Source organism: Kitasatospora sp. NPDC059327 (assembly GCF_042752535.1).
GTDB lineage: Bacteria > Actinomycetota > Actinomycetes > Streptomycetales > Streptomycetaceae > Kitasatospora.
The window spans coordinates 1-112,988 of record NZ_JBHYYB010000018.1 but is presented as its reverse complement, the minus strand read 5'-3'; the positions used below and the strand labels follow the sequence as shown (position 1 = coordinate 112,988).

The window sequence follows — 112,988 nt, the reverse complement described above, 5'->3', positions numbered from 1 at the left end:
GGCTTCGACCGCCGCCTCGACGTCATTCGGCGTCCTCTGGAAGGCAGTGATGCGGCGCATCAGCGCGGTGGCGTACTCGCGTGTCTGGACCAGGCCGGGTACCACGTTCGAGCAGTACGCCCGGCAGAGGCGGGTCCGCTCGAACAGCGACATGATGTCCTCTTGGGAACGGCGCATCCCGTTCCGGTGCACGCGCTTCCACTGGACGTACATCGAATCGGCGGCACGGTTCGCCGCGATCAGATCAGCTGCCTCGCCCTCCGTGCCGCAGGCCCGGCACCAGTCGCGGATGTCCGCGTCCGACGGCGTCGTTCTGGCATTCTCGAGCCGGCTGGACTTCGATTTGCTCCAACCGCTCCGGACCGCCACCTCGTGGCCCGAGAGCCCCGCGTCAAGCCGGAGCTCCCGCAGACGCTTCGAGACGGCTTCGCGGGCGGCCTGCGCAGGTGAAGAGGGCGAGAGGGCCATGATCCGACCGTCCGACCAGGGCTCTCAGAGCTCGTATGTCTCGTGCGGCGTGGCACGCTCCCACACCGCTTCGAAGGCGGTGTCGCACAGCGCCGCCACGGCCGGATCATCGGTGAATGTCTCCCCCAGGTATGCGCCGTCCCCGGAGAAGTGTCCGAAACGGACAAGGCGGCCGTCCAGGAGCCAGAAGTCGTTTCCCGGCAGGGTGAGATCGGACGCCTGCTTCCGAGGGAGCCAACGGACCTGCTCACCCGCGCCGAGGTTCACGACGGTGCCCGCGTGCTCATACCGGATGTAGTCGCTGACGGGCTCCGAGACGATTCGGGCTCGGCGCACGCTCACCCGGCGGGTTGTCAGGCTGGCGACAAGGTTCACCCAGGTCGACCAGTAGGACGACGCCGGGTCCACGTCCCGCTCCCCGGTGGCGAGCCAGCGGGCGAAGTCGTCGGCTTCGTCAGCGACGCCGTAAGCGTCTCGCATCTCCAGATGGACCGCGCTGGAGGTCACCGAGGTGAGCTGCTCAATGAAGTCCGGAACGCTCTGCTTCATCACACGCCTTCCTGAGGAGCGGCACCATACGCGCCGGAACGTGGATCACCGACTCGTGATCCGGGATGATGTTCTCGTGGCCCGGGCCATGCCCGGCGGTCAGGGCCTCGGCGATCATCGTGTCGTCAGCAGTGAAGCCTTGCAGGACGATGGTGCCGGTTTGGTCGTCGACCCAGATGGTCGGGCTGTTGGCGGTGCCCGTATCCGGGTCGATACCGAGGAACCGTAGTGTCACGTCGCTCTCCTCTGCCACGTTCTCGTGGGCGATCTCGCAGGGCACTCCGCTGAGGTTCGTCCTCAGCATCGGCCGGTGTCTGTGACGCTGTGAGGGGTGAGCGACTTCCAGTGAATGGCCACTCCCCCCTATTCGGGCCGGTGAACCGCCGGGATGGCGCTTCGGGGCCCCTATGATCCGAACCGGGCGGGACAAATCCCTGGCCCCGGAGCGGGCTTCCGGAGAGGATGCCCGGTATGACATTGCCGCTCCTCCTGCTCGATGTCGACGGACCGCTCAACCCCTACGCCGCCAAGCGGCACCGGCGCCCGCACGGGTACGGCACGCACCGGGTGAAGCCCGACACATGGGTCGCCCGCTTTCCGCAGAAGCCCGCCGAGCGCGTGCGGCCGCTGCGGATCTGGATCAACCCGGACCACGGGCCCGAGCTGTTGGCGCTGCGGTACGAGCTGGTGTGGGCCACCACGTGGATGGACGAGGCGAACACCTTCATCGGGCCGCTGCTCGGGCTGCCGCGGCTCCCGTACATCCATTGGCCGCAGCTGCACCAGGAGGATCCGGACGGCCTGCACTGGAAGACCAGGAACCTGGTCGCCTGGGCCGCCGGCCGCCCGTTCGTCTGGGTCGACGACGAGCTGAAGCCGCAGGATACCGAGTGGATAGCCGCCCACCACCCCGGCCCGGCGCTGACCCTGCGCATCGACCCCAAAGTCGGGCTGGGAGACCGGGACTTCACCACACTGCGGGAGTGGGCGGAGACGGTCGCATGAGGATCAGGCGGAGCGGCCGCGGCGGTGACCCGGTCGAGGTGGCTGTCGCGGCCGGGCGAGGTAGGTCTCGAAACCGGAGACCCGACCCGTCGGCGTGAATCCGGCCTTCGTGAGGACCCGGCCCGAGGCCGGGTTGTCCGGGTGGTGCTTGGCATGGACCACGGGCAGCCCGAGGCGGTCGAAGCCCAGGGCTAGGATCCCGCGGACCCCCTCTGTCGCGTACCCCCTTCCCCAGGCGTCCGCGCGGAGGATGTAGCTGACGGTGGCGGCCGGTCGGTCGAGGCGGAGCTTGACGATCCCGAGCAGGTCACCCTTCCGAGCGAGACCGACTGTGTAGACCGTGCGCGGGAGCTGGTCGGCGGCGGCCATCGCTTCACGTGCGTAGCTGCCGGCTTCGGCGGGGCCCATCGGGCCCCGCCCGAGGAATCCGATCGATTCCGGACCGTAGATGTCCTGGAGGGCGACGGCGTCGTCCGAGGTCAGCTCCCGTAGCCCGATCACGCGGCCGCCGTTTCGATGAGGTCGGCCAGTTCGGCGGCGGTGGGCCGGTCGTCGGCGTCGGCCAGCAGGACGTACCGCAGGCGGGCCTGGAGAGACGGCCACGGCAACGCGGTGGAGAGCGGGACGGCGCGGTGGGCGATGGCCTTGCGCTTGATCTCTACCGGGGCGTCGCTGCCAATTCCGGCGGTTTCGTAGTCCTGCGGCCAGGTCCCGGTGACGCAGGTCCACAGGGTGCCGGCGAGGGCGTAGACGTCGGCGGTCTGCGTGGTCTCCACGGGCTGGGGGCCGTTGATGATCCGGGCGGCCAGCTCGGGCGCGGTGAGGTGGATCATCGTGCCGTCGAACGTCGACCACGGGGTGATGCCGACCTGGCGGGACCACGCGAAGTCCAGTAGCCGGACGCCCTGTTCGGTGTGGATGGCGTGCTGGGGCTGGAGGTCGCCGTGCACCCAGCCGGCCTCGTGCAGGTCGGCCACCACCTGGCACAGGTCGACCGCAGCGGCGAGGGCTCCGTCCCTCCCGTCCTCGCCCTTGCGGACCGGGCGGAAGACGTCCCAGGTGGACGGCCCGACCAGCCAGGGGGTGACGTACCAGACCCCGCCATCAAAGCGACCTACGGTCACGGTGCAGTCGGGGAGTTGGTCCAGCACGGAGGCTTCGCGGGTGGTGACCTCGGCGGCCTCGCCGGTACCGAGCTTGATGCTCACCACCCCGCGCGGGCCGCCGGCCTTCCACACCGCCGAGCCCCGCCGGTCGCTGATCTCCTTCAGCTCCAGCGGCCCGCAGACGGCCTCCGCCGCCGTCAGTGCCGCTCTGGCCTCGGAAGGGAACTCGCCCATTCTCGTACTGCCTTCCACTCGCAGGGGATGTGCTCGAAGGCGTCCCGGCCGTCGTCCACCGCCACGGACAGCGCTGTGGCGAGGTCGGGAGTTGCCTCCAGGAGCTTCGGGTCCAGCGGCCGGACACCCGCCCGCACCGGGAGGAACGAGCACGGAGGTGGCGGGATGCTCTGCCCGCGCCGACCGGTCTCAGTCGCTCCCTGGGCGAACTTCCCGAACATCACGCCGACCGGGGCATACAGGTTCTTCAGTGCCCAGTGCGGCCAGGTCATCAGCTCCCGATGGTCCGCGCCCTCGCAGCACCCGACCAGCACCACGTTCTCGCACGCGAGGAGACCGAACGGGCGGCCCATGAGCGGGCGGACCCACTCTGCGGCCTGTACCCCGGCGTAGAACAACTCCGCTTCCACGGCGTACCGGTGGCTTCCTGGGGCGATCTCGTAGATGGTCCACCCGGTCATCCCCCGGCGGGTGGAGGGCCGCAGGAACGGGCAGTGCTCGTGCAGGTCGGCGAGGTAGCCGTTCACGTCGACGCCGGCGGGGTTCTCAGTCCGGGCCTCGGTGAGGCGGAGCGCCCCGGCGGTGGGCCGGGACGCTCGGTCGAACGGTGCAGTGATCACAGGTCGGACGCCGCCTGGGTCAGGTCGTCGCCGTCGCCGGGGCCGGGTCGTGGACCGCAGTCCCACTCCGCGGTGACGGTTCCGGTCTTCCGGTACTGCGCGAGGGCATCGGTGTTCACGGTGCCGTCGGCGTCCGCGAACCAGATCTCCGGCAGCGGCCCGTACGCCTCCTCGTACGCGGCCACCCAGGCGATGGGCCCGGAGCCCTTCGTCTCGACGTGGGTCAGCTTGCGGCCGGCGTGCTGAAGGGCGAACGCGTCGTGTGCGGCCGGGTCGGCGACGAGGGTGTGCCACGCCGCGTCGACCGCACCGGAGAACATCTCCGGTGCGGTCGCGCCCACGCCGATCCGGCGTGCGGCGATCGTGAAGAACTTGCCCAGCTCGATCAGCTCGGGGCTGAGGTTGATGCCGGCGGCGTTCACGGGCTTCTCCGATCAGGTTGGTCATGCTCACCCGGGGCGGACGAGCAGTGCAGGGCCCGGTCTCGCGGAAGGGGTCAGCCGGGCGTGACTTCGCGGACATGCGTGTGGATCACGTCTCGCCGTCGCACCGCTTTCTCGCCGGGGCCACGGGGAGTGAGTGAGACCGTAGTGAGCGGATCACGGACAGTGCCATGAAGTTGCATGCGGTTGCACCGATTCACCCGACGGCGTTGCGTGCCTTGGCGATACGCCTCTTGGTCTCGGCTCCACGAACGGCGATCTTGGCCAGTTCGGTCCGGCGCTTATTCGGTCGATCGTTCTAGGCTCGGACCGGTGGGCGAGGCCTCACCGTAGGGCGGGAGCGGGCGGAGGGCGGTGGCATGAGGGTCGGGACGGTGGAGCGGCTTCGGCGGTACCCGGTGAAGTCGATGCTGGGGGAGGAGCTGGGCGAGGCCGCGGTGTCCGACCGCGGGCTGGCCGGCGACCGGGTGATGGGGCTGCTCGATGCCGGGAGCGGGCGGGTGGCGAGTGCCAAGAACCCGCGGCTCTGGGCGGGGATGCTCGCGTTCACGGCGGTGCTCGAACCGGGCGGTGTCGTGATCACCGGGCCGGACGGTCGGGAGGTGGGGGAGGGCGAACTTTCGGAGGCGCTGGGCCGCAAGGTGCTCCTGGTCGACGAGCGCCCGCCCGGGGCGATCGTCGAACGGGCCGTCCCCGAGGAGGTGTTGGCGCACGGCATCGCGGAGGAGGTAGCCGTCACGGAGAGCGAGATCGGTCGGGCCGCGCCTGCCGGGACGTTCTTCGACTTCGCCCCGCTGCACCTGCTCACCACCTCCACCCTGGGCGCCGTGCCGGCCGAGGCCGAGCGCTACCGCCCCAACGTGGTGATCCGCACCGAGGGCGCCGGCTACGTGGAGAACGCGTGGGTGGGCCGCGAGGTGCGGATCGGCCCGGACCTGCGGCTGCGCATCCTCGTCCCCACTCCCCGCTGCGCCGTCCCCACCCTCGCGCACGGCGAACTCCCGCGCAGTACGGCTGCACTGAAGGTGCTCGCCGCGCAGAACCGGCTGGTGCCGCTGGAGGGGATGACGGCGCTGCCCTGCGCGGGCGTGTACGCGCAGGTGGTGGAGCCGGGGGCGGTCGCGCTGGGGGACGCGGTCGTGCTGGACTGATCACTGCTGCGGCCAGGGCCGTCGGCCGGCTCGGCGACGGCGGCCCTGGCCTGCTCGCGCTGTCGGCCGGCCTGCCGGCTCGGACGGGATTCCATCGGTGCTCAACTCCCGGACGGCGGAAACGGGTTCTGCCGGTCGTCGAGCAGGACGCGCACCCAGACGCGCTTGCCCGTACCACGCCGCAGGACCACTCCGAAGTCGAAGGCCAGCTCGCGGACGAGCTCGATCCCCCGGCCGCCCTCGCTGAAGCGGCGAGGACGCCGGTCCCGCAGCGGCAGGTCGAAGCGCGGATCCCAGACTTCGAGCCGGCAGTCGCCCGCGAACTCCTGGAGGTAGAGGCGCACTTCGCCGTTCCCGTGGCAGGCGTGGACGACCGCGTTGGTGACCAGCTCGGAGGTGATGAGCACGAGATCGTCGACGCGCTCCCCGTCCCACCCCCACGAGGCGAGCCGGTCGCGGACCTGGCGGCGGGCGGTTCGCACGGAGGAGTCGTGCTCCGTGAGGGTGCCTTCCCAGGTGTGGAGGATCGGTCTGCTGAAGACGCTCACGGTCGGTCCTTCGTCATCGCGTCGGCAGGAAGGAACCCACCGGCCTCTGCGACAGACAGTAGGCGCACGACTACAGGTGACTATGAACGGGTGGAATACGGCCTATCCGTCCAGGCGGAACCGGTCCGACATTCGGCGCAGCCTCTCGCGGGTGGCGGCTCGTTCGGCGTAGACGATCTTTCGGAGTGTGGCCCGGGCGATCGGGTGGTTGCGGACGAGCTGAGGGGCGATCCGCTCGGCCTCCTCCAGTTCTGTGAGCGCCCGGTCGCGGTTGCCGTCCCACAGCCAGGCCCGCGCCAGATCCATGCGGTGATGACCGCGCCGGGACTTGGGGAGCGCCGATACGTGCTGCGGATCGGCGCGCTCGTTCAGCAGCAGTGCCTTGGTGTGGTCCCCCATCTCCACCTGCACGGAGACGGCGTGGACCTGCACGTTTCCCAGGGAGAACGTCAGCGAGTGCCGATCGAAGGTCGCCCTTCCGGCCGGCTTCATGCGCCGCGCCGCCCGTCGCGCCTCCTCGATGCGGTCCTCGACCTGCTGGGCGTCACCGGCCCGGGCGGCCGACACCGCGGCCCGGAGATGCAGGCTTCCCCACGCGCGGACGGCCAGCGGGTCGCCCATCTGGTTCGCGTCCTCGATCGACCGCAAGGCCTTGTCCGACAGTGCGATCGCGTCGGGCCAGTCGGCCGTGGCCCACATGTCCCAGACCCGCATCCAGTCGGCCACGGCGGGGAGCACGCTGTCGCCGGACCTCGCGGCGGCCCAGGAGGCCCGCTCACAGGCCATGGCGATCAGCTCGGGGTGCCCGAGGGTGTGGGCGGCGGTGTGTGCGAACTTGCAGCAGACGGCGTAGACGGAGAACGCCTCCTCCCGCTCATGGCCGGCGGCCACCTCCGCGAGCGCCCGAGCCTCCCGCAGCAGATCCGGCAGCATGCCCAGGATGGCGGTGTTGGCCGCCTCGTCGCGGAGCCGGTGCAGGTGCTCCGTCTCCCGCCACAGATCACGGGAAGCGCGTGGAGAGCCGTCGAACACGGGAGTGAGGTCGTAGCGGCGCAACTCACGGAGAATTGCGGCTGCGGAGATGTGCCACTGGTTCTCCGAGGACTTCTCCGCGATGTACGGGCGCTCGACCAGGTCGTTCGGGTGACAATGCAGCGCGGCGGCCAGCTGATTGATGACCCCGGCCCGATCGAGCTCGATCCGCCCTGCCTCGACCTTCGAGACCCAGCCCTGGGTCCGACCGACTGCCGCCGCCAGATCGGCCTGGGGCATGCCCAGCCTCAGGCGGGCACGCCGGATGCGCTTTCCGATGGTTTCCTGCTCGTCGAGCATTGAAGCCTCCCCATGCCGAACCGGGTCCGAGGGCGTCCCTCGATCGGAAAGGTATCCGCGATCGACCGCGAGGGCATGGTGGTTGTGAGTCCAATCGCCGGTTCGTGCGGTTCCGGGGGTCGGGAGGTGAGGCCTGGTGCGTTGCGTGCTCCAGTGGCCATTCCTGATCGTGGTCTGGCGACCCGGACCGATGACGCGGCGGAACGGATGATCAAGCAAGCAATCGAGGAGATGTCATGCCGGACCCGCAGGGCCCGGCGAAGCGCCGGGCCGAGGATGAGTTCGCCGGGCTTGCGGGTGATCCTGGCGGCGTCGCACTGATGTCCCAAGGGTGTCCGCGTGTTGAGCGGCGTTCCCGATCTACCGTGCCGGTGCCGGTCCGCCCGGTGGTTGGAGGGACCTCCGGGGCGTCCGCAGGGCTTCGCGGACGCGGGTGGCGCCCGTGAGTGCCGTGTGACGGTCGGCTGCTGGGGGTCGCGGGGCGACGCCCGCGCACGGGCGGCACAGCCCCGGTCGTGGGACGGGGTCGTGGCACCCGGGGCACTCCGTGTACCGCGCGGCCGGGTGCGGCCGATCCTCCCGCATCGGCGGCAGCTTGCGGGTGAGGCGGCTGCGGAGCACGGCGACGGGGGAGTGCAGCTGGGCCGGCAGGCCGGGGAGGAGTGCCCGGGCGAGGTCGTCGGCGGTGCAGCCGCGGTGCAGCCATTGGGTGACCAGTGGCGCGAGGCCGAGCGCCTCGGCCTCGCCGAGGCGCAGGCGCGGTTCCGGGCGGAGTACCCGGAAGAGCGTCGCCACGGCGGTGCGGGTGTGTTCGTCAGGAGGAGGCGGGAGGGCGGGTGCTTTCCCCGGCTCCTTTACCGAAGGGGCGTCAGGGCGCCCGGAGTTCCGCTCACCGGGTTCCGGACGGGTGGCACTCGGCCGCGCGTGCGGGGTGTCGTAGACGTGGGTCTCGCTGCGGAGTGTGCCGTCGGGCAGTCGGACGGTCTCGACCCGGTAGTAGCCGGCGTCCGTCAGCTCCTTCAGGGCCCGCCGGACGGTACCGCGTCCCTGCGGGCTGGTGTCGGCCATCTGGCGGCCGTCCTCGCGCCGCCCGTCGGGGCGGGAGAGCAGGTCGGCGAGCAGTCCTCGGGCGGTGTAGCTGAGCCGACGGTCCTGGAGCAGACCGTTGGGCAGCACGGTGAAATGGCGCGCGTGGGCGCTACGATGGACACGCATCGGGAGGTCTTGCTCCTGTTGCCGGGCCCCGGGGTGTTGGCGCACCGCCGGGGTCATCTATGTCTCTTTGTTCCGTTGGTAATTCGGAACGTAGCACAGACATGGTTCGGCAGCGGAATGATTCGGGAAACGGTCCTGAATGCGCTCCAGATGCTCACCAAAAGGTATCTGATCGATCGTCAATCATCGCGCATCAGATGCCGGGGACGGCGTCCTTGGCATTGGTGTGCCAGTTGGTGACGACCGGCTTGTCGACCTTGACGGAGCCGACCGGAATGCTCGCCGGGTTCGCGTCCCCCTTGCCGATGGCGATGATGACGTCCTTGAACTCGATGACCTGGTTGGTGTTGGTGCTCTTCGGGTTGATGCCCGCGTAGACGACCGTGGAGCCGGTGAGCGTGATCGGCGCGCCGGTGGCCTGCTCGGCGTTGCCGGCCTCGATGCCGCCCGAGCCGAAGGCGATGACCGGGTGTTCGCCGGGCAGGACGCAGGTGATGCCGGCCTTGGCCTTGGCGGAGATCTGGATGTAGCCGCCCGCCTGGCTCTCCATCTTGGCGCCGAAGACGAGGTCGTTGGCGCCGCAGGCCTGGCCGTAGCCGGTCTTGTCGCCCGCGCCCGGCGCGGTGGTGGCGGCGGTGGTCGGCTTCGCGGTCTTGGCGGGCGCGGCCGTGCCCGGGGCGGCGGCCGTCGGTGCGGCGGAGGTGGGCGCGGCGGCCGGGGGAGCGGTGGCACCGGCGGCGGTGGTCGGGGCGGCACTCGCGGCGGCGGGCGCGTCACTGTTCTCCGGGCCGCAGGCGGTCGCGGTCACCGCGATGGCGGTGACGGCGAGTGCGGTGAGGGTGAGTCGCGAGCGCATGGGAGTCCCAACTTCCGTCTGTCAGTGCGTCTTGCTGTCTGCCTCCACGCTAGGTCCGGCTTGATCACCGGCTGGTGCGTGAAATGTCCCGGTCGTGTTGCAGCGGCCGGTGCCGGGTCGGGCCCCGGTGGTGATTCAGCGACCGGTTCGGGTCCCGGCCGGGGGTGAGCCCGCGCCCAGCACCGCGTCGAGCGCGGCCAGGAACCGGTCCGTCGTCGCCTCGTCCCGGACGGCGATGCGCAGCCAGTCCGGCCCCAGGCCGGGGAAGGTGTCGCCGCGTCGGACGGCGAAGCCGTGCTCGCGCAGCCGGGCGCGGACGGCGGTGGCGTCGGGCAGTTCGACCAGGACGAAGGAGGCCGCCGGCTCGCCGTGCACCCGGGCGGTCGGGAAGGTGGCGAGGCCCTTGAGCAGGTGGTCGCGGTGGACGGCGAGGTCCCGCGCGGCCCGTTCGGCCTCGGCGAGGGCTTCGGGCGCGCTGCACGCCTCGGCGGCGGCCAGGGCCGGGGTGGAGACCGGCCAGAGCGGCTGGGCGGCGCCGAGTGCGGCGATCAGGGGGGCGGGGCCGAGCACGTAGCCGATCCGCAGGCCCGCCAGTCCCCAGGTCTTGGTGAGGCTGCGCAGGACGACCACCTGGCCGGGCAACTCCCCGGCAGCGGTGGCGGCGAGGGATTCGGTCTCGCCGGGCACGGTGTCCATGAACGCCTCGTCGATCACCAGGGTGCGACCGGGGCGGGCCAGGGCCGCGACGGCGGCGGCCGGGTGCAGGACGGAGGTCGGGTTGGTGGGGTTGCCGAGGACGACCAGGTCGGCCTCCTCCGGTACCGCGCCGAGCCGGAAGCCGTCCGAGGGGGTGAGCAGCACGCGCTCCACGGCGTGCCCGGCGTCCCGCAGCGCCGCTTCCGGTTCGGTGAACTGCGGATGCACCACGACGACATGACGTGGCGTCAGGACACGTGCCAGGAGGACGAAGGCCTCCGCCGCACCCGAGGTGAGCAAGACCTCCGCCACCGGTCGCCGGTGCCGCGCGGCGACGGCGGCGCGGGCGGTCGTCCCGTCGGGGTAGGCCGCGAGGTCGCCGATCGTCGCCGCGAGGTGCTCGCGCAGCCACTGCGGGGGTGTGCCGGTGCGGACGTTGACGGCCAGGTCGACCAGACCGGCCCCGTCGGCGCGCACCTCCGCGTCACCGTGGTGGCGGAGGTCATGGTCGGGGGTGGTCACGAGTGGTCTCCATCGACATCGACGAGAAGGGGCAGCCCGGGGACGCGGACGAGTGTGTAGCGGTCGGAGGCCGGTGGCGTGTACGTGAGGCCGTCCCCGAGGGCCACCAGGGCGACGGTCTCGCCGTGCGAGGCGCGTTCGACGGCGGCGCGGACGTGGTCGGCGGTGGCGCTGGCGGGGTCGGTGGCGCTGGCGGGGTCGGCGGTGGTGAGCCGCCGTGCGTCCGGCCGGAGCAGCGGGGCGGCCGCCGCCAGCGCGTCCGCCGTGCCCACCACCACTGAGGCACGGCGCAGCTCCGCCTCGGCTCGGGAGACGACCAGGTCGCGCGGCCCGGGACCGAGGCCGACGACCGTGAGCCGGCCGACGGTGAGCCGTCCGACCGCTAGCCGTCCGACCGCTAGCCGTCCGACCGCGAGCCCTCCGGCGACCGCCACCCGGGCGACCGCCACCGTCACCGTCGCCGACTTCTGCTTGGGGACGAGGAGTTCGCCGCCCGGCGCGCCGGCCAGTGCGGCGGCCTCCGCCACGCTCAGGGTGCCGACCGCCGCGCCGACGACGGCGGACGGGTTCGGGACGGTGACGGCCGCGAGGTCCTCGGCCGTGTGCTCGTCCACCGGGACGCCCAGCAGGGTGGCGGCGCGGCGGACGGCGGGGTGGTCGCCCTTGCCGGTGAGGGTCGCGAGCCGGGCGACGGAGGCGTCGGCCAGTCCGGCCTCCCGCAGGGTCCGGCGGATCAGCTCGGCCACCTCGGGCAGTGCCGTCGCCTCACGCAGGCCGACGCCGACGACGAGGGCAGCGGGGACGCCGACGACGAGGGCGCCGGGGACGCCGAGGGCGGCGACGCCGGCGGCTCCGGGGGCGAGGACACCGACGCCGGTGACCACCGGGCAGCCGTCGAGCAGCGCCGTCACCTCGCCGGCCAGGTCGTCCGCGCCGCTGCCGGTCAGCGACACGGGGAACGGTCGGCCCGGGTCCACACAGACGATGTCGACGTCACCGGGGCCCCCGTCGAGCGCGGCAGCCCGCCCGGCCGGACCAGTCCGCTCGGCCTGGGCGCGCCGGAGCAGCAGTCGTACGATCGAGGCGACGGGAGCGACACAGACCAGCTGCCGGCACGCGCCCAGCGCGCGGGCCAGGAGCGCCTCCGGGCTCTCGCCGTCGTCCTCGGCCCGGAACACCGTGCTGCCGTCCGGCCGGAGCGCGTGCAGTTCCCCGGCGAGCCGGCGGCCCGGCGCATCGAGGGCCAGCAGCCCGATCACTTCGCGTTCCCTTCACCCGGCGGCCGCTCCCGGGCCGCCCGATGGTCGTCCGGTGCCCGCCGGCGGCAGTGCGGCGGCCGCTCGCCGGCCCACGAAATCCCACCATGGCCGCGACGGACGGGTCAATCGGGGCCGCTGTGACCTCCGCCGCCGACCGCAGGAGGCTGTTCGTCTGTTCTTCATCTTTCCTGTGCCGTACACGCCACCGCCGCGCTCCTACTGTTTGCGGCGCTCCGAACCCGGCACCGCCGGTCCGGCGCGAACGCACCCCGCACGGCACGGCGCCACCCCTGCACGGCACCACCCCGCACGCCGCACCACCGCGCACCACCCCGCACAGCGCACCATCCCGCACAGCCCCACCGGCGGTTCCTGCCGAACCCCGGATTCCCGACGCACGGAGGACACCATGCCCTTCGCACGACTCCGCCCGAGCAGCCCCCGCCGCACCCTGACCGCCCTCGGCGCCGGGCTCGGCCTGATCGCCGGCTCGCTCGGCCTCTGGGCGGCCACCGGCACCGCGCAGGCCGCGACCCTGCCCACGCCCGACCACGTGATCGTCGTCGTCCTGGAGAACCACGCGTACTCGCAGGTCATCGGCAGCTCCAGCGCGCCGTACATCAACGGCACCCTCGCGGCGGGCGGCGCCACGCTGACCCAGTCGTACGGGCTCACCCACCCCAGCGAGCCCAACTACTACCAGCTGTTCTCGGGCAGCGCGCAGGGTCGTACCGACGACAGCTGCGTGCCGGTCGGCTCGCTCACCGCCGCCAACCTCGGCTCCGAGCTGATCGCCGCCGGCAAGACCTGGGGCAGCTACAACGAGGGCCTGCCGAGCCAGGGTTCGACCACCTGCAGCAGCGGCAAGTACGCCCAGAAGCACAACCCGTGGTTCGGCTTCAAGAACGTGCCGACCAACACCGCGTACACCTTCGCGCAGTTCCCGACCGACTACACGACCCTGCCCAAGGTGTCCTTCGTCGTGCCGGACCTCTGCAACGACATGCACGACTGCTCGGTCGGCACCGGTGACACCTGGGTCAAGAACAAGCTCGGCGCCTACGCGACCTGGGCCAAGACCCACAACAGCCTCCTCGTGGTCACCTTCGACGAGGACAACCGCCTCTCCGGCAACCGGATCCCGACCGTCTTCTACGGCGAGCACGTCACGCCGGGTTCCACCACCGCCACCACCTACAACCACTACAACGTGCTGCGCACGCTGGAGGACCTCGCCGGTCTGACCACCCACGCGGGCAACGCCGCCTCCGCCGCCACCATCACCGGCATCTGGAACTGACGCCCGTGTACGTCGCGGAATCCCGCAGCTCCAAGGCCCCCGTCGCCCCGGCCCCCCGGCCGGGGCGGCGGGCGGCCGCCGTGCCCGGCACCGTGCTGGCCCTGGGGACCGTCAGCCTGGTCACCGACATCTCCTCCGAGATGGTCAGCGCGGTGCTGCCGCTCTACCTGCTCACCGGGCTCGGCCTCTCCCCGCTCGGTTTCGGCCTGCTGGACGGCATCCAGAACGGGTTCAGCGCGCTGGTCCGGCTGGCCGGCGGCCACCTCGCCGACCGGCGCGGCGCCGACGGCGCGTCCCGGCACAAGGCCGTCGCGGTGGTCGGGTACGGCCTGTCGGCGCTCTGCAAGCCGCTGCTGCTGCTCGTCCACACCGTGCCGCTGATCGGCGCGGTGCTGGCCGTCGACCGCACCGGCAAGGGGCTGCGCACCGCGCCGCGGGACGCGATGATCTCGCTGGCCACCGAACCCGAGCACCGGGGGCGGGCGTTCGGCGTCCACCGGGCGATGGACACCGCCGGCGCGCTGATCGGCCCGCTCGCCGCCTTCCTGGTACTTCGACTGGCCGGCGGCCCGCTGCTCGCCGACGGCGGCGAACGGCACGGCTACGACGCGGTATTCACCGTCAGCGCCTGCGTCGCCGTGCTCGGCGTGCTGGTGCTGCTGCTCTTCGTGCCGAACCGGCAGCCGGGCGACGCTGAGCCGGCCACCGCCCCCCGGCTGCGCGACGGCCTCGCCCTGCTGCGGCTGCCCGGGCTGCGCCGGCTGGCGCTCTGCGCGGTGCTGCTCGGCCTCACCACCGTCAGCGACTCCTTCCTCTACTTGCTGGTGCAGCGCCGCCTGGGCCTCTCCACCGACCTCTTCCCGCTGCTGCCGCTAGGCACCGCCGCGGCCTTCCTGCTGCTCGCCGTCCCGCTGGGCGCGCTCGCCGACCGGATCGGCCGACGCCGGCTCTTCCTGGCCGGTCACGGTGCACTGCTGCTGGCGTACGGTCTGCTGCTCTCGCCGCTGGGCGGACTGCCGACGGCGGTCTGCGTCCTGGCGCTGCACGGCGCCTTCTACGCCTCGACGGACGGCGTGCTGGCGGCCGCGGCGGCCGACGCGGTACCGGCGGAGCAGCGCGGCGCCGGGCTGGCCCTGGTCGGCACCGGGCAGGCGCTGGCCCGGTTCGGCTGCTCGCTCGCGTTCGGCGCGCTGTGGAGCGCGGTGGGCGGCACCACCGCGCTCGGCTGGTCCGCGGCGGCGTTGGCCGGTGGTGTGTTGGCGGCCGCCTTCGTGCTGCGCGAGGCCCCCGGGGCCGACGCGGGGCCCGCCACCGGCGAGTCCGCCCCCGCCCCCGACCCCCGCAGTCCCGCCCCCGCCCCCGACCCCCGCGGTCCCGCCCCCGCCGCCGGGCGCGACTCCGCCCCCGTCCGCGACTCCGACTCCGAGGTGCCCTCGTGACCCAACCGCTCCAAGGCCGGACCAGGGTGCTGATCCTGCTCGTCGCCGTCCTGCTGCTCGGCTCGGTCGGTACCGGCGCCGTGCTGTACGCGTCCGACCGGTCGGCCCGCAAGGACCAGGCGCAGCCCGGCGGCCCGGTGGTGACCCCCGGCCCGGTGTCGCTCCAGGCCCCGCCCGGCGCGCGCCGCCTGCTCTTCCGCAACCTGGCCTGGGGCCCGCACCGGGACGAGATCGTCACGGTGCCCGCCGACCAGCCGGACGGCCCGCGCACCGCCTCGGGCGTGCAGTGCCTGCGCTTCTACGCGGCGGCCGGCACCGGCATCTGCCTGCAGGCCGAGCGCGGGGCGCTGCAGGACACCTACCACGCCGTCGTGCTCGACGACCACCTGCGCGAACTGCGGTCCTTCCCCGCCGCCGGCATCCCGACCCGTTCCCGGGTCTCGCCCTCGGGGCACCTCGCCGCCTGGACGGTCTTCGTCAGCGGCGACTCCTACGCGGGCACCAACTTCTCCACCCGCACTTCGATCGTCGACGTCCGCGACTGGAACCTCCGGGACAACCTGGAGACCTTCGCCGTGATCAAGGACGGCAAGCCGTACCAGGCGCCGGACGTCAACATCTGGGGCGTGACCTTCGCCGACGACAACACCTTCTACGCCACGGTGGCCACCGGCGGCCAGACCTACCTCGTCCGCGGCGACCTCGCCGCCCGCACCCTCACCACGCTGCACCAGAACGTCGAGTGCCCCTCGCTCTCCCCGGACGGCACCCGGATCGCCTACAAGAAGCGCGTTCCGGGCCTCTCTGAGGACGCGCCCTGGCGGCTCTACGTGCTCGACCTGGCCACCATGACCGAGACGGCCACCGCCGACCAGCGCAGCATCGACGACCAGGCGGTCTGGGCCGACGACGCCACTCTGCTCTACGCGCTCCCCGGCGACTTCGGGGCCGATCTGTGGACCGTCCCGGCGGACGGCGGCGGCCTGGCCGAACGGGTGCTCGAAGCCGCGGTCGCACCCGCCTATCCGAGCTGATCGGGCTGGTTGGTCCCACTCGGAACTTCGGGCGTAGGGTCCACGTCGAGAGTGCGAGGAGCGCGAGCGGCGCGGCCGGGTCCGACCGGCGCGGTCGACGGGCGGCCGCGCCGACGGGTACGGGGGAGCAGCAGCGGTGAACGAAGCGGGGCGGCCGGGTCGGGAACACAGGGGCGGCGGACTGTCGGCGGAGCGGACGTCGAGCGACTCCTGGCCGGCCCTGCACGGGCGTCCGGTGCTGCGGCGGACGGTCGCGGTGGGTCTGGTGCTGGCCGTCGCGGTCGCGGCGGCGCTGCTGGTCCGGGGCGTCAACGCGCTCACGCTGGGCCGCGGCGCGATCGAGACCGACCGCGACCGCGCCGAGCTGCTGGCCGGCCTCCACCCCTCCCAGCACCCGGGCGCGGGCCGCTACTACGTCCCGGTGGGCGCGGTGTACACGCGCACGGCGGACGGCGTGCCGGTCGCCTATCTGCATTACCGGCTCGGCGGCGGCCAGGACATCGGGGTGGGCGACTTCCTGCGGACGTACGACCTGCCCGCTCCCGGCCCCAGCGCGCCGCTGCCGGCCGATCTCGCGGCGGCCCTCGGCGGTGACGAGCCGGCCGAGGCCCCGGAACTCCCCGGTCCGGACGGGCCCGCGGCACCCGCGCCCGGGACACCCGCACCGGAGGCACCCGCACCGGGGACACCCGCGCCGACCCCTTCGGACGCCGCGACGCCCACCGAGTCGGCCGTCGAGGTGTCCCCCTCTCCCACGTGTACGCCGCCGCCTCCCGACGAACCCGGCGGGACGGCCGGGGCGGACGACCGGCCCGACCCCGCGGCGGCGTCGGGGGCGGTATCCGGGTCGGTAACCGGGTCGGCGGCGGAACCGGCCCCGGGCGGGCTCCAGGCCGGCGGCCCGGCCGGAGACGAACCTCCCGAGCCCACGACGTCCCCCACCCCCACGGCCACGCCGACGCCGGTCCTGCCCCCGGAGCCCACCCACCCCACCTCGGGCCGCCGCATCTACGTCGCCGTCACCTCCGGCGGTCTCCCCGGCGCGGCGGACATCTACGTCCGCGCGACCGGCTGACGCCCCCGCCCGGCGCACCCGGCACCGCGGGAACTCACTGGGCCGGCCCGGCGGAGGACTCCCCCCGCAGGGTCAGTGCGAGACCGTCGGCCGCGACCTCCTGCGGAGCGACGGACCGGAGCGTCCACGCGTTGTCCGTCACCAAGACCTGCCGGTACCGCTCGGCGGGCGCGGTCACCTTGAAGACGTACCCGGCCGCGGCGCCGTCCTGCCAGGTCGCCGGGAGCGGGATCCGGAAGAGCCGGCCCTTCGAGGAGACCAGCAGGTCGGCGCGGAACGTACAGGACTTGGTCCGGCTCTGGAACGTGACGACGAGCTGCCGGGCGTCGCCCTTGTCGAGGGCGACGTTGTGGGTGAACGGCCCGCCGAGGACCTCCTGCGGCGATCCGTCGGGGCCCGTGCCGGTCTCCACGTTGTGCGCGATCGGCTTCTGCACGTCCAGGTTGAAGCCGATCCCGGTCGGCGGCGCTTCGTCGCCGCCGTCCCCGACGCCCGGCGGGCGGAAGGCCGCACCGCTCAGCGGCGCCTGACAGCTGAGCTCGCTCAACTCCGCACCCTGGACGACCACCGTGGTCCTGTGCCGGCTCTGCACGGTCACGGCCGTGCCCGTCCTCCCGACGGGGGTGCGGGCCTCCAACCATGTGAAGATCTCGACGCCGTTCACCGGGAACGCCCTTCCGTCGGCGGCGGGATCCGGGCTGCCGTCGGCGTACCAGGCGGGCCCGTACCAGGCGCCACCGGCGGAGACGAGGAGCGGCGGCCCGTTCTCGTTCGCCTCGTCCTCCTGCCGGTCCCGGTACTCGGCGGCGTCCTTGCGCAGGCCGGACTCCGTGGTGCGGTGGCTGTCGTAGAAGGCGAACCAGCCGATCACACCGCCCACCACGGTGACGACGGCGATGGCGAGGGCGAGCAGCCTGCCCGCCCGCCCCGGTGTCCCGGCCCCCGCCCCGTCGGCCGCCGGGGCGGGGCTCGACGGCTCGGGGCCCGACTGACGGGGAACGGTGGCCGGCGGTGGTGGTGACGTCTGCGTCGTGTTCGGCCTCCCGGCATCCGTCCGCGGTGTCGACGGATCGTCGCCCATACTCGCTCCCGGCCTGATTGGTTCGTTCAAGTCCGATGCATGGTAGTCGAGTTGGGATTCGATCCGGTGACCGATCGGGCACCTGGAGTTCGATGCCGACTCGTCGGGCCGACCGGAAACCCGCGCGACGGGACGGCACTCTGTGCGGTACGACTGGCGGATCATCGGAGAAGGCGGGAGCAGGAACGCATGCGGGTGGCGCGGTGAAGTTGCGAACCACGGTCCAGCGGGTCCGGGTCGGCCGGGACGAGTACCGGGTGGTCACCGCCGCCCCACGGACCCCCGGAGCCGTGCTGTACGACGACTCGTGGTCCCTGCAGATGGTCGTCGACCGCCCGGCCGCCGCCGGCCTCGCGGCGGCCTGGGCCCTGGCCGCCCGCTCCCCGCGCTCGCTGATCCACCTGCCGCTGCGCGCCACCGCGGGCCCCGCCGACCCCTTCGCCCCGGACCGGCTGGACCTCGTGCTCCTCCACCACAGCCTGGGCTTCCCGCCCTCCCGCTGGAAGGCGGTTCGAGGGCGCCTGCGCACCGGCCGGCCGCACACCGCGGACATCCCCGACAGCGACTTCCCGGCCGAGGACGCCATCGACCACCGCCGCCGCGGCTTCGCCGGCTGGCGGGACGAACTGCGCTTCGCCAGCGCCGCCCGCACCCTCTTCCTCACCGGCAGCGCCACCGCCTTCCGCTGGACCGGCGCCTGGATCCGCTCACTGAGCACCGAGGCCCCCGCCGCCCTGACGCGCTACCCGCCGGGCTCCCACTACTGCGTCACCCTGCGGCACGAGAGCACCGACCCGTACCGGACCGCGAAGGGCACCCCGGGCCTCCTGCACATCGAGTACACCTCGAAGCGGTGACCACTGCCGCGCCGACCGTGGCTGCCGTCGTCCCGGCCCGGGCCAGGCGGGTCGGCCTGATCGCGGGGTCGATGGTGAGCCGGTACTCGGCGTCGGTGACGTGTCCGCTCGATGTGCTCGATCAGTCGCAGAGTGTCCGTCGCGGTCGTGGTGTTCGCCCGCCCCAGTGGCCCGAGCTCCCGTTCGGAGAAGCCGGCCGGGAAGGCCGTCGAACTCAACCGCAGGTCTTTGATCGTCGCGTCGATCCGCTCCTGCCCCAGCGCATCGCGGACGTACTCGGCCGCCGGGTCGTCGCTGGTCACCAACGAGAAGCCGCACAATTCCCGGACGGCGTCAGATCGCGACGCACTGCGGGCGGTGTAGCGGTGTAGCGGTGTGTGGTTCGGCGGCGCACTGGGCATCGGGGGAAAGGAATCTGATGGACCACCTGACGCGGGGCGGGTCGGTCGAAAAGCCTTGGCGCCGCTCCGGCGCGGGCGCATAGGCTCCGTCCCCGGCGTGCGGCGCGGCCCGCGGGCACGGCCGTGCCCGTACCACGCAGAGGAGATCCGTGTCCGGCGCGAAGATGCATGCCGATGAGGTCGACATCGACGAGGCGCTCGTCGCCCGGCTGGTGGCCGCGCAGTTCCCGCAGTGGGCGGGGCTCCCCCTGGTGAAGGTCCGCTCCGCCGGGACGGACAACGCCATGTACCGGCTGGGCACCGGGCTGACCGTGCGGCTGCCGCGCATCCCCGGCGCCGCCGGGGACATCGCGAAGGAGAACCGCTGGCTGCCGTTCCTCGCCCCGCACCTGCCGCTGACCGTGCCGGCGCCGTTGGCGCAGGGGGTCCCCGGCGAGGGCTTCCCGTTCCCGTGGGCGGTGTACCGCTGGCTCGACGGCGACAACCTCTTCGACCGGCCGCCGGTCGAGCAGCGCGAGGCCGCCGCGGTGCTGGGCGGCTTCGTCACGGCCCTGCGGGGGGTCGACGTCTCCGACGCGCCGCCGTCCTACCGGGGAGGGCCGGTCGGCGAGCGCGACGACGAGGTCCGGGCGGCGATCCGGGGCCTGGGCGCGGACGGCGCGGTGGACGCGGACGCCGCGACGGCCGCCTGGGAGGGTGTGCTCCGGCTGCCGCAGTGGGAGGGTGCGCCGGTCTGGCTGCACGGGGACCTGTTGCCGGGCAACCTGCTGGCCCGGGAGGGCCGGCTCAGCGCGGTGATCGACTTCGGTGTGGCGGGGGTCGGTGACCCAGCCTGCGACATGATGGCCGCCTGGACGCTGTTCTCCGCCGGGACCCGCGAGGTGTTCCGCGAGGCGGCCCGGGTGGACGACGCGACCTGGGGCCGGGGGCGCGGCTGGGCGTTGTGCTTCGGGCTCACCGCCGAGCACCACTACCGGGTGACGAACCCGGTGCTGGCGGCCGTGGGCCGCCGCGCGGTGGCCGAGGCCCTCGCGGACCTCCGCGGCGCCTGAGCGGCCCGACCGTCCGCCGGCACGGGCCGCACGGGCCGGACGGGCCGGCCGGACGGGCCGAAAGCCCCGACCGCCGGCAGGAGCCGGGCGGTCGGGGCTTTCGTGACGGGTCGCTCCGCCGCGGGGCGGGCGGGGAAGGGCGGGTCAGGCGCCGCTCCGCGCCTCGGCCTGCTCCTGGAGCAGGCCGGCGATCCGGTTCAGGTCGTTGACGACGTCGAAGAAGGTCGTGATGTCCTTGGTCGACGCGCCGTTCACGGCCAGGTAGAAGGTGTGCAGCCGGCCGTGGCCCGCGTCGAGGTAGCCGCCGAGCGTCTCGGCGCCGATGGCGAGCCGCTGGTTCACCGCGTCCAGGCCGGCGACGGTGCCGGGCTTCGCCCACACCTTGCCCTTGCCCGGGCAGGTCGGGCAGCCCGCGCAGGCGCCGGCCAAGGAGCCGTCCACGCCGAGGATCGGCAGTGCCTCGCGGAACCGGGTGGCCTCCGGGGTGCCCTGCCAGTAGTGCAGGATCTCGTTCTCCACGTCGGGCGTGACCCGGTCGACGGGGTTGCCGCCGCGTCCGTCCAGCAGTTGCACCTTGGTCGGGTCGATCCCGGCCTGGCGCAGGAAGTCCTCCAGGACGGGGAAGCCGTCCTCGCACTGGTGGCTGCCGGCCGCGACGGCCATCAGGCAGATCCCGAGGTTGGCCCCGAGGTTGTGGCTGACCTTCAGGATCAGCCGCGCGTACTCGGCGTAGACCGGCGAGACGAAGGCGGCGACGCGCTGCGTCCCGTCGTAGGAGGCGGGCACCACGCCGACGGGGTTCGGCCCGGTCGGCGGGGCGGTGACGGTGACACCGGCCCGGGCGAGCGCCTCGATCAGCGCGGTGCGCCCGAACGCGTCCGGGTCCTGGACGGTGGAGACCCGCAGGGTGGGCTGCGCGTCGGCGGCGATGGTGCCCGACAGGGTGATGTGGGTGCCGTCCGGCGAGGCGGCGACCGCGATGTCGGTGGTGCCGCCGGCGGCCACCGTCCGAACGGTCGACTCCACCTGGTAGGGCGCGACCTGCGGCCGCCAGCTGAGCCGGGCCGGTTGGCCGGGGGCGGTGGGCGTGGTCAGCAGGTCGATGAGGTTGTCGTTGATGATCAGCGGGGTCGGTGTCGGGTCCAGCTCGGGGAAGGACGAGAAGAGCCGCGAGTCGATCGCGACGTCGCCGTGGACCTCGGTGAGACCCGACGCGCGGACCTGCCGGGCGATCTGGTCCAGTCCGGCGAGCGGGTTCTCCGGCGTGAGCGTGGCGCCGGGCAGGTCGTTGGCGTAGGTGTGGTCGATCGGGCGGAAGTCGACCGAGCCGTCCGGTTCGGTCCGGCCGCCCATGGTGAGGTCGCCCTGGGCGACCAGCACCAGGGAACCGTCCAGCACCGACCCGGACCGGTCGCCGACGGCCTGCACGGGCGTCGTGAACCGGTGCTCACCGCCGAGGGTGTGCCAGGTGCCGGAGACGCTGACCAGCTTGGCCGTCGAACCGGGGATGAAGAACTGGTCCGGGTACTGGGAGTGGATCACCTCGCCGGTCGTGTCGTCGATCTCCAGCAGGCCCCACTGGGCGTGCTGGTACGCCGGCTTTCCCATGATCGCGAGGATGTCGGGGCTGAGGCCGTCGTGGTGCGCGGGTGCCGCGCCCGCCGCGCCGGTCGAGACGACGGCGGCCACCGCCGTGGTGACGGCGGTGGCCCAGGTACGCCACTGTCGAGGGGCCGATCTCATGTACCCACCTACTCCCGGCCGGGGGCCGGCCGTCATGACGGATGGTCAGTCCGGGCAGACATACCGTCCTGCGGTGGGGCGTCGAACGTCGTGGCGCACTCTTCACCCGCATGCCCCCACGTCACCCGGATGCCCCCACGCCGCTCCCGGCGCGCGGGCGCGGGGCGCGGTGAGCCGGATGCCGGCGCGGCGGCGGGGCCGGTCACGGCGCGACCGGTCACGACGCGACCGTCACCACCGGTTCGTGCCGCACCGGGAAGTTCACCGAGGAGGCGATGAAGCAGGCCCGGTGGGCGTCGGCGTGCAGCGCCAGCGCCTTCTCCACCATCTCCGCCGAGGCCACCTCGATCCGCGGACGCAGCACCGCCTCGGTGAAGTGCCCGCCCTCGGCGGTCTCCGCCATCGTGCCGACGGGACGGTCGGCGTAGTCGGTGACGACGACGCCGTTCACCGCGCACAGGTGCAGGTACCAGAGCAGATGGCACTGCGCGATCGAGGCGAGCAGCAGCTGCTCGGGGTTCCACCGGGCCGGGTCGCCCCGGAAGGCGGGGTCGGCGGAGCCGGGGATGGTCGGGCGGCCCTCGGCCGCGACCTCGTGGGCGCGCCCGTACGAGCGGTAGTCGCTGGTACCGCTGCCCTGGTTGCCCGTCCAGGTGATCTCGGCGGTGTAGGTGTGCAGCTTGGCCATGGGTGCCTCTCCGCGTCCGGGGGTCGGGCACCCAGTCAACCGCACCGGCCGGGCAGCCCGTTCGGGCGGGACGACCACCGGACGGCTCGGCACCGGACGACCCGTCGGGCCGTCCGGTGCCCGGTCGTCCGGTGCCGGGCAGTCCGGGTCACCGCCACGGCTCCGGGAGGTTCACGCGATGGTGACGTCGATCCCCATCTGCTCCGCTCCCGGGGTCCCGGCGACGGTGAGGGTGACGCCGCTCCAGGTGCCGTCCGGCTCGTCGAGCGCCGGTTGGGTGTGCTGTCCGATGCTGCTGTTGCCCAGGGAAGGGTAGAGGTCGGTCTTGTCGCCCCGGTTGCCGGTGCCGAAGATCTTGGCCAGGTCGTTCCGGCCGTCGGCCTGCATGAGCTCGATGGCCAGGTGGTGTTCGTCGTTGACGTTGTCGATGGCCTCGTCCACCACGTAGGCGGCCACGCCCTGGGAGGGCAGGAAGGTGTCCTGGCCGTGCTGGCGGCGGTATTCGACGATGAGGTACTGGCTCTCCTTCATCCGCTGGGGGTTGCGGACGAACAGCAGGTCGCCGCCCTCGGCGACGGGCCGCAGGGTGATGCCGGTGGTGGTGGCGGCGACCTCCTGGGGGGTGGTCCAGCCGTGGAACATCCGGAGCATGCCGTTCGGGAAGACCGGGGTGATCCCGTCGTTGCCCCAGGAGCCGCCCGCCATCAGGCAGTAGTCGCCGAGGCCGTTGGACGTCGTCGCCTCGACGCGTCCGGTGTCGTAGAAGTCGGCCCAGCGGGCGGCCAGGTGGCCCCACTCGTGGGCGCAGACGCCGACCGCGCAGTCCTCGGGGACGGTCAGGAAGGTCTGCACCCGCAGGCCGGGCGAGACCTCCACGCCGTTCTCGCCGGGCGGGTTCCACTTGAGGCTCCAGATGTCGCCCGGCCGCTCGGTCTGCTCGGCGCCGCTGCCCGCGTGGACGATGAACAGGGCGGTGACGAGGCCTTCGCCGAGGGCGTCGTAGTCGGCGGAGAAGTCGATGCCCTGTTTGAGCGCGAGCTCCAGGGTGTCGGCCGCCATGCCCTGCGAGTTCCGGGGCGGATTGCCGGTGCCCGACTGGTTGTCGGCGTAGAACGACAGCGGGTGCGGCAGGCGGAACCAGCCGTGCACCTCGCCCTGGACGTCGATGCCGCGGTCGGTCGGCCGGGCCGGGTCGAAGCCGCTGATCAGGCGGTAGTAGTCGCGCATCGACCCGGTGGTGAAGGTGTCGGCGCTGAACAGCATCTGCTCGAAGTGGCCGACGGTGTGCTCGGGGCTGTGCGGGTGGTCGGGGAAGTCGACCAGCAGGACCAGGGTGCGGATGGTCCCCCGCAGCTTCTTGGTCGGACGGGTGATCAACTGGGCCCCGGTGCTGGGGCCGGGGCGGACGGCGCCGTCGTCGAGGCCGATGACGTTCTCACCACGCCGCCGGGAGCGCCAGACGCGGTAGTACTGCTCGAAGGTGAGGTCCGCCGGGAGCCGCCGGTGCTCGACGAGGTCCTGGTAGCGGGCGCGGAGTTGGGCGAAGGCCTTGGGGGACAGCGGCACCGGGCAGGCGTGGCGGTCGTCGACGGGACGGTGATGCAGCGGGGTTAAGGTGTGACGCATCGTGACGGCTCCTTTGAGCCAGCTCACTCCGCGGGGGTGTGGCGACCTCGCCGAGTGGGCGGTCGCCGGCCGTCGGTCGGTTCGCCGAGGGGTGGTCGGATCACCCGACGGCGGTCGGGTCCGACCGGCACCGGTTGCGAAATAGGCGATTTTCGGCTATCTGTCCCTATTCTGACGCCCCGGGCGGGGAAAGCACCAGACCCGAGGGCCCGTCGGTTCGCTCAGCCCGCGCGGTGCGCGGCCGCGGCCGCCGCGAACGAGGCGGCGAGCTGCGGTGATCCTGCCCAGTGCAGGTGCAGATACGAAGCGTGAACGTTGCCCAGCGTGCCGCCGGTGAAACCCTCGGTGCGCGGACCGGTCGGCAGTCGCCAGCCCCAGGCGGGCCGTTCCCCCGCCGCCGGTTCGCAGACCGTGCGGTGGAACTCGTGCCCGCGCACCCGGGTGCCGGTCGGTCCCAGCGGCGAGTCGGTCAGCGCGACGGCCTCCCGGTACCCGAGGGTCAGCCGCTCGGTCATCCGGGCCGAGGTGTCCAGCACGCCGCACATCGGCAGACCGTCCAACTCCTGCCCGAGGTAGAGCAGTCCGGCGCACTCGGCGGCGACGGGGGCGCCCGAGCCGGCGAACGCGGCGATCGCGGCGCGCAGCGTCGCGTTCGCGCTCAGTTCCCGGACGTACAGCTCGGGGAAGCCGCCGCCGATCACCAGACCGGCGGTGCCCGCGGGCAGCGCGTCGGCGTGCAGCGGGTCGAACGGCACCACCTCGGCCCCGGCCGCGGTGAGCAGTTCGGCGTTCTCGGCGTACGAGAAGGAGAAGGCGGCGCCGCCGGCCACCGCGATCCGGGGCGCTCCGGTCACCGGTTCGACCTCGGCGGCCGGGTCCCACGTGGTGGCGTCCAGTGGCGGAGCCGTCCGGGCCAGCGCCAGGACGGCGTCCAGGTCCACCGAGGCGGCGACCAGCTCGCCCATGTCGGCGACGGCGCGCAGGGCCTCGGCCGAGCGCTCCACGGCCGGGATCAGGCCGAGGTGGCGGGACGGCGTGGCGACCGCCGCCGAGCGCCGCACCGCGCCGAGCACCGGTACGCCCGAGCCCTCCTCCAGCGCCTCGCGCAGCAGCTGTTCGTGCCGGTCGGAGGCGACCCGGTTGAGGATCACTCCGGCGAGCCGGACCTCCGGGTCCCAGGAGGCGAAGCCGTGCACCAGCGCGGCCACCGAGCGGGACTGCGAGGAGGCGTCCACCACCAGCACCACGGGGGCCCGCAGCAGCTTGGCGACGTGCGCGGTGGACGCCAGCTCGCCGCGCCCGGAGGCACCGTCGAACAGCCCCATCACCCCCTCGACCACCGCGACGTCCGCCCCGGCGGCGCCGTGCAGGAACAGCGGCGCGACGCGCTCCGGCCCGCACATGAAGGCGTCCAGGTTGCGGCCCGGCCGGCCGGCGGCCAGGGCGTGGTAGCCCGGGTCGATGTAGTCCGGGCCGACCTTGTGCGGCGAGACCGTCAGGCCGCGCGCGGCGAGCGCGGCGATCAGGCCGGTGGCGACGGTGGTCTTGCCGGAGCCGGAGGACGGCGCGGCGATGACGAGACGGGGGGTGCTGTTCAAGGCTTCACTGCTTTCGCGGACTGACCGGTCGGTGCGCTACTGCGGTCGTGGACTCACCACTCGATGCCGCGCTGGCCCTTGCGGCCGGTGTCCATGGGGTGCTTCAGCTTGGTCATCTCGGTGACCAGGTCGGCGCAGTCGGTCAGTGCCTCGGTCGCGTACCGGCCGGTGATGACCACGTGCTGGCTGCCCGGGCGGTCCTTCAGCACCGACACCACCTCGGCCACGTCGACCCAGCCCCAGTGCATCGGGTAGGTGAACTCGTCCAGCACGTAGAACCGGTAGGTCTCGGCGGCCAGGTCGCGCTTGACCTGCTCCCAGCCCTCCTTGGCGGCCTCCTCGCTGTCCATCTCCATCTCGGTGGAGCGCTGGATCCACGACCAGCCGGAGCCCATCTTGTGCCAGTCGACCGTGCCGCCCTCGCCGGAGGCGCCGAGCACGCGCAGCGCGTTCTCCTCGCCGACCTTCCACTTCGCGGACTTGACGAACTGGAACACCCCGATCGGCCAGCCCTGGTTCCAGGCCCGCAGGGCCATGCCGAAGGCGGCGGTGGACTTGCCCTTGCCGGGGCCGGTGTGGACCGCGGTGATCGGCTGGGTGCGACGCTGACGGGTCGTCAGGCCGTCGTCGGGGACGCTCTCGGGGATTCCCTTGGGCATGTGGTTCAGGCCGCCTTTCGCGTCGCGGTGGCTCGGTGGGCACGGTTGTCGCGGACGAGCGAGGCCACGCCTTCGGCCCGCAGCTCGTCCAGGGTCACGGCGGTGGCACCCAGTCGGGCGGCCAGCGTGCGGGCCAGGCCGAGCCGCACCGGGCCGGACTCGCAGTCCAGCACCACGCTCGCCACGCCCTGGGCGGTGAACAGTTCGGCGGCGCGCTGGGACCGCGCGACGGCGTCCCGCGAGCCGGTCGCCCGGCCGTCGGTCACCACGACCAGCAGCGGGCGGCGGTGCGGGTCGCGCATCCGCTCGACCCGCAGCACCTCGTGCGCGCGCAGCAGCCCGGCCGCCAGCGGGGTCCGGCCGCCGGTGGGCAGCGACTCCAGCCGGGCCGCGCCCACCTCGACCGAGGAGGTCGGCGGCAGGGCCAGCTCGGCGGTCGCGCCGCGGAAGGTGATCATGCCGATCTTGTCGCGACGCTGGTAGGCGTCCATCAGCAGGGAGAGCACGGCGCCCTTGACGGCGGTCATCCGCTGCCGGGCCGCCATCGAGCCGGAGGCGTCCACCACGAACAGCACCAGGTTGGATTCCCGGCCCTGGCGGACCTGCTCGCGGAAGTCGTCCTTGTGCAGCACCAGCGCCCGCGAGTCCCGCCCGCGCGCCACCTGGTGCGGCGCGGCGGCCCGCAGGGTGGCGCTCAGGTGCAGCCGGGCGAGCCGCCCCTGCGGGCGGCGGGCGCGGATGGTGTGGCCGCCGTCGGTCTCGGCGGGGGAGCGGCGGCCCTGGGCGCCCTTGCCGGTGCCCTCGACCTTGAACAGCCGGGTGCGGTACGGCTCGCCGGCCGCCACCGGCGCGGACTCCGGGGTGCCGCCGCGGTTCTGCCGCGGCACCGGCTCCCCGGCGGCGGGTGCCTCCGGCTCGGGCCCGGCGGCCGCGGAGCCGTCGGGCGCGTCGGAGGGCGCGGGTGCGCCGCCGCCGTTGTCGGGGCCGCCGTCCGGGCCGCCGCCGTCCGGCCCCGGGCCGTCGTCCTCGGGCCCGCCGTCCCGGGGGTCCTCACCCTCGGGCTTCGGCTCCTCGGCGGCGCTCTCCTCGGCGGCGCTCTCCTCGGGCTCCTCCGGCCCGGCGTGCTCCTCCAGCGTCCGGTCCAGCTGCTCCTCGTCCAGGCCCGGCGCGTCGAAGGGGTTGCGCCGACGGCGGTGCGGCAGGGCCAGCTGGGCGGCCTTGCGGACGTCCTCCTCCAGCACCTCGGTCCGGCCCGCCCAGGCGGCCAGGGCGACGGCGGTGCGGGCCATCACGATGTCCGCGCGCAGCCCGTCCACCTCGAACGCGGCGCAGACGGCGGTGATCTGACGCAGCGCCACGTCCGTCAGCACGACCGAGGGCAGCAGCTCGCGCGCCGCGGTGATCCGTCCGGCGAGCGCGCGCTCGTCCTCGGCGAACCGTCCGGCGAAGCCGGCCGGGTCGGCGTCGTACGCCAGCCGGCGGCGGACCACCTCGGCGCGCTCCGTCGGCTCCCGGGTGGCGGCGATCTCCACGGTCAGGCCGAACCGGTCGAGCAGCTGCGGGCGCAGCTCGCCCTCCTCCGGGTTCATCGTGCCGACCAGCAGGAAGCGCGCGGCGTGCCGCACCGACACGCCCTCGCGCTCCACGTAGGAGCGGCCCATCGCGGCCGCGTCCAGCAGCAGGTCCACCACGTGGTCCTGGAGCAGGTTGACCTCGTCGATGTAGAGCACGCCCCGGTGGGCCCGGGCCAGCAGACCCGGCTCGTACGCCTTGACGCCCTCGGCCAGCGCGCGCTCCAGGTCCAGCGAGCCGACGATCCGGTCCTCGGAGACGCCGACCGGCAGCTCGACCAGCCGGGCGGGGCGGTGGGACTCGTCGGCGCCGTCGTGCGCGCCGTCCGGGCACTGCGGGTCCGGTGCCGCCGGGTCGCAGGCGAAGCGGCAGCCGTCGACGGCGGCGATGGACGGCAGCAGGCCGGCCAGCGCGCGCACCATGGTCGACTTGGCGGTGCCCTTCTCACCGCGCACCAGCACGCCGCCGACGGCCGGGGAGACCGCGTTGAGCAGCAGCCCGAGCCGCAGGTCGGCCATTCCGACGATCGCGGTGAAGGGGTAGCGGACGTCACTCATGATTCTCCAAGGGGGCCCCGGGCGGCAGGAACGGCAGCGAACCCGCGGCCGGCACCCCGCCCTCGATCAGCTTCCACAGCGCGTCGGTGTCCGCGTGCTCCTCGATCAGGTCGCCCAGCCGGTCCAGCCGGGCCTCGCGCGCCTCGGCGAACGACGTGTCCGGGGCGGGCACGAAGGCCCGGCCCGTCGCCTCGGCCACCTTGCGCAGCAGCGCGCGGCGGAAGTCGTCGTTCTCCAGCACGCCGTGCCAGGTCGTCCCCCAGACCGGTCCGACCCGGCAGCCGTCCAGGCTCCGGCCGTCCTCGTCGGTGACGAACGCGGTGCCGCCCTCGACGGTCACCACGCCGTGGTGGATCTCGTAGCCCGCGACCGGCTGCCCGAACGCCCGGCCGACCGGCCGGGCGAGCACCTTCTCGGCGCCGAACCGGACGTGGGCGGGCAGCAGGGCCAGGCCGTCGACGGCGCCGGCCCGGGACTCGACCTCGTCGTGGATGGCGCGCGTCAGCATCTGGTAGCCGCCGCAGACGCCGAGGACCGGCAGCCCGGCCGCGGCCCGGGCCCGCAGGGCCGGCTCCAGGCCGCGCTCGCGCAGCCAGGCCAGGTCGGCCACGGTGGCCCGGGTGCCGGGCAGGATCACCAGGTCGGCGTCGGCCAGCTCCTCGGGCCGGGTGGCCCAGCGGACCAGCACCCCGGGCTCCTGCGCCAGCGCGTCCACGTCGGTGAAGTTGGAGAGCCGGGGGAAGCGCACCACGGCCACCCGCAGCACGTCGGTGCCGAGCGGCCCGCGGCCCTCGGTGCGGTCCACCACGGTGGTCAGGTCCAGCGAGTCCTCGGCGTCCAGCCAGAGCCCGGACAGCATCGGCAGGGTGCCCAGGACCGGACGGCCGGTCAGCTCGCGGAGCATCTCCAGCCCGGGCGCCAGCAGCCGCGCGTCGCCGCGGAACTTGTTGACGAGCCAGCCCGCGACATGCCGTTGGTCCTCCTGGGACAGCAGCGCCAGCGTCCCGTACATCGCCGCGAACACGCCGCCGCGGTCGATGTCGCCGACCACCACGACGGGCAGCGCGGCGGCGGTGGCCAGGCCCATGTTGGCGATGTCCCGGTCGCGCAGATTGATCTCGGCGGGTGACCCGGCGCCCTCGCAGACCACCACGTCGTAGCGGCGGCGCAGGTCGGCCAGGCACTCCAGGGCCCGTTCCAGCAGGACGGGCTTGCGCTCGCGGTAGTCCAGCGCGCCGACCTCGGCGACCGCCCGGCCGAGCAGCACCACCTGGCTGCGGCCGTCCGCGCCGGGCTTCAGCAGCACCGGGTTCATCGCCGCCTCGGGCTCCACCCGGGCGGCCTGGGCCTGCATCGCCTGGGCGCGGCCGATCTCCGCGCCGTCGGCGGTGACGAAGGAGTTCAAGGACATGTTCTGCGCCTTGAACGGCGCCACGGCGACGCCCTGACGGGCCAGCCAGCGGCAGATGCCGGCGGTGACCACGCTCTTCCCGGCGTCCGAGGTCGTCCCGGCGACCAGCAGTGCGTTGCTCACGCGCTCCCCCTTCTCGTCCCCGCCCCGAAGGCCCGCACGACGGCGTGCCCGGCGACGGTCGTACCCAGTGCGAGCAGCCCCACCCGGCGGGAGAGCCGGCAGGCGCGCTCGATATCGTCCACCGTCACCGGCCGCAGCTCGCCGCCCAGGACCGGCCGGTGCTCCACCCGGGTGCCGTACCGCAGGGTGCCGCCGAGGCGCACCCCGACGGCGCCGGCGAAGGCCGACTCGGCCTGGCCCGCGTTGGGGCTGGGGTGGGCGGAGCCGTCCCGGCGCCAGACCCGCCAGGCCGTCCGGGGCTCGGGCGCGGCGGCGACCGCCAGCAGCGCGGTCAGCCGGGCGCCCGGCCAGCCCGCCAGGTCATCCAGCCGGGCCGAGGCCCAGCCGAACCGGGTGTGGCGGGGCGAGCGGTGGCCGACCATCGCGTCGAGGGTGTTGACCGCGCGGAACGCCAGCAGCCCGGGCGTGCCCGCGAGGGCGCCCCAGACGAGCGCGTTGACCACGGCGTCGGCGGTGTTCTCGGCGACCGACTCGACCACCGCGCGGGCGATCTGCTGCTCGTCGAGGGCGCTCGGGTCGCGTCCGCACAGGTGCGGCAGCCGCTCGCGCGCCGCCGCGAGGTCGTGCGCGGCGAGCGAGCGCCCGATCGTGCGGGCCTCGCGGGTGAGCGAGGTGCCGCCGAGCACCGTCCAGGTCGCGGCGGCGGCCAGCGCGGCCCGCCCGAGCGGCCGGCGGCCCAGGGTGCGGTCGGCGGCCACCGCGCCGGCGGCGACGGTGCCCACGCAGAGCGCGGTGAAGGCGGTGCCGACCGCGCGGTCGTCGCGCCAGATCCGCCGCTCCAGCCGGCCGGCCGCGCCGCCGAAGACGGCCACCGGGTGGCCGCGCCGCGGATCGGCGAAACGGGCGTCGGCGAGGTATCCGGCGACGGCGCCCAGCGCGAAGGCGGCGGCGCGGGTCAGCGGGCGCACGGTGGACAGCAGAGGGCTCGGAAGGTCGGGGCAGCCTGCATCGCGTGCGTGTCCTCACTCAGGGTCCGCGCCCTGGATCGACGAACCGGGGGCGAGAGTCTCCTGGCTTCCGGGGTCGAACGCACCCCCGGGCCTCCGGCCGCCGCTGACGGCTCGCCGTGATGGACCCCTCCGGCGCCGCGTCGGGCGAGGAGGGACTCCGAGTGTGCTCCCCGGTGACAGTGGCGGGACCGCGCCGGACTCGCACCGGCTTCCTCTGCATGCCTCCGTTTGGCTGAAGGATCCCATCACGCGGCCGAACCGTGCGTCAACCAAGGTCACGGAGGGGTTGGTCACAGCGCCCGGGGGTTTCCCGGCCCCGTCGCTACCTCTGATCACCACCCCCCGCAGGGGCATGACAGCCTGTGTGATCGTCCAGTCGCCTGGAGAACCCTCCAGGCCCGCTTCGTGTGTTCGGCGGCTGGGGGGCGGCCGGACCACCCCCTACCGTCGGGTCCCATGCGACGCAGACAGCCACCCGCCGTGCCTCCGGTGCCCTTCTCGCCCGCGGCCGCCCGCGCGCACCGCGCCGGACTCGGCCTGACCCCCGACCAGGTGGTCGAGGGCATGGCCGCGCACGGTGTCCGGCTGCTGCCCACCCACCTGCTCGGCTGGGAGAGCGGCGCGCTGCGCCCCACCGAGGAGGAGTTCATCGCGCTGGCCCGGGCGCTCTGGTGCCCGCCGGCCCAGCTGATGGGCGTCCGCCCGGCCCGGCTGCGGGACTTCCGGGTCGCCCGGGAGCTCAACCAGGAGAGCGCGGCCCGCCGGATCGGCATCGCCCTGCGGCAGTACCAGCAGGCCGAGGCGACCGGGCGGTGGGACGGCGAGCAGGAGCAGACGTACGCGCTGGCCCAGGTGCTCGGCCTGACGCTGCGCGAGCTGGTCGCGGTGACGGGCCGGGCGGACGAGCTGGACCGGCGGCTGCGGCAGTGCGTGGACAGCCGCTGGCAGGCGCACGTGCGGCCGATCGGCCGGATCGTGCCGGTACACGAGGACGACCTCGCCACCGTGCTGACGGCGCTGCAGAAGGAGTACCAGGTCACCTCCCACTGGGGCGCCGGCAGCTGGGGCTCCCCGGCCCCGGCGGCGGGCCCCGAGGCGGCGCAGGCGGCCCGGCCGCCGGGCGAGCGGTTCTGGGAGCTGCTGGGGCGGCTGGAGACCGAGATCCCGGTCTGACCGGCCGCGGTCCTCCCCGCTCCCCCTTCCGTCCTCCGCTTGCCTTCTCCGTTTCCCTGTCTCCGCTTCCGTTCCCTCCTTCCGTGATTCGCGTCGCGAGCCCCGCCGCGAGCCCTGCCCCGCCGCGAGCCCCGCCGCACCGTGAACCCCGCCGCACCGTGAACCCCGCCGCACCGTGAACCCCGGGCCGGCGTGACCCGGACGGCCGTGTCCGGTGGCCGGGCGCCGTTCCCACGAGTGGACTGGTGGGCACAGTGCCCAGTCCGCGACGAACAGAGCGGGGAGCGATATGCGTTGGGGAACCGCGGCCGTAGTGGCGGCCGCCGTCGTCGGGACCGGGGCCGCCGTCCTGCTGATCGGCCGGCGGGCGTCCGAGCGGATGGTCAACCCGGCGGCCGCCCGTGAGCGGCCCGCCGGCCCCGTGGTGGTGCTGGCCCTCGGCGCGGGTCGGGCCACCTTCACCCGCACCGCCGAGAGCGCCCGCCCCGGCCGCTGGGCCGTCGAGTGGGCCGACGGCGGGCACGCGGTGGTCGACGAGATCCTGCACGCGGACGAGCGGGGCGTCACCCGGCGACTGGTCCGCGCCGACCGGGGCACCCTGGCTCCCGGCACCTCGGTCCGCTTCACGCCCCGCGTCCACCTCGGCGATCCGACCTCCGCACTCGGCCTGCCGTTCACCGAGACCGCCGTGGAGGGCGAGCTGGGCGCGCTGCCCGCCTGGTGGCTCGACGGCAAGCGCGGTACCTGGGTGATCCTGGTGCACGGCCCCGGCGCCGACCGGCAGCAGACCCTCCCGGTGATCCCCGTGCTGGAGCGGTTCGGCCTGCCCGTCCTCGCCGTCACCTACCGCGGCGACGAGGGCGCGCCCGCCTCCCCGGACGGCCTCGGCCACTTCGGGGAGACCGAGTGGCGGGACGTCGAGGCGGCCCTGCGGCTGGCCCTCGACAGCGGCGCCGGGCGGGTCGTCCTGTACGGCTGGTCGCTCGGCGCGACCATGGTGCTGCAGACCGCGGCCCGTTCGGCGTGGGCCTCCGCGATCAGCGGCCTGATCCTGGACTCCCCGGTGCTCGACTGGTCGGCCTCCGCCCGCCGGGGCGCGGCCCGGGCCGGCTACCGGGGCGCCGCCGGCGAGCTGGGCGCGCTCGCCGCCGAGGGCCGGGCCGGCGTGGATCTGGCCGACTTCGCCCGCCTCGCGGACGGTACCGACCTGCGGGTGCCCACCCTCCTCCTGCAAGGGCCCGACGACACGCTGGCCCCCTGGCGGGCCGCCGCCCGGCTGGCCGACCGGCGCTCCGACGTGGTCGGCCTCCGGGCCGTGCCCGGCGGGGAGCACGCGGGCCTCTGGAACGCCGACCCCGACCGCTACGAGGAGCACCTCCGGCGCTGGCTCACCCCGCTGCTCTGACCTCCGCTGCTCCGAGGCCCGCCGCTCCGCCTCCCGCCACCCCGCTCCCGCCGCTCCGGGCCGGGTGACCCCGGGCGGCGGGGAGCGCTCCCGGGCGGGGCCGGACCCACCGGTGGGTCCTCCGGAACCCCCGGTGGGTCCTCCGGAACCCCCGCCGGGTCCTCCGGAACCCCCGGTGGGTCCTCCGGAACCCCCGCCGGGTCCTCCGCTCCCGCCCCGTTCACCCCACCGCCCCCGAGCTGGCGTGTGCGCGTCAGACAGATCCGGCCAGGCGGTTTGGCCTCTGTTGCCCGATCTTGTCGACCCCCCGCGACCGCCTCCCGGTGGTCGGGGCCGATCGGATGTGACAGAAGGCCGGTACAAGGGGAAGACTGCTCGACGTGACGTCTCGGAATCCGCGCGACCGTGATGCCCAGCTCCCGCCGACGATCGGCTCCGGTGCGACGGTGACCCGTCTCCCCGGAACTGCCCACCGCCCCGCCGGCGCCAGGCCGGGCGGCTCCGGCGTACCCCGCCGACGAGGCCCCGCACCAGCCCCCGGCCGTGGCCGGGTCCCGGTGCCGGACGGCTTCCCCGCTCCCGCCGAGCTGGCCCCGCTGGCCCGTCGGATGTTGATCGACGCCGTCCGCATCGCCCGCTGGGCCGGTGAACTCGCCGAGGTCGACAAGCGCGGCGAGCTGCTCCCCGAGGACGCCCGCGACGCCGGCCGCGCCCTCGCCATGACGGTCGGCGCCGCCACCAAGGCCTGGGGCCAGGCCCTGCTGGTCGGCCTGGTCGAGGCCCGGGACGGCGGCGCCGCCCCCGGCTGGCGCCTGCACGCCTGGGAACACGACGACGAGGCCGTGGTCCGCGGCTGGTCGGCCCTGTTCGACGCCTGGACGCTGCTCGCCCCGGTGCCGCCCGCCGCCCTGCGCGGCGTCTTCGCGGTGCTCGCCGGGCAGGCCGTCGACCAGGCACCCCAGCTGCTCTCCTTCCTGCACCTGGTGGCCGGCCCGGTCGCCGACAGCGAGCTGCTGGAGCTGCTGCGCCGGGGCCTGGACGAGCGCCGGGTCGGCGGCGGCGACGGCGCGCTGGGGCTCTCGCCGGTGCCGCACGCCGCGTCGGCGGTCTCGGCCGTCCGCGGCACCTGCCGCGAGCCGCAGATCGACACCCCGGCCGCGCCCGCCGACGTGGCCGCCGTCCTGGACTGGATGCTGGACGGCCTGGCCGCCGTCGGCGCGGTGGTCCGCAAGGACGACGCCGCCGAGCTCTCGCCGCTCGGGCACTGGGCGGTGCGGGCCAAGCTGGAGGAGATCTGCACCGTCGCCCAGACGGCCGCCGGGCACATCGAGCAGAGCGCCTTCGAACTGCTCAACGCCTGCGCCGACTACTCGCCGGGCCCGGCCCGCGCCGAGTTCCGCGCCTGGGTCGCGGCCCGGCCGGCCGACCGGGCGGTGGCCGAACTGCTGGACGCCGCCCAGGGCGACGACGCGCTGGTCCGCGGCCTCGCCTTCGAGGCGCTGCGGGTGGCCGGCTCCACCGCGGAGCAGGCCGTGCGGGCCGCCGTGGACGCCCCGGTGCTGCGCCCCTACGCGCTGCTCTGGCTCGCCGAGCAGTCGGACGAGGGCGTCGCCCCCGCCGATGTGCTGGGCGCGGAGGACGCCGCCTGGCTCTGGGTGGACACCGCGGCCGCCGTGCTCGACCACGGCGAGACCGAGCTCCTGGTGGGCCACGTCGAGGGCGCCTCGGCCGGTGACCCGGTCCGGCTGTTCGCCCGGGCCCGGCAGTCCGGCCACCCCCGGGCGGCCTCGGTGCTGACCGCCGTCTCCAGCGTCCACCCCGACCCGGGCGTGGCCCGCGCGGCTCGCCGCTCGGCCTTCAGCGTCCACCGCGGCGGGGCGTAGCCGCCCCGGGCACGTGCGAGCGCGTCCCGGAGGACAGCGCCCCGGAAGTCCGCGCGCGAGGGCAAGCGAGAGGGCCCGGATCCGTCGAGCGGATCCGGGCCCTTCGTCGTACGTCCGTCGGGATCAGCCGAGCCGGGACTCCGCGCGGCGCGCCCGGACGTCCCCGACCTTCTGGCCGACCTTGCGCCGGATCACCAGCAGCGGGGCCATCGCGGCGAGCGCGATCTGGCCGTAGGCGCCGATGTGCAGCAGGTAGTCGCCGCCCTTCAGGCCGGTCGCCCAGGCCGCCAGGCAGCCGATCGAGAGCACGATCCAGCAGAGCGTGGCGGTGGCCAGCAGCCCCTGCGGCTTCGGGTACTCGATCCGGCTCATCATCAGGTACGCGGTGCCCGCGATGGCCAGCAGACCGGGCAGGAACGGCGGGTCGAGCAGCACGATGGCGATCACCGTCATCGCGCCCATCGGGCAGGGCATGCCCTGGAACACCCCGGGCCGCATCTTCACCGCCGAGAAGCGGGCCAGTCGCAGCACCACCGAGAGCAGCACCGTCAGCGCGATCAGCGCCGAGAGCCGGCTGTCGGAGCCCGGCGAGACCATGCCCCAGACCGCGACGAAGTAGGCCGGCGCGATGCCGAAGCTGATCAGGTCGGCCAGGTTGTCGAGCTCGGCCCCGAGGGCGGAGGAGCGCAGCTTGCGCGCCACCAGCCCGTCGAAGAGGTCGCACATCGAGCCGATCAGCAGCAGCGTCACCGCGGTGGCGGCACTGTGCTTGTCCGGCGCGGCGTCCGGGTTGGTGATGTGCGGGACGAGGACCCCGGTGGTGATCGAGTAGATCGCCAGGAAGCCGCAGACGGCGTTCCCCAGGGTCAGGAAGTCGGCGGTGGACAGGTGCTGGGGAGAGCGCGGGGCGCGCAGCTCGCGGTCGCGCGCCCAACGGCGGCGGCGCAGGGCCGTCTCCTCGTCGTCCAGGCCGACAATCGTCTCAGGATCAGTCACGGTCAAGGCGCGTCACCCCGGCTGTGGTCTTCTGGCCGACCTCGACGCCGACCTCGACGCCGGCCGGCAGGTAGGTGTCGACCCGGGACCCGAAGCGGATCAGACCGATCCGATCGCCCTGCTCGACCTTGGTACCGGCGTCGACGTACGGCACGATCCGGCGGGCCACGGCCCCCGCGATCTGCACCATCTCGATGTCGCCGAGCTCGGTCTCGAAGTGCCAGACGACCCGCTCGTTCTGGTCGCTGTCCTTGTTGAACGCGGGCACGAAACCACCCGCGACATGCTCGACGGACGTCACGGTGCCGGGCAGGGGCGCCCGGTTGACGTGCACGTTGAGCGGGCTCATGAAGATCGCCACCCGGGTGCGGCCGTCCGGCCAGGCGTCGATGCTCTGCACCACGCCGTCGGCGGGGGAGATCACTCTGCCCGTGCCGATCTCACGCTCGGGGTCGCGGAAGAACCACAGCATGCCCGCGCTGAGCGCACAGGCGGGTACCGCCGCCAGGGCCCATGCACCGCTGCGCCGGGTGAGGGCGGTGGTCACGGCGGCCGTGGCGAGGGTGGGGACGAACCAGGGGGTGGCTCCGCGCGCGATGGTCACGCGGGGTCGCCGACCGGCCGTCGTGGCGGCGAGGGCATCGCGGTCCGTGACGGAGGTGTGAGGGGACGGGCTGATGGGCATCGAAGACCTTTGTCGCGGGGGATCATGGCCGCTGGACGGGGGCCACCGCGGGGATCGAGTAATAAAGGGACGGCTGCTGTCCCGGTGGATGCTATCGGGAGCACACGGTGGGTGGGCAACCCGCCTGCTCGGTCATGTGTCCTGCGTGCGGCGCAGCTGCGCCTTCTGTGTATACGACCGTAGCTCGCCCCGCTCCGGTTCCCAAGGGTCCGGGCGAGGCTGGTGACACTTGTCTCAACAGGCGTGCCGACGGAACCCCGGAGCCGTCGGTACCGGGGCGGGCGGCCGGGTGCGCCGAAGCGGCCGCAAGGCGCGTGACAGCAGCTGTACGCCCTGCGGCCGCTTCGGGAGCCGTGCCGGACCCCAGGCGGACCAGGCCGGGGTCGTGGAGGCACGGCGGGGTGCCGGGACGGGCCCGCACGCCCGTCGACCGGCCGTCAGCGGGCCGTCGACCCGCCGGGCAGGGCGTCACCGCACCGCCCGGCGCGTCTCCGTGCTGGTCGTTGTCACTGCGCGATGCGGTACTCCTCCAACAGACGACGTCCGACGATCATCTTCTGGATCTCCGCAGTACCTTCACCGATGAGCAGCATCGGGGCCTCGCGGTAGAGGCGCTCGATCTCGTACTCCTTGGAGAAGCCGTAGCCGCCGTGGATGCGGAAGGCGTCCTCGACGACCTCCTTGCAGTACTCGGAGGCGAGGTACTTGGCCATGCCGGCCTCAAGGTCGTTGCGCTCGCCGCTGTCCTTCTTGCGGGCGGCCATCACCATCATCTGGTGGGCGGCCTCGACCTTGGTGGCCATCTCGGCGAGCTTGAACTGGATCGCCTGGTGCTCGGCGATCTTCTTGCCGAAGGTGGAGCGCTGCTGGGCGTAGGAGATGCCCAGCTCGAAGGCGCGGCGGGCGACGCCGCAGCCGCGCGCGGCCACGTTGACCCGGCCGACCTCGACGCCGTCCATCATCTGGTAGAAGCCCTTGCCCGGGGCGCCGCCGAGGACCCGGTCGGCCGGGACGCGGACGTCCTGCAGGATCAGCTCGGTGGTGTCGACGCCCTTGTAGCCCATCTTCTCGATCTTCCCGGGCACGGTGAGGCCGGGGACGGTCGCGTTCGGGCCGAAGCCCGCCGTCTTCTCGATCAGGAAGGTCGTCATGTTCTTGTACGGGGAGCTGCCGCCCTCGTCGGTCTTGCAGAGCACCGCGACCAGGGTGGACGTGCCACCGTTGGTGAGCCACATCTTCTGGCCGTTGAGGACGTAGGAGTCGCCGTCCTTGACGCCCTTGGTGGAGATCGCGGAAACGTCGGATCCCAGCCCGGGCTCGGACATCGAGAAGGCGCCGCGGATTTCACCGGCGGCCATCTTCGGCAGGAAGTAGTCCTTCTGTTCCTGGGTGCCGTGCGCGTTGATCATGTGGGCCACGATGAAGTGGGTGTTGACGATGCCGGACACGGACATCCAGCCGCGCGCGATCTCCTCCACCACCAGGGCGTAGGTGAGCAGCGATTCGCCGAGGCCGCCGTACTCCTCGGGAATGGTGAGGCCGAAGAGGCCGAGCTGCTTCATCCCCTCGACGATGGCGGTGGGGTACTCGTCCTTGTGCTCCAGCTCGGTCGCGACCGGAATGATCTCCTTGTCGACGAAATCCCGCACGGTGGCGAGGATGTCCCGCTGGATCTCGGTGAGGCCGTCGGTCTGTGCGAGGCGTCCCATCGTGCGGCTCCTGTGGCGAAAGAGGAAGAGGGTGGGGGGAGGGCAAGAACTGCGGGGGGGGGGATCGCCGGGGGCCCTGCCGGCGTGGCTACGCGGCGGGGCCCCCGGTACCGGGGTGGGGATCGGCCGATGACGGCGGCCTACCCGTCCGGGGCTCTGGGGTGGCGGGCTAGGACAGCGGAGTGGGACGGCCGGGCTGCTCGCCGCCGCGCTCCGTGATGTACGTCGCGGTCGGCACCATCACCTTGCGGCGGAAGACGCAGACGACCGTGCCGTCCTGCTTGTAGCCCTTGGTCTCGACGTACACGATCCCGCGGTCGTCCTTGGACTTGGACGGCCACTTGTCGAGCACGGTGGTCTCGCCGTAGAGGGTGTCGCCGTGGAAGGTCGGCGCGATGTGCCGCAGCGACTCGATCTCCAGGTTGGCGATCGCCTTGCCGGACACGTCCGGGACGGACATGCCGAGCAGCAGCGAGTAGATGTAGTTGCCCACCACGACGTTCTTGCCGAAGTCGGTCGTCCGCTCCGCGTAATTGGTGTCCATGTGGAGCGGGTGGTGGTTCATGGTGAGCAGACAGAAGAGGTGGTCGTCGTACTCGGTGACCGTCTTGCCGGGCCAGTGCTTGTAGACAGCGCCGACCTCGAACTCCTCGTAGGTGCGTCCGAACTGCATCTCAGTGGTCCTTAGGGAGGTCAGGCCTGCGGGGGCTCGAACTTGGAGGTGCGCTGGAACCCGGCGGCGCGGCCCTTGCCAGCGATGACCAGGGCCATCTTGCGGCTGGCCTCGTCGATCATCTCGTCGCCGAGCATCGCGGAGCCCTTGGCACCGCCCGCCTCGGAGGTGCACCAGTCGTAGGCGTCGAGGATCAGCTCGGCGTGGTCGTAGTCCGCCTGCGAGGGCGAGAAGATCTCGTTCGCGGCGCCGACCTGGTCCGGGTGGAGCACCCACTTGCCGTCGAAGCCGAGCGCGGCGGCGCGGCCGGCCACCTCGCGGTAGCCCTCCTGGTTGCGGATCTGCAGGTAGGGGCCGTCGATGGCCTGCAGGTCGTTGGCGCGGGCGGCCATCAGGATGCGCATCAGGATGTAGTGGTAGGCATCGGCCGGGTAGCCGACCGGCTGCTCGCCGACCACCAGGGACTTCATGTTGATCGAGGCCATGAAGTCGGCCGGGCCGAAGATGATCGTCTCCAGCCGCGGCGAGGCCTCGGCGATCGCGTCGACGTTGATCAGGCCCTTGGCGTTCTCGATCTGCGCCTCGATGCCGATCTTGCCGACCTCGAAGCCCATGGTCTTCTCGATCTGGGTGAGCAGCAGGTCGAGCGCCTTGACCTGCTCGGCGTCCTGGACCTTCGGCAGCATGATGCAGTCGAGGTTGGGGCCGGCGCCCTCGACGACGGTGATCACGTCGCGGTACGTCCAGTGGGTGGTCCAGTCGTTGACGCGGACGACCTTGGTCTTCTTGCCCCAGTCGCCGTTGTTCAGCGCGTCGACGATGTGGTGCCGGGCGCTCTCCTTGACCAGCGGGGCGCAGGCGTCCTCCAGGTCGAGGAAGACCTGGTCGGCCGGGAGGCCCTGGGCCTTCTCCAGGAAGCGCGGGTTGGAGCCCGGCACGGCGAGGCAGGAGCGGCGGGGGCGGAGCCTGTTGACGGTTGCCATGGGTGGGTCAGTCCTTCCGGGGTCAGCTGGTGGTCGTCGCGGCGGCTGCGGGCGTCCACGGCTGGAGCCTGTTGGCCAGCCGGATCTCGTCCACGATCCGGCCGATGATGGTCGTGATGCCGAAGTCCTTCGGGGTGAACACGGCGGCGACGCCGGCGGCCTTGAGAGCCTCACCGTCCGCTGCCGGGATGATGCCACCCACGATCACTGGCACATCCTCCACCCCGGCCCGGCGCAACCGGTGCAGGACGTCGGGCACCAGCTCGGGGTGGGCCCCGGAGAGGATCGACAGGCCCACGCAGTGCACGTCCTCCGCGACGGCGGCGGAGACGATCTGCTCGGGCGTCAGCCGGATCCCCTGGTAGACCACCTCGAACCCGGCGTCGCGGGCCCGGACGGCGATCTGCTCGGCGCCGTTGGAGTGCCCGTCCAGGCCGGGCTTGCCGACCAGCAGGCGCAGCTTGCCGGTGCCCAGCTCGGCGGCGGTCGCGGCGACCGCCTCGCGGACCGCGGCCAGCTCGCCGCCGGGCTCGGCCGCCACCGCGACCGGGGCGCCGCCGACGCCGGTGGGCGCGCGGTACTCGCCGAAGACCTCGCGCAGGGCGAAGGACCACTCGCCGGTGGTGACCCCGGCGCGGGCGCAGGCGAGCGTCGCGGGCATCAGGTTGGTCTCGGTGGCCGCGACGGCCTTCAGCTCCTGGAGGGCGGACTGGGCGGCGGCCTCGTCGCGCTCGCCGCGCCACCGCTCCAGGGCGGCGAGCACGGACTGCTCGGAGGCGGGGTCGACCACCATGATCGCGGTGTCGAGGTCGGCCGTCAGCGGGCTCTCCTCGGTGGTGTCGAAGCAGTTGACCCCGATGATCTTGTCCTCGCCGGACTCGATCCGGGCCCGGCGGGCGGCGTGCGAGGCGACCAGGTTGGACTTCAGGTAGCCGGACTCGACGGCCGGGATGATGCCGCGGTTGCCCGCCTTGACGCCCATCTCCAGCACCTTGGCGATCTCGGCCTCCGCGCCGGCCAACAGCTCGGCGGTCTTGCTCTCGATCACCTCGGAGCCGTTGAAGAGGTCCCCGTACTCCAGCAGGTCGGACTCGTAGGCGAGCACCTGCTGGATGCGCAGCGACCACTGCTGGTCCCAGGGGCGGGGCAGGCCGAGCGCCTCGTTCCAGGCGGGCAGCTGGACGGCCCGGGCGCGGGCGTCCTTGGAGAGCGTGACGGCGAGCATCTCCAGCACGATCCGCTGGACGTTGTTCTCCGGCTGCGCCTCGGTCAGGCCGAGCGAGTTGACCTGGACGCCGTAGCGGAAGCGGCGCTGCTTGGCGTCCTGGATCCCGTAGCGCTCCAGGGTGACCTTCTCCCAGAGCTGGGCGAAGGCGCGCATCTTGCACATCTCCTCGACGAAGCGCACGCCGGCGTTGACGAAGAAGGAGATCCGGGCGACCACCTCGCCCATCCGCTCGGCCGGCACCTGGCCGGAGTCGCGGACCGCGTCCAGCACCGAGATCGCGGTGCACATCGCGTAGGCGATCTCCTGGACCGGGGTGGCCCCGGCCTCCTGGAGGTGGTAGCTGCAGATGTTGATCGGGTTCCACTTGGGGATGTTCCCGACCGTGTAGGCGATCATGTCGGTGATCAGACGCACGGACGGCCCGGGCGGGAAGACGTGCGTCCCGCGCGAGAGGTACTCCTTGACGATGTCGTTCTGGGTGGTGCCGGTGAGCTTGGCGATGTCGGCGCCCTGCTCCTCGGCGACCACCTGGTAGAGCGCCAGCAGCCACATGGCGGTGGCGTTGATCGTCATGGAGGTGTTGGTCTGTTCGAGCGGGATGCCCTCGAACAGGGCGCGCATGTCCCCGACGTGGCCCACCGGCACGCCGACCCGGCCGACCTCGCCGCGGGCGAGGATGTGGTCGGAGTCGTAGCCCGTCTGGGTCGGCAGGTCGAAGGCGACCGAGAGACCCGTCTGGCCCTTGGCGAGGTTCTTCCGGTAGAGCGCGTTGGAGTCACTCGCGGTCGAGTGTCCCGCGTAGGTCCGCATCAGCCAGGGCCGATCACGCTTCTGATCAGTCATCGGATCGCCTTAGATGTCACGGCCGGGCCGCTCGGCCCGCTCGGAGGCCTCGCGGAACAGGTTGATCGCCGGCAGGTGCTTCTCGCGCAGCTCGGCATTGCGCACCCCGAGGCCCTCGGACGGCGCGAGGCAGAGCACGCCGACCTTGCCCTGGTGCTTGTTCTGGTGGACGTCGAGCGCGGCCTGGCCGGACTGGTCGAGGCTGTAGACCTTGGACACCGTCGGGTGGATCTTGCCCTTGGCCACCAGGCGGTTGGCCTCCCAGGCCTCGCGGTAGTTGGCGAAGTGCGAGCCGACGATCCGCTTCAGCGACATCCACAGGTAGCGGTTGTCGTACTGGTGCATGTAGCCGGAGGTCGAGGCGCAGGTGACGATGGTGCCGCCCTTGCGGGTGACGTACACCGAGGCGCCGAAGGTCTCCCGGCCCGGGTGCTCGAAGACGATGTCCACGTCCTCGCCGCCGGTCAGCTCGCGGATCCGGCTGCCCAGACGCTTCCACTCGCGCGGGTCCTGGGTGTGCTCGTCCTTCCAGAACCTGTAGCCCTCGGCGGAGCGGTCGATGATCGCCTCGGCGCCCATCGCCCGGCAGATCTCGGCCTTCTGGTCGTTGGAGACCACACAGATCGGGGTGGCGCCGCCGGCCAGCGCGTACTGGGTGGCGTACGAGCCGAGGCCGCCGCTGGCGCCCCAGATCAGCACGTTGTCGCCCTGCTTCATGCCCGCGCCGTTCTGCGACACCAGCTGGCGGTAGGCGGTGGAGTTGACCAGGCCGGGGGAGGCGGCCTCCTCCCAGGTCAGGTGGGCGGGCTTGGGCATCAGCTGGTTGGTCTTCACCAGGGCCAGCTGGGCCAGGCCGCCGAAGTTGGTCTCGAAGCCCCAGATCCGCTGCTCCGGGTCCATCATCGTGTCGTTGTGGCCGTCGGAGGACTCCAGCTCCACCGAGAGGCAGTGGGCGACGACCTCGTCGCCCGGCTTCCAGGCGTTGACCCCGGCGCCGGTGCGCAGCACCACGCCCGCGAGGTCCGAGCCGAGCACGTGGTACGGCAGGTCGTGGCGCTTGGTGAGCGGGGAGAGCCGGCCGTAGCGCTCCAGGAAGCCGAAGGTGGAGACCGGCTCGAAGATCGAGCTCCACACGGTGTTGTAGTTCACGGCGCTGGCCATGACGGCGACCAGTGCCTCGCCCGGGCCCAGCTCGGGCAGGGCGACCTCGTCGAGGTGGAGGGACTTGCGGGGGTCCTTGTCGCGGCTGTCGAGGCCGGCGAACATCTGCTCCTCGTCCTTGTGGAGCGTCACCGCCCGGTAGGAATCCGGCAGCTTGAGCGCGGCGAAGTCCGCCGCGGTGCTGTCGGAGCTGAGGATCGCGTCGAGGATTTCCTTCATGGCTGCCTCCGAAGGCGTACCTGTGTGAGGGGCACAGGGCGTCTGGGGGAGCCGGGAGCGGACACCGGCTTCGCTGAGATGGGTGGGTGGTGGTCTGGCGGTTGGCCTGGCTGGGCACAGCTCCCGGGGTGTGGGAGCGCCGGACGACGGCGCGCCGAGGTGGGGAGCCGCGGCGCCGCGACTGGTGGGTAACAAGGTAGTGGCACCCTGTGCCACTCGTAAAGACACCGGGTGTCACCAATTCAGGTGAATCAAATCCGCGTTCGAGCGCCCGTCGGCGGGCGCGGAAAGGGCCCGCGCCGGAGTTTCCGGTGCGGGCCCTCAAGACCGCCTTGACCTGCGGAAAACCTACTGCTCAGGCCTCCCTGGCACTGCTCAGCGCGGCCCTGATGCTGTCCACCACGACGTCCAGCGGGGCGTCGGTCCGGGCCACTGTGATGAGTACCTCACCTCCGGGGCTGGCACTCAGTGCGCTCGCGGCGGCCTCCTCCAGGGGCGTCACACTGGCACCGGGTGCCACCAGGGACCCACGCCGTCTCACGCCGGGCGGGGCGGACGCCCAGAAGGTCCGCCGGATCACCTCGAAGGAGTGGTCCAGCTGCGCCTCCACGTCACCCCGGCCGCCGGCCCGCAGCCAGCGCCGCAGCACGTGGTTGTGGGCCGCCACGACCGCCGCCGCCGACACCTCGGCCAGCATGGAGTCGTCCTCGCCGGCCCGCTGCCAGCCCGAGGGGATCTCGCCGCCGGTGTCGAACCGGCCCAGCAGGTAGCGGGTGAACAGCCGCTCGTACCGGGCCACCACGGCGATCTCCCGCTCGCGCAGCGCCGGCACCTGGCGGATCAGCTGGTACCGGGCGACCGAGACCGAGGGGGTGGAGGCGTACATCCGCAGCACCTCCTTGATGCCCCGGCAGACCACGTCCAGCGGGTGCTCCTCGGGCTCGGCGCTGGCCAGCAGGTCGGCCACCCGGACGAGGGTGTCGTCGTGGTCCGGGAAGATCGCCTCCTCCTTGGACCGGAAGTACCGGAAGAAGGTCCGCCGGGCCACCCCGGCCGCCGCGGCGATCTGGTCGACCGTGGTCTCCTCGTAGCCCTGCGACGCGAAGAGCTCCATGGCGGCCGTGGCCAGGTCCTGACGCATCTGCTGGCGCTGCGCGGCCGCCCGGCGGTTGCCCGGACCCCCCTCGGCGCCGGACCCGGCGGGCCGGTCGGCGCCGCGCGGTACGACGGAGTGCTGGGGGGAGGCTGACTGAACCCGATCCATGCCCGGAACGCTACACGCCCCCGGGACCGGCGCCGCGGGCCTTCCCCGCCGCACCGGCGCTACCGGGCCGGTCACGGCCGGTCTCGGCCAGCGGGCCGACGCCGCCCCGGGGTTCCAGCCGGAGCGCGGCGGCCCGTACCCGGGCGGCCCGGGCAAGGCCGCGGCCGGGCCGCCCGGCCCGGCGCCGAGGGGCGCGGTGCCCCCGGCCGACGGCGTGGTCACCGGCGCGCGTGGTCGCGGAACCCGCGGCCGCTCTTGCGGCCCAGGCAGCCCGCCGCCACCAGGTGCTCCAGCAGCGGCGCCGCCGCCAGGCCCGGCTCGCGGAACTCCTGGTGCAGCACCTTCTCGATGGTCAGCGAGACGTCCAGGCCGACCACGTCCAGCAGCTCGAACGGGCCCATCGGGTAGCCGCAGCCGAGCTTCATCGCGGTGTCGATGTCGTCCACCGTCGCGTAGTGCTCCTGCAGCATCCGCACGGCGTCGTTCAGGTAGGGGAAGAGCAGCGCGTTCACGATGAAACCGGCCCGGTCGCCGCACTCCACCGGGTGCTTGCGCACCTTCGCGCAGATCTCCAGCGCCGTCGCGGTGACGTCCGGCGCGGTCAGCACGGTGGAGACCACCTCGACCAGCTTCATGGCGGGCGCCGGGTTGAAGAAGTGCAGGCCGATCACGTCCTGCGGGCGCGAGGTGGCCGCCGCGCAGCTGATCACCGGCAGTGAGGAGGTGGTGGTCGCCAGCACCGCGCCCGGCTTGACGATCTTGTCCAGGACGGCGAACAGCTCACGCTTGACCGCGAGGTCCTCGGCCACCGCCTCGACCACCAGGTCGACGTCGGCCAGCTCGGCGTACTGTCCGACCGGCGTCACCAGGGCCAGCGCCGCGTCCCGCTGCTCCCCGGTCAGCCGGCCCTTCGCCACCGAGCGCTCCAGCGACTTGGCCAGCTGCGCCTTGGCCCGCTCGGCCTTCTCCTGGCTGCGGGCGGCCAGCAGCACCGGGTACCCGGCCTTGGCGAACACCTCGACGATGCCGGTGGCCATGGTGCCCGAGCCGCAGACGCCGACGGTGCGGACCTCCCGGCCGGTGCCGCGCGCCCCGGCCGGTCCAGCGGCGGCGTCGACCACCCTGGACGAGCCGGGCGCCTCGTAGGTGTAGAAGCCGCGGCCGGACTTGCGGCCCAGCAGCCCGGCGGACACCAGCTGGCCGAGGATCGGCGCGGGCGCGTGCAGCCGGTCCCGGGACTGCTCGTACATCGCCTCCAGGACGGTCCGCGCGGTGTCCACGCCGATCAGGTCGAGCAGGGCCAGCGGCCCCATCGGCAGCCCGCAGCCGAGCCGCATCGCGGCGTCGATGTCCTCGCGGGTGGCGTACTTGGACTCGAACATCGCGGCGGCCTGGTTCAGGTACGCGAAGAGCAGCCCGTTCACCACGAAGCCGGCGCGGTCGCCGGCCGCCACCGGCTCCTTGCCGAGTTCGCGGGCGAACGCCGCGGCGTCCTCGGCCACCTGCGGGGCGGTCAGCACGGTGCGGACCACCTCGACCAGCTTCATGGTGTGCACCGGGTTGAAGAAGTGCAGGCCCAGCACGCGCTCGGGGCGCGCGGTGGCGGCGGCGATCCGGGTCACCGACAGCGCGGTGGTGCCGGTGGCCAGGACCGTCCCGGGCGGGCAGATCCGGTCCAGCGCGGCGAACAGCTCCCGCTTCAGCTCCAGCTGCTCGGGGACCTCCTCGATCACCAGGTCCGCCGCCGCGGCGGCGTCGAGCGCGTGGCCCACCGAGATCCGCGCGAGCAGCGCGGCCCGGTCCTCGGCGGTGATCCGCTCCCGGGCGACGGCGTGCGCCGTCGCCTCCTCGATCCGGGCCAGGGCCCGGGCGGCGGAGTCCTCGTTGGCCTCGATGCCGATCACTCGGCGGCCGCTCTGCGCGACCGCCACGGCGACGCCGGCACCCATCGTGCCGAGGCCGACCACGGCGACTGTGGGGAAGGGACGCTCCATCTGTCCTGACTCCTTGTCATAAGGGCCCGCGCGCGCTCCGGCGGACGCGCCGCCGGAGGAGGGTCCGCGCGCGGGGGCTGGGGAGATGACGGTTGCGGCCCACCGGCGCAGCCGCCGGTCCGCTCCGGCCGTGCTGCGGGTGTGCCGTGGTACTCAGGCGCTGTGAAGGAAGCGGCTCTGATACGAGGAGAGAATCCGGCCCGCCGCGAGCGCGGCACCGACCGGTGAAGACGCACGGTCCGCCGCCGGCCCGTTCCGCGCGATCGCGCGCGCCGGCCGACGACCCCGTCGGTGCGGCTCCCGAAGCCCGACGGTGGTGCGTGCGGACACTGTAGCGAAGCTACTGGCCGGCAGGAAGGGGGTGGGCGCGGCCTTTCGCGACTCTCCCGCGCAGCGGCGCCGGACGTCCGGGCCCGCGCGGACGCCGGGCCGGAACCCCGCCGGACGCCGGGCCGGAACCGCGCCGAGCACCGGGCCGCGGAAATTCGCTCGGCGCGGCCACCGGCCGAGGCTAGGGTGAGCGGCGCGGGGGCGGCTCCGCGGCGTGCTTCCTTCTCACTCACTGCAAATGAATCCGAGTGCGCCCACTCTCCGCCCCCGCTTCGTCATATCTCCGGGGGCCGACCGATGAAGAAGCAGACCACCACCACGCCCGGGACCGCTCTCGACGCCCTGCTGCTGAGGCGCCACGGGGCGGTCGCCGTCACGGGCGGCGCGGCGCCGGGCGAGCCGGACCCGTGGAGCGCGCGCGGGCTGCTCGCGCTGGAGGCCGACCTCGCGCTGCGCGGCTACCTGCTGACCGGGCCGCTGCGGTCCGCGCTCGGGCGGCTGCGGCCGGCCGGGCTGGCCGAGACCGGTCAGGCGCTGCTGCGGCGCCTCGACGCGTCGACCGGCGCCGACCGCCGGCACCGGCCGCTGTTCGGCCGGTTCCCCGACGGCGTGCCCGACCACGCGCACAGCTACTACTCCGCCCAGGTCCGCGCCTTCCTGCTCAACCAGCCGCACCAGCTCTGCGCCCACTGCGGGCGCGCCGCCGCCGAATCCGGCATCGGCGCCCTCGCGCCCTGCGCCCACCTGGTCTGCGGCGACTGCTACGACGACCTGGAGATCCGCCACGACGGCCGGTCCTGCCCGCTCTGCGGCGCCACGATCGCCCCCGAGCGCTACCTCCCGCTGGACGCCAAGTCCGTCCGCAACGCCGCCCGCGAACGCGGTTCCACCACCCTGCTCCGCCCGCTGCGGCTGGCCGAGGGCACCGACCGGGCGGTCGTCGCCGGCGCGGAGGCCGGCCGGCTGCTCGCCCGCCGCACGCCGCTCGACCCGCAGGACCGCGAGGACCTCGCGCTGCTGCTCGACCTGGTGCCCGCCGACCCGGCCGACTGGCTGCCCGCGGACATCCCGGTCCGGGAGAGCCGCGCCACCGTGCTCGCCGCGCTGCTGCGCCGCGACCCGGAGGCCGTCCGTCCGCTGCTCCCCGGCCTGCTCACCACCGCCACCGACGTGCTGCGGCTGATCTGGGCCTGGTCCGGTGCCGAGCCGGACCTGCTGCCCGCCACCGCGAAGGGCCTGCGGCTGCGCGGCCTGCCCCGCCCGCTCCGCCGCGAGCTGCTGGCCGTCCTCGACGCGCTCCCGGTCGGGACGGTCGCCGAGGACCTCGGCCGGCACCGGCAGGCCTGGCTGCGCGCCGGTGAACTGCTCCACCCCTACGAGTACCGCGACCGCTTCCCGTACGCGGCCGCCGCGTTCGCCGTGCTCCGGCAGAGCGACCTCGACCTGCACGGGCTCGGCCCGCGGTGGCGCGAGGCCCCGGCGCCGCTGCGGGTCGCCGAGACCCCGGCCGGTCACACCCGGCTGGTCGTCCGCACCTTCGCGGCCGAGGTCGAGCGGGCCCTGGCCGGTGGCGACGTGCCCGCCGCCGGCCGGCTGCTGGCCCGCCGCCCGGGCGAACTGGTCCGCCGGCTGCACCACCTGCTGCGGGTGCACGCCTCCTGGAGCCCGGGTGAGCCGCTGCCCGCCGCGCTGGCGGACGACGTCCTGCCGGCCGCCCTGCGCCGGGTCGCGCCCGGCCCGCTGCTCGGCGCGTACGGACGGCTGCGCGCCCCGCGCGAGATCGGCGAGCGCCGGCTCTACTTCCCGCGCGGGCGGGTCACGCGGGCGCACGCCCGGGACGACTGGGGCACCGTGGTCCCGGCCGCGCTCGGGGCACCCGTCTGCGCCCTGATCGAGGCCGAGCTGCTGCGCCGCGCCGGGCAGCACGAGCGCTTCGAACTCGCCGTCCTGGACGAGGGCCTGGCCGACCTGGTGGTCCCGTTCGCCGAGCGGGCCGCCGCCAGGACGCTGGTCTCGCTGCCGCGCGGCAGCGTCCAGCGGCTGCCGGACGGCGGCCGCGTCCGGCTCTTCCTGCACTGGAAGCAGCAGCCGAGCCAGCGGGTCGACCTCGACCTCTCGGTGGCGCTGTACGACGACAGGTGGCAGTTCACCGGTCTCTGCGACTACACCCGCCTGGTCCACGGTGCGCGCGGCGCGGTGCACTCCGGTGACTTCACCTCGGCCCCGCCGCCGCACGGCGCCACCGAGTTCGTCGACCTCGACCTGCCCGTGCTGGCCGGCGAGGGTGCCCGGTACGCGGTGGTCGTGGTCTTCAGCTACAACGACATCCCGTTCGAGGAACTGGCCGACGCCTTCGCCGGGTTCATGCAGCTGGACGAGGGCACGGCCCGGTCCCGCGGCGGCGGCCGGTTCCACCCGGAGGCCGTCCGGCAGCGGCTCGACCTCAGCGGGGACGCCAAGGTCTGCGTGCCGATGATCGTCGACCTGGCACGGCGCGACTACACCTGGACCGACCTCAACACCAGTGCCTCCGGCGGCTTCCACAACGTCTGGCGGTACCGGGACCGGATCGGCACCCTCGCCGCGGACGTCGTGCAGCACTTCGCCGAGGGCTCCCGCGCGACGCTCTGGGACCTCGCCTGCGCCGGCGCCGCCGCCCGCACCGACGAGGTACTGGTCCGGGACCGCACCGGCGGCGTGGTCGGCTCCTACCGCCGGGCGGCGGACGAGCCGGTGGCCGCCTTCGCCGCCCGGCTGCGCGAGCGGCGCGCACCGGACGCCACGGCGACCGGTCCGGCCGAGGACACCGCCCGCGCGCTGGCCGGCCGGCTCGACCGGCGCCGGGTGTTCGCCGCGTTGGTGCACGCCGACCTGCCCGCGCCGGCCGAGGTCTCGGGCACGCTCTACCGGCTCTACCCCGGCCCGCTGGACGCGGCACCGGGCACCCTGGAGCGGCTCACCGCGGGGGACGTGGTGGCCCTGTTCAACCCGGAGGAGTGAACGGGCGGACAGGCGTCCGCACGAACCACCCGATAGGGGAATTCCCCCTGGTCGGCGGGCGGGACAGCATGGGCGCATGAGCACCGGAACCGTCTCGTCCACCGGCCTCGCCGACTCGTCCGGGCCCACCCCCGGCGCCGCGTCCGGGCCTGCTGCCGACGGCGGCCCCGGGCCCGCCGCCGGGCCCCGGGCCGCCGTCTCCCTGCCGCCGCGCGCCGAGCGCGGCGAGCGGGCCCAGGCGGTGGTCGAGCGGCTGCGCCCGGCCGGGGTCGAGGCGGTGGCCGTCACCTGGGTGGACAACGCGGGCGTCGCCCGGGTCAAGGCCGTGCCGCTGGACGGGCTGGTGCACGCCGCGCAGTGGGGCGTCGGCGCGGCGCCCTGCTTCGACGTCTTCCTGGCCGACGACACGATCGTCACCAGCCGCCTGATCGGCGGCCCCACCGGAGACCTCCGGCTCTACCCGGACCTCGACCGGGTGGTCCCGCTGGCCGCCCAGCCGGGCTGGGCCTGGGCGCCGGGCGAGCGGTACACCCAGTCCGGCGCCCCGCACCCGGGCTGCCAGCGGTTGTTCGCCCGCCGGATGACGGCGGCCGCGGCCGAGCGCGGGATCGCCGTCAAGGCCGGTATCGAGGTCGAGTGGGTGGTCGCGCTCGCCGGGCCGGCACAGGAGGAACCGCGCTACCCGACGGACGGCCCGGCCTACGGCATGCACCGCCTGACCGACCTCTCGGACTACCTGCGCGACGTGCTGCGCGCCCTCGGGGCACAGGGTCTCGCGGTGCTGCAGATCCACCCCGAGTACGCCCCGGGCCAGTTCGAGGTGTCGGTCGCCCCGGAGGGGCCGGTGGAGGCCGCCGACACCTCCGTGCTGATCCGCCAGACCGTCCGCGCCGTCTCGGCCCGGCACGGCCTGCGGGCCTCCTTCGCCCCGGTGGTCGAGGTCGGCTCGGTCGGCAACGGCGGCCACCTCCACCTCAGCCTCTGGCGGGACGGGCAGAACCTCGCCCGCGGCGGAGCCGGCCCGCACGGGCTGACGGCCGAGGCGGAGGGCTTCCTCGCCGGCGTGCTGGGCGCGTTGCCCGAGCTGTTGGTGCTCGGCTCGTCCAGCCCGGCCGGGTACCTGCGGCTGGTGCCCTCGCACTGGGCCGGCGCCTACCAGTGCTGGGGCCTGGAGAACCGGGAGGCGGCGCTGCGCCTGGTCACCGGCTCCTCGGGGGAGCGCGCCACCGCGGCCAACGCCGAGATCAAGTGCTTCGACGCCACCGCCAACCCGTACCTCGCGGTCGGCGCGGTGCTCGCCGCCGGCCTCGCCGGGCTGGACCAACGGCTGGCACTGCCACCGGAGTTCACCGGCGATCCGGCGGAGGCCGCGCCCGGTACGGTGCCCCGGCTGCCGGCCGGCCCGGGGGACGCGCTCGCGGCCTTCCAGAAGTCCTCGGTGCTGCGCGAGGCGCTCGGCGAGCCGCTGTACGAGGCGGTGCTGGCCGTCCGCCGCGCCGAGAGCGAGCAGTACGCCTCGGCCACCCCGGAACACCTGGTCGCGGCCACCCGCTGGCGGTACTGACCGGTGCACTCGCTGGACGTACCGGCGCTGGTCGACCACCACTGCCACAGCGTGGTGGCGGCCGACCTCGCCGACGACGCCCTGGCCGGGCTGCTCACCGAGTCCGACCGCCCGCCCGCGCCCGGCACCTCGCCGTTCGACAGCGCGCTCGGCCTCGCGGTGCGGCGCTGGTGCCCGCCCGCGCTCGGGCTGCCCGCGCACGCCCCCGCCGCCGACTACCTGGCCCGGCGGGCCGAGCTGGGCGCCGCCGAAGCCACCCGGCGGCTGCTGGCGGCCGCCGCGCTGGACACCTGCCTGGTCGACACCGGCCTGGCCGCGGCGGCCGGCCACCCGCTGCTGCCGCTCGGCGAGTTCGCCGAGGCGGCCGGAGCCCGGGTGCGGGAGGTGGTCCGGGTGGAGTCCGTCGCCGAGACGGTGGCGGCGTCGGCCGGGGACTGGCCGCTCCTCGTCCGTGCGGCGTTGGCCCAGGCGGCCACCGGCGCGGTGGCGGTCAAGTCGGTCCTGGCCTACCGGAACGGACTGGCGGTGCCGGCCGAGCGGCCCGCCCCGGCGGCCGTCACGGCCGCCGCGGGGGAGCGGCTGCGGGCCGGACACGGCCGGCTGACGGACCCCGTGCTGCTGCACCACCTGCTCTGGACGGCGCTGGACGTCTGCGCCGAGCTCGGCCTGCCGCTCCAACTGCACACCGGCTTCGGCGATCCGGATCTCACCCTGCACCGGGCCGACCCGTCGCTGCTCACCGACTTCGTCCGGGCCGCCGAGCCGAGCGGCGTACCGCTGGTGCTCCTGCACGGCTACCCCTACCACCGACAGGCGGCCTGGCTGGCCCAGGCCTTCCCGCGGGTCTACACCGACCTCGGGCTGACGGCGTCCTACGTCGGCCCCCGGGTGGCCGCGGTGCTCGGCGAGATGCTGGAGCTGGCGCCGTTCGGCAAGCTGCTCTTCTCCACCGACGCCTACGGGCTGCCGGAGCTGTACCTGGTCGGCGCGGCCCAGTTCCGGCACGGCCTGGGCACCCTGCTGGACGGCTGGCGGGCGGACGGCGCCTGCTCGGCGCCCGACGCGCGACGCCTGGCCCGGCAGGTGGCCGCCGACAACGCCCGCCGCCTGTACCGGCTCTGAGCGGCGGACAGCGGCGCGGCGGGCCGGGCCGGTACGGGGGCCGGGCGCGGCGCGGCCCTCGGGCCCGCTGAGGTCCGCCGGGGTCCGTTGAGGTCCGCGGAGCCCTCCGGGCCCGCCGAGACCCGCTGAGGTCCGCCGAGACCTGTCGAGGTCCGTCCGTCCGACCGCGCGGATCGCCGTCCGCGGGACGGAAATTGTGGATCGTCCACGCCCGGCCGGGGGAAAGAACGCGCGGTCCGGATATTCACCGTATGGATTGACGCCGGGTCGGCAACGCCGGAGCCGCACCCCTCGGAAGTGGCCGAACGGTGTCGATTAGATGACTACCTCTTGCGGATTGCAACGCATGTTCACTAGCGTCCCGATCATTCCACTGCACCTGCCATCCGCAGCTGCACGACGACTCGGGAGGGCCAACCCCTATGAGTGTTCCTCGGATCAGCCGGACCCGGTACGCCGCGGTGGGCGTCGCCCTTGCCGCGGCCGGTGCCCTGGCGCTGCCCGCCGGTACCGCCGTCGCGGCCACCGGGGCCGAGCCGACGACCGGGCCGCTGTTGAGCTACGTCGTCAACACCCAGGCCAACCACGGCCAGGTGCAGAAGGTCGAGAAGGCCGTCACGACCCTCGGCGGCAGCGTCGTCTACTCCTACGAGCAGATCGGCGTGGTGATCGCCCGGTCGACCGACACCCAGTTCGCCGCCAAGCTGCGCAAGGCGAAGGGCGTCCAGTCGGTCGGCGCCAGCCGCACCAAGGGCATCACGGCCGCCGAGACCCAGAAGGCCGAGGTGGCCGCCGAGCCGGCCGCCGCCGCCCCGGCCGGCCAGGAGCCCTACTGGGCCAACCAGTGGGACATGCGTCAGATCGGCGTGGACAAGGCCCACAAGCTCTCCCTGGGCAGCCGCAACGTGACCGTGGGCGTGCTGGACTCCGGCATCGACGGCACCCACGAGGACCTGGCCGCCAACGTCGACGCCTCGCAGTCGGTCTCCTGCATCGACGGCGGCAAGCCGAACACCGACTGGGCCGCCTGGCAGCCGGGCCCCGACGGTGACCACGGCACCCACGTGGCCGGCACCATCGCCGCCGCCAAGAACGGCAAGGGCATCGAGGGCATAGCCCCGAACGTCAAGCTGGCCGCGGTCAAGGTCGTCGACGACGGTGGCTTCATCTACCCGGAGTACGCGATCTGCGGCTTCGTCTGGGCCGGTGAGCACAAGTTCAAGGTGACCAACAACAGCTACTACGTCGACCCGTGGATGTTCAACTGCCAGAACGACGCCGACCAGGCGGCGATCACCACCGCGGTGCGCCGCGCGGTCGAGTTCTCGCAGCGCAAGGGCGTCCTCAACGTGGCCGCGGCGGGCAACGAGAACATCGACCTCGCCCACAAGACCGTCGACGTCAGCAGCCCGGACGACACCACCCCGGGCAGCCGCCCGATCACCCAGGACTGCCTGAACCTGCCGACCGAGCTGGACGGCGTGGTCTCGGTCTCCTCGGTGGGTGTCAACGGCGACAAGTCGTACTACTCCAGCTACGGCAAGGGCAAGGTCACGGTGGCCGCCCCCGGTGGCGACCGTCGCTACCAGATCCCGAACACGCCGGACCAGAACGGCCGTACCCTCTCCACCATCCCCGGTGGCCGCTACGGCTACATGCAGGGCACCTCGATGGCCTCCCCGCACGCCGCCGGCGTCCTGGCGCTGCTCGCCAGCACCTTCCCGTGGGCGAGCCCGGAGGAGCTGACCGAGCTGCTCACCAACCAGGCCGAGTCGCACGCCTGCCCGTCGGGCCCGTACAACCCGGGCGGCGCCGGCGAGTGGACCGCGACCTGCGAGGGTGGCGCGGACGACAACGGCTTCTACGGCGCGGGCATCATCAACGCCGAGAAGGCGGTCCAGTGGTGGCGCTGACGCGCTGACCGGCCGTCACCCGGCGCGCGAGCCCGGTGCGAGGGCCCGAGGCTCATCAAGGCCCGAGGCCTAAGGCCCGGTGCCCTGAGCGCGGCGCCCGAGCCCGGTGCCTGAGCGGGCTTCCGATCGAAACGAGGGTGGGGAGCGGGACTTCGGTCCCGCTCCCCACCCTCGCGCGTCCCGTCCCGCGTCCGGCGGCCCGCCTCGGTCCGGCCCCGGTGGTCCCGCCCGGCTTTCACTCGAAGTGGTGGTCCCAGACGGTCTCGACCGACGGCTTGCCGTGCAGGTCCGGTACCTCCTGGAGCCACGCGGGCCGGCCGGCCCGGCTCCGGGCGGCGCGCCGGCGCTCGGCCTCGCCCAGCTGCTCGGGCGTGGCGAACCCGTCCGGCAGCCACTCGCGGGAGCGCGCCGCGCGGGCGGCCAGCTGGGCGACATAGGCCTGCCGCACCGCCTCCACCGAGTCGAAGCCGGGCTCGTCGGCCAGCCATGCGTCGGGGACGAGCGCCACGACCTCCGTCAGCAGCGCGGTGGTGACCAGCGGCCCGAGCTCCGCGTCGGCCAGGGCGACGTCGGGGGAGTAGCCACCGAGGGCGTGGGCGCTCAGGTCGTAGCGCTTGCCGACCGAGCTCCCGGCACTGGACCAGCGGTGGTGGAAGACCAGCGCGGCGCCGTTGTCGATCAGCCAGAGCTTCCCGTGCCAGACCATCAGGTTGGGGTTGTGCACGCTGCGGTCGACGTTGCCGGTGAGCGCGTCCAGCCAGACCACCCGGCCGGCCTCGACCGGGTCGACCGGGATCATGCCGGGCCTGAAGTCCCGTGCGCCGGGCAGCAGGTCCATCCCGAGGTTGAGCCCGCGGCTGGCCCGCAGGATCTCCTGGATCTCGGGGTCGGGCTCGGCGTCGGCGACCGCGGGGTCGAAGTCGACCAACCGGAGTTCGGGCACCGGCAGACCGAGCCGCCGGGCCAGCTCGCCGACGATCACCTCGGCCACCAGCGCCTTGCGGCCCTGTGCGGCACCGACGAACTTCACCACGTAGGTGCCCAGGTCGTCGGTCTCCACGACGCCGGGGACGGAGCCGCCGGCCCGCAGCGGATCGACGTAGCGCACTGCTGTCACCTGATCGAGCACATCGGTCACCCTAACCCGTGCTCCTTCCGTGCCCGACCGGTTCAGCGGGATTCCCGTGCCACCTCGCGGGCGTCCACGAGCGCCTGCCGGACGGCTGCGGGAATGTCGGTGACCGGGAAGGCCACCCGGCGCACCACCCGTTCGCGGTCCAGGACGAGGACCGCCCGCTTCAGCCGCAGGCCCTGGCCGACATGGAAGGTGGGCAGCCGCAGGGCGGCCGCCAGCCGGACGTCCAGGTCGGACAGGAGCGCGAAGGGGATCTCCTCGGCCTCCGCGAACTCCCTCTGCTCGTCGGGCCGTTGGGTGGACACCCCGCGCAGTGCCAGGCCGGCCGCGCGGAACTCGGGGTACGCCTCGCGGAAGAGCCGGTTCTCCAGGGTGCAGCCGACCGCGCCGGGGATGTCGCCCCAGCCGGCCGGCAGCGGCGCGGGCCGGCCGGTGGCGGGGTAGCAGAACAGCACGGTGGCGCCGGCCGCCGGGTCGACCGGGTCCAGCTCGCCCCCGGTGTGCGCGGGCAGGGCGAGTGCCGGCAGCCGGGTGCCGGGCAGCGCCGCCATCCGGGCGGCCTCGGCGCTGTCGGGCGCGGCCGAGCCGGAGAGCGCGCCGTCGCCGAGCAGCCAGCGGTCCGCCCAGTCCTGCATCGCGACCAGGACCGGCAGCAGCGCCCGCCCGGCCTCGGTGAGCCGGTACTCGTAGCGCACCGGGCCGCTCTGGTACGGCACCCGGGCCAGCACACCGGCCTCGGTCAGGTGGCCGAGGCGTTCGGCGAGGACCTTCCGGGAGATGCCCAGCTCGTGCTGGAGCGCGTCGAAGCGCAGCCGACCGCGCGCCGACTCGCGGACGATCAGGATGCTCCACCAGTCGCCGATGACGGCCGCCGACTGGGCGATCGCGCAGGTGGCGTCCCGCGCGGGTACCTCTTTGAGCACGGTCGCTCCTCTCACGGTCGGGACGGTCCATCCTCGCACCCCCTTGCGAGTTCCAAGAGGGAACTCATGGGTGCCCCGAAGAAGCCCGGGTACGAACGAGCGTGAGCGGCGAACGGACGCGCACGGACGCCGCCGGGCGTGCACGGACGCCGCCGAGAGCGGAGGCGGCGCCGCACCGCCCGGGTGGTACCGCGCCGCACCGGGGCCGGACGCACCCGGGCCACCCCGAGCCCCTGCGCCGTCCCGGGCCGTGCCCTGTGGTTGGCTTGCCGGTGAAACCGGACGTCCAGACGAGGAGAGCAAGGTCATGGGACAGGTGCAGGCCACCACCGAGCGGGTCTACGACGCCACCCCCGAGCGGGTCTACGAGGCGCTGGCCGACTACCAGGTGACCCGCCCCAAGCTGCTGCCCGCGCAGTACAGCGAGTACGAGGTCCGGGTCGGCGGCACCGGGGCGGGCACCCAGGTGCACTGGAGGCTCCAGGCCACCGAGAAGCGGGTGCGGGACTGCCTGTTCACCGTCTCGGCGCCGGCGCCGGACCAGCTGGTGGAGAAGGACGCCAACTCCAGCATGGTGATCACCTGGACGGTCGCCGCGGCCGGCGAGGGCCGGTCGAAGGTCACCGTCTCGGCCGCCTGGCAGGGAGCGAGCGGGATCGGCGGGTTCTTCGAGCGCACCTTCGCGCCGAAGGGCCTGAACCGGATCCACGACGAGGTGCTGGCCAACCTGGACGCCGAGGTCCGCTGAGACCCACGCCGTCCACCGGGGCGGCCGGGCCCGTCGGGGCGACCGGTCGCCCCGGCGCCCGGCCAGCACGAAGATTCGACGGGTTCGCCCACCCGTACGACCAGCAAGCCGTACGGGTGGACGGCCGCCACCTGCGGGTGACGACGGCCCCCGGGCGCGGTGGAGCCACCCTAGGCTCGCCGCCGTGCATATGACGATCCTTCACATTTCGCAGCCCGTCGACGGCGGGGTCGCCCGCGTCGTCGTCGACCTGGTTCGCGGTCAACGCGAGGCCGGCCACCGGGTGCTGGTCGCCTGCCCGCGCGGGGGGCGGCTGGCCGAGGAGGCCGCCGCCGCCGGTGCGCTGGTCCAGGACTGGCCCGCCCGCCGCTCGCCCGGTCCGTCCGTCGCCGCCGAGGCCTGGCGGCTGCGCCGGATCGTCCGCGCCGCCGCGCCCGACATGGTCCATCTGCACAGCGCCAAGGCCGGGTTGGCCGGCCGGCTGGCCATCCGGGGGGCGGTGCCGACGGTCTTCCAGCCGCACGCCTGGTCGTTCGCCGCCGTCGACGGCGCGCTGGCCGCTGCCACCCTGCGCTGGGAGCGGTACGCGACCCGCTGGGCGCACCGCCTGCTCTGTGTCAGCGTCCAGGAGCGGGCCGACGGCGTCGCCGCGGGCCTGCACGCCGACTGGGCGGTGGTGCCCAACGGTGTGGACGTCCGCCACTACGCGCCCGCCGAGCGCCGGGCCGCCCGGATCGCGCTCGGTCTCGACCTCGACGCCCCGCTGGCCGTCTGCCTGGGCCGGCTGAGCCGGCAGAAGGGCCAGGACGTGCTGCTCGACGCCTGGCCCGAGGTGCTGCGCCTGGTGCCGCAGGCCCGGCTGGCCCTGGTCGGCACCGGGCCGGAGGAGGCCCGGCTGGCCGCCGCCGTCCGGGAGTCGGCCGAGCCGTCCCGGGTGCGGCTGGCCGGGGAGGTGGCCGACCCGCGGCCCTGGTTGGCCGCGGCCGATCTGGTGGTGCTGCCCTCGCGCTGGGAGGGGATGGCGCTGGCGCCGCTGGAGGCGATGGCGGCGGGCCGGCCGGTGCTGCTGACGGATGTGCCGGGGGCCCGGGAATGCCTGCCGCCGGCCGAGCGCAAACTCGCCGTCGTGCCGCCCGAGGACGCCGCCGCACTCGCCACCCGAATGGCCGAAGCATTGTCCGATCCGATCGAGTGCGAGCGACGCGGAGCGCGACTGCGTGACCATGCCGCGGGTCGCCATGACGTGCGATCGGTGGTCGAACAGGTGGACGCGCTCTACCGGGATCTGTTGGGCGCCGGCCCGGCGGCCGGACGGCGCCGTGCCCGTGTCCCAGAGCGGATCTGATCGTTTCACATGCCGTGAATGCCCTCCGCTGCGGAGCCGCGGTATTCGCACCCTCAACCGGTTTGTGGGCGAGGGGTGAAATCAGAAATACCTATTAATGGGCGGCTGGAATGAAATGGCAAGTCAACTTCCAGCATCCAGGCCCACGTTCGGTACTGTCTGATTTTGCCTGCTTCATTTCGATTTCACGCCGGAAATTCACGAGGAAACCGAAAGCCGCCAGCGGCAGCAGGTGCAGTCAGGACCGCGCCCACCGGGCCGGGACGGCCGCCCCGGGCCAACCGGTGCCGGGCCGCCGTCACCCCGGGCACACAGCAGGGGAGTTCGTGCGCTGATGACCATTGACCACGACAGCGTGCCACGGGCCGGCCGGCCCCTGTCCGGCCCGCGCCGGCCCGCCATCGGTCTGCTCGACCGACCGGCCCGGTCCGCCCAGACCCGCAGCGCCCCGCCGTCCCGCCGCCACCGCCGGCCGGTCCGCTCCCGGCTCGCCCTGCCCGTCGCCCTGGTCGCCGTCGACGCCGTCGCCCTGTGCACCGCCACCGGGCTCGCCAACCGCGCCCTCGACCCGGCGGTCCGGGTCGATCCACTGCTGGGCGTGGCCGCCCTGCTGCCCCTGCTGCTCCTGCTCAACCTGGCCGGCGGCCTCTACCGGGCCCGGCTCACCCTCTCCGTCCTCGACGAACTCCCCGCGCTGACCGTCCGGGCCGTCGTCGCCACCGCCTTCGCCGTCACCCTGGCCGGTTGCCTGGACGGCCGCTGGCCCGACTGCGGCCCCGCCACCCCGGCCCGGCTGACCGTCCTGCTCGGCGTCCAACTGCTGCTCGCCGTCTGCGGCCGCGCCCTGCTCTACCACCTGGTCCGCCGGATCCGCCGCAGCCGGCCCAGCCCCGTGCTGGTCCTCGGCGCCGGCCGGCTCGGCCGCCGGGTCGCCGCGGCCCTCAGCGAGCGCGGCGAGTACGGCATGCGCCCGGTCGGCTTCCTCGACCCCGACCCGCCGCTGCTGGCCGGCGACACCGACCTGCCTGTGCTCGGCGGCCGCGAGGTGCTGGAGCGCGAGGTCCGCCGGCACCGGATCCACCACGTGGTCGCCACCGCCGGGGCCGCCGACGAGGCCGAGACCGCCGCCGCCCTGCGCGACGCCGCCCGGCTCGGCTGCCAGGTGTGGCTGGTGCCCGCGCTGCGCGAGTACGGCTCGCTGGAGAGCGGCCGCTCGGCCGCCGGTGACCACCTCTGGGGCTTCCCCTGCCTGAAGGTCGACCGCTCGGCGATGCGCCGCCCCGGCTGGGCCGCCAAGCGCGCCCTGGACGTCACCGCCGCCGGCCTCGGCCTGCTCGCGCTGGCCCCCGTGCTCGCCCTCTGCGCACTCGCCGTCCGCTGCGACACCGGCCCCGGCGTGCTCTTCCGCCAGCAGCGCACCGGGCTGGACGGCCGGGTCTTCACCGTCCTCAAGTTCCGCACCCTGCGCCCCAGCAACGAGCACGAGTCGGCGACCCGCTGGAACATCGCCCAGGACCACCGGATGGGCGCCGTCGGCAAGGTGATGCGCCGCAGCTCCCTGGACGAGCTGCCGCAGCTGTGGAACGTCCTGCGCGGCGACATGAGCCTGGTCGGCCCGCGCCCCGAGCGCCCCTACTTCGTCATGCGGTTCAGCCAGGCCTACCCCGAGTACGCGGACCGCCACCGCGTCCCGGTCGGCCTCACCGGCCTCGCCCAGGTCAACGGCCTGCGCGGCGACACCTCCATCGAGGACCGGGCCCGCTTCGACAACCGCTACATCGAGAGCTGGAGCCTCTGGCAGGACGTCAAGATCCTCTGCCGCACCGCGGCCCTGATGCTCCACCCGGACGGAAGCTGACCAGCGTGGCCCTCACCCTCGATCTCGCCCCGACCCCCGCCGCCCGGGCGTTACGCCGGGCGCGCACGGCACTCGCCGCCCGGCCCAGTGTGCTCGCCGCCGCCACCGTGCTGCTGGTCTGCGTGCCCACCGGCGAGAAGGACGTCACCGCCGCCGTCCACGTCACCGCCGCCGACCTCGCCTCGCTGGCCCTGGTCGCCGTCACCGCCGTCGGCCTGCTGCGCGGCCGTACCCCCGCGATCGGCCGGACCGCCGCCGCGCAGTTCGGCGCGATCGTGCTCGCCGCCGCCGTCGCCACCGTCGGCTCGATCGACCCCGCCGCCAGCCTCACCGGCTTCGTCCGGCTCACCCAGGTCTTCGTCCTGGTGCCCGCCGCCGTCCTCTGCTCCCTGCGCGACCGCGTCGACCAGCGGCTGGTGCTCGGTTCCTTCGTCACCGCCGCCCTGATCCAGGGCGTGGTCGGGGTCCACCAGTACCTCACCGGGACGGGCGCCTCCTACACCGGCCGGCCGATCAGGGCCGTCGGCACCTTCGGCGCGCTCGACATCATGGCGATGTCCACCGTGGTCAGCTACGGCCTGCTCGCCGCCCTCGCGCTGGCCCTCGGTGAACGCGACCCCCGGCTGCGTCGCGCGATGTACGCGGCCGCCGCGTTCCTGGCCTTCCCGCTCGCCGTCTCGTTCAGCCGCGGCAGCTGGATCGCCACCGGCGCCGCCGCCGCCGTCCTGCTGCTGCGCGCCGACGCCCGGCTCGCCGTCCGCAGCGCCGTCCTCGGCCTGGCCGCCGCCGTCGTCCTGATCGGCGGGCTCGGCCTCGGCGCCTCCGGCGTCACCGCCCGGATCAGCTCGATCGGCTCCGTCTCCGCCGCCCCCGACCAGTCGGTCTCCGACCGCTACGACCTCTGGTCCACCGCCGGGCGCATCTGGCAGGACCACCCGGTCACCGGCGCCGGCCCCAAGGCCTTCCAGCAACTGCGCGACAGCCACGCCCCGTTGCGGCTCTCCTCCGGCAGCGACGCCGCCGACGCCACCATCGGCTTCCAGCGCGAGCCGCTGCTCTCCCCGCACAACATGTACTTCCTGGTCCTCAGCGAGCAGGGGCTGATCGGCATCGTCGCCTACGCCGCCCTCTTCCTCGGCCTGCTGCTCGGCTGCCTCCGCCGCGCCCGCGGCGCCGGCCTCGCCGCGCTCGCCCTGCTGGTCTGGGTCCTGGTCGACTTCCTCTACGCGGACATCGGCGGTACCACCACGGTGCTGACCTCCGTCGTCCTCGGCCTCGCCGCCCGCACCGCCCGCGGCGTCACCCCGGAGGCGACCCCCCGATGACCACCGACCGGCCGACGGCGCTCACCCCGACGCTGCCGGCGCCCCGCTCCGCACCCGCCGCCGGGACCCCGGCCGCCCCCCGGCGCGGGTTCCTCGCCAAGGCCTTCGGCGTCACCGCGGTGCTCAGCGCCGCCGGCTCCGCGCTCGGCCTGCTCCGCGACCTGCTGCTGGCCCGCTACTTCGGCGCCAACCAGGGCACCGACGCCTTCCTGGTCGCCTGGACCGTCCCGGAGACCGCCGCACCCCTGCTGATCGAGGACGCCATGTCCTTCCTCATGGTGCCCGCCTTCGCCCTGGCCCTGGTCCTGCGGGAGGAGCGCCCCGACGGTCCCGACCCGGTCCGCCAACTGGTCCGCGCCACCCTGCCCTGGCTGCTGCTCGCGCTCGGCGCGCTCTCGCTCGGCGTCGCCCTCGGCGCCCCCCACCTGGTCGACCTGCTCGCCCCCGGCCTGGCCAACCCCGAGCTGGCCGTCACCTGCACCCGGATCACCGCCTGTGCCGTGCTGCCGTTCGGCGTGGCCGGCTACCTGGCCGCCGCGCTCCGGGCGCACCACCGCTTCACCTCCCCGGCCGGCATCTACGTCGCCTACAACGTCGGCATCCTCGGCGTCCTGCTCAGCTGCCACGCGCTCTGGGGGGTCCGCTCCGCCGCGATCGGCGTCGCCCTCGGCAGCCTGCTGATGGCCGGCCTGCTGGTCCTCCCGTTCCTGCGCCGGCTGCGGGCCGCCCGCCCCGCCGGCGCCCTTCCCCGGCCCGGCGGCCGGGAGGTGTCCCCGTACGGCGGCCCCGCGCTCGTACTGATCCCGCTCGCCCTGCTGCCGGTGGCCGCCTTCACACTGACCCGGCAGGCGCAGGTGTTCATCGAGCGCTTCCTCGGCTCCGCGCTGCCGCCCGGCACCATCTCGCACCTCAACTACGCCGCCAAGGTCTCCCAACTGGCCATGACGGCGGCCATCCTGATCTGCACCGTCACCTTCCCGCTGGTCGCCCGGGCGCTCGCCGCCGGGGATCTGACCGCCGCCCGCGACCGGGTCGAGAAGGACCTCGGGCAGGCGGCCGCCGTCGTCCTGTTCGGCACCGCCTTCCTGCTCGCCTGCGCGCCGTCGGTGGTCGCCCTGCTCTTCCAGCGCGGCGCGTTCGGCGCCCAGGACACCGCCGCCACCGCGGCCGTCATCCGGGTCTACAGCTTCGGCCTGCCCGCGCAGGCGCTGATCGGCGTGATGATCCGCCCCTACTTCTCGCTGCGCCCGGTGGTCCGCCGGGCCGGGGACCCGCGCAGTGACGACGGCGGCCGCCGGCTGCTCGACTGGTACCCGGCCGCCGCCATGGTGCTCGGCCTGGTCGTCACGGTCTCCGTCGGCGTGCTCGCCACCCCGCGGTTCGGCGCCCTCGGCCTCGCCGCCGGGAACGCGGCGGGCATCACGACCACCGCGGCGCTGCTGCTGCGCGGCCTCGTCCTGCGCGGCATCGCGCTGCGCCTGCGGCTGGTCCTCGGCGGCCACGCCCGGCTGCTCGCGGCCGCCGCCGGTGCGGCCGCCCTCGGCACCCCGGCCGCCGGGCTCCCCGCCGACCCCCTGCTCTCGACGCTGCTCGGGGGCCTCACCGTGGCGCTCGCCTTCGCCGCCCTGGGTACCGGTCTCGGTGCCCACGAGGTGCGCGGACCGGTCCTCGCCGCCCTCCGGGCCCTGTGCCCGCCATCCGTCGCCGATGAAGGGAAGCCTCCCCATGGACATTGAACGGGGATCCGTTCGGTCGGTGCTGTCGGGCGTACGCCGCTCCGGCACGCCGACGGCCGCCGGTCCGCGGACCGGGGTGCCACGAGACGGTGCCCGCCGCCCGGAGGCACTGCTGCCCCGGAGCCGCCGCCCGGCCGCCTGGGCGCCCGCTCCGCAGAGCACCTCGCCGTGGATCCTGATGTACCACTCGGTGGCCGTCGAGGAGGACGACCCGTACCAGCTGACCGTCAGCCCCGAGCGGTTCGCCGAACAGATCGCCTGGCTCCACCGGCGCGGTCAGCGCGGCGTCTCGGTCCGCGAGCTGATGCGGGCCCGGGCCGGCGGCCGGGCGGACAACCTGGTCGGCCTGACCTTCGACGACGGCTACGCCGACTTCGGCCGCTTCGCCGTACCGATCCTCCAGGCGTACGGCTTCACCGCGACCGCCTACGTGGTCGCCGACCTGCTCGGCCGGGCCAACGACTGGGACGTGAAGGGCCCGCGCAAGAAGTTGCTGACCGTCCAGGAGGTCACCGAACTCGCCGCCGCCGGCTGGGAGATCGGCTCGCACGGGCTCGGCCACCAGGCTCTGCCGGGGCTGCCCGCCGAGGTGCTCGCCACCCAGACCAGGGAGAGCCGTCGGGCCCTGGAGGAGGTCGTCGGCGGCCCGGTCACCGGCTTCTGCTACCCCTACGGCGCCGTCGACCTGCCCGCCACCCTGGCCGTCCGCGACGCCGGCTACGACTACGCCTGCGCCATCGCGCACTCCCCGCTCACCGGCCGCTACGCGCTGCCCCGCTGCTACGTCGGCGACCGCGACGGAGCCTGGCGACTGCGCGCCAAGCGCGGCCGGCACCGTCTGCGCGACACCGTCACCGAGCTGCGCCGCAGCCGCCTGGCCGCCCGCCCCGGCCGGCGGCGGCGCGCCGTCGAGGGCGACGAGCGACAGGGGAGCACGGGCACCCGGGCCGGCGGCGGAGCCGAGCGCTCCGGAGGGGAGCGGGCGACCCGTCGGGGGGCCGGCCGGTGAGGGTGCTGCACATCGTCACCGGCCTCGCCTCCGGCGGCGCCGAGCGGCAACTCCAACTGCTGCTGCGGCACCTGCCCGCGCACCAGCACTGCGAGGTGGTCGCGCTGACCAACCCCGGCACGGTGGCCGCCGCGCTGCGCGCCGAGGGCGTCACCGTCCACCACCTCGCGATGCGCGGCAACCGGGACGTCGGCGCGCTGCCCCGGCTGGTCCGGCTGATCCGGTCCGGCCGCTACGACCTCGTGCACACCCACCTCTATCGGGCCGGCCTGTACGGGCGGCTGGCCGCCCGGCTCGCCGGGGTGCGGGCGGTGGTGGCCACCGAGCACTCCCTGCACGCGGGGGTGATCGAGGGCCGCCCGGTCACCCGTGGCGTCAAGGGCCTCTACCTGGCGGCCGAACGCCTGGGCACCACCACCGTCGCGGTCTCCCGGCAGGTCGCCCAGACCCTGCACGCCTGGGGGGTGCCGCCGGGCCGGGTCGAACTGATCCCCAACGGCATCGACACCGCCCGCTACCGCCGCCCCGACAGCGACCGGGCCGCCGCCCGGCACCGGCTGCGCGCCGACCTCGGCCTGCCGCAGACGAGCTGGGTGGTCGGCGGGGTCGGCCGGCTGGTGCCCGGCAAGCGCTTCCACGTCCTGCTGGAGGCCCTCGCCGACCTCGACCCGGCCGCCCGGCTGGTGTTGGTCGGCGAGGGCTCCGAGCGGGCCGCCCTGGAGCGGCGCGCCGTCGAACTCGGCGTCCGGGACCGGCTGGTGCTCACCGGTGAGCGCGACGACGTCCCCGACCTGCTCGCGGCGCTGGACGTGCTGGCCGCTCCCTCGACCGAGGAGACCTTCGGCCTCGGCGTCCTGGAGGGCCTCGCGGCCGGCCTGCCGGTCCGCCACAGCGCCTGCCCGGCCCTGGACGAACTCCCGCCCACCGCCGCCCCGCAGGCCCGCCGGATCCCCTCCGAGGCCGCCGCCTACACCGCCGCGCTGCGCGAGCTGCGCCACCTCAACGACCACAGCACCGAGCCGCTGCCCCGGCCCCCGGCGGTCGGCCACTACGACATCGTCCGGGTGGCCGCCGACCTCGGCGCCCTCTACGACCGCCTGGCACCCGCTTGAGCCGCCGGCAGCCGCCGAACCCCCGGGCCGCCGGCCGGGCGGCCCCCATATCCAAGGAGCACCCCATGTCCGAACCGCGCCGAAGCGTCCGCAGCCTGGCCCGCCGCTGGTGGCCGGTGGTCCTCGCGGTGCCGCTGGGCGCCGCCGCCGGCGCCGGGTACGCCGTCGTCGCCCACCCCTCGTACGCCGCCAACTCCTATGTGATCGTGGTGCCGCAGACCCAGGGGGAGAGTGTCACGGCGGTCAACTTCGCCCAGGCGTACGGCCGGCTGGCCGGGCAGCCCCAGGTGCTCGCGGCCGCCGCGGCCGAGACCGGGCACAGCCGCGCGGAGCTGGAGGCCCTGGTGCACGGCACCACCTCCCCGGACGCCCCGATGATCGAGATCACCGGTACCGGCACGCGGCCGCAGGAGGCGGTCCAGACCGCCGACGCGGTGGCCCGCTCGCTGGTCGTCTTCGCCAACACCAGTAGCAAGGAGACCGGCGTCCGGCTGGTCCCACTGGCCCCCGCCGCCGAGCCGGACAAGCCCACCACGCCCTCCGCGCAGCTGGACGTCGCGGTCGGCGCCGCCGCCGGGGTGCTGATCGGCGCGCTGGTGATGATGACCCGTCGCCGGGGCACCGAGCCCGCGCCGGCCGCCGCCGAGCCCGGCGCGGGCCCGGTGCCGACCGCCCCGCGCCCGCGCGTCGAGGAGCCGGCGGAGCGGCCCGCCGACGGGAGGGCGCCCGCCGACCGGACGCCCACCGGGAAGGCGGCCGCCGAGAGGACGTCGGCCGGGAAGACACCCGCCGAGAAGACGCCCGCCGAGAAGGCCCCGGCCCAGGAGAAGAGCGCCGCCGGGAGCAGCCGATGAGCACCGAGGCGCCGGTCACCGCCGGCCTGCCCACCCAGGCCGGCGCCCCCCGCTGGACCACCGAACTGCGCCGCGAGGACGACGCCCTCGACGTCCTCGCCGAGGAGTGGGACGACCTGGTCACCCGCTGCCGGACGGCCACCTTCTTCCAGGCCGCCGTCTGGCAGCGCTCCTGGTGGCGCCAGTACGGCCGTGCGGGTGAGCTGCTGGTGCTGCTGGTCCGCCGCAACGGCCGGCTGGTCGGCGCGGGAGCGTTCCAGCGGCGCCGCGGCCCGTTCGGCGGGCTGACCGGCCTCGGCGACGGGCTGATCGACTTCACCGACATCCTGCTCGACGACTCCTGCGCGGACCGGGCCGCCGCCGAGTTCGCCGCCGCCCTCCCGCTCACCCGCCCCTGGCACACCCTGGAGCTGCGCGAGGTGCGCCCCGAGGCGGCCGTCCAGCGGGTCTTCGAGCAGTGGCGCGGCCGCCGCAGCCGGTTCGCCGACTCGCTCTGCCAGTACCTGCCGGCCGTCCCGATGGAGCAGCTGCTCAAGCGGGTGCCCGGCAAGACCGCCCAGCGCAGCCGGGTGAAGCTGCGCAAGATCGCGGAGGCCGGGGTCGAGGTCCGCTCGACGCCCCCGGAGGAGGTGCCCGAGGCCGTGGACGGGCTGCTCAGGCTGCACTTCCTGCAGTGGCGGGAGCGGGGGGTCACGGCGGAGCACCGGACCGAGCGGTTCGCCCGGCACCTGGTCGAGTCCACCACCGGCCTGGTCGCCACCGGCCGCGCCGCCGTCCACCAGTACCGGCTCGACGGCGAGCTGGTCGCGGTGAACCTGCTGCTGCTCTGCCCGTCCTTCGGCGGCCTCTACCTGTACGGCGCGCACCCGGAGCTGCGGGAGCGGCTGGACATCGCCGGCCTGCTGTTCGGCGCGGCACTGGACGAGACGGTCGACGCGGGGATCCCGGTGCTCAGCCTGCTGCGCGGCCAGGAGCCGTACAAGCAGCGCTGGCGGCCGGACCAGCTGCCCAACCAGCGGCTGCTGTTCGGTCCGCGCGGGCCGGCCCCCGCGGCGGCCGCCCGGGCGGGCTCGGTCCGGGTCCGGCAGGCCGCGGTGCATGTGCTGCGCACCCGACTGCCGAGGCTCAAGGAGACACTGGCGGCCCGCCGGCGGAGCTGACCGCCCGCCGGCGGGTCCGGGTGCCGGCCGTCAGCGCCGGGCCGGCAGGCCGTTCGGCGCGGGTGAGGCCTCGGCCGGGAGCGGCGGCGTGGCCCAGGGCGACGGCGGGGCCGGTGCCGAGGACGACGCGGCCGCCGCCCCGGCGGCGGTCGCGGAGGCGGACGGCGACGGGCCGGCCGAGGGGGTGGCCGAGGGGGTGGCCGGGGCCGACGGCGTGGCGGAGGGGGTGAGTCCCGGGGCCGGGGCGGGCACCGGGGGCGTCGGCGCCGGCGCGAGCGGCGCCCCCTTGGACCCGGCCATCAGCTGCTTGAACCGGCTGCTGGAGCGCGGGTTCTGCCCGCACTGCCAGAATCCGTGCGGGCAGTAGTCGGTGACGGTCTGGTAACTGGTGTCGTGGGTGCGGATCCACTCCACCATCCGCTGGACGAACTCCGGGTTGTCCCCGTTGCGGAACAGCCCCCACTCCGGGTAGGAGACCGGCTTGCCGCGCTTGGCGGCGAACTCCACCTGGTCCTGCAGCCCGTACGGCTCGCGGACGTAGTCGTCGAAGGTGGCGCCGGCCGGCTGGTCGTAGCTGTCCATGCCGATGATGTCGACCACGTCGTCGCCGGGGTAGCACTTGGTCCACGGGATCGCGTCCAGCCCCCGGTTGGGCGTGAAGTCGAAGCGGAACCGCTGCCCGGGCACCGAGCGCATCACGGCGACGATCCGCCGCCAGTACGCCTTCCAGGCCGTCGGGTCGGGCTTGCAGCGGTGGGTGTACGTGACGCCGTTCATCTCCCAGCCGAGGGTGAGCACGGTGTCCGCGCCGCCGAGGGCCACCAGCCGGTGGGCGAGCCGCAGGAAGTGCCGGTCGAAGTCGCCGCGGGCACCCTGGGCGAGCAGTTTGGCCACCTCGCCGTCCGGCACGTTCGCCTCGTTGGGCACGAGCATCGGGACGCCGAGGATCAGCATCCGGGAGGGGTCGGCCAGCCGCCACTGCGACCACATGCCGAGCACCACCGGTTCGCCCTCGATGTCCGCCCAGCTGTTTCCGGCCAGATAGGTGTGGCCGACCTGCAGGTTGGCGTTGTTCAGCCACTGCGCGTAGCGGCCCAGCTGGGGGATGTACTTGTCCCAGGAGCCGACGAAGGCGCCGAACGGGGCCTCGTGCTTCGGCCGTTGGACGGCCGGCCGGGGGGCGGCGCCGCGGGGCTGGATGCCGTCGGAGGAGAGGGCGTGCCGTTCGGTCTGGCTGAGCGGCGTCCCGGCGGGGACGCTCGCGGTGGTCAGCATCAGCAGGGCGGCGGCGGCCAGCGTCAGGCGGCCGAGTCGCATGGGCTCTCCTCGGGGCGTCACGGGGCGGGGGTGGCGGGACGGACCGTGATACCCCGCGCACAGACAGTAGGGCCCCGGGGCGTCGGAAAAGCCGAATGTCACCCTAAAGTGGGCGATATTCGAACGCCGTCTGCCGCAATGCTTCGTGTATCACCTCTGTAACAGTCCGGACGGCCCTGGAGGGCCTACGCCGTCCGGCCGCCCGCGGCGCCGTCCCGGCGGGCGGGGGCCGACGGCGCAGGTGGGCGGGTGGATCCGGTGAAGGGCGCGAACCGGCCGTTCACGCATCCACTCCCCGGACGCCCGGCGGGCCCCGGCTGACTCGTGAGGGTGTCGAAAGGTACGCTCCGCCCGTGTCCTGGAAGCCGCTGCGTGTCCTCACCCCCCGATCGATCCTCCCTGCCCTGGCGGTGCTGCTGGTCCTTGTGGCGGGCGCGGCCGCGCATGCCAACAAGGCGGTGCCGTTCGGGGACCGGGTGGCCGAGCCGGGTGGCGCGAGCGCCCGCCCGGTCAACGCGCAGTCGCTGGGGACGGACGGTCTGGAGCTGAAGGTGGGCCCCGGCCTGGAGGCCTACAACCGGGCCACCGGCGAGCACGCGTGGTCGTACCGCCGCGAGGGCGCCACCGCGCTGTACCTGTCCATGGCGGGCGAGAACGCCGTGGTGGTCTGGGACGACGGCCTGGTCACCTCGGTGCGCCCCGGGGACCACGAGGTGCGCTGGCACCGCGCGGTGCCCGGTCTGGAGGACTGGCTGGCCGGCGTGGGCGAGCCGGGCGCCGACAAGCGGACCGACGAGCAGCGCAAGCAGCTCCAGCGGGAGCGCGCCGCCGCGGCCCTGTACACCGTCCAGCAGTCCTCGCCCTGGGTGGCCGTGGTCACGCCCAACCTGACCATGGGCTTCCGCGACGCCGACGGTGACCTCCGCTACAACTCCAAGCCTGCCGGGAACTGCGTCTACGACCCGACCCGCTCGGTGGGCACCGAGTACGCGGTGCTCGTCCCGCGCAGCTGCGCCGACAGCACCGGCCAGCCGGTCTCCGGCGGCGTCACCGGCTACCGGCTGGACAGCACCGGCTGGCAGCTCAGCGCCGGGCCGGCGGTCTCGCTGAAGGCCCTGGACGGCCGCCGGGTGCTGATCACGGACGGTCCGATCGTCGGCCCCAAGGTGTTCGACACCAAGGCGGCGGCGCCCGAGGCGGCCTGCGGCAGCCCGGCCGAGACCTTCGCCGCCGTGCGCCCGCAGGGCAGCTGCGCCGCCCCGGAGGGCACCCCGCAGCCCTGAGACCGCTACCCGCGCGGGGAATTCCTCCGGGCTCCGTCACGGGGCCCGGTAGACTTGCCGTCATGGCTGTTCTCTCCGGGCACTAGCGGACGAGCGGCACCGCTGCGCGCGGGCCGCCGATCTGCCGACGACGCCCCCTTCCGCTGCCCCGGCCCTGTGCCATGACCAGGTGCCCGCCCACGTCCCAGGAGTAGTCCCAGCCATGATTTCCGCCAACGCCCTTGAGCTGCGCGCCGGTGCCCGCATCCTGATCGAGTCCGCCAGCTTCAAGGTCGCTCCGGGGGACCGGATCGGTCTGGTCGGGCGCAACGGCGCCGGGAAGACCACGCTCACCAAGGTGCTGGCCGGCGAGGGCATGCCGGCGTCGGGCACGGTCACCCGCTCCGGCGAGGTCGGCTACCTCCCGCAGGACCCGCGCACCGGCGACCTCGACGTCCTCGCCAAGGACCGCATCCTCTCCGCCCGCGGCCTCGACACCGTGCTGAGGAAGATGCGCGAGAACGAGGACCGGATGGCGAACGGCAAGGGCGCCACCCAGGAGAACGCGATGAAGAAGTACGCGCGCCTGGAGACCGAGTTCCTGACCAAGGGCGGGTACGCCGCCGAGGCCGAGGCGGCCACCATCGCCGCCGCGCTGGGTCTGCCGGACCGCATCCTCGCCCAGCCGCTGCACACCCTCTCCGGTGGCCAGCGCCGCCGCGTCGAGCTGGCCCGGATCCTCTTCTCGGACTCCGACGTGCTGCTGCTCGACGAGCCCACCAACCACCTCGACGCCGACTCGATCGTCTGGCTGCGGGACTTCCTGAAGACGTACAAGGGCGGCTTCATCGTCATCTCGCACGATGTCGAACTGGTCGAGACGGTCGTCAACAAGGTCTTCTACCTGGACGCCAACCGCTCCGCGATCGACGTCTACAACATGGGCTGGAAGCAGTACCAGCAGCAGCGCGAGGACGACGAGAAGCGCCGCAAGCGCGAGCGGGCGAACGCCGAGAAGAAGGCCGCGACCCTGAACGCGCAGGCCGACAAGATGCGCGCCAAGGCGACCAAGACGGTGGCCGCGCAGAACATGGCCCGCCGTGCCGACAAGCTGCTCTCCGGTCTGGAGCAGGTCCGGCTGAACGACAAGGTCGCCAAGCTGCGCTTCCCCGACCCGGCCCCCTGCGGCAAGACCCCGCTGACCGCCAGCGGCCTGTCCAAGTCCTACGGCTCGCTGGAGATCTTCACCGACGTCGACCTGGCCATCGACCGGGGCTCCCGGGTCGTCGTACTGGGCTTCAACGGCGCCGGCAAGACCACCCTGCTGCGGATGCTGGCCGGGGTGGAGAAGCCGGACACCGGCGAGGTGATCCCGGGCCACGGCCTGAAGATCGGCTACTACGCCCAGGAGCACGAGACCCTGGACCCGGAGCGCACGGTGCTGGAGAACATGCGTTCCTCGGCGCCCGACACCGACCTGGTGCAGATCCGCAAGATCCTCGGTTCGTTCCTGTTCTCCGGCGACGACGTCGACAAGCCGGCCGGGGTGCTCTCCGGTGGCGAGAAGACCAGGCTCGCGCTGGCCGCGCTGGTGGTCTCCAGCGCCAACGTGCTGCTCCTCGACGAGCCCACCAACAACCTCGACCCGGCCAGCCGCGAGGAGATCCTCGGGGCGCTGCGCGAGTTCAGCGGCGCGGTCGTGCTGGTCACCCACGACGAGGGCGCGGTCGACGCGCTCCAGCCGGAGCGGATCATCCTGCTGCCGGACGGCGTGGAGGACCTCTGGAGCCCGGCGTACCACGACCTGGTCTCGCTGGCCTGACCCGGGCCCGGCTTCCGTCCAGCCCGGAGTAGACACCTCATCCACTCTTTGGACCAGAAAATCTAGTACTTACGGCGTGTCCGGGAATGAAGAGGTCCGGGATTCCGTTTGAGAAGCTTCCGTCGGCCCGCCACTCGATCGTGGTCGGGCCGACGCTGCTGATCAGCTCTTTCGCGCCGAATGGCGGTATCACCCCGGGGGCGTGCACTCTGCGTGAGCGCCCTTGTGCGCTCGGATCACCACCGGCGGACCACGCATTCCCGGCATCGACCTTGTCGAATGGGTGGCCAGGAGGCGGTGGATGGGTGATCATGGGAATCTGACCGAGCAACGCTACGAGGAGGCACGGGTGGCCGAGACTCTGAAAAAGGGCAGCCGGGTGACCGGTGCCGCGCGTGAGAAGCTCGCGGCCGATCTCAAGAAGAAGTACGACTCCGGGGCGAGCATTCGCGCTCTCGCGGAGGAGACCGGTCGCTCGTACGGCTTCGTGCACCGGATGCTGAGCGAGTCCGGAGTGATCCTCCGGGGCCGCGGCGGTGCCACGCGGGGCAAGAACAAAGCTACTGCTGGAGCGAGCTCCTGACGGTCCGTCAGTTCATGGGCGGATGACTCGGCGGCAGGGCGCGGGCCGGGGAGACGATGGTTGATCGTCCGCCCCCGGTCAGAGCGAACCGGCCGCCGATCGTCATGTCCGCCACCGCGTGCCCGGCCGCGGCGCGGGCCCTTCCGCGACGGCGGCCGTCATGGCCCTGCCGCTGCGGGCCCAGTTTTGTTACTCTCCGGTAGCCAAGTCCCTCGCCACCGGAGGTTCCCGCATGACCGCCCCCGCCACCGACCCGCAGGCCTCGCACTGGGAGCAGGACGGCGTCCGCCTGGAGATCGACGGCGAACTCGCCGTCGTCACCCTCTGTCAGCCCGCACGGCGCAACGCCCAGTCGCCCGCGATGTGGCGCGCGTTGGCGGCCGTCGGCCGGGAGCTGCCCGGCGGCGTCCGGGTGGTGCTGCTGCGCGCCGAGGGCCTCTCCTTCTCGGCCGGCCTGGACCGCGCGATGTTCACCCCCGAGGGCATCCCCGGCGAGCGCACCTTCCTCCAGCTGGCCGCCGCCGAGGACAAGGATCTCGACGACACCATCGCCTCCTACCAGGAGGCCTTCTCCTGGTGGCGCCGGCCCGACCTGGTCTCGATCGCCGCCGTCCAGGGTCACGCCGTCGGCGCCGGCTTCCAGCTCGCCCTCGGCTGTGACCTGCGGGTGGTCGCCGACGATGCCCGGTTCGCCATGAAGGAGACCTCGCTCGGCCTCGTGCCCGACCTGGCCGGGACCAAGCCGCTCACCGAACTCGTCGGCTACGCCAGGGCCCTGGAGATCTGCGCCACCGGCCGCTGGGTCGGCGCCGAGGAGGCCGCCGCGATCGGTCTGGCCAACCTCGCCGTCCCCGGCGCGGAGCTGGACTCCGCCGCCCGCGACCTCGCGGCCGCACTGCTGGCCGCCCCGCGCAGCGCCGTCATCGAGACCAAGGCACTGCTCCAGGGGGCGGGCGGCCGCTCGTACGACGAGCAGCGCTCGGCCGAACGGGTGGCGCAGGCCCGTCGTCTGCGCGATCTGGCCGGCATCGGCGACTGAACGCGCGATCATGCCGAAGGCCCGGCTCCGGGGAACCGCCCCGCGAGCCGGGCCTTCGGCGTTCCCGCGTGTCGCCGGTCGATGCTCCGGGGGCGGAAGTCGTGGCGAAATGCCAGAGTTGGAGCGATTTGCGATATAGCTGGAGCCGTACGACGGGAGAACCGCCCATGCCTGACACTCCGACGCCCGCCACCATGCACAAGAACCCCGCCGCCCCCGGACCGGGTGCCCCGGCGGCCGACGCCGGCCGGGTGGTCGCCGAACGCGGCCGCACCGCCCTGGCCGTCGGCGTGGTCGAGAAGATCGCCGGGATGGCCGCCCGCGAGGTATCCGGCATCCACGCCCTCGGCTCGGGCCTGTCCCGGACCTTCGGCGCGATGCGCGACCGGGTGCCCGGGGGCAAGTCCAGCATCGGACGCGGGATCAAGGCCGAGGTGGGTGAGAAGCAGACCGCCATCGACATCGCGCTGGTGGTCGAGTACGGCGTGGTCATCCCCGAACTGGCCCGCCAGGTACGGGAGAACATCATCGACGCGGTCGAGCGGATGACCGGCCTGGAGGTCGTCGAGGTCAACATCGCGGTCAACGACGTCCATCTGCCCGACGAGCCGGACGTCGAGGAGGAGGAAGAGGAGAGCGTCCCCTCCGGACAGCGGCCCAAATTGAAGTAGCCCCCACGGCGGGGCGGCAGCGGAAGACGAGGAGTAGCGGATGAACCTGGCCATCGTCGGCCTGGTGGTGGGTATGGCCCTCGGCTTCGCCGGCTATTTCGGCGGCTTCGCGGCGTTCCTACTGGTGGCCGCGCTGGGCGTGGTCGGTTTCGTGGTCGGGCGCCTGCTGGAGGGCGACATCGAGATCGGTGACCTCGGCGATCTGCTGCGCGGCCGCGACCGGCGCCGCTGATGGCCACCCCCGCCGGCCCGGCCGCCCGCCGCCGGGAGCCCGGCGCCCGCGGGCGGCTGCGGGTCGCCGACCGGGTCTACGCCCGGATCGCCGCCCGCGCCGCCCGTGAGGCCCTCGCCGACGCGTGGAGCGGCCGGGCGGAGCGGGGCGGCCCGCCGAAGGTCTCGGTCGCCGCACCGGGCAGCACCGTCACCGTCCGGGTCGCCGTCGACCTGCCGTTCCCCGCCGACTTCGCCGCGCTCGCCCGGGCCGTGCGGGAGCGGATCGTCGCGCAGGTCGGCGGACTGACCGGGACGAGGGTCGCCGAGGTGGTGGTGGTCGTCGAGCGGCTGGTCACCGGAGGGGCGGCATGACCGAGCAGGCACCGGAGCCCTCCCCGACGGAGCCCTTCCCGACGGAGCCCTCCGGGCCGGAGACCGCCGGGCCGGAGACCTCGGCGCCGGGGACCTCGGCGCCGGAGACTTCGGCGCCGGAGACCTTCCCGACGGAGATCGCGGAGGGGGAGACCGCGCAGCCGGTCACGGTCAAGGTGCACCGGTTGCGGGCCCCCCGGACGGTGGCCGCCGCGCTGGTCGCCGTGGCCGTCCTGGTGCTCGGCACCGCGCTGCTCTACGACGTGATCGCCGTGCGCACCGGGCACGCCGCCGGCCGCTGGCGGGCCGAGCTCGGCGACGAACTCGCCACCCGCCGGCTGGACGACCCCTGGGTGCTGCTCGGCGCCGGGGCGGCCGTCCTGCTCGGCGGCTGGCTGCTCTGGCTCGCGCTGGCCCCGGGCCTGCGCCGCTGGCTCCCGCTGCGACCGCTGGGCGGCACGTCCGCCGCCATCGACCGGGCCGGCCTCGGCACCCTCCTGCACGACCGGGCCGCCGGCCTGCCCGGCATCGAGCACCTCACGGTCCGGGTCAACCGGCGTCGGGTGAAGGTGCTGCTGACCGGTCCGGCGGATCCCGCCTCGGTGCAGCGGCAGCTGCGCGCGGAGCTGGCCGGGGTCACGCTGGCCCGGCCGCTCCGGCTCGACGTGAAGGCGAAGCGCGGCCGGGGCCGCTCCGGCGTCACCCCGACCCCACCGCCGGAGGGCGCCGCGGTCCTTCCGCCGGTGGCCGACCCCGGCGAGGGCGACGGGGCCACCGCGGTCGGCGGGGCCGGCGAGGTTGGCGGGGCGCCCGCGGCCGACGGGGCCGGCGGCACCGACAAGGCCGGCGGGACCGGGTGAGCGGGGTGCCGCCCCGGCGCGGGTGGTGCGGTACGGGTGCGCGGACGCGGGTCGGACGAGGAGGGGTGCGATGAGTCGGTCCACCGTCAACCGGGTGCTGCTGGGTGTGGTCGCGGTGCTGCTGCTGGCGGCCGGACTGCTGGTGCTGGCCGGCGGGCTCGACCTCTACAGGAGGCTCGGGGCGGACCTGCCCGACGGGTGGCCGCTCGCCGCACCGGACCGGCCGGTCCTCAGCACCGCGTCACGGACCCGCTGGGTGGACGAGCCCTGGTGGTGGCCGGCGGTGATCGCCGGGCTGGCCCTGCTGGTGGCCGGCGCCGCCTGGTGGCTCTTCGTCCAACTGCGCCGCAGCGGCCCGGCGACCATCGCCCTCCCCACGCCCGGTACGACCGGGCTGCGGCTGCGGCTGCGCACCCGGGCCCTGGAGGAGGCGCTGGAGACCGGGACGGTGGTCCTGCCGGAGGTCGAACGGGTGGCCGTCCGGCTGCTGCGCGGATCGGGGCGGCCGCGGCTGCGGGCCACCGTGCGGCTGACCCCGGGGGGTGAGCCGGCCGAGCTGGTGGAGCACTTCGAGACCGGTCCGCGCAACGACGCCCGGTCCAGCCTCGGGCTGGCCGAGCTGCCCGCCGACCTGCGGATGCGGGTGCTCGCCGCGAAGCCGGCCGCCGCGGCGAGACGCGGCGGCCGGCGTGGGCGGTCGCGGGTTCGGTAGGCGCCGTGGCCCGCCCGGCCGGTGGGTCAGAGCCCGCGCAGGGCGCCGCCGTCGACCGGGATCATCACCCCGGTCAGATAGGAGGCGGCGGGGGAGAGCGCGAAGGCCGCGACCTTCCCGAACTCCGCCGGGGTGCCGTAGCGGCCGAGCGGGATGGTGGCGCTGTTGCGGGCCTTGGCGGCCGCGGCGTCGCCGCCCAGGGCGTCCAGTTCGCGGACCCGGTCGGTGTCGATCCTGGCCGGGAGCAGGCCGACCACCCGGATCCCGCGCGGGCCCAGCTCGTCGGCGAGCGACTTGGCGGCCATCGCCAGGCCGGGCCGCAGACCGTTGGAGACGCCGAGGCCGGCGATGGGCTCGCGGACCGAGCCGGAGAGCACGAAGCCGATCACGCCGCCCTGGCCGAGCGCCTCGGCGGCGGCCCGGGCGAGCCGCAGGGCGCCCAGGAAGACCGACTCGAAGGCGCCGCGCCAGGCCTCCTCGGGAGCGGTGCTCACCGGGCCGGCCGGCGGGCCGCCGACGCTGATCAGCACGCCGTCCAGCCGCCCGAAGCGCTCCACCGCCTCGGTGATCAGCCGCCCGGCGGTCTCCGGGTCCGCGTTGTCGGCCACCAGGCCGTGCGCCGTGCCGCCGCCGAGGGCGTCGAGCTCGGCCACCGCCGCGTCGACGGACTCCTTGCTCCGGCCGCTGACCAGCACCCGGGCGCCGTCGGCGGCCAGCTCCCGGGCGGCCGCGAGGCCGAGGCCCCGGGTGGCGCCGGTGACCACGTACACCGTGTCCTTCAGTCCAAGATCCATGGCTCCCATCCTGCCGGGTCGGGGGAGCGCCGGGGTAGGGCGCGGGGTGCGGCGGGTCCGGCCGGCGCGGTGCCGGTACCGGCGAGTTTCGGCCGACCGTGTCGGTGCGCTGGCCTTGACGCCCGCGTCAAGGTCTACCGTCGTACCCGACGGCGTTCGAACGGCGGCCGGAAGGAATGGTGCGGTCATGCGGATCGGTGAGCTGGCGGAGCGGGCGGGGACGACCACCCGGGCGCTGCGCTACTACGAGCAGCTCGGACTCCTGCCCGCCCGCCGGGCGGGCAACGGCTACCGCGCGTACGGCGAGGACGATCTGCGGCTGCTGAAGCAGATCCGCACGCTCCAGGACTTCGGCTTCGAGCTGGAGGAGACCCGCCCGTTCGTGGAGTGCCTGCGGGCGGGCCACCCGGAGGGGGACTCCTGCCCCGCCTCGTTGGAGGTCTACCGGCGCAAGCTGGCCGAGCTGGACGAGTGCGTGGCCCGGCTCCAGGAGGTCCGTACGCAGGTGGCCGAACAGTTCGCCCGGGCCGAGCAGGCCCGTGACGAACTGGCGGCCGAGGCCGCCTGGCAGACGCCGCAGTGTGAGTTGGCAGTCGAGTGGGAGGAGCGGTAAATGGGGAAGATCGCTGGGGTTCCGGAGGTCACGGACGACACGTTCGCGACCGAGGTACTGGCGGCCGACGGGCCGGTCCTGGTGGAGTTCACGGCGGACTGGTGTCCTCCGTGCCGCCAGATGGTGCCGGTCCTGGCCGACATCGCGAAGGAGGAGGCGCACCGGCTCACCGTGGTCACCGTGGACGTGGACCACAATCCGCAGACCCAGGCCGCGTACGGGGTCCTGTCGATGCCGACGCTGATGCTCTTCCGGGGCGGTGAGCCGGTGAAGTCCATGGTCGGCGCCCGGGCCAAGGTGCGGCTGCTGCGCGAGCTGGAGGACGTCCTGTAGCTCGCGGCACGTCCGCGACTACGCGGGGACGGCTTCCCGCTCCACCTCGGCCTCGGCGGCCTCCTTGGCGCGGTCCTTGGCCTCGCGGCGGACCATGACCCAGAACCCGACCGGGATCATCGCCGTGAACAGCCACCACTGGATCGCGTACGCCATGTGCGGGCCGATGTCGGAGTGGTTGGGCTCGGGGAGCATCTCGGGCTGGTCGGCCGGGGCCGGGGTGGTGGCGGTGAGCTCCAGGTAGCCGCCGAGCAGGGGGACGCCGCTCTCCTTGGTCTGCTGGTCGCTGCTGATCAGGTTGAACTGCCGGTCCGGCAGGCCGGCCCGGTCCCGGACGCTGCCGGACGCGACCTCGTCCGGGCGCAGGCGGCCGGCCAGGGTGACCTCCCCGGCCGGCGCCGCCGGCACCGCCGGGTAGGTGGTGGCGGACTCACCGGAGGCCACCCAGCCGCGGTTGACCAGGACGGTGCCCCGGCCGTCGGAGAGCCTGAGCGGTGTGACGACGAAGTAGCCGACCTTCTCCTCCGAGTTGGTCCGCTTGCGGACCACGAACTCGTGCTCCGGGTCGTACTGCCCGGTGGCCGTCACCGCGCGCCAGGTCAGGTCCTTGGCGACCGGGGTGCCGGGCGCGGCCGACAGCGTGTCGAACGGGACCGGGTGGTCGGTGAGGGCGTGCGCGATCAGCTCGTTGCGGGCCACCCGCGCCTCGTGGCGGTGCAGCTGCCAGAACCCCAGCCGGATGGTGGCGGGGATCATCAGCAGGGCGATCAGCAGCGTGATCAGCCAGCGCCGGGAGAGCAGAAAACGGTACACATGGGCACGGTACGCCCACCTCACACCCGGCTCACGCACCGGGGTGCGGCGCGACCTCGCGCAGCAGTTGGAGGAAGGCGTCCTCGCCGACCACCGGGGTGCCGACCTCGCGGGCCTTGCGGGCCTTGCCGCTCCAGGCGCCGGGTTCGTTGGTGACCAGCAGGCTGGTGAGCCTGCTCACCGAGGAGGCGATGTGCAGTCCGGCCTCCACCGCGCGGTCCTCCAGCAGCTCGCGGTCGGTCGCGGTGTCGCCGGTGAACGCCACCCGCATGCCCTGCACCAGCGGCTTGCCGTCCTCCCAGCGCCCCGGGTTCGGGTACGGGCACGGCGGGCGCTTGCGGGCCTGCCGGTAGGCGGAGCCGGTCCAGGAGGCGCGGCCGGGGGAGGCGGGCTCCTCCTCGCCGAGGTCGGTGACGGCCACGCAGGTCTGCAGCGGCAGCGGGACGCCCCCCGAGCGGGCCAGGTGCAGGCTGGGGCGGAACGCCTCGGCGAGCACCCGGGCGTCGTCCAGGGCGTTGTGCGCCTGGCGCTGGCTGACACCGAAGTACCCGGCCAGCGAGGACAGCTTGCCGTTGGGCAGCGGCAGCCGCAGGTCGCGGGAGAGGACCATGGTGCAGATCCGCTGGTCCACCGGGGCGCGCAGGCCGGCCCGGGAGAACTCGCGGGAGATCATGTTCCAGTCGAACAGCGCGTTGTGGGCGACCATGATCCGGCCGCGAAGCCGCTCGGCGAACTCCTCGGCGATCTCCGGGAAGGTCGGCGCGCCCGCCAGCAGGTCGCCGGTGAGGCCGTGGATCCAGACCGGGCCGGGATCGCGCCCGGGGTTGACCAGCGTGTACCAGTGGTCGGTGACCTCGCCGTCGGCGTCCAGCTGGTAGAGGCCGGCCGAGATGACGCGGTCCGAGCGGCCGAGACCGGTGGTCTCGACGTCGACCACCGCGAACCCCTCGTCGGGGGCGGCGGAGCGCTGGGCGGGGACGGGGACGGTCCGCGGCGCGCCGTTCGTCTCGGGCTGGATCGCATGCATGGTCAAACAGAATAAGCGCCGTCGCGGCCGACCTCGGTCGAAATGTTCGTACCGACCGGCCGGAATAGAGTGGGACGCGTATTCGTCGTACACCCAGTCGAATATTCCCCGGCCGCTCGACACCCCCACGCGGCCGTCTCTGCGAAGGACGAACCCCCATGCGCGCCACCGTGATCCACGGCCCCAACGACATCCGGATCGAGGAGGTGCCGGACGCGGTGATCCAACACCCGACCGACGCCGTGGTGCGCGTGCTGAACGCCTGCATCTGCGGCAGCGACCTCTGGGCCTACCGGGGTGTGGCGGAGCGGGTGGCCGGGCAGCGGATCGGGCACGAGTTCCTCGGCGTGGTCGAGGAGACCGGCACCGAGGTCCGCGACCTGCGGCCGGGCGACCTGGTGGTCGCGCCGTTCGTCTGGTCGGACGGCACCTGTGATTTCTGTCGCGAAGGGCTGCAGACCTCCTGCCCGCACGGCGGCTTCTGGGGCCAGGTCGGCTCGGACGGCGGCCAGGGCGAGGCCGTGCGCGTCCCGTTCGCCGACGGCACGCTGGTGCGGCTGCCCAAGGAGGCGGCGGGCGACGACAAGCTGCTGCCCCACCTGCTGGCCCTCTCCGACGTGATGGCCACCGGCCACCACGCGGCGGTCACCGCGGGCGTGCGCCCCGGCGCCACCGTCGCGGTGGTCGGCGACGGCGCGGTGGGCCTGTGCGGCGTACTGGCGGCACACCGGCTCGGCGCGGGCCGGATCATCGCGCTCGGCCGGCACACCGCCCGTACCGACCTGGCCCGGCGCTTCGGGGCGACGGACGTGGTCGCCGAGCGCGGCGAGGCCGCGATCGAGGCGGTCAAGGAGCTGACCGGCGGGCAGGGCGCGCACGCCGTCCTGGAGGCGGTCGGCACCGAGGAGTCGATGCGCACCGCGATCTCGATCACCCGTGACGGCGGCGCGGTCGGCTACGTCGGGGTGCCGCACGGCGGCAGCGCCGGCGTCGACATCGGCCAGATGTTCGGCCGAAACGTTTCGCTCAACGGGGGCGTCGCCCCGGCCCGCGCGTACATCCCCGAGCTGCTGGAGGACGTCCTCTCCGGCGCCATCGAGCCCGGCCTGGTCTTCGACCGCACCGTCGACCTGGACGGTGTCCCGGACGGCTACCGGGCGATGGACGACCGCTCCGCGCTGAAGGTGCGGATCACCTTCTGACGCATCGTCACCACAGGCTCCGGCAGGGGCGGTACCGCACAGCGGTGCCGCCCCTCTCCGTTGTCCGGAAGTGATGGTTTTCGGCCAATCGACTAGCGCGAGAGGGTGAACGAATGGCTGATCACGGTCAATCCCTTTCGGGGCGGGCACGACGCTCCTAGCATTGCGCGGCGCGCATCCGGACTGTGACGCCCCTCACGTCCGATCGTTCCACTGGTGCGACCACTACGCCTAAGGAGTGAGGAGACAGCGTGGAATCGCCGCCGATCACCACTGCCCCTACCGAAGTCCAACTCATCGAAGAGGGCGAGGAGTTCCGCACCCTACGAAGGTCCTTCCGGAGCTTCGCGTTCCCGGTCACCATCGGGTTCGTCCTCTGGTACCTGCTCTACGTCCTGCTCTCCGGCTACGCCCCCGGTCTCATGGGGACCAAGGTCGTCGGGCACATCAACGTCGCCCTGGTGCTGGGGCTGCTGCAGTTCGTCACCACCTTCGCCATCGCGGCCTGGTACGCGCGCTACGCGGACCGGCGGCTCGACCCGCCCGCCGCCGCGATCCGCGAAGCCCAGGGCGCCGTGGTCCACGCCCCCCGGGAGGCCGCCGAATGAGCCTGCTCGCCAGCTCCGCCACCGAGCACCGCGGTCTGACGATGACCCTGTTCGGGTTCTTCGTCCTGGCCACCCTCGGCATCACCGTCTGGGCCGGTCGGCAGACCAAGGGCGCCGCCGACTTCTACGCCGGCGGCCGCGGCTTCACCGGCTTCCAGAACGGTCTGGCCATCTCCGGCGACTACATGTCCGCCGCGTCCTTCCTCGGCATCGCCGGCGCCATCGCGCTCTCCGGCTACGACGGCTTCCTCTACTCGATCGGCTTCCTGGTCGCCTGGCTGGTCGCCCTGCTGCTGGTCGCCGAACCGCTGCGCAACTCCGGCCGCTACACCATGGCGGACGTCCTGGCCTTCCGGATGAAGCAGCGCCCGGTCCGGACCGCGGCCGGCATCTCCACCATCGTGGTGTCGATCTTCTACCTGCTCGCCCAGATGGTCGGCGCCGGCACGCTCGTGGCCCTGCTGCTCGGCGTCAGCGGGGACGGCGCCAAGCGCCTGACCATCGTCGCCGTCGGCGCGCTGATGGTGATCTACGTGGTGATAGGGGGTATGAAGGGCACCACCTGGGTCCAGATCGTCAAGGCCGTGCTGCTGATCGCGGGCACCGCGCTGATGACCGTGCTGGTGCTGGCCAAGTACCACTTCAACCCCTCCGCGCTGCTCGGCGCCGCCGCCGACGCCAGCGGCAAGGGCGCCGCCTTCCTCGAACCGGGTCTGAAGTACGGGGCCACCGGGACGACCAAGCTCGACTTCCTCAGCCTCGGGATCGCGCTGGTGCTCGGCACCGCCGGACTGCCGCACATCCTGGTCCGCTTCTACACCGTGCCCACCGCCAAGGCCGCCCGGAAGTCCGTGCTCTGGGCGATCGGCATCATCGGCGGCTTCTACCTGATGACGCTGGCGCTCGGCTTCGGCGCGGCCGCGCTGGTCGGCCCCAAGGCGATCAAGGCGGCCAACGCGGCCGGCAACACCGCCGCCCCGCAGCTCGCCGAGAAGCTCGGCGGCGGCGCGGGGACGACCGGCGGCGCGATCATGCTGGCGGTGATCTCCGCGGTGGCCTTCGCCACCATCCTCGCCGTCGTGGCCGGCCTCACCCTGGCCTCGTCGGCCTCCTTCGCCCACGACCTCTACGCCAACGTCATCCGGCGCGGCAAGGCGAGCGAGAAGGAGGAGATCCTCTCCGCGAAGTGGGCCGCCGTCGCGATCGGCGCGGTCGCCATCGTGCTCAGTCTCTTCGCGGGCAAGCTCAACACCGCCGCCCTGGTCGCCCTGGCCTTCGCGGTGGCCGCCTCCGCCAACCTGCCCACGCTGCTCTACTCGCTGTTCTGGAAGCGCTTCACGACGACCGGCGCGGTCAGCTCCGTCTACGCCGGTCTGATCAGCTCGGTGACGCTGGTGCTCTTCTCGCCGGTCGTCTCCGGAGCCAAGACCTCGCTCTTCCCGGACTCCGACTTCCACTGGTTCCCACTGGAGAACCCCGGACTGGTCTCCATCCCGATCGGCTTCCTGGCCGGCTGGATCGGCACCCTGCTCTCCAAGGAGAAGGCCGACCCGGCGAAGTACGCTGAACTGGAGGTCCGCTCGCTGACCGGGCTGGGCGCCCACTGACGGGCGGATGATGACTAAGCTGGCCCGGCCCCGCGGTTGCGGAGGCCGGGTCGGCCGCTTCTCCCGGCCGCAACCCCACCGGAAGGGACCGCCGTGCTGCTCGACACCTTCGGCCGGCAGGCCGTCGACCTGCGGGTCTCCCTCACCGACCGGTGCAACCTGCGCTGTACCTACTGCATGCCGGAAGAAGGCCTGCAGTGGCTGGCCAAGCCCGACCTGCTCACCGACGAGGAGATCGTCCGGCTGGTCACCGTCGCCGTGCACGACCTCGGCGTCCGGGAGGTCCGCTTCACCGGCGGCGAGCCGCTGCTGCGCCCCGGACTGGTCGGGATCGTCGCCGCCTGCGCCGCCCTCGAACCGCGCCCCGAACTCTCCCTCACCACCAACGGCATCGGCCTCGCCCGGACCGCCGAGGCCCTGCGCGCCGCCGGGCTGGACCGGGTCAACGTGTCGCTCGACACCCTCGACCCGGACACCTTCCACACCCTCACCCGCCGCCGCCGCCACCAGGACGTGCTGGACGGGCTGGCCGCCGCCGAGGCCGCCGGGCTGACGCCGGTCAAGCTGAACGCCGTGCTGATGCGCGGGGTCAACGACCACGAGGCACCCGAGCTGCTGGCCCGCTGCCTGGAGCACGGCTACGAGCTGCGGTTCATCGAGCAGATGCCGCTGGACGCCCAGCACGGCTGGGACCGCTCCGCGATGGTGACCGCCGAGGAGATCCTGGAGCGGCTCTCCACCCGGTTCACGCTCACCCCCGAGCCCTCCGCCCGCCGCGGCGCCGCCCCGGCCGAGCGCTGGCTGGTCGACGGCGGCCCCGGCCGGGTGGGCGTGATCGCCTCGGTCACCCGCCCGTTCTGCCGGGCCTGCGACCGCACCCGGCTGACCGCCGACGGTCAGGTCCGCAACTGCCTCTTCGCGACCGGTGAGACGGATCTGCGGACCGCGCTGCGCTCGGGCGCGGGCGACGCCGAACTCGGCGAACTCTGGCGCGCGGCGATGTGGGGCAAGAAGGCGGGGGCCGGGATAGACGCCCCGGAGTTCCTCCAGCCCGAGCGGCCGATGTCCGCGATCGGCGGCTGACCCGCGCGGTGACCGGGCCCGCGGCCCGGCGAGGACGGCGCTAGCGGGAGGGCAGGTCCGCGTCCTGCGGGGTCCAGTCGGCGAGGGCGACGACCTCCCTGAGGAACCCGCGCACGCCCAGGAACTGGGAGAGGTGCTCGCGGTGCTCCTCGCAGGCCGCCCAGGTCTTGCGGCGGTCCGGGGTGTGCAGCTTCGGGTTGTTCCAGACCAGCACCCATTGGGCGTCCGCCCGGCAGCCCTTGGCCGAGCAGACCGGCGTCCGCGTCTGCGGGGAGCCCGGGGATTCCATGGTGCCGTCCTCAGCGATAGGCGGGGTGTCTGCACCGCCAGTCTGTCACGGCCCCGGACGCCGGAAAGGTCCGGGCATGGCGACGCCGGGCAGCCACGGGGGGAGCCGCCCGGCGTCGGTCCGTCGCTCCGACGGGGGATGCGGAGCGCGTACGCAGTATGTCACGGCATGGCCCCGGTATGGGGAGGTCTTGCATGATTAATCTGAGGTTCTTTTGAGCTTTCTGTCGAGGGAGTCGCCAGAAAGCCCCGCAGAACGGACAGTCAGTTCCGCCCCTGTGAAGAATCGGTGGGCACGCTCTGTGCCACAGGGGCATCAGCTGAACCACCCGCCCCACCCCTACCACCGGGGCCCAGCATCAGCGGGGTGTCCGGCGGTACGTCGAACGTGCTCGGCAGCCCGGGGGCCCGCTCGCGACCGGCATTGGCGATCAGCACCGCGAAGTAGGGCAGCAGCACCGCGCCCGCCAGCGCGACGAACGCCAGCACCCGCTGGACGTCCCAGAGGATCACCGCGAGCAGCACGCAGACGGTCCGGAGCAGCATCGACGCCACATAGCGGCGCTGCCGCCCCCGGACGTCCTCGGTGAGGCTGCTGCGTGCCCCCGTGATCCGGTGGACCTGTCCACCGCCGGCGCTCTTGCCCATGTCCTACCGCCCTCGTCCACGCACCCGCGCGCCTCGCCGCACGGCCACTTCACGGTACGCCGCGCGGGGGCGGCCGACGAGACCGGGGGCGCGCGGCGCGGGCTACCGCGGCCGGGAGAGGTACTCCGGCGGTACCGCGTCGGTCAGCCAGACGCCGTTGGCACTGATCCGGAAGGCGTGGCCGGCCGCCGCCATCGCGGCGGCGTCCACCACCAGGACCACCGGGCGGCCGTGCCGCGCGCCGACGCGCACCGCGGTGTCGGTGTCGGCCGAGAGATGGACGTCCCGGCGGGCCATCGGCCGCAGGCCCTCCCGGAATATCGCGTCCAGGCTCCGGGTGGCGGTGCCGTGGAACAGCCGCGCCGGCGGCACGGTGGCGGCCAGACCGAGGTCGACCGCCACCGTGTGTCCCTGGCTGGCCCGGATCGAGCGGCCGTCCTCGGAGTAGGCGAAGCGGCGCTTGTTGTTGGTCGCCACCACGTGGTCCAGCTCGGCCCTGGTCAGCCGGATGCCCGCGGCCGCCAGCGCGGCGAGCAGGACGTCCACCTCGACCCAGCCCGCCCCGTCCAGGGTGATCCCGACCAGCTCGGGCTCGTGCCGCAGGACGCGGGACAGCCGCTTGCTGGTTCTGACCGTGCGCTTCTCGTCCATGACCCTCGATCCCTCGTCCCCCGTGCGCCGGGCTCAGGAAGCCTGGCTCACCGAACTCATGTTGAAGCCCGCGACCCGCACCGGCGGCATCGCGGCCCGGGTGAACCAGTCGCCCCACTCGCGCGGCAGGCAGCGCTCGGTGCGGCCCACCTCGGTGACCCGGCCGAGCAGGTCGACCGGCGACTCGTTGAACCGGAAGTTGTTCACCGCGCCGACCACCTCGCCGTTCTCGACCAGGTACACGCCGTCCCGGGTGAGGCCGGTGAGCAGCAGGGTCGCCGGGTCCACCTCGCGGATGTACCAGAGGCAGGTGACCAGCAGTCCGCGCTCGGTGCGGGCGATCATCTCGTCCAGCGTCGGCGCGGAGGCCTGGTCGGCCGTCTCCAGCACGAGGTTGTCCACCGCCGGCCGCAGCGGCAGGCCGGTGAGCCCGGCGGAGTGCCGGGTGGTGACCAGCTCGGCCAGCTCGCCCTCGCGGATCCACTCGGTGGCGGTGAGCTCCAGGCCGTTGTCGAAGACCGAGGAGTCCCCGCCGGTGGAGTGCGTCAGCACGAACGGCGCCGCCTCCAGGCCCGGCGCGGCCGGGTCGGAGCGCAGCGTCAGCGGCAGCGGGGCCAGCTTGTCGCCGATCCGGGTGCCGCCGCCGGTCCGGGAGAAGACCGTCCGGCCCTCGGCGGCGTCCCGGCCGCCCATCTCCCAGCTCATGTAGACCATGAGGTCGGCCACCGCGGAGGGCGGCAGCAACGTCTCGTAGCGGCCGGCCGGCAGGTCGACCTTCCGGGCGCCCCAGGCCAGCCGCTTGGTCAGTTGGGTGTGCAGGTCGGTGACGTCGACGTCGGCGAAGTCCCGGGTGGCGGCGCCGGCCCAGGCCGAACCGGACAGGTCGGCCGTCTTGGCGTTCAGCTCGACCGTGCCGGTCGGCTGGTCGTGGCGCAGCCGCAGGCCGGTGGAGGTGCCCAGATAGCTGGAGACCACCTCGTGCCGGGCGAACCCGTACAGCAGCTCGCCCTGGGCGGCGGCCCGGGCGAAGGCCTCGCCGAGGGCGGGCGCGAAGGCCGCGAAGACCTCGATCGAGGTCTCGGCCGGCGGCTCGCCGAAGTCGGGCGAGGCCGGCCGGGCGGCCACCAGCGGCTGCGCGTCCTCGGCCGGACCGGCCGCCAGGGCGGCCTGCTCGGCGGCCCGCACCAGGTCCTCCACCTCGTCCGGGGTGACGGCCTCGCGCGAGACCACGCCGGAGGCGGTGCCCTCGGCGCCCGCCACCGTGGCGATCACGGTGAGCCGGCGGCCCCTGGTCACCCCGTTGGTGGTGAGCGCGTTGCCGGCCCAGCGCAGGTTGGCGGTCGACTCCTCGTCGGCGATCACCACGCAGCCGTCGGCGCGGGAGAGGCCGAGCGCCAGTTCGACGAGTTCGTGGGGCTGCATCGCGGTCATCAGTGACCCGCCTCCTGCTGGGTGTTGAGCACGTTGACGTTGCGGAACAGCGCGGAGGGGCAGCCGTGGCTGACCGCCGCGACCTGGCCGGGCTGCGCCTTGCCGCAGTTGAAGGCCCCGCCGAGGACGTAGGTCTGCGGGCCGCCGACGGCCGCCATCGAGCCCCAGAAGTCGGTGGTGGTGGCCTGGTAGGCGAAGTCCTTGACCTGACCGGCGAGTTCGCCGTCGCGGATGGCGTAGGCGCGCTGGCCGGTGAACTGGAAGTTGTAGCGCTGCATGTCGATCGACCAGGAGCGGTCGCCGACGATGTACAGGCCGTTCTCCACGCCCGCGAACAGGCCCTCGGTGTCGGGGCCGTCGGCGGCCGGCTGGAGCGAGACGTTGGCCATCCGCTGGACCGGGACGTGCGCGGGGGAGTCGGCGAAGGCGCAGCCGTTGGAGCGGTCGAAGCCCTTGAGCCGGGCCATCCCCCGGTCGAGCTGGTAGCCCACCAGCACCCCGTCCTTGACGAGGTCCCAGGACCCGGTGGCGACGCCCTCGTCGTCGTAGCCGATCGTCGAGAGGCCGTGCTCGGCGGTGCGGTCCCCGGTGACGTGCATCAGCTCGGAGCCGTAGCGCAGCGAGCCCAGCTGGTCGAAGGTGGCGAACGAGGTGCCGGCGTAGGCGGCCTCGTAGCCGAGCGCGCGGTCCAGCTCGGTGGCGTGGCCGATCGACTCGTGGATGGTCAGCCAGAGGTTGGACGGGTCGATCACCAGGTCGTAGCGGCCCGGTTCGACGCTCGGCGCCCGCATCTTCTCCGCCAGCAGGGACGGCAGCTCGGCCAGTTCGGCGTCCCAGTCCCAGCCGGTGCCGCGCAGGTACTCGAAGCCGCGCCCGGCCGGCGGGGCCAGCGTGCGCATCGAGTCGAAGGCCCCGGTGCGCTCGTCCACCGAGGTGGCCTCCAGCGAGGGGTGCAGCCGGATCCGCTGCTGGGTGGTGACGGTGCCGGCGGTGTCGGCGTAGAACTTGTTCTCCTGCACCGTCAGCAGGCTGGCCTGGACGTGCGAGACGCCCTCGGCGGACAGCAGCCGCGCGCTCCAGTCGGCGAGCAGCGCCGTCTTCTCCGCGTCGGGCACGTCGAAGGGGTTCACCTCGTACGCGGAGACCCAGGTGGCGTCCGGGTGGACCGGCTCGTCCGCCAGCTCGACGCGCTCCTTCGACCCGGCCGCCCGGCTGATCCCGCCGGAGAGCCGGGCCACCGAGACGGCCTGTTCGGCGACGCGCGCGGCCGCGGCCGCGGTGAGGTCGACCCCGGCGGCGAAGCCCCAGGCGCCGTCCAGCAGGACCCGGACGGCGAAGCCGAGCTGGACGCTGTCGGAGGTGCCGGCCGGGCGGGCGTCGCGCAGTCGCCAGGACGCGCTGCGGACCCGCTCCAGGCGGAAGTCGGCGTGCTCGACGCCGAGTTCCCGCGCGCGGGTGAGTGCCGCGTCGGCCAGGGCGCGCAGCGGGTAGGCGAGGAACAGCGGGTCGACGGCGCGTCCGTGCGGGGCGCCGGAACCGCTGGTCGGGGGCTTCGGAGGCAAGCGGGCTCCCTGGTCGGGGGGATGACGGTGCGGGTACTCCGGACCGGGGTACCCGCACGGCATCATGTCCCGTTCGGGGGGATTGGGCCAGCGCATTCCGGTGGTGACACGCGGCGGCCCGCGAGCGGGGGCGGGCCGGTCAGCCGACCGTCTCCCACCAGCCGTCCAGCTCCGGCGGGTTGTCGACGTCCACCCGCTCGCCGGGGCGCGGCACCGCGAGCGGGACGGCCTGCGCCTTGGCCTCGGCCAGCAGCCGCTCGATCGGCTCGGCCCACGGGTGCAGGCCCAGGTTGAACGTGCACCAGTGGACGGGCAGCAGCAGACCGGCGTTCAGTTCACGGTGCGCGAGGACGGCGTCCTCCGGCGTCATGTGGATGTCGGCCCAGGCGGTGTCGTAGGCGCCGATCTGCACCAGCGCGGCGTCGAACGGGCCGTGCTGCTCGCCGATCCGCGCGTAGCCCTCGAAGTAGCCGGAGTCCCCGGTGTAGAAGACCTTGCGGGTCGGCCCGGCGATCACCCAGGAGCCCCAGAGCGTGGTGTTGCGGGTCAGGCCGCGTCCGGAGAAGTGGTGGGCGGAGGTGAGGGTGACGGCCAGCTCGCCGAGCGTGCAGGTCTCGTCCCAGTCCAGCTCGATGATCCGGTGCTCCGGGACGCCCCAGCGGCGCAGGTGGCCGCCGATGCCCAGCGGCACCGCGAACGGCGCGGACTGGCTGCGGACCAGCCGCTTGACCGTCGCCATGTCCAAGTGGTCGTAGTGGTCGTGCGAGATCAGCACCGCGTCGACCTGCGGCAGCTCCTCCAGCTCCACCGGCACCGGGTGCAGACGCTTGGGGCCGATGTGCGCCGCGGGGGAGCAGCGGTCGCTCCAGACCGGGTCGAGCAGGACCCGGGTGCCCTCGATCTCGACCAGCGCGGAGGCGTGGCCGTACCAGGTGATCTCCACGCCCTCGGCGGCCGGGCGCGGTCCGCCGGCCGGGCGGACGGTGGGGACCGGGTTGGCGGGCACCCGGCCCTCGCGCTCGAACAGCATCCGGCGCACGGTGTCCCGGTCGATGTCGGGCGCGGACTTGGCCCGGGCCAGCGTGGACGGCGCGTTGTGGAAGACGCCGTCCCGGTACTGCGGGGAGTTCCGCACCCGGGCCTCGCGGGCGGCGTCCGGCCGTCGTCCGAAGGCCGCCGGCAGGTCGCGCAGTGACCAGGCGGCCGCTCCCGCGCCGGCCGCCAGTGCGGCCAGGGCCAGCAGTCGTCCCCGCCGGTGGGTGGTACCGGGCTGTGCCTCGCTCATCCGTGCTCTGCCTTCGCTCGTCGCCGTGGCCGCCGGGCCCCGCGCGCCGGGGCCCGTCCAGGAATCGGTACGGCCGGCCCCGGTTGTCCCGCACCACGGGGGCAACGGGTGCACCCCGTCGCGTTGTTCCCGGAGAACCGCCGCAGTGGACGCCACAAGGGTAGGCCGGGGCCGGTGGGGACGGGGTGCGGGTCGGGTGCGGATCGGGTGGGAGCGGTCCCGGCGCGGATTGTTGGATTGCGACAGTTCCTTCGGTGAGGCGCTGTGGGAGCTCGATTCGTCGCCGCCCCGGGACGACCGATAGCGTCACACTGCGTGCTCATTCCGCGTGCGCGCACCCTACGGAGAGAGGTGGATCGTTGAGCCGCTCGGTTCTCGTCACCGGAGGAAACCGGGGCATCGGCCTCGCGATCGCCCTGGCCTTCGCCGAGGCGGGCGACAAGGTCGCCATCACCAGCCGCTCGGGTGAGGTACCCGCCGAGCTGGCCAAGTACGACGTGCTCGCGGTGCGCTGCGACATCACGGACAGCGCGCAGGTCGACGCGGCGTTCACCGAGGTCGAGGCCGCCCACGGCGGGGTCGAGGTGCTGGTCGCCAACGCGGGCATCACCCACGACACCCTGCTGCTGCGGATGTCCGAGGAGGACTTCACCTCCGTCGTCGACACCAACCTGACCGGCACGTTCCGGGTGGTCAAGCGCGCCTCCAAGCTGATGATGCGCGCGCGCAAGGGCCGGGTCGTGCTGATCTCCTCGGTGGTCGGCCTCTCGGGCTCTCCGGGCCAGGCCAACTACGCCGCCTCCAAGGCCGGCCTGGTCGGCTTCGCGCGCTCGCTGGCCCGCGAGCTGGGCCCGCGCAACATCACCGTCAACGTGGTCGCCCCCGGCTTCGTCGACACCGACATGACCGCAGTGCTCAGCGACGAGCGCCGCGCGGAGATCGTCTCGGGCGTGCCGCTGGGCCGCTACGCGGCGCCCGCCGAGGTCGCCAACACCGTGCGGTTCCTCGGTTCGGACGAGGCCGCGTACATCACCGGAGCCGTCATTCCCGTCGACGGCGGATTGGGCATGGGTCACTGAGCATGAGTGGAATCCTTGAGGGCAAGCGGATCCTGATCACCGGAGTGCTGATGGAGTCCTCCATCGCCTTCCACACCGCGAAGCTCGCGCAGGAGCAGGGCGCGGAGATCATCCTCACCGCGTTCCCCCGGCCCAGCCTCACCGAGCGGATCGCCAGGAAGCTGCCGAAGCCGGTCAAGGTGCTGGAGCTGGACGTCTCCAGCGAGGAGCAGCTGGCCGGCATCGCCGACCAGGTCCGTGAGCACCTGCCGACCCTGGACGGCATCGTCCACTCGATCGGCTTCGCCCCGCAGGACGCCCTGGGCGGCAACTTCCTGAACACGCCGTGGGAGTCCGTGGCGACCGCCATGCACGTCTCGGCGTTCTCGCTGAAGTCGCTCACCACGGCGCTGCTGCCGCTGATGCAGGACGGCGGCTCGGTCGTCGGTCTGACCTTCGACGCGCAGTTCGCCTGGCCGAAGTACGACTGGATGGGCCCGGCCAAGGCCGCGCTGGAGGCCACCTCCCGCTACATGGCCCGTGACCTCGGCAGCCGCAACATCCGGGTCAACCTGGTGTCGGCCGGCCCGATCGGCTCGATGGCCGCCAAGTCCATCCCGGGCTTCGCCGACCTCGCCGCCACCTGGGACACCCGCTCCCCGCTGAAGTGGGACCTGGCCGACCCGGAGCCGGCCGGCCGCGGTGTCGTCGCCCTGCTCTCGGACTGGTTCCCGAAGACCACCGGCGAGATCGTCCACGTGGACGGCGGCCTGCACGCCATCGGCGCCTGACGCCTCCCGCGCACACCGCTGCCCGGCACTCCCTCGAAGGGGGTGCCGGGCAGCGGCGTTTCCGTCGGCGCGCGTGCGTGCGCGCGGACGCCCGCGTCCGGCCGGGACGCGGGCGCCGGCCGGGGTCAGGCGTCGGGCGGGGTGCAGGCGCCGATCGCGCGCCCGGCCTCCAGCGAGGCGCGCTGGGGGTCGCCGGCCCGGATCGCGTCGAGGATCGTGTCGTGGCCGAGGTAGCGCTCCGCGATCAGCTCCGGGCCGACGTCGTGCCTCAGGTGGGCGCGGGTGACCTCGCCGAGGTCGGCGTAGACGGCCAGCAGGACGTCGTTGTGGGCGGCGGCGACCACGGCCTGATGGAAGGCGGCGTCGGCCTGGATGAAGTCCTCGGCGTCGCCGGAGCGCCAGGCGTCCTCGCGGCGGGCCAGGGCGGCGTCCAGCAGGGCGAGGTCGCGCGCGGTGCGGCGGGTGGCGGCGAGACCGGCCGCCGAGGTCTCCAGGGTGACCCGCAGCTCGGCGACCTGCGCCTGGTCGGCGTCGGCGAAGCGGCGGTGCATGACCCCGGCCAGCTCGCTGGTGGCCAGCACATAGGTGCCCGAGCCCTGCCGGATGTCCAGCAGCCCGTTGTGGGCCAGGGCGCGGACCGCCTCGCGGACGGTGTTGCGGGCGACGCCGAGCTGCTCGACCAGCGCGGCCTCGGTCGGGATGCGTGAGCCGACGGGCCATTCGCCCGAGGTGATCTGGGCGCGCAGCTGCGCGATCACCTGGTCGGACAGTGGGGTGCGCCTCGGAGAGGACAGCGCCACGGGGGGCTCCTTGCGGCTTCGGGTCGGCGGTGGGGGCGTCGGCCGGCGGGTGGGTCGGCTTCGGGCGGGTCGGGACATCATGCCAAGTCGAGGATGCGCTAATTCATCCCATCATTCTATGATGGCTCCCATGCCACCCGCAGCAGACACCACCACCTCCCCGCGAACCGGGGTCCGGCCGCAGACCGAGCGGCCCGCCACCGACCGTCCCGGCACCGACCGGACCAAGTACCTCGGCTGGCTCTTCGCCGTCGCGATCGCCGCCGCCGCCTTCAACCTCCGACCCGTGGTCACCAGCCTCGGGCCGTTGCTCGACCAGGTCCGCACCGACCTCGGGATGAACCCGACGCTGGCCGGCCTGCTCACCGCCGTCCCGTCGCTGTGCTTCGCCCTGTTCGGCTTCGCCGCGCCCGGGATGGCGCGGCGGTTCGGGCCGATCGCGGTGGTCACCGCCGGCATGGGGGCGATCACCGCCGGCGTGCTGGCCCGCTCCTTCGCGGGTGGCACGGCGGTCTTCCTGCTGCTCACCGCGCTCGCGCTGGCCGGGGTGGCGGTCTCCAACGTGCTGATCCCGGTGGTGATCAAGCGCTACTTCCCGGAGAAGGTCGGCCCGATGATCGGCCTGTACTCCATGTCGCTGTCGGCCGGCACCGCCCTCGCCGCCGCCGTCACCGTGCCGCTGACCAGCGCGCTCGGCGGCGACTGGCGGTTCGGGCTGGGCATCTGGGCCGCGCTCGGCGCGCTCGCCCTGCTGCTCTGGCTGCCGGTCGTGGTGACCAGGCGCGAGCGCGGCGAGAAGGCGTCCGGCGCGGCCGCCAAGCTGCCGATCACCCGCAGTCGCACCGCCTGGGCGATGGCCTGCTTCTTCGGCCTGCAGGCCACCGGCGCCTACGTGGTGATGGGCTGGCTGCCGAAGATCTTCCAGGACTCCGGGATCTCCGAGAGCACCTCCGGGGTACTGCTGGCGCTGACCATGGTGATCGGCGTGCCGGTCTCCTTCGTGCTGCCGAACCTCGCCGCCCGCCGGGGCGACCAGCGGCTCTTCGTCGTCCTGCTCGCCTCCTTCGGCATCGCCGGGTACACCGGACTGGCGCTCGCCCCGGCCGCCGCGCCGTGGGTCTGGGCGACCCTGGTCGGCCTCTCCAACTGCGCCTTCCCGCTCGTGCTCACCATGATCGGTCTGCGGGCCCGGACGGCCGGCGGGGTCGCCCAGCTCTCCGCCTTCGCGCAGGGCGTCGGCTACCTGATCTCCATCCCCGGCCCGATCCTGATCGGCCGGCTGTACCAGGCCACCGGCGAGTGGTACCTGCCGCTGGGCTTCCTCGCCGTCCTGCTGGTGCCGCAGATGATGTTCGGCCTGCGCGCCGCGCGGGCCCGGCACATCGAGGACGAGGCGGTCCTCCCGGCGGCCGGGCGCGCCGCGGCGTAGCGGGGCCCGGTGACGGACGGGCGTGGCCGGGGTGGGAGAATCCGGTCATGCCCGTACTCGAACCGAACCCCACCGACGGTCACAAGAAGCTCGGCCAGCTCGCCGCACTGATCGTCGGCATCGTGGTGCTGCTGGCCATCGTCGCCACGGTGGCCCAGAACATCGGCTGACCGGCCGCGCACCGGCCCCCGCGGCGGTGCCCGCCGCCGCTGCGGCCACGCCTGCCACCCCCGCGGCCGTGCCTGCCGTCGGCCCGGCCGTCGGCCGGGGCCCGACGTGCGCACCGGCCGCCTTCCGGCGTGCCGACCGCCGGTGAACGGCCCATGATGACACCCTGCACTCCTGAGGGTGGCGGCAACCGGCGGCATCGCGCCCCCGGGCGGCTTTTCTGCCAAGCTTGCTGGGTATGAGCGCCGACACGCCCCGCAGGATCATCGTTCTCCGCCATGCCAAGGCCGACTGGCCCAACGGCGTCGACGACCACGAGCGGCCGTTGGCCGACCGGGGCCGCCACCAGGCCCCGGATGCCGGCCGCTGGCTCGCCGACTCCGGTATCAACCCCGACTACGTGCTCTGCTCCACGGCCCTGCGTACCCGTGAGACGTGGAAGCTCGCCGCGCACGAGCTGCCGAAGCGCTCCCGCCGGACGGTCTACGAGGACCGGATCTACGAGGCCAGCCCCGGCGAGATCATCAGCGTCCTGCAGGAGACCCCCGAGGAGTACGCGGACGTGCTGCTGGTGGGCCACAACCCCGGCGTGCTCGGGCTGACCCAGGTGCTGGCGGGCGACGAGGGCGACCGGGAGGCGCTGGAGCGGTTGCGGCTCGGCGGCTTCCCGACCGCGGCCGTCGCGGTGTTGAGCTTCGGCGGTTCCTGGAAGGGCGTCGAGCCGGGCGTGGCCGCGCTGGTCTCGTACTACACGCCGCAGGACTGAGCCGGCCGGGCCGACCGGCCCGGCAGCCGAGAGGGGCGCGAGGACCAGCCTCGCGCCCCTCTCGCCGTCGCCGTCGGTGCGCTGCCCGGTCGGCGTCGCGCGCTACTCGGTCGGCGTCGCGCGCTACTCGGTCGGCGTGCCGTCCAGCAGGTCGGCGGCCTCGACCTCTTCGCGGGTGATGCCCAGCAGGTACAGCACGGTGTCCAGGAACGGCACGTTCACCGCGGTGTCGGCGGCCTCCCGCACCACCGGCTTGGCGTTGAAGGCCACGCCCAGCCCGGCGGCGTTCAGCATGTCCAGGTCGTTGGCGCCGTCGCCGATCGCCACCGTCTGCTCCAGCGGCACCTTCGCCTGCTCGGCGAAGCGGGCCAGCCAGCGGGCCTTGCCGGCCCGGTCCACGATCTCGCCGACCACCCGGCCGGTGAACTTGCCGTCCACCACCTCCAGGGTGTTGGCGGCCGCGAAGTCCAGGCCCAGCTGCTCCACCAGGTGGTCGGTGACCTGGGTGAAGCCGCCGGAGACCACCGCGACCTGGAAGCCCAGCCGCTGCAGCGTGCGGATCAGGGTCCGCGCGCCCGGCGTGAACCGGACCTCGGCACGGACCTTCTCGGTGACCCCGGCGTCCAGTCCGGCCAGCAGCGCCACCCGGGCGTGCAGCGACTCGGCGAAGTCCAGCTCACCGCGCATCGCCGCGGCCGTGACCGCGGCGACCTCCTCCTCGCAGCCCGCGTGGGCGGCGAAGAGCTCGATCACCTCGTCCTGGATCAGCGTGGAGTCGACGTCCATGACCACCAGGCGCTTGGCCCGGCGTTCGAGGCCCGCCGCCACCACCGCGACGTCGACCCGCTGCTGGGCCGCCTCCTGGGCCAGCGCGGCGCGCAGCTCGTCGGTGGCGACGCCGGAGACGGCCAGCTCGACGGCGGTCACCGGGTACTTGGCCAGGCGGAAGACGCGGTCGATGTTGCCGCCGGAGCCGGTGATCCGGGAGGTCAGCGCCGACACCGCGGCGGCGGTCAACGGATGGCCCAGCACGGTGACGTGCGAACGGCCCTCGCGGCGCGGCCGGTTGTCGCCGATGCCGGAGATGATCTCGGCCTGGAGCTTCTGCTCCTCGGCCCAGCGGTGCACGGTGGAGCGCAGCTCGCCCTCGGCTCCGGGCACGGTCGGCGGGGTGACCAGGGCACACAGCGTTATCCGGCCCCGGGTCACGACCTGCTCGATGTCGATGACGTCGACGCCGAACCCGGCGAGGGTGGCGAAGAGACCGGCGGTGATGCCGGGGCGGTCCTTGCCGAACACCTTGACGAGCAGGGTGCGCTCGTCCTCGGTCCGGGGCTGCGGGGCGGGGAACGGCTCGGCGGCCAAGGGCGATGCGTTCATGGTGACTCCCACGCTACCCGCCGGCCGGCGCGGTCACGGCACCCGTCCGCGTCGTGGACGGGAGGGTGGACCGGACGCGGGCGTGTGCGGACGGTCCGGGTGGCCGGGCGGTGGCGCGCGAGCGTCTTCCCGGGGTGGTGGCAGGGGCGTCCGCGAATCGTTGCCGCCCGGTCACAGTCACCGGGGGTGACTTTCACCAACGGGCGGCGGGCTGGAATGATTCCCCCGTCAGATTCAGGATCATCACACCCCCGGCCGGGGGCAAAATCGGGGGACCGAGAGAGCGGGGCAGGCGAGCAGTGCCGCAACTCGTCATTGAGATCAACGGACAGCAGCGGACTCTGGAGCCGGGGCGGTCCTACACCATCGGGCGCAACCCGCAGTCGGACTTCCCGTTCGACGACGCCAGGGTCTCCTGGCAGCACGCCACCATCTCGTTCAACGGGGCCGGTTGGCAGCTCGACGACCACGGGAGCACCAACGGTACCTACACCGCCGGTGCCCGGACCCAGCAGGCCCCGCTCTTCCCGGGCGCGGTCGTCAACCTCGGCAACGCCGAGAACGGCCCCCGACTGAGCTTCTCCGCGCCCGCCCAGGCCGCCGCGCCCGCCCCCGCCTGGCACGAGGCCGCCACCAGCCGCAGCCACGTCCCCGCGCCGCAGGCGCCCCTCCAGCAGCAGGCGCCGGTCCAGCAGCCCTGGGCCCCGCAGCCGCCGGCGCAGCAGCAGTGGGGCGGGCAGCCCCAGCCGCCGGCGTTCCCGCAGCAGCAGGGCTTCCCCCAGCAGGCGCCCCAGCAGGGCGGGTTCCCGCAGCAGGCCGCGCAGCAGCAGGCCCCCCGGCACGACGCCGGCGGCCCGCAGCCGACGATGATCCGCAACCTGACCGCCGGGATGAACACCGTCCGGATCGGTCGCGCTCTCGACAACGACATCGTCGTCTCCGACCTCCAGGTCTCCCGTCACCACGCCGAGCTGCGCCAGCTGCCCGACGGCCGGTACGAGATCGTCGACCTGGGCAGCCACAACGGCATCTTCCTCAACGGCGTCCCCGTCCAGCGCCAGTTGATGGGGCCGCAGGACCGTCTGACGGTCGGCCACTCCAGCTTCGTCCTGGTCGGCGACCAGCTGCAGGAGTTCGTCGACACCGGCGCGGTCTCCTTCTCCGCCCGCCACCTGACCGTCGAGGTCGACTTCAAGGGCGGCAAGAAGGTCCTGCTCGACGACGTCAGCTTCGGCGTGCCGGAGAAGTCCCTGGTCGCGGTCATCGGCCCGTCCGGCTCCGGCAAGTCGACCCTGCTGCGCGCCCTCACCGGCTACCGCCCGGCCGACCGCGGCGACGTCCTGTACGACGGCCGCAACCTCTACAAGCAGTTCGCCGAGCTGCGCTCGCGGATCGGCCTGGTGCCGCAGTCAGAGATCCTGCACAAGGAGCTGACCGTCCGCACCGGCCTCAAGTACGCGGCCCGGCTGCGGTTCCCCGGTGACACCGAGGCGCGCGAGCGCGAGGCGCGGATCGACGAGGTGCTCTACGAGCTGCGTCTGGACAAGCGCGCCGACAACCGGATCACCGCGCTCTCCGGCGGTCAGCAGAAGCGTGTCTCGGTCGCCCTGGAGCTGCTCACCAAGCCCTCGCTGATCTTCCTGGACGAGCCCACCTCGGGCCTCGACCCGGGCATGGACCGCGAGGTCATGCAGATGCTGCGGGGCCTCGCCGACGACGGCCGCACCATCCTGGTCGTCACCCACTCGGTGGCCGAACTCGCGCTCTGCGACCGGCTCCTGGTGATGGCGCCGGGCGGTTCGGTGGCCTACTTCGGCCCGCCGGACGAGGCGCTGCACTTCTTCGGGTACGAGACCTGGGCCGATGTCTTCCAGGCCTTCGAGAACTACCCGGACCACGACTGGGCCGGCCGCTACCGGGGCTCGGTGCACTACCAGCAGTACTCCGCGGACGTGGACGCCGGGGCCGTGCAGTCCGCGCGGATCGTCCAGGAGGCCATCCGGCCGCCGAAGCCGCAGAGCTGGGGCTCGCAGCTGTGGACGCTGATCCGGCGCTACGTGTCCGTCCTCGCCTCGGACCGGGGCTTCCTGGCGCTGTCGGTGCTGCTGCCGGCGGTCATCGGCGCGGTCAGCGTGCTGATCCCCAACGAACCGGGGCTCGCGCCCAATCCGAAGACGCAGCTCCACCTGAACAGCGGGGCCGCGACGATCATACTGATCCTGGCGATCGGCGCCTGCTTCTCCGGGTCGGCCAACTCGGTCCGAGAACTGATCAAGGAACGGGCGATCTACGAGCGAGAACGAGCCACCGGGCTCTCCCGCTCGGCGTACATGATGTCCAAGATCATCGTGCTGGGCTTCTTCAGCGTGATCCAGGGCGCCATCATCTCCGCCGTCGGCTTCCTGCCGCGCAAGCTGCCCGCGCACGGCCTGATCGTCGAGAACCTGCCGGTGATCGAGATGACCATCGGCATGATCCTGCTGAGCTTCGCCGCGATGATGTTCGGCCTGATGATCTCCGCACTGGTGAAGACCGCCGAGAAGACCATGCCCCTGCTGGTCATGTTCGCGATCGTCCAGGTCGTCTTCACCGGCTGCCTGTTCCAGATCTTCGGCAAGCCCGGCCTGGAGCAGGCCGCCTGGCTGATGCCGGCCCGCTGGGGCACCGGCATCGTGGCCACCACGCTCGACCTGTCGCACCTCATGGGCCCCTGGAACAAGGACTTCCAGAACCCGGACTACGACCCGCTGTGGAACAGCACCGTCGCCCAGTGGGCGATCGACGCGGGCGCGCTGATCGCGATTTCCGTCGTCATCGGCGTCATCGTGACCCGGCTCCAGCGGCGCCACGAGCCCGAGGTCATGCAGAAGGGCTGACGCCCGCACCGCCCACCCAGGGGCGGCCCCTCCCGGTGACGGGGCGGGCCGCCCCTCGGCGTACCCAGGGCGTGGGTCATCCCTCCCGTCGGGCGTTGATCCGACGCGAGTGACGACACACGCCCTAGGTCTGCGGACCTGCGTCCCGCGCGCCCGTGGACCGACGCGGCGGCCGACCCGGCGGCGGTAGTTTGGCGGTATGCCCACCGCGCCCAGTGACCACCGGCACCCGGCCGGCCTGCTGCCGGTCGACCGGATCCCGGTCGGCCCGCCGCCCCCCGGCCCGCTCCCCGCCTGCGAGCCCTGCCTGGCCGGCATTGAGGCCGTCAGCCAGGCCCTGCTGGCGATGAGCCGCCACCTGGAGGTCCGCGAGGTGCTGCGCCGGATCACCGCCTCCGCCCGCGACCTGCTCGGCGCCGAGTACGCGGCCCTGGGCGTGCCCGACGACCACGGCGGCTTCGCCCAGTTCGTCGTCGACGGCGTCACCGACGAGCAGTGGAAGGCCATCGGCCCGCTGCCCCGCCAGCACGGCGTGCTCGCCAAGATGCTGCACGAGACCGGCCCCACCCGGCTCGCCGACGTGCGCGAGGCCCCCGCCTTCGGCGGCTGGCCCGCCGCCCACCCCGAGATGGACGCCTTCCTCGGCATGCCCATCCTCGACACCGACGCCGCCGAGGACGACTCGCAGGTCATGGGCGTGATCTTCCTCGCCAACAAGCGCGGCGGCGGGGGCTTCACCGACCACGACGAGGAACTGCTGCGGATACTGGCCGCGCACGCCGCCCTCGCCCTCACCAACGCCCGCCTCTACGAGCGCAGCCGCGAGCTGACCCTGGCCGGCGAACGCGCCCGGATCGCCCACGACCTGCACGACGCCGTCTCGCAGAAGCTCTTCTCGCTGCGCCTCACCGCGAAGGCCGCCGCCAAGCTGGTCGACCGCGACCCGGCCCGTGCCCGCGCCGAACTCGCCGAGGTCGCCAAGCTCGCCGCCGAGGCCGCCGACGAGCTGCGCGCCGTGGTCGTCGAGCTGCGCCCGGCCGCCCTGGAGGAGGACGGCCTCAGCGCCACCCTCGCCTCCCAGGCGCAGGTCCTCGACCGCGCGCACAGCGCCGACGTCGCCTTCGCCGCCGACGGCGTCCGCGCCCTTCCGCCGGCCCAGGAGGCGGCCCTGCTGAGGGTCGCCCAGGAGGCCCTGCACAACGCGCTGCGCCACTCCGGCGCCCGGCGCGTCACCGTCACCCTGGCCGGCACGCCCGCGCGCGGGGCCGTCCTGCGCGTGCGCGACGACGGCCGGGGCTTCGACCCCGAGTCCGTCCGCCGCGCCGGCCGCCACCTCGGCCTGGCCTCGATGCGCGACCGCGCCGCCGCCGTCGGCGGCTCGCTCACCCTGGACTCGGCCCCCGGGAAGGGGACGGTCGTCGAGATGGAGGTCCCCGGTGCCTGACACCACACCAGTGATCCGCGTCCTGCTGGTCGACGACCACCAGGTGGTCCGCCGCGGTCTGCGCACCTTCCTGGAGGTGCAGGACGACATCGAGGTGGTCGGCGAGGCCGCCGACGGCGCGGACGGCGTCGACCGGGCCCGGGAGCTCGACCCCGACGTCGTCCTGATGGACCTCAAGATGCCCGGCGTCGACGGCATCGAGGCGCTGCGCACGCTCAAGGGCGAGGGCAGCCGGGCCCGGATCCTGATCGTCACCAGCTTCACCGAGCACCGGACCATGGTCCCCGCGCTGCGGGCCGGCGCCGCCGGGTACGTGTACAAGGACGTCGACCCGGAGGCGCTGGCCGGGGCGATCCGCTCGGTCCACGCCGGCCACGTGCTGCTCCAGCCCGAGCTGGCGGAGGCGCTGCTCGCCGACGACGGCCCCCGCCAGCCGCAGGGCCGCGGCGCCGCCCTGACCGAGCGCGAGCGCGAGGTGCTCGGTCACATCGCCGACGGGCGCTCCAACCGGGAGATCGCCCGGAGCCTGCACCTCTCGGAGAAGACGGTGAAGACGCACGTCTCCAACATCCTGATGAAGCTGGACCTCGCCGACCGCACCCAGGCCGCGCTCTGGGCGGTCCGGCACGGCCAGGCCCGGGAGACGTAGGCGGAGCGCCCCCGCCGGACCCCGCCGGCCGGTCCGAGGGGCGGAATTCAGCCCTTCTCGTCCACCAGCGCGTTGTACGCCGCCACCTGGGCCCGGCGGGCGGTCCGGCGCAGGGGGGCCAGCACCGCCTCGCGGGAGGCCATCTCGGAGGCACTGACCGCCGAGCCGTGGCCGCCCGAGGCGATCGACAGCAGCGCCGTCACCTGCCGGGCCGACTCCAGCACCCGGACGGCGCGCGGCGGGTACCCGGGGGCGAGCAGCTCGACGTGCCCGCGCCGCCTGAACGCCTCCAGCGCCCGCAGCGCCTCGGGCCCCGCCCCGGCCACGTCGAGACGGGCCAGCAGGGCCGTCGCCTCCCGCAGCCCGTCCGCCAGCTCGCGCTCGGCCTCGTGCAGCGACGGCACGTCGGCCGGGGGCGTGTCGTTGACCTCGGAGCAGCGCCAGAGCACCGTCGCGGAGCGGTCCCCGACCGGCCCGAACACCTCGACCTCCGGCACCAGCCCGAGCGGCGCCCCGACCGCCAGCACGGCCTCGCCCGCGCCCAGCGCGCGCTCGTTGAACGGCGCCGGACCGGTCAGTCCCAGCGGGTGCCCGGCGGAGGGCAGGGCCAGCCGCAGCCCCTTCACCCCCAGCACCCGCAACCGGCCCAGCGCCCAGGTGAGCCCGTGCCGCTCGCCCGGCGCGTCTCCGGGCAACCCGGTCACCCGGTGGCTCTCGTCACCGCCCAGCACCGCCGCGGCGGCGTTGTCGGGCGCCACCAGACCGGCCAACAGGGCATTGCCCCAGGCGGCCAGCCGCCCCGAACGGGGCTCTTCGTACGGATTGTCGGCAGGAGTCGCGAGCATCCGGCCAGCCTACGGAATCGGCGGTCATCCGCGTGGCGTAGGTTTGCCCATGCGCGTGCGGCGCACCCATCTCCGTGCCCACCGGCCGCCGGAGTAGGATGCCCCGCCCGCACCGACGGCCGAATTTCTGTTTTGGGGAAGGCATAGGCATGAGCGACGTGCTGGAGCTGGTGGACGTATCCGTGGTCCGGGAGGGGCGCGCGCTGGTCGATCAGGTCTCGTGGTCCATCTCCGAGGGCGAGCGCTGGGTCATCCTCGGCCCCAACGGCGCCGGCAAGACCACCCTGCTGCAGATCGCCTCCACGTACCTCTTCCCGACCGCCGGCAAGGTGTCCGTCCTCGGCGAGAAGCTCGGCGAGGTCGACGTCTTCGAGCTGCGCTCCCGGATCGGCCTGGCCGGCGCCGCCATGTTCGACAAGCTGCCCGCCGGACAGACCGTGCTGCAGACGGTGCTCACCGCCGCCTACGGCATGACGGTCAGCTGGCAGGAGCAGTACGAGCAGGCCGACGAGTCGCGCGCGCTCGCCCTGCTGGACCGGCTCGGCATGGCCGGCCTGACCGAGCGCAAGTTCGGCACCCTCTCCGAGGGCGAGAAGAAGCGCACCCTGATCGCCCGCGCCCTGATGACCGACCCCGAGCTGCTGCTGCTGGACGAGCCCGCCGCCGGCCTGGACCTCGGGGGCCGCGAGGACCTGGTGCGCCGCCTCGGCGCACTGGCCCAGGACGAGTTCGCGCCGGCCATGGCGATGGTCACCCACCACGTCGAGGAGATCGCGCCGGGCTTCACGCACGTGCTGATGATCCGCCAGGGCAAGGTGCTCACCGCCGGTCCGATCGACACCGAGCTGACGGCACGCAACCTCTCCAAGTGCTTCGGTCTGCCGCTGACCCTGGAGCGCCACGGCGACCGCTGGTCCGCGCAGGGCCTGCCGCTCGGCTGAGGCGCCCCGGAGCCCGCCCCCGACGTGGGTCGGAGCCCGCGCCGGACGTGCGTCGGACGTCCGGCGGGCCGCCGGTCGGAGGCGGGTCGCACGGGCGTCCGACCCGCGTCGGCCCCTCTCGGGAGCCGCTGAACTCGGCTGAACTCGGACCGGTCGCACGTGCGACCGGTTTCCGCCCCTCCACCTGCGGGAACTGACCGCCTCGAAGGCCCTTCGCTCCCTAGGATGGACACGTGGACAGCTGGATCTGGTGGCTCCTGGCCGCCGTCGGCCTCGGCATACCGCTGGTCGTCACCGCGATGCCGGAGTTCGCGATGTTCGCCGTCGGCGCGCTCGCCGCGGCCGGCGTGGCCGGGTTGGGTGCCGGGGCGGTGTGGCAGGTCCTGACGTTCGTCGCGGTCTCGGTCGCCCTGCTGGCCGTGGTGCGCCCCATCGCGTACCGGCAGATCAGGAAGGGCCCGCAGGTCAAGATGGGCATCGAGGCGCTTCCGGGCGCCACCGCGGTCGTCGCGGAAAGAGTCGACGGGGAGGGCGGGCGGATCAAGCTCAAGGGCGAGATCTGGTCGGCCCGCGCGCTCAACCCCGGCAGTGTCTACGAGCCGGGGCAGCAGGTCGACGTCGTCGAAATCCAGGGCGCGACCGCCCTGGTCGTCTAGGGGAGAGTCCGTGGAACCCGTCCTTATCGTCCTGGTCGTCCTGGTCGTGGTGGCATTCATCGCGCTGATCAAGACGATTCAGGTCATCCCGCAGGCCAGCGCCGCGATCGTGGAGCGCTTTGGCCGCTACACCCGGACGCTCAACGCGGGGCTGAACATCGTCGTCCCGTTCATCGACCGGGTCCGCAACAGGATCGACCTGCGTGAGCAGGTCGTGCCCTTCCCGCCGCAGCCGGTGATCACCCAGGACAACCTGGTGGTCAACATCGACACGGTGATCTACTACCAGGTCACCGACGCGCGGGCCGCCACCTACGAGGTCGCCAGCTACATCCAGGCGATCGAGCAGCTGACCGTCACCACGCTGCGCAACATCATCGGCTCGATGGACCTGGAGTCGACGCTGACCTCCCGCGAGGTGATCAACGCCGGTCTGCGTGGCGTGCTGGACGAGGCCACCGGCAAGTGGGGCATCCGCGTCAACCGCGTCGAGCTGAAGGCGATCGAGCCGCCGACCTCCATCCAGGACTCGATGGAGAAGCAGATGCGCGCCGACCGTGACAAGCGCGCCGCGATCCTCACCGCCGAAGGTGCCCGGCAGGCGCAGATCCTGCGGGCCGAGGGCGAGAAGCAGGCCGAGGTGCTCAAGGCCGAGGGTGAGGCACAGGCCGCGGTGCTGCGCGCCGACGGTGAGGCGGCCGCGATCCGCACCGTCTTCGAGGCGATCCACGACGGCGACGCCGACCAGAAGCTGCTCGCCTACCAGTACCTGCAGACCCTGCCCGAGCTGGCCAAGGGCGACTCCAACAAGCTGTGGATCATCCCCAGCGAGGTCGGCGACGCGCTCAAGGGCCTCGGCGGCGCGTTCACCGGTCTGAACGGTGGCGGCATCAACGGCGGCGCGGCCGCGGCTCCCAGCGCCCCGGCGCCGGCCGCCACCCAGGTCCCGCTCGACCCGGCGGCCGGTCCCCGCCCGCTGGACACCGACACCAAGGGTGCCGCCCGCCCCCGGGTGGACCCGGCCCGCGAGTACCGGAAGATCGACCCGGAGTGAGCTGAACCCGTCGCGTGACGCGTCACCGTCGCGCCCGGGACCGAGGGCCCGCCTCCCGTGCGGTACGGGGGCGGGCCCTCGACGTTCCCGCCGGGGCGCACCGGCGGGAATCTGCGCGAGAGGCGTCCGGCCGGGGCGGCCGGGTGGCGCGCTCGTTACGTCCGGTGAACGGTCGTGTGGTGTACGTCCCGAATCGTGGGCGGGCTCTGGTAGGCACACCCCGACGTCCGGCATGATCGCCTCGGACAGGTCCGAGACGAGAGGTGACCCATGACGCTCTGGGAGGCGATCGCCGTCCTGGTGGCGGGAGTCGGCGCGGGGATGATCAATGTGATCGTCGGCTCCGGGACCCTGATCACCTTCCCGGTGCTGCTCGCCGTCGGCATCCCGCCGGTCACCGCCAACGTCTCCAACGCCTTCGGCCTGGTGCCCGGCTCGCTCAGCGGCGTGATCGGCTACCGGCGGGAACTCGCCGACCAGGGCCGGCGGCTGGTCCGCCTCGGCATCGCGGCCATGCTCGGCGGGTTGGTCGGCGCCGTGCTGCTGATCGAACTGCCGAGCAGTGCCTTCGACGCGATCGTCCCGGCGCTGATCCTGCTGGCCCTCGTCCTGGTGGTGATCCAGCCCCGGGTGGCCAAGGCGGTCGCCGCCCGGCGCCGGCCCGGGGGAGACCCCGACGGCGGTCTGACGCTGCTCACCGGTGTCTTCCTGACCGGCATCTACGGCGGCTACTTCGGTGCCGCGCAGGGCGTCCTGCTGCTGGCCCTGATGGGCATGCTGCTCCAGGAGGACCTGCAGCGGATCAACGGCGTGAAGAACGCGCTGGCCCTGATCGTCAACGGCGTCGCCGCCGTGTTCTTCCTCTTCACCTCGACCATCAACTGGGCCGCGGCCGGGCTGATCGCCGTCGGCTCGCTCTGCGGCGGCCTGCTCGGCGCCAAGGTCGGCCGCAAGCTGCCGCCGCCGGCGCTGCGCGGGGTGATCGTGGTGGTCGGCCTGGTGGCCGTCACCAAGCTGCTCGTCAGCTGACCGACCCTCCGCCTCCGTCGGTTGCGCGCGCCCTGTCCCGCACCGCACGTTCGGGCGGCCCTGCCTGTTCCGCCCGTTCTGTTCGACCGTGCTCGATCCGGAGAAGACCATGGCCCTGGAGATGCGCGACACCTGCGAACGCTGCGCGGTGTCGCTGACGGCGGACGGCCCGGCGTCCCTATGCTCCTACGAGTGCACCTTCTGTCCGGACTGCACCGAGGCCCTGGCCGCCGTCTGCCCCAACTGCGGTGGCGAGCTGGTGCCCCGTCCGCGCCGGAAGGCCTGACCCTTCACCAGTCACCCCCGACCCCCGGGAGCGGTTCGATGAGCAGCAGAGCGCGTCTGACGGAGGACGAGATCACGGCCGCCCTGGCCGGCCTGCCGGAGTGGAGCCGGGACGGCGGCACCATCGTCCGCACCGCCGACGCGGCCGACTTCCCGTCGGCGATCCGGGTGGTCGTCGCGGTCGCCGAGCAGGCCGAGGCGCTGGACCACCACCCCGACATCGACATCCGTTGGCGGACGCTGCGCTTCGCGCTCTCCACCCACAGCGCGGGGGGCCTCACCGAGCTGGACGTCACCCTCGCCGGCCGGATCGACACCGCCCTGCGGGCCGGGGCCGCCTGACGGTCCCGGTCGGTTTCCGTCCCGTCCCGTCCTGGCTGTCCCGTTGCGCCCGGCTGTCCCCGCGCGGCTCCGTACCGCCTCCGGACTGCCTCTGCACTGCCTTTGAACCGGCCCCGAACCGGCTCCGAACCGGCCCCGAACCGGCTCCGAACCGGCTCCGAACCGGCTCCGAACCGGCTCCGAACCGGCTCCGAACCGGCTCCGGACCGACCTCGCGGAGGCCGGAAGGAGGCGCTCCGGGTGGCGTGAGATGCTGGCTGCCGCATTGCCGGCGGTCGGGAGGGACGGAACGGATGGCACAGGATCCCCTCGGAGACGCCGCACAGCAGCCGTGGTACCCGCAGCAGCCGCAGCAGGACTGGCAGACGGGGTACCCGGACCAGCAGCAGTGGCAGGGCGGCCACGGGTACGACGCCGGCACCGGGTACGCGGAAGCCGGCTACCCGGAGCAGGGTCAGACGCGGCACGGCCGGATACCGTACGGCCAGATACCGCAGGACTACGGTCAGGGCGGGTACGGCCAGGGCGGTCAACCGCAGTCCGGGTACGGCCAGGGCGCGTACCCGGGGGCCGCGGATCCGCAGGCCGGGTACGCGGAGACCGGGCCCGGACATCCGGACACCGGGTACGGCCAGGGCAGGTACCCGGACGGCGGACACCAGCCGTACTACCGGTACGACGACCACGAGCAGCAGCGGTACGCCCCGTACGCCGTCCCGCAGCAGCCGACCGGCGAGGAGCTGTACGCGCCGGCGGGTGCCGAGTACTCCGCCGACGGCTATGTGCACACCGAGCCCGAGCCGGCTGTCGGGCCCGAGGCCTTCGAGCCCGATCCGGGGGCGGCCTTCGTCGCGCCGGAACCCGTCGGCCGCACGGCACGGTCGGCCGGGCGGCGAGGCGGGGGCGGGACCGGGGGTGGTAAGGGCGGGACCGGGGCGGTGAAGGCGGCCGGCGGCGCGCGGGCCGGCCTCGGGGCCAAGGCCCGTGCCGCGGCCGACGCGGTGGTCTCCGCCGACCACGCCCCCGACCGGCGGGCACTGGCGATCCGGACCGGCGCCGGAGTCGCGGCACTGGGCGTCCTGGTGGCGGCCGCGCTGGTGGTCGGCGCCCAGGACGGCGGCGACGCCTCCGCCCGGAGCACCGGAGGCGAACCCGGCTTCACCGTCGCCCATGCCAAGATCTGGTCGGCCCAGCCCGCCGCACTCAAGGCCGGCGCGGACGGCACCCTGGTCGGCAGCTGGTTGCTGGCCGACGCCGTGGTGCGCGCCGATGCCACCGGCGTCCACGCCTACGACCTGGCGGCCGGAAAGCCGACCTGGTCGGTCGAGTCACCGGCGGCCGGCACCGCCCCCTGCGGGCTCTCGGCGACCGTGAACGAGGCGGGGGTGGGCGCTGTGCTGTTCCGGAGCGGGCCCGATCCGAAGAGCCCGTGCAGCCTGGTGGCCGCCGTCGACACCAAGAGCGGCCGGACGGTCTGGAGCAAGCCGCTCTCCGAGGCCAAGGGCGGCTACTCGGCGCGCGTCGGTGTCACCGAGGACAAGGTGATAGCGGTCGGCGACGACCACGTGGTCGCCTGGGAGTCCGCCGACGGCAAGGACGTCTGGCAGTACACCGGGCAGGGCAAGTTCTGCACCCTCTCCGGCGGGGTCACCGGGAAGACCGTCATGGTGGCGAGCTCCTGCGCCGACTCCACGCCCGTCGACCAGGCCGTCTCGCTGAACACCGCCGACGGCAAGGTGAGTTGGTGGCGCGGCCTGAACAACCAGCCGAAGACGGTGACGGTGCTCTCGGCCGAGCCCTCCGTCGTCCTGACCACGGGGGAGAAGCCCGAGGACGACAAGGTGTTCGCCTGGGGCCCGGCCGGTGACCCGGCCGCCGAGATACCGGTCGCTGCCGGGGAGGGCAGGCTGGACGCCGCCCGGGGCACGTTCTCGGCCATCCCCGGGGTCTTCTTCCAGGACCGGACGATGGTCACCACGCTGGCCCCGGCGAACGCCGGCGGCGCGGTCTCCGTGGTCGGCTACGACCTTGACAGTGGCAAGCAGCGGTGGAAGGCGGCCGCGGCCGAGAAGGGCGACGTCCGGGCGGTCGGCGTGGACGGCGGCGCGCTGGTGCTCGCCGCCGACGAACGCCGCGACCAGCCCGCCCACCTCAGCCGCTTCGCGCTGGCCGGCGGCCAGGAGACGGTCGGCGGCAACTTCCCGCAGGGCACCGGCTCGCTGCTGGTCTCCGGCCGCGTGCTGATCGGTGGCGGCCGGGTCGTCGCGGTGCCCGAGCACTCGGCCAACTTCGGGACAGCGGCCGGGTACCAGGCGAAGGGCTGAGCCCGCCCCGGCCGCCACGGCGCCGCGCGGCGCCCGGCCGGGAAGCCGGGCACCGCGCGGTCACGCGCCGGGGGGAGCCACCAGGCGGGTGGTCACGCGGCGGAGGGAGCGGCCGCGGCCGGCAGCCAGTCCGCCAGGTCCCGCAGGTCCGAGCCGCGCAGGCCCAGCGCCATCATCAACGTCGCCTGCGGCGTCGGTACGAACGGCGTGCGCAGCAGCTTCATCCCGGCCTGCTCCGGCGTTCGGTCGGCCTTGCGCTGATTGTCCTCGGAACAGGCGGCCACGGTGTTCAGCCAGCTGTCCGCCCCACCACGCGACCGGGGCTGCAGGTGGTCCACGGTGGTGGCCCGGCGCCCGCAGTAGGCGCACAGGTGCTGGTCCCGGACCAGCACGCCGCGACGGGACCACGGCGCCTGTTGTCGGAACGGCACCCGGACGTAGCGCTGGAGTCTGATCACCCGGGGCACCGGGACGGAGACTCCGGTACCGCGGATGCTCCGCAGCGGATGGGCCTGCTCGACCACGGCCTTGTCCTGGAGCACCAGGACCACGGCGCGCTGGAGCGACACCGTCGTCAGGGGCTCGTAGCTCGCGTTGAGAACCAGCGTGTTGCGCACTTCGGCACACCCTTTTCCCGGGCGTGCCACGGCGGCACGACCGTCTCCACACACGTCACTGCCGCCGCACGGCGGTGGGACCACTCTGAAGGGGCCCCGGGCCGACGAACAACGGAATTTCCGGTGGAGGCCAGGGGTGGGTCGGGCGGGGGAGGGGCTCCCGGCCGGCCGCCTCGGCGGAAACCCGCCGGCCGGAACCGCGTAGGCTCTACCACGCTGGAGCCGTCCCGCACCGGGGCCCGATCGACCGGGTCCGCACCGGAGGGGCGCCCGATCGAAGGAGAAGCGTGACCGTGACGGACATCGTCGACGAGCTGCAGTGGCGTGGACTGATCGCCCTGTCCACCGACGAGGACGCGCTGCGCAAGACGTTCGCGGACGGCCCGGTCACGTTCTATTGCGGCTTCGACCCGACGGCGCCCAGCCTGCACCTCGGGAACCTGGTGCAGATCCTGACCATGCGCCGCATCCAGCAGGCGGGGAACCTCCCGCTGGGCCTGGTCGGCGGCGCCACCGGCCTGATCGGTGACCCCAAGCCGACCGCGGAGCGTGTCCTGAACGACCCGGAGACGGTGGCCGCCTGGGTCGACCGCCTGCGTGGCCAGATCTCGCGCTTCCTCGACTTCGACGGCCCCTACGCGGCGCGCATGGTCAACAACCTGGACTGGACCTCCGGGATGTCGGCGATCAGCCTGCTGCGCGATGTCGGCAAGTACTTCCGCGTCAACAACATGATCGCCAAGGAGGCCGTCGCCCGGCGGCTCAACTCCGACGCGGGCATCAGCTACACCGAGTTCAGCTACCAGATCCTCCAGGGCATGGACTACCTGGAGCTGAACCGCCGCTACGGCTGCACCCTGCAGACCGGTGGCAGCGACCAGTGGGGCAACCTGACCGCCGGCACCGACCTCATCCGCAAGGCCGAGGCCAAGTCCGTGCACGCGCTGGCCACGCCGCTGATCGTCAAGGCCGACGGCACCAAGTTCGGCAAGACGGAGTCGGGCACGGTCTGGCTGGACCCCGAGCTGACCACCCCGTACGCCTTCTACCAGTTCTGGCTGAACGCGGACGACCGGGACGTCCCCACCTTCCTGCGGATCTTCAGCTTCCGCTCGAAGGAGGAGATCGAGGAGCTGGAGCGCGAGACCACCGAGCGCCCGGCCGCCCGCCTCGCCCAGCGCGCGCTCGCCGAGGAGCTGACCACCCTGGTGCACGGTGCCGAGCAGTACGACCGTGCGGTGGCCGCCTCCAAGGCACTGTTCGGCCAGGGCGACCTCGTCGATCTGGAGGGGCCGACCCTGGCTGCCGCACTGGCCGAGGTCCCGAAGGCCGAGGTCACCGAACTCCAGTCGGTGGTGGACCTGTTGGTCGCCGTGGGCCTGTCGCCCAGCCGGTCGGCCGCTCGTCGGACGATCAAGGAGGGCGGTGCCTACCTCAACAACGTCAAGGTGACGGACGAGGAGGCGGTTCCGACCGGGGCCGACCTGCTGCACGGTCGGTGGCTGGTCCTGCGCCGCGGCAAGCGCAACCTGGCCGCCGCTGAGCTGGTCTCGGCCGGCTGAAAATGCACCACCGCTGACCTGCGGTTCTAAGCCTGGAGGGCCGGATCTGGACAGATCCGGCCCTCCGGTGTTTGACGTGGTCGTCCTACTGGCCTAGTGTTGGACGAGTCGCTGAAGCGGGCGGGTGCACGGCAGGCCGAGAGGTCGCCGCGAGCCGGCCGAGCGGCCATCGCAATCGGCAGGCCCTACTCTCACTCACAACCCATGAACATGGGTCGTTCGGCGTTTTCGTCGAACAGTGGGAGCGGGGAATTTCGGGACAGTTCCGAAATGAGCTAATGTGAAGGCCGCCGCAGAATAGCGGACCTGACCAGCGAGGGTCGGATGAATGAAACTCCGGGTAAACGGAGCGGAAATCATCTGGTAAGCTGGAAATACGAACGAAGCGCCCGGAGGGCCCGCTGGAAGGCGGTCCGAAGGAAGTGTCCGTTCCTTGAGAACTCAACAGCGTGCCAAAAGTCAACGCCAGATATGTTGACATCCCCGGCCTCAGATTGTTCTGGGGTTGGAGATTCCTTTATGAAGTAAACACTAGCGAGGACGCAGTGCGCGGGGCCGCCCTATTCCGGTGGTTGCCGTGCCGCTCGACGCGAGTG

General features: G+C 73.7%; 103 protein-coding genes and 1 riboswitch (1 of these 104 running past the window's edge). Of the genes, 55 read left to right on the top strand and 48 right to left on the bottom strand.

All coding sequences use genetic code 11. From position 1 onward, the window contains the following. The 3 genes in view from ACFXHB_RS14160 to ACFXHB_RS14150 are tightly spaced (at most 24 nt apart) and all read right to left on the bottom strand, a layout consistent with a single transcriptional unit that may run on beyond the window. Positions 1 to 468: the 5' portion of a helix-turn-helix domain-containing protein gene (locus ACFXHB_RS14160; RefSeq protein WP_380574360.1), read on the bottom strand. Its footprint begins 381 nt before the window's first position; only the first 468 of its 849 coding nucleotides appear in the window; its start codon is at positions 466 to 468; the stop codon falls past the left edge of the window. 24 nt (positions 469 to 492) lie between these two features. After that, entirely contained in the window at positions 493 to 1,017 is a 525-nt protein-coding gene (locus tag ACFXHB_RS14155; RefSeq protein ID WP_380574359.1) for a DUF6879 family protein, read from the bottom strand. After that, complete coding sequence (locus ACFXHB_RS14150) at positions 989 to 1,297, bottom strand: hypothetical protein (protein WP_380574358.1); 309 nt, start codon at positions 1,295 to 1,297, stop codon at positions 989 to 991. The genes ACFXHB_RS14155 and ACFXHB_RS14150 overlap by 29 nt, the downstream gene beginning before the upstream one ends. Positions 1,298 to 1,488: 191 nt before the next feature. Between ACFXHB_RS14150 and ACFXHB_RS14145 the strand changes: the two genes are divergently transcribed. Continuing rightward, on the top strand, positions 1,489 to 2,022 hold the full coding sequence (locus ACFXHB_RS14145; RefSeq protein WP_380574357.1) for a hypothetical protein: 534 nt from the start codon (positions 1,489 to 1,491) through the stop codon (positions 2,020 to 2,022). 3 nt (positions 2,023 to 2,025) lie between these two features. On the opposite strand, the gene ACFXHB_RS14140 is transcribed toward ACFXHB_RS14145, so the two are convergent. From ACFXHB_RS14140 to ACFXHB_RS14125, 4 genes are read right to left on the bottom strand one after another with little or no spacing between them, the layout of a single operon-like run. Next, the gene (locus ACFXHB_RS14140) at positions 2,026 to 2,523 is read right to left on the bottom strand and encodes a GNAT family N-acetyltransferase (RefSeq protein ID WP_380574356.1); all 498 of its coding nucleotides are present in this window, start codon (positions 2,521 to 2,523) and stop codon (positions 2,026 to 2,028) included. Further along, complete coding sequence (locus ACFXHB_RS14135) at positions 2,520 to 3,362, bottom strand: hypothetical protein (protein ID WP_380574355.1); 843 nt, start codon at positions 3,360 to 3,362, stop codon at positions 2,520 to 2,522. Before ACFXHB_RS14135 ends, ACFXHB_RS14140 begins: the two co-directional genes overlap by 4 nt. Next, entirely contained in the window at positions 3,326 to 3,982 is a 657-nt protein-coding gene (locus tag ACFXHB_RS14130) for a hypothetical protein (protein WP_380574354.1), read from the bottom strand. The genes ACFXHB_RS14135 and ACFXHB_RS14130 overlap by 37 nt, the downstream gene beginning before the upstream one ends. Further along, positions 3,979 to 4,404: a hypothetical protein gene (locus ACFXHB_RS14125; RefSeq protein WP_380574353.1), complete on the bottom strand. Its 426-nt coding sequence runs from the start codon at positions 4,402 to 4,404 to the stop codon at positions 3,979 to 3,981. Before ACFXHB_RS14125 ends, ACFXHB_RS14130 begins: the two co-directional genes overlap by 4 nt. 380 nt (positions 4,405 to 4,784) lie before the next feature. Between ACFXHB_RS14125 and ACFXHB_RS14120 the strand changes: the two genes are divergently transcribed. Then, on the top strand, positions 4,785 to 5,576 hold the full coding sequence (locus ACFXHB_RS14120) for an MOSC domain-containing protein (RefSeq protein WP_380574352.1): 792 nt from the start codon (positions 4,785 to 4,787) through the stop codon (positions 5,574 to 5,576). Positions 5,577 to 5,677: 101 nt separating this feature from the next. Here the strand turns inward: ACFXHB_RS14120 and ACFXHB_RS14115 are convergent, their stop codons facing one another. The 6 genes from ACFXHB_RS14115 to ACFXHB_RS14090 all read right to left on the bottom strand — a co-directional run bounded on the left by ACFXHB_RS14115 (position 5,678) and on the right by ACFXHB_RS14090 (position 12,004). After that, a complete protein-coding gene (locus tag ACFXHB_RS14115) occupies positions 5,678 to 6,124 on the bottom strand; it encodes an ATP-binding protein (RefSeq protein ID WP_380574351.1) in 447 nt (148 codons plus the stop codon). A gap of 102 nt (positions 6,125 to 6,226) precedes the next feature. Next, a complete protein-coding gene (locus ACFXHB_RS14110; protein ID WP_380574349.1) occupies positions 6,227 to 7,456 on the bottom strand; it encodes a helix-turn-helix domain-containing protein in 1,230 nt (409 codons plus the stop codon). A gap of 360 nt (positions 7,457 to 7,816) precedes the next feature. Continuing rightward, the gene (locus tag ACFXHB_RS14105) at positions 7,817 to 8,671 is read right to left on the bottom strand and encodes a hypothetical protein (protein WP_380574348.1); all 855 of its coding nucleotides are present in this window, start codon (positions 8,669 to 8,671) and stop codon (positions 7,817 to 7,819) included. Positions 8,672 to 8,864: 193 nt separating this feature from the next. Beyond that, a complete protein-coding gene (locus ACFXHB_RS14100; RefSeq protein WP_380574346.1) occupies positions 8,865 to 9,527 on the bottom strand; it encodes a hypothetical protein in 663 nt (220 codons plus the stop codon). Between the two features lie 135 nt (positions 9,528 to 9,662). After that, a complete protein-coding gene (cobC, locus tag ACFXHB_RS14095) occupies positions 9,663 to 10,745 on the bottom strand; it encodes an Rv2231c family pyridoxal phosphate-dependent protein CobC (protein WP_380574345.1) in 1,083 nt (360 codons plus the stop codon). Further along, positions 10,742 to 12,004 carry a cobalamin biosynthesis protein gene (locus tag ACFXHB_RS14090; protein ID WP_380574344.1) on the bottom strand — a complete coding sequence of 421 codons (1,263 nt, stop codon included), beginning with the start codon at positions 12,002 to 12,004 and terminating at the stop codon, positions 10,742 to 10,744. Before ACFXHB_RS14090 ends, cobC begins: the two co-directional genes overlap by 4 nt. A 409-nt stretch (positions 12,005 to 12,413) precedes the next feature. On the opposite strand from ACFXHB_RS14090, the gene ACFXHB_RS14085 reads away from it, so the two are divergent. From ACFXHB_RS14085 to ACFXHB_RS14070, 4 genes are all read left to right on the top strand, one after another. Continuing rightward, entirely contained in the window at positions 12,414 to 13,304 is an 891-nt protein-coding gene (locus tag ACFXHB_RS14085) for an alkaline phosphatase family protein (RefSeq protein WP_380574343.1), read from the top strand. Between the two features lie 5 nt (positions 13,305 to 13,309). After that, positions 13,310 to 14,743, top strand: a complete 1,434-nt coding sequence (locus ACFXHB_RS14080) for an MFS transporter (RefSeq protein ID WP_380574341.1) — start codon at positions 13,310 to 13,312, stop codon at positions 14,741 to 14,743. Further along, positions 14,740 to 15,777 carry a TolB family protein gene (locus ACFXHB_RS14075; RefSeq protein WP_380574340.1) on the top strand — a complete coding sequence of 346 codons (1,038 nt, stop codon included), beginning with the start codon at positions 14,740 to 14,742 and terminating at the stop codon, positions 15,775 to 15,777. The genes ACFXHB_RS14080 and ACFXHB_RS14075 overlap by 4 nt, the downstream gene beginning before the upstream one ends. Before the next feature lie 136 nt (positions 15,778 to 15,913). Next, on the top strand, positions 15,914 to 16,852 hold the full coding sequence (locus ACFXHB_RS14070) for a hypothetical protein (RefSeq protein ID WP_380574338.1): 939 nt from the start codon (positions 15,914 to 15,916) through the stop codon (positions 16,850 to 16,852). 34 nt (positions 16,853 to 16,886) lie between these two features. On the opposite strand, the gene ACFXHB_RS14065 is transcribed toward ACFXHB_RS14070, so the two are convergent. Then, the gene (locus ACFXHB_RS14065) at positions 16,887 to 17,933 is read right to left on the bottom strand and encodes a hypothetical protein (protein ID WP_380574337.1); all 1,047 of its coding nucleotides are present in this window, start codon (positions 17,931 to 17,933) and stop codon (positions 16,887 to 16,889) included. A 203-nt stretch (positions 17,934 to 18,136) separates the two neighbouring features. On the opposite strand from ACFXHB_RS14065, the gene ACFXHB_RS14060 reads away from it, so the two are divergent. Continuing rightward, on the top strand, positions 18,137 to 18,790 hold the full coding sequence (locus ACFXHB_RS14060; protein ID WP_380574336.1) for a hypothetical protein: 654 nt from the start codon (positions 18,137 to 18,139) through the stop codon (positions 18,788 to 18,790). Here the strand turns inward: ACFXHB_RS14060 and ACFXHB_RS14055 are convergent. Further along, the gene (locus tag ACFXHB_RS14055) at positions 18,694 to 19,191 is read right to left on the bottom strand and encodes a serine hydrolase (RefSeq protein WP_380574335.1); all 498 of its coding nucleotides are present in this window, start codon (positions 19,189 to 19,191) and stop codon (positions 18,694 to 18,696) included. The genes ACFXHB_RS14060 and ACFXHB_RS14055 overlap by 97 nt on opposite strands. A gap of 164 nt (positions 19,192 to 19,355) precedes the next feature. Between ACFXHB_RS14055 and ACFXHB_RS14050 the strand changes: the two genes are divergently transcribed. Then, positions 19,356 to 20,243: an aminoglycoside phosphotransferase family protein gene (locus ACFXHB_RS14050; protein WP_380574389.1), complete on the top strand. Its 888-nt coding sequence runs from the start codon at positions 19,356 to 19,358 to the stop codon at positions 20,241 to 20,243. A 144-nt stretch (positions 20,244 to 20,387) separates the two neighbouring features. On the opposite strand, the gene dacB is transcribed toward ACFXHB_RS14050, so the two are convergent. From dacB to ACFXHB_RS14010, 8 genes are all read right to left on the bottom strand, one after another. After that, positions 20,388 to 21,986, bottom strand: a complete 1,599-nt coding sequence (dacB, locus tag ACFXHB_RS14045; RefSeq protein ID WP_380574334.1) for a D-alanyl-D-alanine carboxypeptidase/D-alanyl-D-alanine-endopeptidase — start codon at positions 21,984 to 21,986, stop codon at positions 20,388 to 20,390. A 217-nt stretch (positions 21,987 to 22,203) separates the two neighbouring features. Continuing rightward, complete coding sequence (locus ACFXHB_RS14040; RefSeq protein WP_380574332.1) at positions 22,204 to 22,674, bottom strand: OsmC family protein; 471 nt, start codon at positions 22,672 to 22,674, stop codon at positions 22,204 to 22,206. Between the two features lie 171 nt (positions 22,675 to 22,845). Next, entirely contained in the window at positions 22,846 to 24,300 is a 1,455-nt protein-coding gene (locus ACFXHB_RS14035) for a M6 family metalloprotease domain-containing protein (protein WP_380574331.1), read from the bottom strand. Positions 24,301 to 24,521: 221 nt separating this feature from the next. After that, complete coding sequence (locus tag ACFXHB_RS14030; protein WP_380574330.1) at positions 24,522 to 25,898, bottom strand: cobyrinate a,c-diamide synthase; 1,377 nt, start codon at positions 25,896 to 25,898, stop codon at positions 24,522 to 24,524. A gap of 53 nt (positions 25,899 to 25,951) precedes the next feature. After that, positions 25,952 to 26,557: a cob(I)yrinic acid a,c-diamide adenosyltransferase gene (gene cobO, locus ACFXHB_RS14025; RefSeq protein WP_380574329.1), complete on the bottom strand. Its 606-nt coding sequence runs from the start codon at positions 26,555 to 26,557 to the stop codon at positions 25,952 to 25,954. A 5-nt stretch (positions 26,558 to 26,562) separates the two neighbouring features. Beyond that, positions 26,563 to 28,686, bottom strand: a complete 2,124-nt coding sequence (locus ACFXHB_RS14020) for a putative cobaltochelatase (RefSeq protein WP_380574328.1) — start codon at positions 28,684 to 28,686, stop codon at positions 26,563 to 26,565. Then, entirely contained in the window at positions 28,679 to 30,220 is a 1,542-nt protein-coding gene (locus tag ACFXHB_RS14015) for a cobyric acid synthase (RefSeq protein WP_380574327.1), read from the bottom strand. The genes ACFXHB_RS14020 and ACFXHB_RS14015 overlap by 8 nt, the downstream gene beginning before the upstream one ends. Further along, on the bottom strand, positions 30,217 to 31,188 hold the full coding sequence (locus tag ACFXHB_RS14010; RefSeq protein WP_380574326.1) for a cobalamin biosynthesis protein: 972 nt from the start codon (positions 31,186 to 31,188) through the stop codon (positions 30,217 to 30,219). Before ACFXHB_RS14010 ends, ACFXHB_RS14015 begins: the two co-directional genes overlap by 4 nt. Before the next feature lie 95 nt (positions 31,189 to 31,283). Then, a riboswitch (cobalamin riboswitch) is annotated at positions 31,284 to 31,446 on the bottom strand. A 240-nt stretch (positions 31,447 to 31,686) separates the two neighbouring features. Between ACFXHB_RS14010 and ACFXHB_RS14005 the strand changes: the two genes are divergently transcribed. From ACFXHB_RS14005 to ACFXHB_RS13995, 3 genes are all read left to right on the top strand, one after another. Continuing rightward, a complete protein-coding gene (locus tag ACFXHB_RS14005; RefSeq protein ID WP_380574325.1) occupies positions 31,687 to 32,403 on the top strand; it encodes an XRE family transcriptional regulator in 717 nt (238 codons plus the stop codon). Between the two features lie 289 nt (positions 32,404 to 32,692). After that, complete coding sequence (locus tag ACFXHB_RS14000; RefSeq protein ID WP_380574323.1) at positions 32,693 to 33,808, top strand: alpha/beta hydrolase family protein; 1,116 nt, start codon at positions 32,693 to 32,695, stop codon at positions 33,806 to 33,808. Between the two features lie 557 nt (positions 33,809 to 34,365). Next, a complete protein-coding gene (locus ACFXHB_RS13995) occupies positions 34,366 to 35,691 on the top strand; it encodes a hypothetical protein (protein ID WP_380574322.1) in 1,326 nt (441 codons plus the stop codon). 123 nt (positions 35,692 to 35,814) lie between these two features. On the opposite strand, the gene ACFXHB_RS13990 is transcribed toward ACFXHB_RS13995, so the two are convergent. The 9 genes from ACFXHB_RS13990 to ACFXHB_RS13950 all read right to left on the bottom strand — a co-directional run bounded on the left by ACFXHB_RS13990 (position 35,815) and on the right by ACFXHB_RS13950 (position 47,446). Further along, positions 35,815 to 36,693, bottom strand: a complete 879-nt coding sequence (locus tag ACFXHB_RS13990; protein WP_380574321.1) for a CDP-alcohol phosphatidyltransferase family protein — start codon at positions 36,691 to 36,693, stop codon at positions 35,815 to 35,817. Continuing rightward, on the bottom strand, positions 36,680 to 37,372 hold the full coding sequence (locus tag ACFXHB_RS13985) for a phosphatidylserine decarboxylase (RefSeq protein WP_380574319.1): 693 nt from the start codon (positions 37,370 to 37,372) through the stop codon (positions 36,680 to 36,682). Before ACFXHB_RS13985 ends, ACFXHB_RS13990 begins: the two co-directional genes overlap by 14 nt. Positions 37,373 to 37,878: 506 nt before the next feature. After that, entirely contained in the window at positions 37,879 to 39,081 is a 1,203-nt protein-coding gene (locus tag ACFXHB_RS13980) for an acyl-CoA dehydrogenase family protein (protein WP_380574318.1), read from the bottom strand. Positions 39,082 to 39,250: 169 nt separating this feature from the next. Beyond that, positions 39,251 to 39,754, bottom strand: a complete 504-nt coding sequence (locus tag ACFXHB_RS13975) for a MaoC family dehydratase (RefSeq protein WP_380574317.1) — start codon at positions 39,752 to 39,754, stop codon at positions 39,251 to 39,253. 20 nt (positions 39,755 to 39,774) lie between these two features. Next, complete coding sequence (locus tag ACFXHB_RS13970; protein ID WP_380574316.1) at positions 39,775 to 40,737, bottom strand: HpcH/HpaI aldolase/citrate lyase family protein; 963 nt, start codon at positions 40,735 to 40,737, stop codon at positions 39,775 to 39,777. A gap of 22 nt (positions 40,738 to 40,759) precedes the next feature. Further along, complete coding sequence (locus ACFXHB_RS13965; RefSeq protein ID WP_380574314.1) at positions 40,760 to 42,808, bottom strand: protein meaA; 2,049 nt, start codon at positions 42,806 to 42,808, stop codon at positions 40,760 to 40,762. Between the two features lie 9 nt (positions 42,809 to 42,817). Beyond that, the gene (gene ccrA / locus ACFXHB_RS13960; protein WP_380574313.1) at positions 42,818 to 44,188 is read right to left on the bottom strand and encodes a crotonyl-CoA carboxylase/reductase; all 1,371 of its coding nucleotides are present in this window, start codon (positions 44,186 to 44,188) and stop codon (positions 42,818 to 42,820) included. Between the two features lie 355 nt (positions 44,189 to 44,543). Next, entirely contained in the window at positions 44,544 to 45,452 is a 909-nt protein-coding gene (locus ACFXHB_RS13955; protein WP_380574312.1) for a TetR family transcriptional regulator, read from the bottom strand. A gap of 218 nt (positions 45,453 to 45,670) precedes the next feature. Continuing rightward, complete coding sequence (locus ACFXHB_RS13950) at positions 45,671 to 47,446, bottom strand: 3-hydroxyacyl-CoA dehydrogenase family protein (protein WP_380574310.1); 1,776 nt, start codon at positions 47,444 to 47,446, stop codon at positions 45,671 to 45,673. A gap of 627 nt (positions 47,447 to 48,073) precedes the next feature. On the opposite strand from ACFXHB_RS13950, the gene ACFXHB_RS13945 reads away from it, so the two are divergent. The 4 genes from ACFXHB_RS13945 (at position 48,074) to ACFXHB_RS13930 (ending at position 55,375) form a co-directional block, all read left to right on the top strand. After that, positions 48,074 to 50,776 carry an MXAN_6230/SCO0854 family RING domain-containing protein gene (locus ACFXHB_RS13945; protein WP_380574309.1) on the top strand — a complete coding sequence of 901 codons (2,703 nt, stop codon included), beginning with the start codon at positions 48,074 to 48,076 and terminating at the stop codon, positions 50,774 to 50,776. Positions 50,777 to 50,852: 76 nt separating this feature from the next. Beyond that, entirely contained in the window at positions 50,853 to 52,340 is a 1,488-nt protein-coding gene (locus ACFXHB_RS13940) for a glutamine synthetase (protein WP_380574308.1), read from the top strand. 3 nt (positions 52,341 to 52,343) lie between these two features. Then, positions 52,344 to 53,462 carry an amidohydrolase family protein gene (locus ACFXHB_RS13935; RefSeq protein WP_380574307.1) on the top strand — a complete coding sequence of 373 codons (1,119 nt, stop codon included), beginning with the start codon at positions 52,344 to 52,346 and terminating at the stop codon, positions 53,460 to 53,462. A gap of 422 nt (positions 53,463 to 53,884) precedes the next feature. Further along, positions 53,885 to 55,375, top strand: a complete 1,491-nt coding sequence (locus ACFXHB_RS13930) for a S8 family serine peptidase (RefSeq protein ID WP_380574306.1) — start codon at positions 53,885 to 53,887, stop codon at positions 55,373 to 55,375. Positions 55,376 to 55,610: 235 nt separating this feature from the next. On the opposite strand, the gene ACFXHB_RS13925 is transcribed toward ACFXHB_RS13930, so the two are convergent. Both ACFXHB_RS13925 and ACFXHB_RS13920 read right to left on the bottom strand, forming a co-directional pair. After that, positions 55,611 to 56,504: a HipA family kinase gene (locus ACFXHB_RS13925; RefSeq protein ID WP_380574388.1), complete on the bottom strand. Its 894-nt coding sequence runs from the start codon at positions 56,502 to 56,504 to the stop codon at positions 55,611 to 55,613. A 41-nt stretch (positions 56,505 to 56,545) separates the two neighbouring features. Next, positions 56,546 to 57,433 (bottom strand): winged helix-turn-helix transcriptional regulator, encoded by an 888-nt coding sequence (locus tag ACFXHB_RS13920; RefSeq protein WP_380574305.1) that lies wholly within the window; start codon positions 57,431 to 57,433, stop codon positions 56,546 to 56,548. A 307-nt stretch (positions 57,434 to 57,740) separates the two neighbouring features. On the opposite strand from ACFXHB_RS13920, the gene ACFXHB_RS13915 reads away from it, so the two are divergent. The 9 genes from ACFXHB_RS13915 to ACFXHB_RS13875 all read left to right on the top strand — a co-directional run bounded on the left by ACFXHB_RS13915 (position 57,741) and on the right by ACFXHB_RS13875 (position 68,580). Then, positions 57,741 to 58,181, top strand: a complete 441-nt coding sequence (locus ACFXHB_RS13915) for an SRPBCC family protein (protein WP_380574304.1) — start codon at positions 57,741 to 57,743, stop codon at positions 58,179 to 58,181. Between the two features lie 190 nt (positions 58,182 to 58,371). Continuing rightward, positions 58,372 to 59,526, top strand: coding sequence for a glycosyltransferase (locus ACFXHB_RS13910; protein WP_380574303.1), 1,155 nt, complete (start codon positions 58,372 to 58,374; stop codon positions 59,524 to 59,526). A 334-nt stretch (positions 59,527 to 59,860) separates the two neighbouring features. After that, on the top strand, positions 59,861 to 61,384 hold the full coding sequence (locus tag ACFXHB_RS13905) for an exopolysaccharide biosynthesis polyprenyl glycosylphosphotransferase (RefSeq protein ID WP_380574301.1): 1,524 nt from the start codon (positions 59,861 to 59,863) through the stop codon (positions 61,382 to 61,384). A gap of 5 nt (positions 61,385 to 61,389) precedes the next feature. Then, positions 61,390 to 62,709, top strand: a complete 1,320-nt coding sequence (locus ACFXHB_RS13900) for an O-antigen ligase family protein (RefSeq protein ID WP_380574300.1) — start codon at positions 61,390 to 61,392, stop codon at positions 62,707 to 62,709. Further along, positions 62,706 to 64,445 (top strand): lipid II flippase MurJ, encoded by a 1,740-nt coding sequence (locus ACFXHB_RS13895; protein ID WP_380574298.1) that lies wholly within the window; start codon positions 62,706 to 62,708, stop codon positions 64,443 to 64,445. Before ACFXHB_RS13900 ends, ACFXHB_RS13895 begins: the two co-directional genes overlap by 4 nt. Next, positions 64,435 to 65,454 carry a polysaccharide deacetylase family protein gene (locus tag ACFXHB_RS13890; RefSeq protein WP_380574297.1) on the top strand — a complete coding sequence of 340 codons (1,020 nt, stop codon included), beginning with the start codon at positions 64,435 to 64,437 and terminating at the stop codon, positions 65,452 to 65,454. The genes ACFXHB_RS13895 and ACFXHB_RS13890 overlap by 11 nt, the downstream gene beginning before the upstream one ends. Beyond that, the gene (locus tag ACFXHB_RS13885) at positions 65,451 to 66,566 is read left to right on the top strand and encodes a glycosyltransferase (RefSeq protein ID WP_380574296.1); all 1,116 of its coding nucleotides are present in this window, start codon (positions 65,451 to 65,453) and stop codon (positions 66,564 to 66,566) included. The genes ACFXHB_RS13890 and ACFXHB_RS13885 overlap by 4 nt, the downstream gene beginning before the upstream one ends. A 65-nt stretch (positions 66,567 to 66,631) precedes the next feature. Then, complete coding sequence (locus tag ACFXHB_RS13880) at positions 66,632 to 67,420, top strand: Wzz/FepE/Etk N-terminal domain-containing protein (protein WP_380574294.1); 789 nt, start codon at positions 66,632 to 66,634, stop codon at positions 67,418 to 67,420. Further along, positions 67,417 to 68,580, top strand: a complete 1,164-nt coding sequence (locus ACFXHB_RS13875) for a GNAT family N-acetyltransferase (protein WP_380574292.1) — start codon at positions 67,417 to 67,419, stop codon at positions 68,578 to 68,580. The genes ACFXHB_RS13880 and ACFXHB_RS13875 overlap by 4 nt, the downstream gene beginning before the upstream one ends. 30 nt (positions 68,581 to 68,610) lie before the next feature. Here the strand turns inward: ACFXHB_RS13875 and ACFXHB_RS13870 are convergent, their stop codons facing one another. Beyond that, positions 68,611 to 69,897, bottom strand: a complete 1,287-nt coding sequence (locus ACFXHB_RS13870; RefSeq protein WP_380574291.1) for a glycoside hydrolase family 26 protein — start codon at positions 69,895 to 69,897, stop codon at positions 68,611 to 68,613. Between the two features lie 353 nt (positions 69,898 to 70,250). Here ACFXHB_RS13870 and ACFXHB_RS13865 point away from each other — a divergent pair, with 353 nt between their 5' ends. From ACFXHB_RS13865 to ACFXHB_RS13825, 9 genes are all read left to right on the top strand, one after another. Then, complete coding sequence (locus ACFXHB_RS13865; RefSeq protein ID WP_380574290.1) at positions 70,251 to 71,180, top strand: hypothetical protein; 930 nt, start codon at positions 70,251 to 70,253, stop codon at positions 71,178 to 71,180. 202 nt (positions 71,181 to 71,382) lie between these two features. Beyond that, a complete protein-coding gene (abc-f, locus tag ACFXHB_RS13860; RefSeq protein ID WP_380574289.1) occupies positions 71,383 to 72,981 on the top strand; it encodes a ribosomal protection-like ABC-F family protein in 1,599 nt (532 codons plus the stop codon). A 349-nt stretch (positions 72,982 to 73,330) separates the two neighbouring features. Next, positions 73,331 to 73,564, top strand: a complete 234-nt coding sequence (locus ACFXHB_RS13855) for a helix-turn-helix domain-containing protein (protein WP_049658450.1) — start codon at positions 73,331 to 73,333, stop codon at positions 73,562 to 73,564. Positions 73,565 to 73,796: 232 nt separating this feature from the next. Beyond that, complete coding sequence (locus tag ACFXHB_RS13850) at positions 73,797 to 74,603, top strand: enoyl-CoA hydratase/isomerase family protein (protein WP_380574288.1); 807 nt, start codon at positions 73,797 to 73,799, stop codon at positions 74,601 to 74,603. Positions 74,604 to 74,770: 167 nt separating this feature from the next. Further along, on the top strand, positions 74,771 to 75,274 hold the full coding sequence (locus ACFXHB_RS13845; RefSeq protein WP_380574286.1) for an Asp23/Gls24 family envelope stress response protein: 504 nt from the start codon (positions 74,771 to 74,773) through the stop codon (positions 75,272 to 75,274). A gap of 40 nt (positions 75,275 to 75,314) precedes the next feature. After that, the gene (locus tag ACFXHB_RS13840; protein WP_329490120.1) at positions 75,315 to 75,506 is read left to right on the top strand and encodes a hypothetical protein; all 192 of its coding nucleotides are present in this window, start codon (positions 75,315 to 75,317) and stop codon (positions 75,504 to 75,506) included. Next, positions 75,506 to 75,859 carry a hypothetical protein gene (locus ACFXHB_RS13835; protein WP_380574285.1) on the top strand — a complete coding sequence of 118 codons (354 nt, stop codon included), beginning with the start codon at positions 75,506 to 75,508 and terminating at the stop codon, positions 75,857 to 75,859. The genes ACFXHB_RS13840 and ACFXHB_RS13835 overlap by 1 nt, the downstream gene beginning before the upstream one ends. After that, positions 75,856 to 76,719 carry a DUF6286 domain-containing protein gene (locus ACFXHB_RS13830; protein ID WP_380574284.1) on the top strand — a complete coding sequence of 288 codons (864 nt, stop codon included), beginning with the start codon at positions 75,856 to 75,858 and terminating at the stop codon, positions 76,717 to 76,719. Before ACFXHB_RS13835 ends, ACFXHB_RS13830 begins: the two co-directional genes overlap by 4 nt. Positions 76,720 to 76,789: 70 nt before the next feature. After that, the gene (locus ACFXHB_RS13825; RefSeq protein ID WP_380574283.1) at positions 76,790 to 77,431 is read left to right on the top strand and encodes an alkaline shock response membrane anchor protein AmaP; all 642 of its coding nucleotides are present in this window, start codon (positions 76,790 to 76,792) and stop codon (positions 77,429 to 77,431) included. A gap of 26 nt (positions 77,432 to 77,457) precedes the next feature. Here ACFXHB_RS13825 and ACFXHB_RS13820 read toward each other — a convergent pair whose 3' ends face one another. After that, entirely contained in the window at positions 77,458 to 78,225 is a 768-nt protein-coding gene (locus ACFXHB_RS13820) for an SDR family oxidoreductase (protein ID WP_380574282.1), read from the bottom strand. A 187-nt stretch (positions 78,226 to 78,412) separates the two neighbouring features. Here ACFXHB_RS13820 and ACFXHB_RS13815 point away from each other — a divergent pair, with 187 nt between their 5' ends. Then, on the top strand, positions 78,413 to 78,838 hold the full coding sequence (locus ACFXHB_RS13815) for a MerR family transcriptional regulator (protein WP_380574281.1): 426 nt from the start codon (positions 78,413 to 78,415) through the stop codon (positions 78,836 to 78,838). After that, complete coding sequence (locus tag ACFXHB_RS13810) at positions 78,839 to 79,171, top strand: thioredoxin family protein (protein ID WP_380574280.1); 333 nt, start codon at positions 78,839 to 78,841, stop codon at positions 79,169 to 79,171. An 18-nt stretch (positions 79,172 to 79,189) separates the two neighbouring features. Here ACFXHB_RS13810 and ACFXHB_RS13805 read toward each other — a convergent pair whose 3' ends face one another. Together ACFXHB_RS13805 and ACFXHB_RS13800 are read right to left on the bottom strand one after the other, a co-directional pair. Then, entirely contained in the window at positions 79,190 to 79,984 is a 795-nt protein-coding gene (locus ACFXHB_RS13805; RefSeq protein WP_380574278.1) for an SURF1 family protein, read from the bottom strand. A 31-nt stretch (positions 79,985 to 80,015) separates the two neighbouring features. Beyond that, positions 80,016 to 81,011: a DEDDh family exonuclease gene (locus tag ACFXHB_RS13800; protein ID WP_380574276.1), complete on the bottom strand. Its 996-nt coding sequence runs from the start codon at positions 81,009 to 81,011 to the stop codon at positions 80,016 to 80,018. A gap of 158 nt (positions 81,012 to 81,169) precedes the next feature. On the opposite strand from ACFXHB_RS13800, the gene ACFXHB_RS13795 reads away from it, so the two are divergent. From ACFXHB_RS13795 to moaA, 4 genes are all read left to right on the top strand, one after another. Further along, a complete protein-coding gene (locus ACFXHB_RS13795; protein ID WP_380574274.1) occupies positions 81,170 to 82,213 on the top strand; it encodes a zinc-dependent alcohol dehydrogenase family protein in 1,044 nt (347 codons plus the stop codon). Between the two features lie 251 nt (positions 82,214 to 82,464). After that, positions 82,465 to 82,821, top strand: a complete 357-nt coding sequence (locus tag ACFXHB_RS13790) for a DUF485 domain-containing protein (protein WP_380574273.1) — start codon at positions 82,465 to 82,467, stop codon at positions 82,819 to 82,821. Further along, positions 82,818 to 84,428, top strand: coding sequence for a cation acetate symporter (locus ACFXHB_RS13785; RefSeq protein WP_380574272.1), 1,611 nt, complete (start codon positions 82,818 to 82,820; stop codon positions 84,426 to 84,428). Before ACFXHB_RS13790 ends, ACFXHB_RS13785 begins: the two co-directional genes overlap by 4 nt. 93 nt (positions 84,429 to 84,521) lie before the next feature. Then, on the top strand, positions 84,522 to 85,511 hold the full coding sequence (gene moaA / locus ACFXHB_RS13780; RefSeq protein WP_380574271.1) for a GTP 3',8-cyclase MoaA: 990 nt from the start codon (positions 84,522 to 84,524) through the stop codon (positions 85,509 to 85,511). A 40-nt stretch (positions 85,512 to 85,551) separates the two neighbouring features. On the opposite strand, the gene ACFXHB_RS13775 is transcribed toward moaA, so the two are convergent. From ACFXHB_RS13775 to ACFXHB_RS13750, 6 genes are all read right to left on the bottom strand, one after another. After that, positions 85,552 to 85,800: a hypothetical protein gene (locus tag ACFXHB_RS13775; protein ID WP_380574269.1), complete on the bottom strand. Its 249-nt coding sequence runs from the start codon at positions 85,798 to 85,800 to the stop codon at positions 85,552 to 85,554. 263 nt (positions 85,801 to 86,063) lie between these two features. Continuing rightward, positions 86,064 to 86,447 carry a DUF3099 domain-containing protein gene (locus ACFXHB_RS13770; RefSeq protein ID WP_380574268.1) on the bottom strand — a complete coding sequence of 128 codons (384 nt, stop codon included), beginning with the start codon at positions 86,445 to 86,447 and terminating at the stop codon, positions 86,064 to 86,066. Between the two features lie 102 nt (positions 86,448 to 86,549). Beyond that, the gene (locus ACFXHB_RS13765) at positions 86,550 to 87,098 is read right to left on the bottom strand and encodes an RNA 2'-phosphotransferase (protein ID WP_380574266.1); all 549 of its coding nucleotides are present in this window, start codon (positions 87,096 to 87,098) and stop codon (positions 86,550 to 86,552) included. A 33-nt stretch (positions 87,099 to 87,131) separates the two neighbouring features. Further along, complete coding sequence (locus tag ACFXHB_RS13760) at positions 87,132 to 88,529, bottom strand: metallopeptidase TldD-related protein (protein WP_380574265.1); 1,398 nt, start codon at positions 88,527 to 88,529, stop codon at positions 87,132 to 87,134. After that, positions 88,529 to 90,091, bottom strand: a complete 1,563-nt coding sequence (locus tag ACFXHB_RS13755) for a TldD/PmbA family protein (protein WP_380574264.1) — start codon at positions 90,089 to 90,091, stop codon at positions 88,529 to 88,531. The genes ACFXHB_RS13760 and ACFXHB_RS13755 overlap by 1 nt, the downstream gene beginning before the upstream one ends. Before the next feature lie 139 nt (positions 90,092 to 90,230). Then, on the bottom strand, positions 90,231 to 91,376 hold the full coding sequence (locus ACFXHB_RS13750) for an MBL fold metallo-hydrolase (protein ID WP_380574263.1): 1,146 nt from the start codon (positions 91,374 to 91,376) through the stop codon (positions 90,231 to 90,233). A 359-nt stretch (positions 91,377 to 91,735) separates the two neighbouring features. On the opposite strand from ACFXHB_RS13750, the gene fabG reads away from it, so the two are divergent. Both fabG and fabI read left to right on the top strand, forming a co-directional pair. Next, positions 91,736 to 92,455: a 3-oxoacyl-[acyl-carrier-protein] reductase gene (fabG, locus tag ACFXHB_RS13745; protein WP_380574261.1), complete on the top strand. Its 720-nt coding sequence runs from the start codon at positions 91,736 to 91,738 to the stop codon at positions 92,453 to 92,455. Between the two features lie 2 nt (positions 92,456 to 92,457). Further along, a complete protein-coding gene (gene fabI, locus ACFXHB_RS13740) occupies positions 92,458 to 93,225 on the top strand; it encodes an enoyl-ACP reductase FabI (RefSeq protein WP_380574260.1) in 768 nt (255 codons plus the stop codon). Between the two features lie 125 nt (positions 93,226 to 93,350). Here fabI and ACFXHB_RS13735 read toward each other — a convergent pair whose 3' ends face one another. Beyond that, positions 93,351 to 94,025: a FadR/GntR family transcriptional regulator gene (locus tag ACFXHB_RS13735; RefSeq protein ID WP_380574259.1), complete on the bottom strand. Its 675-nt coding sequence runs from the start codon at positions 94,023 to 94,025 to the stop codon at positions 93,351 to 93,353. A 130-nt stretch (positions 94,026 to 94,155) separates the two neighbouring features. Between ACFXHB_RS13735 and ACFXHB_RS13730 the strand changes: the two genes are divergently transcribed. The 3 genes from ACFXHB_RS13730 (at position 94,156) to ACFXHB_RS13720 (ending at position 96,388) form a co-directional block, all read left to right on the top strand. Further along, positions 94,156 to 95,454 carry a CynX/NimT family MFS transporter gene (locus ACFXHB_RS13730; RefSeq protein ID WP_380574258.1) on the top strand — a complete coding sequence of 433 codons (1,299 nt, stop codon included), beginning with the start codon at positions 94,156 to 94,158 and terminating at the stop codon, positions 95,452 to 95,454. Positions 95,455 to 95,501: 47 nt separating this feature from the next. Next, on the top strand, positions 95,502 to 95,624 hold the full coding sequence (locus ACFXHB_RS13725) for an SGM_5486 family transporter-associated protein (protein ID WP_380574257.1): 123 nt from the start codon (positions 95,502 to 95,504) through the stop codon (positions 95,622 to 95,624). Positions 95,625 to 95,860: 236 nt separating this feature from the next. After that, positions 95,861 to 96,388 (top strand): SixA phosphatase family protein, encoded by a 528-nt coding sequence (locus ACFXHB_RS13720; RefSeq protein ID WP_380574256.1) that lies wholly within the window; start codon positions 95,861 to 95,863, stop codon positions 96,386 to 96,388. 123 nt (positions 96,389 to 96,511) lie between these two features. Here ACFXHB_RS13720 and serB read toward each other — a convergent pair whose 3' ends face one another. Continuing rightward, positions 96,512 to 97,768, bottom strand: a complete 1,257-nt coding sequence (serB, locus tag ACFXHB_RS13715; RefSeq protein WP_380574255.1) for a phosphoserine phosphatase SerB — start codon at positions 97,766 to 97,768, stop codon at positions 96,512 to 96,514. Between the two features lie 299 nt (positions 97,769 to 98,067). On the opposite strand from serB, the gene ACFXHB_RS13710 reads away from it, so the two are divergent. The 3 genes from ACFXHB_RS13710 (at position 98,068) to ACFXHB_RS13700 (ending at position 102,737) form a co-directional block, all read left to right on the top strand. After that, on the top strand, positions 98,068 to 100,644 hold the full coding sequence (locus ACFXHB_RS13710; protein WP_380574254.1) for an FHA domain-containing protein: 2,577 nt from the start codon (positions 98,068 to 98,070) through the stop codon (positions 100,642 to 100,644). 346 nt (positions 100,645 to 100,990) lie between these two features. After that, positions 100,991 to 102,088, top strand: a complete 1,098-nt coding sequence (locus ACFXHB_RS13705; protein WP_380574386.1) for a GAF domain-containing sensor histidine kinase — start codon at positions 100,991 to 100,993, stop codon at positions 102,086 to 102,088. Beyond that, complete coding sequence (locus ACFXHB_RS13700; RefSeq protein ID WP_380574252.1) at positions 102,081 to 102,737, top strand: response regulator; 657 nt, start codon at positions 102,081 to 102,083, stop codon at positions 102,735 to 102,737. Before ACFXHB_RS13705 ends, ACFXHB_RS13700 begins: the two co-directional genes overlap by 8 nt. 47 nt (positions 102,738 to 102,784) lie before the next feature. On the opposite strand, the gene ACFXHB_RS13695 is transcribed toward ACFXHB_RS13700, so the two are convergent. Then, positions 102,785 to 103,582 (bottom strand): hypothetical protein, encoded by a 798-nt coding sequence (locus ACFXHB_RS13695; protein WP_380574251.1) that lies wholly within the window; start codon positions 103,580 to 103,582, stop codon positions 102,785 to 102,787. 149 nt (positions 103,583 to 103,731) lie between these two features. Between ACFXHB_RS13695 and ACFXHB_RS13690 the strand changes: the two genes are divergently transcribed. From ACFXHB_RS13690 to ACFXHB_RS13660, 7 genes are all read left to right on the top strand, one after another. Then, positions 103,732 to 104,523: an ABC transporter ATP-binding protein gene (locus ACFXHB_RS13690; RefSeq protein WP_380574250.1), complete on the top strand. Its 792-nt coding sequence runs from the start codon at positions 103,732 to 103,734 to the stop codon at positions 104,521 to 104,523. Positions 104,524 to 104,756: 233 nt separating this feature from the next. Continuing rightward, on the top strand, positions 104,757 to 105,179 hold the full coding sequence (locus ACFXHB_RS13685) for an NfeD family protein (RefSeq protein WP_380574248.1): 423 nt from the start codon (positions 104,757 to 104,759) through the stop codon (positions 105,177 to 105,179). Positions 105,180 to 105,189: 10 nt separating this feature from the next. After that, on the top strand, positions 105,190 to 106,233 hold the full coding sequence (locus ACFXHB_RS13680) for an SPFH domain-containing protein (RefSeq protein WP_380574247.1): 1,044 nt from the start codon (positions 105,190 to 105,192) through the stop codon (positions 106,231 to 106,233). Between the two features lie 270 nt (positions 106,234 to 106,503). Beyond that, complete coding sequence (locus ACFXHB_RS13675; protein WP_380574245.1) at positions 106,504 to 107,262, top strand: sulfite exporter TauE/SafE family protein; 759 nt, start codon at positions 106,504 to 106,506, stop codon at positions 107,260 to 107,262. 109 nt (positions 107,263 to 107,371) lie between these two features. Then, on the top strand, positions 107,372 to 107,548 hold the full coding sequence (locus ACFXHB_RS13670) for a DUF1272 domain-containing protein (RefSeq protein WP_380574385.1): 177 nt from the start codon (positions 107,372 to 107,374) through the stop codon (positions 107,546 to 107,548). 38 nt (positions 107,549 to 107,586) lie between these two features. Further along, positions 107,587 to 107,889, top strand: a complete 303-nt coding sequence (locus ACFXHB_RS13665) for a 4a-hydroxytetrahydrobiopterin dehydratase (RefSeq protein WP_380574244.1) — start codon at positions 107,587 to 107,589, stop codon at positions 107,887 to 107,889. Positions 107,890 to 108,182: 293 nt separating this feature from the next. Continuing rightward, positions 108,183 to 110,213: a PQQ-binding-like beta-propeller repeat protein gene (locus ACFXHB_RS13660; protein WP_380574243.1), complete on the top strand. Its 2,031-nt coding sequence runs from the start codon at positions 108,183 to 108,185 to the stop codon at positions 110,211 to 110,213. Between the two features lie 92 nt (positions 110,214 to 110,305). Here the strand turns inward: ACFXHB_RS13660 and ACFXHB_RS13655 are convergent, their stop codons facing one another. Beyond that, a complete protein-coding gene (locus ACFXHB_RS13655; protein ID WP_380574242.1) occupies positions 110,306 to 110,830 on the bottom strand; it encodes an HNH endonuclease in 525 nt (174 codons plus the stop codon). Between the two features lie 293 nt (positions 110,831 to 111,123). Between ACFXHB_RS13655 and tyrS the strand changes: the two genes are divergently transcribed. After that, on the top strand, positions 111,124 to 112,392 hold the full coding sequence (gene tyrS, locus ACFXHB_RS13650) for a tyrosine--tRNA ligase (protein WP_380574384.1): 1,269 nt from the start codon (positions 111,124 to 111,126) through the stop codon (positions 112,390 to 112,392). The last annotated feature ends 596 nt before the right edge of the window (positions 112,393 to 112,988 follow it).

Bases quoted from the DNA above. Each gene is read 5' to 3' on its own strand.
- ACFXHB_RS14005 (WP_380574325.1), top strand. From the start codon at position 31,687: ATGCGACGCAGACAGCCACCCGCCGTGCCTCCGGTGCCCTTCTCGCCC.
- ACFXHB_RS13955 (WP_380574312.1), bottom strand. From the start codon at position 45,452: ATGGATCGGGTTCAGTCAGCCTCCCCCCAGCACTCCGTCGTACCGCGC.
- ACFXHB_RS14020 (WP_380574328.1), bottom strand. From the start codon at position 28,686: ATGAGTGACGTCCGCTACCCCTTCACCGCGATCGTCGGAATGGCCGAC.
- ACFXHB_RS14065 (WP_380574337.1), bottom strand. From the start codon at position 17,933: ATGGGCGACGATCCGTCGACACCGCGGACGGATGCCGGGAGGCCGAAC.
- ACFXHB_RS13800 (WP_380574276.1), bottom strand. From the start codon at position 81,011: ATGCATGCGATCCAGCCCGAGACGAACGGCGCGCCGCGGACCGTCCCC.
- ACFXHB_RS14055 (WP_380574335.1), bottom strand. From the start codon at position 19,191: ATGCCCAGTGCGCCGCCGAACCACACACCGCTACACCGCTACACCGCC.
- ACFXHB_RS14120 (WP_380574352.1), top strand. From the start codon at position 4,785: ATGAGGGTCGGGACGGTGGAGCGGCTTCGGCGGTACCCGGTGAAGTCG.
- ACFXHB_RS13875 (WP_380574292.1), top strand. From the start codon at position 67,417: ATGAGCACCGAGGCGCCGGTCACCGCCGGCCTGCCCACCCAGGCCGGC.
- ACFXHB_RS14040 (WP_380574332.1), bottom strand. From the start codon at position 22,674: ATGGCCAAGCTGCACACCTACACCGCCGAGATCACCTGGACGGGCAAC.
- ACFXHB_RS13815 (WP_380574281.1), top strand. From the start codon at position 78,413: ATGCGGATCGGTGAGCTGGCGGAGCGGGCGGGGACGACCACCCGGGCG.
- ACFXHB_RS13930 (WP_380574306.1), top strand. From the start codon at position 53,885: ATGAGTGTTCCTCGGATCAGCCGGACCCGGTACGCCGCGGTGGGCGTC.
- ACFXHB_RS13665 (WP_380574244.1), top strand. From the start codon at position 107,587: ATGAGCAGCAGAGCGCGTCTGACGGAGGACGAGATCACGGCCGCCCTG.
- ACFXHB_RS13730 (WP_380574258.1), top strand. From the start codon at position 94,156: ATGCCACCCGCAGCAGACACCACCACCTCCCCGCGAACCGGGGTCCGG.
- ACFXHB_RS13945 (WP_380574309.1), top strand. From the start codon at position 48,074: ATGAAGAAGCAGACCACCACCACGCCCGGGACCGCTCTCGACGCCCTG.
- ACFXHB_RS13670 (WP_380574385.1), top strand. From the start codon at position 107,372: ATGGCCCTGGAGATGCGCGACACCTGCGAACGCTGCGCGGTGTCGCTG.
- ACFXHB_RS14100 (WP_380574346.1), bottom strand. From the start codon at position 9,527: ATGCGCTCGCGACTCACCCTCACCGCACTCGCCGTCACCGCCATCGCG.
- ACFXHB_RS13840 (WP_329490120.1), top strand. From the start codon at position 75,315: ATGAACCTGGCCATCGTCGGCCTGGTGGTGGGTATGGCCCTCGGCTTC.
- ACFXHB_RS14145 (WP_380574357.1), top strand. From the start codon at position 1,489: ATGACATTGCCGCTCCTCCTGCTCGATGTCGACGGACCGCTCAACCCC.
- ACFXHB_RS14035 (WP_380574331.1), bottom strand. From the start codon at position 24,300: ATGCGTCACACCTTAACCCCGCTGCATCACCGTCCCGTCGACGACCGC.
- ACFXHB_RS13825 (WP_380574283.1), top strand. From the start codon at position 76,790: ATGAGTCGGTCCACCGTCAACCGGGTGCTGCTGGGTGTGGTCGCGGTG.
- ACFXHB_RS13880 (WP_380574294.1), top strand. From the start codon at position 66,632: ATGTCCGAACCGCGCCGAAGCGTCCGCAGCCTGGCCCGCCGCTGGTGG.
- ACFXHB_RS13980 (WP_380574318.1), bottom strand. From the start codon at position 39,081: ATGGGACGCCTCGCACAGACCGACGGCCTCACCGAGATCCAGCGGGAC.
- ACFXHB_RS13770 (WP_380574268.1), bottom strand. From the start codon at position 86,447: ATGGGCAAGAGCGCCGGCGGTGGACAGGTCCACCGGATCACGGGGGCA.
- ACFXHB_RS13750 (WP_380574263.1), bottom strand. From the start codon at position 91,376: ATGAGCGAGGCACAGCCCGGTACCACCCACCGGCGGGGACGACTGCTG.
- ACFXHB_RS13845 (WP_380574286.1), top strand. From the start codon at position 74,771: ATGCCTGACACTCCGACGCCCGCCACCATGCACAAGAACCCCGCCGCC.
- ACFXHB_RS13765 (WP_380574266.1), bottom strand. From the start codon at position 87,098: ATGGACGAGAAGCGCACGGTCAGAACCAGCAAGCGGCTGTCCCGCGTC.
- ACFXHB_RS13910 (WP_380574303.1), top strand. From the start codon at position 58,372: ATGACGATCCTTCACATTTCGCAGCCCGTCGACGGCGGGGTCGCCCGC.
- ACFXHB_RS13975 (WP_380574317.1), bottom strand. From the start codon at position 39,754: ATGCAGTTCGGACGCACCTACGAGGAGTTCGAGGTCGGCGCTGTCTAC.
- ACFXHB_RS13905 (WP_380574301.1), top strand. From the start codon at position 59,861: ATGACCATTGACCACGACAGCGTGCCACGGGCCGGCCGGCCCCTGTCC.
- ACFXHB_RS13985 (WP_380574319.1), bottom strand. From the start codon at position 37,372: ATGCCCATCAGCCCGTCCCCTCACACCTCCGTCACGGACCGCGATGCC.
- ACFXHB_RS13830 (WP_380574284.1), top strand. From the start codon at position 75,856: ATGACCGAGCAGGCACCGGAGCCCTCCCCGACGGAGCCCTTCCCGACG.
- ACFXHB_RS13895 (WP_380574298.1), top strand. From the start codon at position 62,706: ATGACCACCGACCGGCCGACGGCGCTCACCCCGACGCTGCCGGCGCCC.
- dacB (WP_380574334.1), bottom strand. From the start codon at position 21,986: ATGAGATCGGCCCCTCGACAGTGGCGTACCTGGGCCACCGCCGTCACC.
- ACFXHB_RS14085 (WP_380574343.1), top strand. From the start codon at position 12,414: ATGCCCTTCGCACGACTCCGCCCGAGCAGCCCCCGCCGCACCCTGACC.
- serB (WP_380574255.1), bottom strand. From the start codon at position 97,768: ATGAACGCATCGCCCTTGGCCGCCGAGCCGTTCCCCGCCCCGCAGCCC.
- ACFXHB_RS13720 (WP_380574256.1), top strand. From the start codon at position 95,861: ATGAGCGCCGACACGCCCCGCAGGATCATCGTTCTCCGCCATGCCAAG.
- ACFXHB_RS14050 (WP_380574389.1), top strand. From the start codon at position 19,356: ATGCATGCCGATGAGGTCGACATCGACGAGGCGCTCGTCGCCCGGCTG.
- ACFXHB_RS13970 (WP_380574316.1), bottom strand. From the start codon at position 40,737: ATGGCAACCGTCAACAGGCTCCGCCCCCGCCGCTCCTGCCTCGCCGTG.
- ACFXHB_RS13965 (WP_380574314.1), bottom strand. From the start codon at position 42,808: ATGACTGATCAGAAGCGTGATCGGCCCTGGCTGATGCGGACCTACGCG.
- ACFXHB_RS14105 (WP_380574348.1), bottom strand. From the start codon at position 8,671: ATGCGTGTCCATCGTAGCGCCCACGCGCGCCATTTCACCGTGCTGCCC.
- ACFXHB_RS13890 (WP_380574297.1), top strand. From the start codon at position 64,435: ATGGACATTGAACGGGGATCCGTTCGGTCGGTGCTGTCGGGCGTACGC.
- ACFXHB_RS13695 (WP_380574251.1), bottom strand. From the start codon at position 103,582: ATGCTCGCGACTCCTGCCGACAATCCGTACGAAGAGCCCCGTTCGGGG.
- ACFXHB_RS13785 (WP_380574272.1), top strand. From the start codon at position 82,818: ATGAGCCTGCTCGCCAGCTCCGCCACCGAGCACCGCGGTCTGACGATG.
- ACFXHB_RS13675 (WP_380574245.1), top strand. From the start codon at position 106,504: ATGACGCTCTGGGAGGCGATCGCCGTCCTGGTGGCGGGAGTCGGCGCG.
- ACFXHB_RS13795 (WP_380574274.1), top strand. From the start codon at position 81,170: ATGCGCGCCACCGTGATCCACGGCCCCAACGACATCCGGATCGAGGAG.
- ACFXHB_RS13725 (WP_380574257.1), top strand. From the start codon at position 95,502: ATGCCCGTACTCGAACCGAACCCCACCGACGGTCACAAGAAGCTCGGC.
- ACFXHB_RS13660 (WP_380574243.1), top strand. From the start codon at position 108,183: ATGGCACAGGATCCCCTCGGAGACGCCGCACAGCAGCCGTGGTACCCG.
- ACFXHB_RS13850 (WP_380574288.1), top strand. From the start codon at position 73,797: ATGACCGCCCCCGCCACCGACCCGCAGGCCTCGCACTGGGAGCAGGAC.
- ccrA (WP_380574313.1), bottom strand. From the start codon at position 44,188: ATGAAGGAAATCCTCGACGCGATCCTCAGCTCCGACAGCACCGCGGCG.
- ACFXHB_RS13690 (WP_380574250.1), top strand. From the start codon at position 103,732: ATGAGCGACGTGCTGGAGCTGGTGGACGTATCCGTGGTCCGGGAGGGG.
- ACFXHB_RS13940 (WP_380574308.1), top strand. From the start codon at position 50,853: ATGAGCACCGGAACCGTCTCGTCCACCGGCCTCGCCGACTCGTCCGGG.
- ACFXHB_RS13915 (WP_380574304.1), top strand. From the start codon at position 57,741: ATGGGACAGGTGCAGGCCACCACCGAGCGGGTCTACGACGCCACCCCC.
- ACFXHB_RS13810 (WP_380574280.1), top strand. From the start codon at position 78,839: ATGGGGAAGATCGCTGGGGTTCCGGAGGTCACGGACGACACGTTCGCG.
- ACFXHB_RS13820 (WP_380574282.1), bottom strand. From the start codon at position 78,225: ATGGATCTTGGACTGAAGGACACGGTGTACGTGGTCACCGGCGCCACC.
- abc-f (WP_380574289.1), top strand. From the start codon at position 71,383: ATGATTTCCGCCAACGCCCTTGAGCTGCGCGCCGGTGCCCGCATCCTG.
- ACFXHB_RS13835 (WP_380574285.1), top strand. From the start codon at position 75,506: ATGGCCACCCCCGCCGGCCCGGCCGCCCGCCGCCGGGAGCCCGGCGCC.
- ACFXHB_RS13705 (WP_380574386.1), top strand. From the start codon at position 100,991: ATGAGCCGCCACCTGGAGGTCCGCGAGGTGCTGCGCCGGATCACCGCC.
- ACFXHB_RS14155 (WP_380574359.1), bottom strand. From the start codon at position 1,017: ATGAAGCAGAGCGTTCCGGACTTCATTGAGCAGCTCACCTCGGTGACC.
- ACFXHB_RS14135 (WP_380574355.1), bottom strand. From the start codon at position 3,362: ATGGGCGAGTTCCCTTCCGAGGCCAGAGCGGCACTGACGGCGGCGGAG.
- ACFXHB_RS14000 (WP_380574323.1), top strand. From the start codon at position 32,693: ATGCGTTGGGGAACCGCGGCCGTAGTGGCGGCCGCCGTCGTCGGGACC.
- ACFXHB_RS13950 (WP_380574310.1), bottom strand. From the start codon at position 47,446: ATGGAGCGTCCCTTCCCCACAGTCGCCGTGGTCGGCCTCGGCACGATG.
- ACFXHB_RS13775 (WP_380574269.1), bottom strand. From the start codon at position 85,800: ATGGAATCCCCGGGCTCCCCGCAGACGCGGACGCCGGTCTGCTCGGCC.
- ACFXHB_RS13760 (WP_380574265.1), bottom strand. From the start codon at position 88,529: ATGACCGCGATGCAGCCCCACGAACTCGTCGAACTGGCGCTCGGCCTC.
- ACFXHB_RS13870 (WP_380574291.1), bottom strand. From the start codon at position 69,897: ATGCGACTCGGCCGCCTGACGCTGGCCGCCGCCGCCCTGCTGATGCTG.
- fabI (WP_380574260.1), top strand. From the start codon at position 92,458: ATGAGTGGAATCCTTGAGGGCAAGCGGATCCTGATCACCGGAGTGCTG.
- ACFXHB_RS14110 (WP_380574349.1), bottom strand. From the start codon at position 7,456: ATGCTCGACGAGCAGGAAACCATCGGAAAGCGCATCCGGCGTGCCCGC.
- cobO (WP_380574329.1), bottom strand. From the start codon at position 26,557: ATGCCCAAGGGAATCCCCGAGAGCGTCCCCGACGACGGCCTGACGACC.